The sequence below is a fragment of the Rhodococcus spongiicola genome (genome assembly GCF_004011835.1).
Lineage (GTDB): Bacteria > Actinomycetota > Actinomycetes > Mycobacteriales > Mycobacteriaceae > Prescottella > Prescottella spongiicola.
This window is the reverse complement of sequence record NZ_RKLN01000006.1, coordinates 113,336-228,678: the sequence shown is the minus strand read 5'-3', so window position 1 is coordinate 228,678 and position 115,343 is coordinate 113,336. Positions and strand designations below refer to the sequence as shown.

At 66.0% G+C, this 115,343-nt stretch carries 94 protein-coding genes, 2 tRNA genes, 1 other RNA gene and 4 pseudogenes (2 of these 101 running past the window's edge); 44 read left to right on the top strand and 57 right to left on the bottom strand.

Going from position 1 to position 115,343, the window contains the following annotated elements:
• On the bottom strand, positions 1–1,503 hold the 5' portion of the coding sequence (locus EF834_RS16620) for a peptide ABC transporter substrate-binding protein (protein ID WP_127948370.1). Its footprint begins 51 nt before the window's first position; only the first 1,503 of its 1,554 coding nucleotides appear in the window; the start codon lies at positions 1,501–1,503; its stop codon lies off the left edge, out of view.
• A 295-nt stretch (positions 1,504–1,798) separates the two neighbouring features.
• Between EF834_RS16620 and acs the strand changes: the two genes are divergently transcribed.
• From acs to EF834_RS16590, 6 genes are all read left to right on the top strand, one after another.
• Positions 1,799–3,745, top strand: coding sequence for an acetate--CoA ligase (gene acs / locus EF834_RS16615; RefSeq protein WP_127948318.1), 1,947 nt, complete (start codon positions 1,799–1,801; stop codon positions 3,743–3,745).
• A gap of 313 nt (positions 3,746–4,058) precedes the next feature.
• Positions 4,059–6,314 carry an ATP-binding protein gene (locus EF834_RS16610; RefSeq protein WP_235871266.1) on the top strand — a complete coding sequence of 752 codons (2,256 nt, stop codon included), beginning with the start codon at positions 4,059–4,061 and terminating at the stop codon, positions 6,312–6,314.
• 153 nt (positions 6,315–6,467) lie between these two features.
• Positions 6,468–6,845, top strand: a complete 378-nt coding sequence (locus EF834_RS16605; RefSeq protein WP_127948316.1) for a Zn-ribbon domain-containing OB-fold protein — start codon at positions 6,468–6,470, stop codon at positions 6,843–6,845.
• A gap of 328 nt (positions 6,846–7,173) precedes the next feature.
• Positions 7,174–8,400 carry a Na+/H+ antiporter NhaA gene (nhaA, locus tag EF834_RS16600; RefSeq protein WP_127948315.1) on the top strand — a complete coding sequence of 409 codons (1,227 nt, stop codon included), beginning with the start codon at positions 7,174–7,176 and terminating at the stop codon, positions 8,398–8,400.
• 55 nt (positions 8,401–8,455) lie between these two features.
• Positions 8,456–8,980 carry a phage holin family protein gene (locus EF834_RS16595; RefSeq protein WP_127948314.1) on the top strand — a complete coding sequence of 175 codons (525 nt, stop codon included), beginning with the start codon at positions 8,456–8,458 and terminating at the stop codon, positions 8,978–8,980.
• Positions 8,981–9,011: 31 nt separating this feature from the next.
• The gene (locus tag EF834_RS16590; protein ID WP_127948313.1) at positions 9,012–9,947 is read left to right on the top strand and encodes an alpha/beta fold hydrolase; all 936 of its coding nucleotides are present in this window, start codon (positions 9,012–9,014) and stop codon (positions 9,945–9,947) included.
• 53 nt (positions 9,948–10,000) lie between these two features.
• Here the strand turns inward: EF834_RS16590 and EF834_RS16585 are convergent, their stop codons facing one another.
• Genes EF834_RS16585 through nth form a run of 4 tightly spaced genes read right to left on the bottom strand, consistent with a single transcriptional unit; the run spans position 10,001 to position 13,324 of the window.
• Positions 10,001–11,191, bottom strand: coding sequence for a MarP family serine protease (locus tag EF834_RS16585; RefSeq protein ID WP_127948312.1), 1,191 nt, complete (start codon positions 11,189–11,191; stop codon positions 10,001–10,003).
• Positions 11,188–11,973: an NUDIX hydrolase gene (locus tag EF834_RS16580; protein ID WP_127948311.1), complete on the bottom strand. Its 786-nt coding sequence runs from the start codon at positions 11,971–11,973 to the stop codon at positions 11,188–11,190. Before EF834_RS16580 ends, EF834_RS16585 begins: the two co-directional genes overlap by 4 nt.
• Positions 11,970–12,638: a TlpA family protein disulfide reductase gene (locus EF834_RS16575; protein ID WP_127948310.1), complete on the bottom strand. Its 669-nt coding sequence runs from the start codon at positions 12,636–12,638 to the stop codon at positions 11,970–11,972. The genes EF834_RS16580 and EF834_RS16575 overlap by 4 nt, the downstream gene beginning before the upstream one ends.
• Positions 12,639–12,643: 5 nt before the next feature.
• Positions 12,644–13,324 carry an endonuclease III gene (gene nth, locus EF834_RS16570; RefSeq protein WP_127948369.1) on the bottom strand — a complete coding sequence of 227 codons (681 nt, stop codon included), beginning with the start codon at positions 13,322–13,324 and terminating at the stop codon, positions 12,644–12,646.
• A gap of 176 nt (positions 13,325–13,500) precedes the next feature.
• Here nth and EF834_RS16565 point away from each other — a divergent pair, with 176 nt between their 5' ends.
• Positions 13,501–13,779, top strand: a complete 279-nt coding sequence (locus EF834_RS16565; protein WP_127948309.1) for a hypothetical protein — start codon at positions 13,501–13,503, stop codon at positions 13,777–13,779.
• A gap of 230 nt (positions 13,780–14,009) precedes the next feature.
• On the top strand, positions 14,010–14,684 hold the full coding sequence (locus EF834_RS16560) for a Crp/Fnr family transcriptional regulator (RefSeq protein WP_005515884.1): 675 nt from the start codon (positions 14,010–14,012) through the stop codon (positions 14,682–14,684).
• An 8-nt stretch (positions 14,685–14,692) separates the two neighbouring features.
• On the opposite strand, the gene EF834_RS16555 is transcribed toward EF834_RS16560, so the two are convergent.
• The 4 genes from EF834_RS16555 to EF834_RS16540 form a co-directional block, all read right to left on the bottom strand.
• Positions 14,693–15,478 (bottom strand): MBL fold metallo-hydrolase, encoded by a 786-nt coding sequence (locus tag EF834_RS16555; RefSeq protein ID WP_127948308.1) that lies wholly within the window; start codon positions 15,476–15,478, stop codon positions 14,693–14,695.
• A 143-nt stretch (positions 15,479–15,621) separates the two neighbouring features.
• Positions 15,622–16,386 carry an SDR family NAD(P)-dependent oxidoreductase gene (locus EF834_RS16550; protein ID WP_127948307.1) on the bottom strand — a complete coding sequence of 255 codons (765 nt, stop codon included), beginning with the start codon at positions 16,384–16,386 and terminating at the stop codon, positions 15,622–15,624.
• 53 nt (positions 16,387–16,439) lie between these two features.
• Positions 16,440–16,910 (bottom strand): RidA family protein, encoded by a 471-nt coding sequence (locus tag EF834_RS16545; RefSeq protein ID WP_127948306.1) that lies wholly within the window; start codon positions 16,908–16,910, stop codon positions 16,440–16,442.
• A gap of 5 nt (positions 16,911–16,915) precedes the next feature.
• Positions 16,916–17,080, bottom strand: coding sequence for a DUF4177 domain-containing protein (locus tag EF834_RS16540; protein WP_127948305.1), 165 nt, complete (start codon positions 17,078–17,080; stop codon positions 16,916–16,918).
• Here EF834_RS16540 and EF834_RS16535 point away from each other — a divergent pair.
• Both EF834_RS16535 and EF834_RS16530 read left to right on the top strand, forming a co-directional pair.
• The gene (locus EF834_RS16535; protein WP_127948304.1) at positions 17,079–18,152 is read left to right on the top strand and encodes an ArsA family ATPase; all 1,074 of its coding nucleotides are present in this window, start codon (positions 17,079–17,081) and stop codon (positions 18,150–18,152) included. The two genes, EF834_RS16540 and EF834_RS16535, sit on opposite strands and share 2 nt — an antisense overlap.
• Entirely contained in the window at positions 18,149–19,288 is a 1,140-nt protein-coding gene (locus tag EF834_RS16530) for an ArsA family ATPase (RefSeq protein WP_127948303.1), read from the top strand. Before EF834_RS16535 ends, EF834_RS16530 begins: the two co-directional genes overlap by 4 nt.
• 170 nt (positions 19,289–19,458) lie before the next feature.
• Here EF834_RS16530 and EF834_RS16525 read toward each other — a convergent pair whose 3' ends face one another.
• Positions 19,459–19,782, bottom strand: coding sequence for a WhiB family transcriptional regulator (locus tag EF834_RS16525; protein ID WP_127948302.1), 324 nt, complete (start codon positions 19,780–19,782; stop codon positions 19,459–19,461).
• Between the two features lie 308 nt (positions 19,783–20,090).
• Here EF834_RS16525 and EF834_RS16520 point away from each other — a divergent pair, with 308 nt between their 5' ends.
• Positions 20,091–22,424 carry a penicillin-binding protein gene (locus EF834_RS16520; RefSeq protein ID WP_127948368.1) on the top strand — a complete coding sequence of 778 codons (2,334 nt, stop codon included), beginning with the start codon at positions 20,091–20,093 and terminating at the stop codon, positions 22,422–22,424.
• A 44-nt stretch (positions 22,425–22,468) separates the two neighbouring features.
• A complete protein-coding gene (locus EF834_RS16515) occupies positions 22,469–23,101 on the top strand; it encodes a DUF2231 domain-containing protein (protein WP_127948301.1) in 633 nt (210 codons plus the stop codon).
• A gap of 106 nt (positions 23,102–23,207) precedes the next feature.
• On the opposite strand, the gene EF834_RS16510 is transcribed toward EF834_RS16515, so the two are convergent.
• Positions 23,208–23,684, bottom strand: a complete 477-nt coding sequence (locus tag EF834_RS16510; RefSeq protein WP_127948300.1) for a GatB/YqeY domain-containing protein — start codon at positions 23,682–23,684, stop codon at positions 23,208–23,210.
• A gap of 100 nt (positions 23,685–23,784) precedes the next feature.
• Here EF834_RS16510 and EF834_RS16505 point away from each other — a divergent pair, with 100 nt between their 5' ends.
• Both EF834_RS16505 and EF834_RS16500 read left to right on the top strand, forming a co-directional pair.
• A complete protein-coding gene (locus EF834_RS16505; RefSeq protein WP_235871268.1) occupies positions 23,785–24,723 on the top strand; it encodes a metallophosphoesterase in 939 nt (312 codons plus the stop codon).
• Between the two features lie 54 nt (positions 24,724–24,777).
• Positions 24,778–24,854 (top strand) — tRNA-Pro (locus EF834_RS16500).
• 118 nt (positions 24,855–24,972) lie between these two features.
• On the opposite strand, the gene EF834_RS16495 is transcribed toward EF834_RS16500, so the two are convergent.
• From EF834_RS16495 to EF834_RS16460, 8 genes and pseudogenes are all read right to left on the bottom strand, one after another.
• Positions 24,973–26,124, bottom strand: coding sequence for a YVTN family beta-propeller repeat protein (locus EF834_RS16495; protein ID WP_235871263.1), 1,152 nt, complete (start codon positions 26,122–26,124; stop codon positions 24,973–24,975).
• A gap of 219 nt (positions 26,125–26,343) precedes the next feature.
• Complete coding sequence (locus EF834_RS16490; protein WP_127948298.1) at positions 26,344–27,171, bottom strand: metal-dependent hydrolase; 828 nt, start codon at positions 27,169–27,171, stop codon at positions 26,344–26,346.
• A gap of 195 nt (positions 27,172–27,366) precedes the next feature.
• Complete coding sequence (locus EF834_RS16485) at positions 27,367–28,203, bottom strand: mycofactocin-coupled SDR family oxidoreductase (protein ID WP_127948297.1); 837 nt, start codon at positions 28,201–28,203, stop codon at positions 27,367–27,369.
• A 45-nt stretch (positions 28,204–28,248) separates the two neighbouring features.
• Complete coding sequence (locus EF834_RS16480; protein ID WP_127948296.1) at positions 28,249–29,085, bottom strand: mycofactocin-coupled SDR family oxidoreductase; 837 nt, start codon at positions 29,083–29,085, stop codon at positions 28,249–28,251.
• Between the two features lie 46 nt (positions 29,086–29,131).
• Positions 29,132–29,971: a mycofactocin-coupled SDR family oxidoreductase gene (locus EF834_RS16475; protein ID WP_127948295.1), complete on the bottom strand. Its 840-nt coding sequence runs from the start codon at positions 29,969–29,971 to the stop codon at positions 29,132–29,134.
• A 101-nt stretch (positions 29,972–30,072) separates the two neighbouring features.
• Positions 30,073–30,906 (bottom strand): mycofactocin-coupled SDR family oxidoreductase, encoded by an 834-nt coding sequence (locus tag EF834_RS16470; protein WP_127948294.1) that lies wholly within the window; start codon positions 30,904–30,906, stop codon positions 30,073–30,075.
• Between the two features lie 46 nt (positions 30,907–30,952).
• Positions 30,953–31,789, bottom strand: coding sequence for a mycofactocin-coupled SDR family oxidoreductase (locus tag EF834_RS16465; protein ID WP_127948293.1), 837 nt, complete (start codon positions 31,787–31,789; stop codon positions 30,953–30,955).
• A 103-nt stretch (positions 31,790–31,892) separates the two neighbouring features.
• Positions 31,893–32,015, bottom strand: a pseudogene (locus EF834_RS16460) (SDR family oxidoreductase); the annotation flags it as partial.
• Positions 32,016–32,687: 672 nt separating this feature from the next.
• Here EF834_RS16460 and EF834_RS16450 point away from each other — a divergent pair.
• The 3 genes from EF834_RS16450 to EF834_RS16440 all read left to right on the top strand — a co-directional run bounded on the left by EF834_RS16450 (position 32,688) and on the right by EF834_RS16440 (position 36,832).
• Positions 32,688–34,061 (top strand): MFS transporter, encoded by a 1,374-nt coding sequence (locus EF834_RS16450; RefSeq protein WP_127948291.1) that lies wholly within the window; start codon positions 32,688–32,690, stop codon positions 34,059–34,061.
• On the top strand, positions 34,058–35,524 hold the full coding sequence (locus EF834_RS16445; RefSeq protein ID WP_127948290.1) for a pyridoxal phosphate-dependent decarboxylase family protein: 1,467 nt from the start codon (positions 34,058–34,060) through the stop codon (positions 35,522–35,524). The genes EF834_RS16450 and EF834_RS16445 overlap by 4 nt, the downstream gene beginning before the upstream one ends.
• Positions 35,525–36,061: 537 nt before the next feature.
• Positions 36,062–36,832, top strand: coding sequence for an SDR family oxidoreductase (locus tag EF834_RS16440; RefSeq protein WP_127948289.1), 771 nt, complete (start codon positions 36,062–36,064; stop codon positions 36,830–36,832).
• 9 nt (positions 36,833–36,841) lie between these two features.
• On the opposite strand, the gene EF834_RS16435 is transcribed toward EF834_RS16440, so the two are convergent.
• On the bottom strand, positions 36,842–38,632 hold the full coding sequence (locus EF834_RS16435; protein ID WP_127948288.1) for a multicopper oxidase family protein: 1,791 nt from the start codon (positions 38,630–38,632) through the stop codon (positions 36,842–36,844).
• A gap of 88 nt (positions 38,633–38,720) precedes the next feature.
• Complete coding sequence (locus EF834_RS16430) at positions 38,721–39,989, bottom strand: ion channel protein (RefSeq protein WP_235871262.1); 1,269 nt, start codon at positions 39,987–39,989, stop codon at positions 38,721–38,723.
• A gap of 366 nt (positions 39,990–40,355) precedes the next feature.
• On the opposite strand from EF834_RS16430, the gene EF834_RS16425 reads away from it, so the two are divergent.
• Entirely contained in the window at positions 40,356–41,978 is a 1,623-nt protein-coding gene (locus tag EF834_RS16425) for a hypothetical protein (RefSeq protein ID WP_127948287.1), read from the top strand.
• 121 nt (positions 41,979–42,099) lie between these two features.
• Here the strand turns inward: EF834_RS16425 and EF834_RS16420 are convergent, their stop codons facing one another.
• The 12 genes from EF834_RS16420 to EF834_RS16365 form a co-directional block, all read right to left on the bottom strand.
• Entirely contained in the window at positions 42,100–42,888 is a 789-nt protein-coding gene (locus EF834_RS16420; RefSeq protein ID WP_127948286.1) for an ABC transporter permease, read from the bottom strand.
• Positions 42,885–43,805, bottom strand: a complete 921-nt coding sequence (locus EF834_RS16415; protein WP_164874162.1) for an ABC transporter ATP-binding protein — start codon at positions 43,803–43,805, stop codon at positions 42,885–42,887. Before EF834_RS16415 ends, EF834_RS16420 begins: the two co-directional genes overlap by 4 nt.
• Before the next feature lie 37 nt (positions 43,806–43,842).
• Positions 43,843–44,706, bottom strand: coding sequence for a phytanoyl-CoA dioxygenase family protein (locus EF834_RS16410; protein WP_127948285.1), 864 nt, complete (start codon positions 44,704–44,706; stop codon positions 43,843–43,845).
• A gap of 77 nt (positions 44,707–44,783) precedes the next feature.
• Entirely contained in the window at positions 44,784–45,176 is a 393-nt protein-coding gene (locus EF834_RS16405) for an ectoine synthase (RefSeq protein WP_127948284.1), read from the bottom strand.
• A 5-nt stretch (positions 45,177–45,181) separates the two neighbouring features.
• On the bottom strand, positions 45,182–46,462 hold the full coding sequence (gene ectB / locus EF834_RS16400) for a diaminobutyrate--2-oxoglutarate transaminase (protein ID WP_127948283.1): 1,281 nt from the start codon (positions 46,460–46,462) through the stop codon (positions 45,182–45,184).
• Complete coding sequence (ectA, locus tag EF834_RS16395) at positions 46,459–46,965, bottom strand: diaminobutyrate acetyltransferase (RefSeq protein WP_235871261.1); 507 nt, start codon at positions 46,963–46,965, stop codon at positions 46,459–46,461. The genes ectB and ectA overlap by 4 nt, the downstream gene beginning before the upstream one ends.
• 202 nt (positions 46,966–47,167) lie before the next feature.
• Entirely contained in the window at positions 47,168–48,631 is a 1,464-nt protein-coding gene (locus tag EF834_RS16390) for a sensor histidine kinase (protein ID WP_127948281.1), read from the bottom strand.
• Positions 48,618–49,328 carry a response regulator transcription factor gene (locus EF834_RS16385; RefSeq protein ID WP_127948280.1) on the bottom strand — a complete coding sequence of 237 codons (711 nt, stop codon included), beginning with the start codon at positions 49,326–49,328 and terminating at the stop codon, positions 48,618–48,620. The genes EF834_RS16390 and EF834_RS16385 overlap by 14 nt, the downstream gene beginning before the upstream one ends.
• Positions 49,329–49,385: 57 nt before the next feature.
• On the bottom strand, positions 49,386–51,173 hold the full coding sequence (locus EF834_RS16380; RefSeq protein ID WP_206615310.1) for a BCCT family transporter: 1,788 nt from the start codon (positions 51,171–51,173) through the stop codon (positions 49,386–49,388).
• A gap of 237 nt (positions 51,174–51,410) precedes the next feature.
• Complete coding sequence (locus EF834_RS18550) at positions 51,411–53,324, bottom strand: NHL repeat-containing protein (RefSeq protein WP_235871260.1); 1,914 nt, start codon at positions 53,322–53,324, stop codon at positions 51,411–51,413.
• A gap of 238 nt (positions 53,325–53,562) precedes the next feature.
• Positions 53,563–54,624: an aspartate-semialdehyde dehydrogenase gene (locus EF834_RS16370; RefSeq protein ID WP_127948362.1), complete on the bottom strand. Its 1,062-nt coding sequence runs from the start codon at positions 54,622–54,624 to the stop codon at positions 53,563–53,565.
• 38 nt (positions 54,625–54,662) lie between these two features.
• Positions 54,663–55,928, bottom strand: a complete 1,266-nt coding sequence (locus tag EF834_RS16365) for an aspartate kinase (protein WP_127948279.1) — start codon at positions 55,926–55,928, stop codon at positions 54,663–54,665.
• A 510-nt stretch (positions 55,929–56,438) separates the two neighbouring features.
• Between EF834_RS16365 and EF834_RS16360 the strand changes: the two genes are divergently transcribed.
• Together EF834_RS16360 and EF834_RS16355 are read left to right on the top strand one after the other, a co-directional pair.
• A complete protein-coding gene (locus EF834_RS16360) occupies positions 56,439–59,096 on the top strand; it encodes a LuxR C-terminal-related transcriptional regulator (RefSeq protein ID WP_235871259.1) in 2,658 nt (885 codons plus the stop codon).
• Positions 59,097–59,298: 202 nt separating this feature from the next.
• The gene (locus tag EF834_RS16355; RefSeq protein ID WP_127948277.1) at positions 59,299–59,532 is read left to right on the top strand and encodes a hypothetical protein; all 234 of its coding nucleotides are present in this window, start codon (positions 59,299–59,301) and stop codon (positions 59,530–59,532) included.
• Positions 59,533–59,542: 10 nt separating this feature from the next.
• On the opposite strand, the gene EF834_RS16350 is transcribed toward EF834_RS16355, so the two are convergent.
• Positions 59,543–59,899 (bottom strand): hypothetical protein, encoded by a 357-nt coding sequence (locus tag EF834_RS16350; RefSeq protein WP_127948276.1) that lies wholly within the window; start codon positions 59,897–59,899, stop codon positions 59,543–59,545.
• A 226-nt stretch (positions 59,900–60,125) separates the two neighbouring features.
• Here EF834_RS16350 and leuA point away from each other — a divergent pair, with 226 nt between their 5' ends.
• On the top strand, positions 60,126–61,934 hold the full coding sequence (leuA, locus tag EF834_RS16345) for a 2-isopropylmalate synthase (protein WP_127948275.1): 1,809 nt from the start codon (positions 60,126–60,128) through the stop codon (positions 61,932–61,934).
• A gap of 109 nt (positions 61,935–62,043) precedes the next feature.
• Here leuA and EF834_RS16340 read toward each other — a convergent pair whose 3' ends face one another.
• Both EF834_RS16340 and EF834_RS16335 read right to left on the bottom strand, forming a co-directional pair.
• On the bottom strand, positions 62,044–62,478 hold the full coding sequence (locus EF834_RS16340; RefSeq protein ID WP_408014527.1) for a hypothetical protein: 435 nt from the start codon (positions 62,476–62,478) through the stop codon (positions 62,044–62,046).
• 65 nt (positions 62,479–62,543) lie between these two features.
• A complete protein-coding gene (locus tag EF834_RS16335) occupies positions 62,544–64,436 on the bottom strand; it encodes an alkyl/aryl-sulfatase (RefSeq protein WP_127948274.1) in 1,893 nt (630 codons plus the stop codon).
• Positions 64,437–64,609: 173 nt separating this feature from the next.
• On the opposite strand from EF834_RS16335, the gene EF834_RS16330 reads away from it, so the two are divergent.
• The 5 genes and pseudogenes from EF834_RS16330 to EF834_RS18545 form a co-directional block, all read left to right on the top strand.
• A complete protein-coding gene (locus EF834_RS16330) occupies positions 64,610–64,993 on the top strand; it encodes an SHOCT domain-containing protein (RefSeq protein ID WP_127948360.1) in 384 nt (127 codons plus the stop codon).
• A gap of 215 nt (positions 64,994–65,208) precedes the next feature.
• Positions 65,209–66,447 carry a Mur ligase family protein gene (locus EF834_RS16325; protein WP_127948273.1) on the top strand — a complete coding sequence of 413 codons (1,239 nt, stop codon included), beginning with the start codon at positions 65,209–65,211 and terminating at the stop codon, positions 66,445–66,447.
• The gene (locus tag EF834_RS16320) at positions 66,440–67,153 is read left to right on the top strand and encodes a type 1 glutamine amidotransferase (protein WP_127948272.1); all 714 of its coding nucleotides are present in this window, start codon (positions 66,440–66,442) and stop codon (positions 67,151–67,153) included. The genes EF834_RS16325 and EF834_RS16320 overlap by 8 nt, the downstream gene beginning before the upstream one ends.
• A gap of 301 nt (positions 67,154–67,454) precedes the next feature.
• Positions 67,455–67,958, top strand: a pseudogene (locus EF834_RS16315) (type 1 glutamine amidotransferase); the annotation flags it as partial.
• A 342-nt stretch (positions 67,959–68,300) separates the two neighbouring features.
• A pseudogene (locus EF834_RS18545) lies at positions 68,301–68,434 on the top strand (glutamine amidotransferase); the annotation flags it as partial.
• A gap of 264 nt (positions 68,435–68,698) precedes the next feature.
• On the opposite strand, the gene fadD5 reads toward EF834_RS18545, so the two are convergent.
• Both fadD5 and EF834_RS16300 read right to left on the bottom strand, forming a co-directional pair.
• A complete protein-coding gene (gene fadD5 / locus EF834_RS16305; RefSeq protein WP_127948271.1) occupies positions 68,699–70,309 on the bottom strand; it encodes a fatty-acid--CoA ligase FadD5 in 1,611 nt (536 codons plus the stop codon).
• A 124-nt stretch (positions 70,310–70,433) separates the two neighbouring features.
• On the bottom strand, positions 70,434–71,576 hold the full coding sequence (locus EF834_RS16300) for an acyl-CoA dehydrogenase family protein (RefSeq protein WP_127948270.1): 1,143 nt from the start codon (positions 71,574–71,576) through the stop codon (positions 70,434–70,436).
• Between the two features lie 208 nt (positions 71,577–71,784).
• Between EF834_RS16300 and EF834_RS16295 the strand changes: the two genes are divergently transcribed.
• Both EF834_RS16295 and EF834_RS16290 read left to right on the top strand, forming a co-directional pair.
• Entirely contained in the window at positions 71,785–73,302 is a 1,518-nt protein-coding gene (locus EF834_RS16295) for an aldehyde dehydrogenase family protein (RefSeq protein WP_127948269.1), read from the top strand.
• 121 nt (positions 73,303–73,423) lie between these two features.
• The gene (locus EF834_RS16290) at positions 73,424–74,260 is read left to right on the top strand and encodes an oxygenase MpaB family protein (protein WP_235871258.1); all 837 of its coding nucleotides are present in this window, start codon (positions 73,424–73,426) and stop codon (positions 74,258–74,260) included.
• 80 nt (positions 74,261–74,340) lie between these two features.
• On the opposite strand, the gene EF834_RS16285 is transcribed toward EF834_RS16290, so the two are convergent.
• Positions 74,341–75,687, bottom strand: a complete 1,347-nt coding sequence (locus EF834_RS16285) for an NAD(P)/FAD-dependent oxidoreductase (RefSeq protein ID WP_127948359.1) — start codon at positions 75,685–75,687, stop codon at positions 74,341–74,343.
• Between the two features lie 129 nt (positions 75,688–75,816).
• Here EF834_RS16285 and EF834_RS16280 point away from each other — a divergent pair, with 129 nt between their 5' ends.
• Positions 75,817–76,752, top strand: coding sequence for a LysR family transcriptional regulator (locus EF834_RS16280; protein ID WP_127948267.1), 936 nt, complete (start codon positions 75,817–75,819; stop codon positions 76,750–76,752).
• Between the two features lie 6 nt (positions 76,753–76,758).
• Here the strand turns inward: EF834_RS16280 and recR are convergent, their stop codons facing one another.
• Both recR and EF834_RS16270 read right to left on the bottom strand, forming a co-directional pair.
• Positions 76,759–77,367 carry a recombination mediator RecR gene (recR, locus tag EF834_RS16275; protein ID WP_127948266.1) on the bottom strand — a complete coding sequence of 203 codons (609 nt, stop codon included), beginning with the start codon at positions 77,365–77,367 and terminating at the stop codon, positions 76,759–76,761.
• A 9-nt stretch (positions 77,368–77,376) separates the two neighbouring features.
• Complete coding sequence (locus EF834_RS16270; RefSeq protein ID WP_127948265.1) at positions 77,377–77,700, bottom strand: YbaB/EbfC family nucleoid-associated protein; 324 nt, start codon at positions 77,698–77,700, stop codon at positions 77,377–77,379.
• A gap of 598 nt (positions 77,701–78,298) precedes the next feature.
• Here EF834_RS16270 and EF834_RS16260 point away from each other — a divergent pair.
• The 5 genes from EF834_RS16260 (at position 78,299) to EF834_RS16240 (ending at position 83,792) form a co-directional block, all read left to right on the top strand.
• On the top strand, positions 78,299–78,751 hold the full coding sequence (locus tag EF834_RS16260; RefSeq protein ID WP_127948264.1) for a MarR family winged helix-turn-helix transcriptional regulator: 453 nt from the start codon (positions 78,299–78,301) through the stop codon (positions 78,749–78,751).
• Positions 78,752–78,973: 222 nt separating this feature from the next.
• The gene (locus EF834_RS16255) at positions 78,974–79,429 is read left to right on the top strand and encodes a MarR family winged helix-turn-helix transcriptional regulator (protein ID WP_127948263.1); all 456 of its coding nucleotides are present in this window, start codon (positions 78,974–78,976) and stop codon (positions 79,427–79,429) included.
• Positions 79,426–80,844 carry an MFS transporter gene (locus tag EF834_RS16250; RefSeq protein WP_127948262.1) on the top strand — a complete coding sequence of 473 codons (1,419 nt, stop codon included), beginning with the start codon at positions 79,426–79,428 and terminating at the stop codon, positions 80,842–80,844. Before EF834_RS16255 ends, EF834_RS16250 begins: the two co-directional genes overlap by 4 nt.
• 69 nt (positions 80,845–80,913) lie before the next feature.
• On the top strand, positions 80,914–82,494 hold the full coding sequence (locus tag EF834_RS16245; RefSeq protein WP_127948261.1) for an FAD-binding oxidoreductase: 1,581 nt from the start codon (positions 80,914–80,916) through the stop codon (positions 82,492–82,494).
• Positions 82,491–83,792: a class I SAM-dependent methyltransferase gene (locus EF834_RS16240; protein ID WP_127948260.1), complete on the top strand. Its 1,302-nt coding sequence runs from the start codon at positions 82,491–82,493 to the stop codon at positions 83,790–83,792. The genes EF834_RS16245 and EF834_RS16240 overlap by 4 nt, the downstream gene beginning before the upstream one ends.
• Positions 83,793–83,901: 109 nt before the next feature.
• Here the strand turns inward: EF834_RS16240 and EF834_RS16235 are convergent, their stop codons facing one another.
• Both EF834_RS16235 and EF834_RS16230 read right to left on the bottom strand, forming a co-directional pair.
• Complete coding sequence (locus tag EF834_RS16235) at positions 83,902–86,043, bottom strand: 3-hydroxyacyl-CoA dehydrogenase NAD-binding domain-containing protein (RefSeq protein ID WP_127948259.1); 2,142 nt, start codon at positions 86,041–86,043, stop codon at positions 83,902–83,904.
• A gap of 32 nt (positions 86,044–86,075) precedes the next feature.
• Entirely contained in the window at positions 86,076–87,290 is a 1,215-nt protein-coding gene (locus EF834_RS16230) for an acetyl-CoA C-acetyltransferase (RefSeq protein ID WP_127948258.1), read from the bottom strand.
• Positions 87,291–87,528: 238 nt separating this feature from the next.
• On the opposite strand from EF834_RS16230, the gene EF834_RS16225 reads away from it, so the two are divergent.
• From EF834_RS16225 to EF834_RS16215, 3 genes are all read left to right on the top strand, one after another.
• Complete coding sequence (locus tag EF834_RS16225) at positions 87,529–89,244, top strand: amidase (protein WP_127948257.1); 1,716 nt, start codon at positions 87,529–87,531, stop codon at positions 89,242–89,244.
• A 191-nt stretch (positions 89,245–89,435) separates the two neighbouring features.
• The gene (locus EF834_RS16220; protein WP_127948256.1) at positions 89,436–91,151 is read left to right on the top strand and encodes an amidase; all 1,716 of its coding nucleotides are present in this window, start codon (positions 89,436–89,438) and stop codon (positions 91,149–91,151) included.
• A 124-nt stretch (positions 91,152–91,275) separates the two neighbouring features.
• Positions 91,276–92,427, top strand: a complete 1,152-nt coding sequence (locus tag EF834_RS16215) for a site-2 protease family protein (protein ID WP_127948255.1) — start codon at positions 91,276–91,278, stop codon at positions 92,425–92,427.
• 46 nt (positions 92,428–92,473) lie between these two features.
• On the opposite strand, the gene EF834_RS16210 is transcribed toward EF834_RS16215, so the two are convergent.
• Both EF834_RS16210 and EF834_RS16205 read right to left on the bottom strand, forming a co-directional pair.
• Entirely contained in the window at positions 92,474–92,749 is a 276-nt protein-coding gene (locus EF834_RS16210) for a hypothetical protein (RefSeq protein ID WP_127948254.1), read from the bottom strand.
• A gap of 49 nt (positions 92,750–92,798) precedes the next feature.
• On the bottom strand, positions 92,799–93,677 hold the full coding sequence (locus EF834_RS16205) for an alpha/beta fold hydrolase (RefSeq protein WP_127948253.1): 879 nt from the start codon (positions 93,675–93,677) through the stop codon (positions 92,799–92,801).
• A gap of 96 nt (positions 93,678–93,773) precedes the next feature.
• On the opposite strand from EF834_RS16205, the gene EF834_RS16200 reads away from it, so the two are divergent.
• Positions 93,774–94,250 (top strand): MarR family winged helix-turn-helix transcriptional regulator, encoded by a 477-nt coding sequence (locus EF834_RS16200; RefSeq protein ID WP_235871256.1) that lies wholly within the window; start codon positions 93,774–93,776, stop codon positions 94,248–94,250.
• A 26-nt stretch (positions 94,251–94,276) separates the two neighbouring features.
• On the opposite strand, the gene EF834_RS16195 is transcribed toward EF834_RS16200, so the two are convergent.
• Both EF834_RS16195 and EF834_RS16190 read right to left on the bottom strand, forming a co-directional pair.
• The gene (locus tag EF834_RS16195) at positions 94,277–96,073 is read right to left on the bottom strand and encodes an alpha/beta hydrolase family protein (RefSeq protein ID WP_127948252.1); all 1,797 of its coding nucleotides are present in this window, start codon (positions 96,071–96,073) and stop codon (positions 94,277–94,279) included.
• Between the two features lie 256 nt (positions 96,074–96,329).
• Positions 96,330–98,396, bottom strand: coding sequence for a DNA polymerase III subunits gamma/tau (locus EF834_RS16190; protein WP_127948251.1), 2,067 nt, complete (start codon positions 98,394–98,396; stop codon positions 96,330–96,332).
• A gap of 185 nt (positions 98,397–98,581) precedes the next feature.
• Between EF834_RS16190 and EF834_RS16185 the strand changes: the two genes are divergently transcribed.
• Entirely contained in the window at positions 98,582–99,916 is a 1,335-nt protein-coding gene (locus EF834_RS16185; protein ID WP_127948250.1) for an ammonium transporter, read from the top strand.
• Positions 99,917–99,926: 10 nt separating this feature from the next.
• Here the strand turns inward: EF834_RS16185 and EF834_RS16180 are convergent.
• The 4 genes and pseudogenes from EF834_RS16180 to EF834_RS16165 form a co-directional block, all read right to left on the bottom strand.
• A pseudogene (locus tag EF834_RS16180) lies at positions 99,927–100,212 on the bottom strand (HhH-GPD-type base excision DNA repair protein); the annotation flags it as partial.
• A gap of 219 nt (positions 100,213–100,431) precedes the next feature.
• On the bottom strand, positions 100,432–102,060 hold the full coding sequence (locus EF834_RS16175) for an ABC transporter permease (protein WP_127948249.1): 1,629 nt from the start codon (positions 102,058–102,060) through the stop codon (positions 100,432–100,434).
• On the bottom strand, positions 102,060–102,992 hold the full coding sequence (locus EF834_RS16170) for an ABC transporter ATP-binding protein (RefSeq protein ID WP_127948248.1): 933 nt from the start codon (positions 102,990–102,992) through the stop codon (positions 102,060–102,062). The genes EF834_RS16175 and EF834_RS16170 overlap by 1 nt, the downstream gene beginning before the upstream one ends.
• Positions 102,993–103,215: 223 nt before the next feature.
• Positions 103,216–104,343 (bottom strand): NDMA-dependent alcohol dehydrogenase, encoded by a 1,128-nt coding sequence (locus EF834_RS16165; protein WP_127948247.1) that lies wholly within the window; start codon positions 104,341–104,343, stop codon positions 103,216–103,218.
• Here EF834_RS16165 and EF834_RS18760 point away from each other — a divergent pair.
• Positions 104,228–104,821, top strand: coding sequence for a putative immunity protein (locus EF834_RS18760; protein WP_408014524.1), 594 nt, complete (start codon positions 104,228–104,230; stop codon positions 104,819–104,821). The two genes, EF834_RS16165 and EF834_RS18760, sit on opposite strands and share 116 nt — an antisense overlap.
• Before the next feature lie 99 nt (positions 104,822–104,920).
• Positions 104,921–106,333, top strand: coding sequence for an APC family permease (locus EF834_RS16155; protein WP_235871255.1), 1,413 nt, complete (start codon positions 104,921–104,923; stop codon positions 106,331–106,333).
• 467 nt (positions 106,334–106,800) lie between these two features.
• Here the strand turns inward: EF834_RS16155 and EF834_RS16150 are convergent, their stop codons facing one another.
• From EF834_RS16150 to ffs, 4 genes are all read right to left on the bottom strand, one after another.
• Positions 106,801–107,382, bottom strand: coding sequence for an HhH-GPD-type base excision DNA repair protein (locus EF834_RS16150; protein ID WP_127948246.1), 582 nt, complete (start codon positions 107,380–107,382; stop codon positions 106,801–106,803).
• A gap of 124 nt (positions 107,383–107,506) precedes the next feature.
• Positions 107,507–109,783, bottom strand: coding sequence for an arylsulfatase (locus EF834_RS16145; protein ID WP_127948245.1), 2,277 nt, complete (start codon positions 109,781–109,783; stop codon positions 107,507–107,509).
• A 154-nt stretch (positions 109,784–109,937) separates the two neighbouring features.
• On the bottom strand, positions 109,938–111,233 hold the full coding sequence (locus tag EF834_RS16140) for an aminotransferase class I/II-fold pyridoxal phosphate-dependent enzyme (RefSeq protein ID WP_127948244.1): 1,296 nt from the start codon (positions 111,231–111,233) through the stop codon (positions 109,938–109,940).
• A gap of 44 nt (positions 111,234–111,277) precedes the next feature.
• An RNA gene (gene ffs / locus EF834_RS16135) (signal recognition particle sRNA small type) lies at positions 111,278–111,372 on the bottom strand.
• Between the two features lie 93 nt (positions 111,373–111,465).
• Here ffs and EF834_RS16130 point away from each other — a divergent pair.
• Positions 111,466–111,553: transfer RNA gene (locus EF834_RS16130), tRNA-Ser, on the top strand.
• A 54-nt stretch (positions 111,554–111,607) separates the two neighbouring features.
• Here EF834_RS16130 and EF834_RS16125 read toward each other — a convergent pair.
• Positions 111,608–112,120: a COG4315 family predicted lipoprotein gene (locus EF834_RS16125; protein ID WP_127948243.1), complete on the bottom strand. Its 513-nt coding sequence runs from the start codon at positions 112,118–112,120 to the stop codon at positions 111,608–111,610.
• A 183-nt stretch (positions 112,121–112,303) separates the two neighbouring features.
• Positions 112,304–114,097, bottom strand: a complete 1,794-nt coding sequence (gene ctaD, locus EF834_RS16120) for an aa3-type cytochrome oxidase subunit I (RefSeq protein WP_127948242.1) — start codon at positions 114,095–114,097, stop codon at positions 112,304–112,306.
• 217 nt (positions 114,098–114,314) lie between these two features.
• Between ctaD and gluQRS the strand changes: the two genes are divergently transcribed.
• Together gluQRS and EF834_RS16110 are read left to right on the top strand one after the other, a co-directional pair.
• Positions 114,315–115,229 carry a tRNA glutamyl-Q(34) synthetase GluQRS gene (gene gluQRS, locus EF834_RS16115; RefSeq protein WP_127948241.1) on the top strand — a complete coding sequence of 305 codons (915 nt, stop codon included), beginning with the start codon at positions 114,315–114,317 and terminating at the stop codon, positions 115,227–115,229.
• Between the two features lie 92 nt (positions 115,230–115,321).
• Positions 115,322–115,343 carry the start of a DUF2189 domain-containing protein gene (locus EF834_RS16110; RefSeq protein WP_127948356.1) on the top strand. Its footprint extends 830 nt past the window's final position, so only the first 22 of its 852 coding nucleotides appear in the window; its start codon is at positions 115,322–115,324; its stop codon lies off the right edge, out of view.

Here is a 115,343-nt window from a genome sequence, read left to right as displayed (position 1 = left end):
CACGTTCGTCACGTATTCGGACCAACCGCCGGTCGCATTGCGGTTCCAGTTCGGAACCGCCGGCAGATCGCGCAGCAGGATCTCCTGTGCCCTGTCGATCAGCTGCTGGGACTCGACGGGGTCCGTGGCCCCGGCGGACGCCCTCAGCAGACGGTCGAACTCGGGGTTCGAGTACCCGCCATCGTTGGAGCTGCCTCCCGTCTGGAAGTTCTGCGCGAGGAATCCGTACTGCTGCGGGTAGTCGGCCTGCCATCCCGAGCGGAACGCCGTCTGTATCGTCCGCTCGGTCACCTCGGTCCGCAGCTGGGCGAACGTCGGATACGGTGCGCCGCGCGCGTCGATGCCGAGCGTGTTGCGGATGCTGTTGCTCACCGCGTCCACCCAGTCCTGGTGCCCGCCATCGGAGTTGTAGGCGAGCTGGAACGTGCCCGACCACGGTGCGATTTGGTCGGCCTGCGCCCACAATGCCCGTGCCCGGTCGGCTGCGAAGTCGAGGACGTCGGATCCGGGCAGGTCGGGCGTCCAGCCCTCGACAGCAGGAGAGGTGAAGTCCCGAGCCGGGGTCCGAGTGCTCGCGAACAGTCGCTCGGTGATCTGCTGGCGATCGATCGCCAACGAGATCGCCTGCCGACGCAGTCGCCCCTCTTCGCCGCCGAAGTGCGGCAGTCGCTCCGGGATCGTGAAGGTCTCGATCGTCGCGGAAGGCTGATTGACGGTGCGCCCCGGCAGATCCTTCTCGTATATGTCGAGCGCGCTGGACGGCACCCCGTCGAGCACGTCGAGATTGTTCGACAGCAGGTCGGTGTAAGCAGTGTCCAGGTTGCTGTAGAGCACGAACGTCACACCCTCGTTCTGTGCCGCCCGATTGCCTCGATAGCCCGGATTCGTCACCAGGTCGATCCGCACATTGTGTTGCCAGGCATCGTCGTTCGCCAACTGGTACGGGCCGTTTCCGATCGGGTGCTGTCCGAACGCAGCCATGTCCGCATACGCCGATTGCGGCAGCGGATAGTAGGCGGCAAAGCCCAGGCGCTTAGGAAACGCGGACTCCGGCTGCTTCAGCGTGATAGTGAAAGTGCGGTCGTCGACCACGCTCAGCCCCGACATCGTCTGCGCCGTCGGGTTGGCTGCCGCGACCTCGTCGTAGCCCGCTATCGGGTCGAAGAACGACGACTGCAGCTGCGCGTTGGTCGACAGCGCACCGTAGTTCCACGCGTCGACGAACGACTTTGCGGTGACAGGGGTTCCGTCGGTGAACGTCCAGCCGTCCTCGAGCGTCACGGTGTAGTGCTGCCCGTCCGAGGTCTCGATGGACTCGGCCACCTCGTTCTCGGTGCTGCCGTCGGCGGTGTAGTAGACGAGGCCCGCGAAGAGTGCATCGAGCACACGGCCACCGGTGTTCTCGCTCGTGTCGGTCGGAATCAGCGGGTTCTGCGGTTCACCGCTCCACGCGTAGACGATTCCCGTGCCCGACGTCGTACCGCTGGTGCACGCCGCGAGCATCGACACGAACACGAGCACCACCACGGCGGTCGCAGCGCGCGCGATACCCCACCGAACAGCCACGACCCACCTCCCGACTTGCCGGATGGTGCTAGCGACGATAGACACACCCGAAGCCCGCCGCGTGGGTCCTGGACTCCCGGCTCGGATCGGCACCTTTTCGAGTCCCGTTCGCAACATGAAGCACACCACGCCCAACGGCCACTCCCGGGAGCGTATACTGCGGCGTCCGCCATCTGTGACTACGCTCACACGTGCCACGAATGTCTATTTTGACCGGAAAGAAGGCAGCCGAATGACGAGCAGTGCTTCCGACGCCCTCGAGGTGTACCCGCCCAGCGCGGAGTTCGCGGCCGCAGCGAACGCAGGCCCCGAACTGCAGACCGAGGCCGACAGCGACCGCCTAGCCTTCTGGGACGCCCAGGCCCGACGCCTGGACTGGGCGACGCCGTGGACCGAGGTCCTCGACTGGTCGGACGCTCCCGTCGCGAAGTGGTTCGTCGGCGGCAGCCTCAACGTCGCGTACAACTGCGTCGACCGGCACGTAGTCGCCGGCAACGGCGACCGTGTCGCAATCCACTTCGAGGGAGAGCCGGGCGACAGCCGCGACATCACCTACAGCGAGCTCCTCGCCGAAGTGAGCCGTGCGGCAAACACTTTCACCGACCTCGGCCTGGTCTCCGGGGATCGGGTCGCGATCTACATGCCGATGATCCCCGAAGCGATCGTCACGATGCTCGCCTGTGCCCGACTCGGCCTGACCCACTCGGTCGTGTTCGCCGGATTCTCCGCGACCGCACTGCGCTCGCGCATCGACGACGCCCAGGCCAAGCTCGTCGTCACCGTCGACGGGCAGTGGCGCCGAGGCCAGGCCGCCCCGCTCAAGCCCGCCGTCGACGAGGCCTTGGCCGGCAACGCGGCGGACGCCGGCGCCGGTTCCGTCCAGAACGTGCTGGTCGTCAAGCGAACCGGCACCGATATCGCCCTCACCGATGGCCGGGATCTGTGGTGGCACGACACCGTGGAGAAGGCGTCGGCGGAACATCAGGCACAGCCGTTCGACGCCGAACATCCGCTGTTCATCCTGTACACCTCGGGCACCACCGGCAAGCCCAAGGGGATCATCCACACGTCCGGCGGCTACCTGACGCAGGCGTCCTACACGCACCACAACGTGTTCGACCACAAGCCGGGGCACGACATCTACTGGTGCACTGCCGACATCGGCTGGGTGACCGGGCACAGCTACATCGTCTACGGGCCGCTGTCGAACGGCGTGACGCAGGTTGTGTACGAGGGCACTCCCAATTCCCCCGACGAGCATCGCCACTTCCAGATCATCGAGAAGTACGGCGTCACTATCTACTACACGGCGCCGACGCTGGTGCGCACGTTCATGAAATGGGGCCGCGAGATCCCGGATGCGCACGACCTGTCCTCTATCCGCCTCCTCGGCTCGGTGGGCGAGCCCATCAACCCGGAGGCCTGGCGCTGGTACCGGAATGTCATCGGCGGCGGCGGGGTTCCGATCGTGGACACGTGGTGGCAGACGGAGACCGGCGCGATCATGATCTCGCCGCTGCCCGGTGTCACCGCAACCAAGCCCGGCTCGGCAATGGCCCCGCTGCCGGGTATCTCCGCGAAGATCGTCGACGACGACGGCCACGAACTCGGCGCCGGCGGCAGCGGGTACCTGGTCCTCGACCAGCCGTGGCCGTCGATGCTGCGTGGGATCTGGGGCGACATGGCCCGCTACCGGGACACCTACTGGTCCCGGTACGCAGAAGCGGGCTGGTACTTCGCCGGTGACGGCGCCAAGTACGACGAGGACGGCGCCCTGTGGGTCCTCGGCCGAGTCGACGACGTCATGAACGTCTCCGGGCACCGCATCTCCACGTCCGAGGTGGAGTCGGCACTGGTCGGGCATCCCGCGATCGCGGAGGCTGCCGTCGTCGGAGCGGCAGACGAGACCACCGGCCAGGGGATCGTGGCCTTCGTGATCCTGCGCGAAGGCATGGAAAACACTGGCGAACAACTCGTATCGGAGTTGAGCACTCAGGTGTCCACCGAGATCTCCCCGATCGCCAAGCCGCGGCAGATCACGGTCGTGCCCGAGCTCCCGAAGACTCGCTCCGGCAAGATCATGCGCCGTCTGCTGCGCGACGTCGCAGAGGGCCGCGACCTCGGCGACACCTCAACGCTCGTTGATCCGAAGGTGTTCGACGCGATCCGCGGTCGCTAGAGACGCCCACTCGACACAGGGGCGGCAACCAGAGCAGAAAAACGTAGCCGGGAACGAACGGGTGCCTGCATGCCTTCCGGGGCAGCAGGCCACCCGTTGCTGCACGTTCTCCCGGCCCGCCACACGTGCCGACATCCCTGCCCCTCCCGGTATCCCTTCTGTACCGAATCTGCAGGTCAATGCCTAGAGACCGCGCTCAGGCGTACCGTGTCCGATGGAGACGGAAAGAGGGTCATCGATGGCGCATGCCGTGCGAGGCAAAGTCGGCAACCTACCTCAGGATCTAACCAGTTTTGTCGGTCGGCGACGTGAGGTGACGGAGGCGAGACGGCTACTCGCCTCGTCCCGTCTGGTGACGCTCACCGGCATCGCCGGCGTCGGTAAGACCCGCCTCGCGCTCCGCGTGGCCACCGACGCGCAGCGGGCCTTCGATGACGGTGTCTGGCTGGTCGAATTCGGTGAGCGGCGTGAACCACAACTGGTCCCCGAAAGGGTCGCGGCAGCTCTCGGTCTGCGGGAGCAATCGGCCGTCCCGACCATGCAGTTCCTCACCGACTACATGTCGACACGGAACACACTGCTCATCCTCGACAACTGCGAGCACCTGATCGACGCCATCGCCAAGCTCGCCGAAACCCTGCTCCGCGCGAGCCCCGAGTTGCGAATCCTTGCGACTAGTCGCGAGCCCCTCGCGATCGGCGGCGAAGCCGTTCTGCGTGTGCCTCCACTAACCTTCCCCACGTCCGAAGAAGCGACGAAACCCCGTGCGCTGGCCCAGTACGAGGCGGTCAATCTGTTCACCGAGCGCGCCGCGGCGGCGGTCCCCGGGTTCGAGCTGAACGAGAGCAATCGAGATCAGGTGGTCGCGATCTGCTCCGAACTCGACGGGCTCCCACTGTCCATCGAACTCGCGGCAGCCCGACTACGGGCCATGTCGATCGACCAGATCCTGGAGTTGCTCACGGACCGCTTCCGTCTCCTGACGGGGGGCAGCCGCGCCGCACCCGACCGTCAGCAGACACTGAGGATGAGCATCGACTGGAGCCACGATCTGTGCACGCCGACCGAACAGCAGATGTGGCGACGGCTGTCGATTTTCTCGCACGGATTCGAGCTCGATGCCGCAGAGGCGATCGCCGCCCCTGACCTGACCCCGACCTACCTGCTCGACGTCGTCGCTGCCCTGGTCGACAAATCGATTCTCATCCGCGAGGAACACGACGGCATCGTGCGGTATCGACTGCTCAAGACCCTGCGCGACTACGGGCGCCAACGCCTCCACGAAGCCGGTGAGTACGCGAACCTTCGTAGACAACACCGGGACTGGTACCAGGACCTGGTGTGGAAGGCCGATCACGAGTGGATCGGACCTAATCAGACGGCGTGGATCGGACGCATCGACCGCGAACGGCCCAATCTGCATGACGCGCTCGAGTACTGCATGACGGAACCGGGTGAGGCCGAGGACGGGTTGCGCATTGCCTATTCGATGTACCGGTTCTGGGGCTCCCGCGGCCTCCTCAACGAGGGGCGCTTGTGGCTCGACCGCACACTCGCCGCGCAGGGCGGAGAACCGACCGCCGATCGCGTGAAGGCGTTGTTCGCCGCGATCAGCCTCGCTGCGAACCAGGGCGACGTCGCTGCCGGAAAGGTACTGGTCGCCGAGGCGTACGAGATCGCGGCCCGACTCGAGGATTCCGAGATCGAGGTCGTCGTTGCCCTCGCAGACGCGATTCTGGCGCTCTTCAGCGGTGAAACGCAGAAGACGATGCAGCTGAGCCACAAGATCCTCGACACCGTCCGAGCCGGTCCGGATCGCCCACTTCACATCCAGACACTTCTCGCTCTGACGATGGGCGCGGCCGTCCTGGGCGAACGTCGCGAGGCCGTCGAGTACTCCGACGAGGTCATCGCCATCACCACTGAATGTGGTGAGTCGATCTACCGGTCGTACGCTCTGAGCTTCCGCGGCCTTGCACTGTGGCGCGACGACCCTGAAGATACGGTGCCGTTGTTCAGGCAGGCGCTTCAGCTCAGCGAAGGTGTCGATGACCTCCTCGGAGTGGCCATCGGTACCGAAGGACTGGCGTGGACGACCACCCTGCAGCACGAGTACTGGCGCGCCGCCGTCCTCCTCGGCGCGGCCGAATCTCTCTGGCTGGCTGTCGGATACGAGAGCATGGGCATCAAGAAGCTGCATTCGAATCGCGGCGAGTCGCGCACTCAACTCCTTCGCGCTCTCGGCCCTCGAACTTTCGAGTCTGCGGTGCATCTGGGAGCTGGGCTCGCGCTGAGCGAGATCGTCACCTTCGCCGTGGAGGACCGTCTTCCGGAGGAGTCGTCGGCCGAGCGCTCCTCGACCGACCTGACGCCCCGCGAGCAAGAGGTCGCCGAGCTGGTGGCACGGGGCATGACGAACAAGGCGATCGCCGACCAACTCGTCATTTCGCAGCGCACCGCTCAGGGCCACGTCGAGCACATCCTCGCGAAACTGGCGTTCAATTCGCGGACTCAGATCGCTGCCTGGGTGATCGAACAGGGCAAAGCCGCCCGCAACGATGCCGTCTGAGCTGGGATTTCACCGGCCTGTGTAGGTACCTGGATCGAAGACAGGTATCTGCACCGGTAGTTCTACCGTCGTGTGATGGCGCCGTGGTTGGAAGTGTGTGAGTTCGAACACCAACGATTCACCACCAACGATTCACGCAGTGGAGGTCTCCTGATGCACGCTCAGCTTCAACGCCCAGGCACCACCATCCAGGACGACTTCACGATCGGCCGCTGCGACTGCTGCAAGACGCTCCTCTCCCCTGACGCGGCAGTCTGCTCGTCCTGCCACAGCGCCGAGATCAGCCGGACGAGTACCGGCGGGAACGGATCGATCGTCTCGTGGACCGTGGTCGAAGTCTTCGCCAGCCGGACGTCCAACGATTGCGTCCCGCACACGATCGCGATCGTCGCACTCGACGAAGGTCCGTGGACGTACGCGTGGATCGCCGGCGCGCCCGATGCGAACGGGAAGGCACCAATCCGCGTCCGTTACCACCACATGATCCCTGGCGAGCCCTACCCGATGTTCGTGCTGCAGCAGACCCGCTGAGCGTCGGACACTCTCCAACCCCATATCCACTCTCCAACCCCAGATCGAGGTCGCGTCGGACCCTGCCGAGCGATTCACCCCTGCCCCGCCGTCGCCCTCCGCCGCGGTCTCGACCTCTCCACCTTTCACCTCCCCGGTTCACCTTCCCGGTTCACCTTTCCCAAGCCGCCTACCTGGGCGTCGAACTGAACGTTTCGTACGCTTCGCCAGCGGCCGGGGACGCCCCGACTGAACGGTCGCAAAGGTCGCGCTAAGATTCCATACGGTGTGCCGGGAAGCCTGGTCGGCGCCGATCAGTCATACCCAAATCCCAGGTGAGAGGCCATTCTTGATTCCCGCCACACGTTCTGAGCTCGCCCGTTTCCTTCGCACCGAGACCGTTGGCGGATCCGTACTCCTCATTGCCGCCGCCATCGCCGTGGTGTGGGCGAACTCACCGTTGGTGGATTCCTACACATCGCTGCGCGACTGGCAGGTCGGCCCCAGCGAGATCGGCCCCATTCCCCTCCACTTGGATCTCAGCCTCGGTACCTGGGCGAAAGACGGTCTGCTGGCGGTCTTCTTCTTCGTCGCCGGTCTCGAACTCAAGCGTGAGCTCGTCGTCGGCGAGCTTGCCGACCGCAAGAAGGCGCTGCTGCCGATCATCGCCGCCCTCGGCGGCGTCCTGGTGCCGGCGGTCATCGCGGCCGTGGTCGGTGCCGGCGCCCCGGGCATGAACCAGGGCGGCTGGGCGATTCCGGTCGCCACCGATATCGCTTTCGCGCTGGGCGTCCTCGCGTTGACCGGATCCCGAGTACCCGCGAGCGCACGAGTCTTCCTGCTCAGCCTCGCTGTGGTCGACGACCTGCTCGCCATCATCCTGATCGCGGTGCTGTTCACGGCGTCGATCGCGATGCTGTGGCTCCTGACCGCTGCTGCGTGCCTGCTCGTCTACTGGTTCGCGCAGCAGCGGCGCATCACGACCCCGTTCCTCTATGTCCCCCTCGCCCTGCTGACCTGGTACAGCGTCCACGAGGCCGGTGTTCACGCCACGCTGGCGGGTGTCGCGTTGGGCCTGCTCACCCGTGTACGCACGGATCCGGGCGAGCAGGAAGCGCCGGCAACCCGGCTCGAGCACCGCATCCAACCCTGGTCCGCCGGGTTCTGTGTGCCGATGTTCGCGCTGTTCGCGTCGGGTGTCCCGATCAACGGGCAGGTTCTCGGCGAACTGTTCACCAATCGGATCTCGCTCGCGATCATCCTTGGCCTGCTCGTCGGCAAGACCGTCGGCATCTTCGGGATCTCGTGGTTGGCCATCCGTCTCGGCATCGCCACCAAGCCGCGCCTGCTCGGGTTCCGCGACATGTTCGCGCTGTCGATGCTCGGCGCGATCGGGTTCACCGTTAGCCTTCTGGTAGCCGATCTTGCTCTCGCGGGTGTCGGCGACGGCAGCGAAGCGGAGATCGCGAAGGCCGCGGTGCTCATAACATCGTTGGCTGCGTCACTGATCGGATCGGCGTTACTGTTACGGCGCGGACGGGTCCATCAGGCCCGCGCCGCTGCCACCGATTCGTGAGAGCACTCGCTTATCGGGGTATCAGCGCGCCAAGAGAACCTGGAGGGGTCGAGAAGTGAGTTTCACCAACGGCAACGGAGCCGCAGGAGACAGCAATCGGTTCACCGGGGACGGAGTCCCGACGACGGTTTCCTCGATTCCGCTCACAGACCTCCACGATCCGCAGACTGCGTCCATCGGCACCCTCGTGCGCGATGCGACCGCGCAGATCTCGACGCTGTTCCGCGCCGAGGTCGAACTTGCGAAGGCTGAGGTCACCAGAGAGGCGAAGAAGGGCCTGCAAGGCAGCGCGTTCCTCGTCCTGGCGCTCGCCGTGCTCACCTTCAGCGCATTCTTCTTCTTTTTCTTCCTCGCAGAGCTGCTCAGCGTGTGGCTCGATCGGTGGGCCTCGTTCCTGATCGTGTTCGCGCTGATGCTCGTCGTCACCGGTGTCCTCGCGCTGCTCGGCTACGCCCGGTTCCGCAGACTGCACGCCCCGAACAAGACGATCAACTCGCTCAAGCAGACCGCGACGGTTCTCCCCGGACAGCGTCCGGACGCCACCTCGCCGGCAGGCACGGGAGAGGCCACCGCCGGTTGAAGCCCCGGTTTAAGCCCCGGTGGCTCGTCCCGTGACGCAACCCGACCCGTCCACGGTCCGCTACGACGGACCGTGGACGCATCGTGACATCCACGCGAACGGCATCCGCATCCACGTCTCGGAGGCCGGCCCGTCGCGACCCGACGCCCCCCTGGTCGTCCTGCTGCACGGCTTCGCCGATCTCTGGTGGTCCTGGCGCCACCAACTTCCCGCCCTCGCCGACGCGGGGTTCCGGACGGTAGCCGTCGACTTGCGCGGGTACGGCGACACCGACACCCCGCCTCGCGGCTACGACGGCTGGACGCTCGCCGGCGACATCGCCGGGCTGATCCGCGCGATGGGTCACTCGAACGCGGCCCTGATCGGGCACGCCGACGGCGGCCTCGTATGTTGGGCGACAGCACTGCTACACCCACGGCTGGTGAAGTCGATCGGGCTGATCAGTTCACCGCACCCGATTGCGCTCAAGCAATCCGTCCTCCGGGACCATCGGCAGCGCCAGGCGCTTCTCCCGACCTTCCTCGAATACCAGCTGCCGTGGCGGCCGGAGCGACGACTTGTCCGCGACAACGGCGCCGAGGTCGAACGCCTCCTGCGGGCTCGGTCCGGGCCTGGATGGCCGCGGTCCGACGAGTACCGTGAGGTCGCCGCCCGGCTGCGGTCGGCGATCCAGATCCCGCGGGTTGCGCATTCCGCGCTCGAGTACCAGCGCTGGGCGTTCCGCAGCCAGTTCCGCCCCGAGGGCCACCGTTTCATGGCGGCGATGGATCGTCGACTCGAGATCCCGGTGCTGCAGATCCATGGCGACCTGGACCCCTACGTTCTGGCCGGAACGGTCGAGCGGTCGACCGCGCACGCGCCCGGACAACAGCTGCACCGGATCGCCGATGTCGGCCACTTCGCGCACCAGGAGTCGCCCGACCAGGTCACCGCCGAACTGATCCGGTTCGCGTCGGCGTCCCGCTGACCGCGCGGCCGGCAGCCCGACGGCGGTGCCGTCCTACGTCGAGGCGCTGGGCGTCAGACGATGCACACCCCGGTGCCCACCGGGGCGCTCGACTGCTCGGCCTGGTCGAGCTGCTTGGACACTTCGTCCGCGGTGAGCGCGAATCCGGTGTCGCTGTTGTCTACAGCGGCCCCGAACACCACACCGAGGACATCGCCCTGCTCGTCAACCAGCGGGCCCCCCGAGTTGCCCTGTTGCACCAGGCCGCGCACCGTGTACACCTCGCGCTCGACCGTGCCGGACCGGTAAATGTCCGGGCCCTGGAGGTCGAGAACCTCTCGAATGCGCACGGCGCTGGCCGTGTACGGGCCGCCACCCGGGTAACCGAGGACGATCGCGTTGTCCCCCGTGTCGGCATGCCCCGAAGCGAAGGCGAGCGGCGGCGCAGTGAGGCCCGGTACGTCGAGCACTGCTACGTCGACGGCCGGATCGAATACCACGACGCGGGCGTCCAGCGGCCCCGCGGCGGTATCGACGATGACTCTGGAGGTGCCGGCCACGACGTGCGCGTTGGTCATCACGAGCTGCGGGCCGACGACGAAGCCCGAACCTTCGAGCGCCTTCTCGCAGCTGGGCGCAGACCCTCGGATCCGGAGCACGCTCGGGTGCAGCTGCTGCGCGATCGGACTGGCGAGCACCGTGGCGTCGGGCGGCTCGACGTTCGTGATGGGGGTACGACCGAACGGGCCGATTACATCGGGCAGGCCCGATGTGTCGAGCAAGGCCGAGAACTCGCTGGGCACCCGGCGTAGCCAGTCGGGGGCGACATCGTCCACGGTGCTGAGCACCTTGGAACCGCGCACCGCCGTCGCGACGTTGGGCTGTGCGGACGAAGTGAGCGGTATCGCGAGAAGCCATGCAATGACCAGCACCGCGACGAACTGCAGACCTGCGCCCACCGTGCTGTCCGCGCCCCGGGCGACGGGACTGTGCATACCGCCGCGGGCCGCACGCCCAAGCACCATGCCCGCCGCTTCGCCGATCACCACCAGTACGACGATCAGCGCGATGCCCGCGAGCAACCGCAGCCGCCCTTCGTCGACATGGACGAGCACGTGCGGCGCGATGAGGATGCCGGCCACCGCACCGAGCACGACGCCGAGGAACGCGAGCGCCGACGCCACCGCGCCCTGCCGCCACCCCGAGGAGGCAGCCAGCAACGCCACGAGGATTACCGCCAGGTCGATCCAACCGGATCCACTCAAAGCTCCCCCAATCCTCGCGCCGCGCGGTGCCCGAAATCGCTGGTCAGTTCGCTCTCCTCCACGCCGGTCTCAACCCGGGTGAGCGTTACGTCGAGGTCCCGGACATCGCGGTGGTCCCATTCGATTTCCCAGCCGGACACCGCCAGCAGGCCCGCAATCACACCCGCGGTGAACCCCCACACAAGCATCCCGTCCACCTCGAATGCCGGGCCCTGAAAACCGGCGCGATGCCGGATCTGGAACCGATTGTCGGGGTCGATCAGCTCGCGCAGAGGCACCCGCACGACGCGTTCGGCCTCCGCGGCATCGACGACGCGGACGGGGCTGGGATCGCGCCAGTAGGCGAGGACCGGGGTGACGTCGAACCCGGATGGCGGAATGAAGATCTCGGGCAGCATCGCGAGCGGCTGGACACCGTCGCGGACGAGTCCGGTCTCCTCCTCCGCCTCGCGGAGCGCAGTGTCGACGGGGCTCTCGTCCTCAGGGTCGGCGGCGCCGCCGGGGAAGGCGATCTGGCCGCTGTGCTGCCGCATCGTCGACGCTCGCTGCGTCAGTAAGACATCGGCATCAGCAGGAAGTCCACCGACGGCGAGCGGATCAGACTCCGGAGACCCGCCGAACAACACCAGCACGGCGGCTGGCCGCGCTTGGGCGTCTTCCGGGGAATGGCGGTTGAGGACGGGGTTGACGCGGTTCGGATCCGCGGGCAGTGTGCGCGTCATCGCGCGCAGCCACTCCGGTGCGGCGTCCGGGTTCAACGGGGGATGAGGGTGGAAGCTCATGCGGCGACACCGAGATGCTGCTCGACGGCCTGGGCGATCTCGTCGACGCTGCGGAACTGCTGCGGGAGGATCTTCGCGATCGTGCCGTCCGGGCGGATCAGTACCGTTACCGGCAGCACGGGCGGAGCCCCGACGGCCGCCTGCACCCGCGCCGATCCGTCCTGCACACCCGGCAGATGGACGTCGACGTCGGCGAGAAAGCGGAGCCCGTTGGCTTCGTTGGAATCGGTGTGCACCGTCAGAACGGTAGCCGCGTCCCCGACCCGATCCGAGTACTGCTGGAGGTATGGCAGTTCTTCACGGCACGGAGCGCACCAGTAGGCCCAGATGTTCAGCAGCGCAGGCTTACCGGCGAGCGCTGCCCCGAGGTCGACGCGACTGCCGTCACCGATGCACTCGAGCGTGATGCCCTCGAGTACCGAGCCGGCCGGGGCCGGGCCGGCCGGTGTGGGGCACTCCGCCAGTGCCGCGTCCGCGCGCAGCGGGGCGAGTGCCTCTGCGGTATCGGCGTCTCGGCGCTCCAATTGCGAAGTCGAACGGTTCGCTCCGGGGTAGGCCGCAACCCCTCCGTCGCTGTCGTTGTCCCGTGGCCAGATGGCGACGATCAGCGCAACGACCACCACGAGCGCGACCAAACTCCACCGCGCTGCACCCGAAATACGCATACCTCTCACAGACCTGCCAGCTCGAGGAGATGCTCGGTCTCCGGGCCCTTCACCAGCTTCGCCGCGGCGACCTTGTCGGTCGGGCCGATCCCGTAGGAGGGGCAGTCCTTAGCCAGGACGCACACCCCGCACGCGGGCTTGCGCGCGTGGCAGACCCGACGGCCGTGAAAGATCACTCGGTGCGACAGATCCGTCCACTCCTTGCGTTCGATCAGTGTCCCGACCGCGTGCTCGACCTTGACCGGATCCGTCTCGTCGGTCCACTTCCATCGTCGGACCAATCGGCCGAAGTGCGTGTCGACGGTGATTCCGGGCACACCGAACGCATTGCCGAGGACAACGTTCGCGGTCTTGCGGCCGATGCCGGGCAGCGTCACGAGATCACGCAACCTGTTCGGAACCTCTCCGTCGTAGCGCTCGAGGAGCGCCTGCCCGAGACCGATGATCGAGTTTGCCTTGTTGCGATAGAAGCCGGTTGTACGGATGTACTCCTCGAGCTCCGTTCGGTCCGCCTCGGCGTAGGCGCGAGCGTCGCGATAGCGTGCGAACAACGCGGGAGTTGCCTGGTTGACTCGCACATCCGTGCACTGGGCCGACAGGATGGTGGCCACCGTGAGCTCGAGCGGAGTGGTGAAGTCGAGTTCGCAATAGACGTGCGGGAAGGCCTCCTTCAGGCGGCGGTTCATCCGCCGCGCCCGGCGCACGAGAGCCAGCCGTGATTCTCCGGTGGGAGTGGTCACCGAACCCGGGCTGCGGTCGTCTGCTGTGGCGGCGTGCACCTCGACAACTCTACGGACCCTCCCGCCGGCCGGATCCCCCGCCGTGTTTCTTCTGAGACGTTCACAGTGTTTACTTCACCCTTATGCAAGGTCTGGCTGTCGTGCTGTTCCCTGTGCTGCTCATGCTCTTCGCACTCGCGATGGAGCGCGTCGAGTTCCGCCTCCGGCGGCTGACGGTCCGCGAGCAGGAGGTCGAGGAGTTTCTCGACCAGGCGAGCCAGGACGAGGTCGCGACGCTCGCCGCCGATGGGTTCCCGAACGCGCTGGCCCGGTTCAACCGTCGACGCAGGCGGGGGCGCCGCGACGCTCCGGACACCGTCAGCGCCGACGAGGACGACCAGAGCCCCCGACGCGCGAGCTGATTCGCGCCGGCAGGGCCGATGTCGGGTGGTGGACAGACCGCACGAGACGCCGAACGCCGGAACGCGTGGATTTGTGAAGATTTCTTCACGGTGGTGCAGAATCCCGCACTGTGTCCGTGATTCGTCCCACAGCTGCGCCAAGTAGACTCTGTTCGCGTACCGGTTGCATGAGACCTAAGTCCCCGTGCAGCAATCTGCAATTGACGAACAGTTTTCCAAGAGGAGCGCAAGTGGACGAGGTCCTTGCCAGAGCGGGCATCTTCCAAGGAGTCGAGCCCTCGGCGGTTGCTGCGCTGGTCAAGCAGCTCCAGCCCGTCGACTTCCCCCGCGGGCACGTCATCTTCAACGAGGGCGAACCCGGTGACAGGCTGTACATCATCGTCTCCGGCAAGGTCAAGCTCGGCCGCCGCTCGCCGGACGGCCGTGAGAACCTGCTGACGATCATGGGTCCGTCGGACATGTTCGGCGAACTGTCGATCTTCGACCCAGGTCCGCGCACGTCGACGGCCACCACCGTCACCGAGGTGCGCGCCGTGAGCATGGACCGCGACGCCCTCAAGTCGTGGATCGACCAGCGCCCGGAGATCGCGGAGCAGCTGCTGCGCGTGCTTGCACGTCGCCTGCGTCGCACCAACAACAACCTCGCCGACCTGATCTTCACCGACGTTCCGGGTCGTGTCGCCAAGGCACTGTTGCAGCTCGCGCAGCGTTTCGGCACCCAGGAGGCCGGGTCCCTCCGCGTGACGCACGACCTCACGCAGGAGGAGATCGCTCAGCTCGTCGGTGCCTCCCGCGAGACCGTGAACAAGGCCCTGGCCGACTTCGCACACCGCGGCTGGCTGCGTCTCGAGGGCAAGAGCGTGCTGATCTCCGACTCCGAGCGTCTGGCCCGACGCGCTCGCTGACCGCTCGGTCAATCGCGGAGATACTCCAGCTGCACCCGGACCGACTGCTCGGCCGCGGGCCAGAGTGTCTCGTCGATGTCGGTGTAGACGTGCTCGACAACCGCCCGTACGTCCGCGTCAGCACCGAGGGCGTCGAGCGCTCCCCGGATCTGCGTCAGACGCTCCTCGCGGTGCGCGAGGTAGCGCCTGGCAACCGTTTCGAGGTCGGGCAGCTCCGGCCCGTGCCCGGGCAGGACCATCCGGCCCGCCCCGAGGCCGATGAGGACCCGCATCGACTCCAGGTAGTCACCCAGGTTGCCGTCCGAGGCGTCGAGCACGGTGGTGCCCCGGCCGAGGATGGTGTCGGCAGTGAGCACGGACCCCTCGTCCTCGATCACGAACGACACCGAGTCTGCCGTGTGCCCCGGAGTACGGAGCACCCGTAGCGTGAGGCCCGCCGCTTCGATCAGTTCGTCGTGTTCCAGACCTGCGCCGCCGCCCCTACGCAACTCTTCCCGCACCGCACGTACGGGCGCCCCGGTGAGCTCGACGAACTTGTCGATGCCACCCGTGTGATCGTGGTGGCGGTGCGAGATCAACGTCAGCGCCACTGTCCCAGCACCCGCAACCCGCGCCAGGTGCGCCGGGTCGTCGTCACCGGGATCGACCACGATGCACTCGTCGTTGCCGGGCGCACGCAGGATCCAGGTGTTGGTGCCCTCGAGCGCGTACATGCTCGGATTGTTCTCGAGCATCACGGCCGCGACCGGAGTTACCTGCCGCAGCTGGGCGTACGCGGGGTGGTGAAGCGTCATCGACGCACCTTCCTGACGGGTGGACAGCAGGTTCGGCGGAAACCAGCGTCATGGAACCGGGCATCACGGAACCGAGCATCACTGTACGACGACTACCTCGAGCTTCCTGCCGTCCACCCCATGTACGGTGTGGCGCAACGCAATCACATGTGGGTGCCGCCGTCGATCCGGATCTCGGTCCCGGTGACGAAGGCGCCGTCGTCGGAGGCGAGCATCGCAACGACGCCGGCGACGGTCTCCGGACTCGCGAAACCCTCGCCGATCCACGGATAGAGCTTGCCGATCAGGCTGGTGTCGACACCCTCCGGGAAGCCGGGGTTGCTGGTCATGCCCGACGCAATGCTGCCGGGCGCGACCGCGACTGCGCGTAGGCCCTGCTTGGCGTACTCGAGCGCAATCGCGTGGGTGAACGACTGGATGCCGCCCTTCGAGGCTGCGTACGCCGCCATGTACGGGTGCGCGAACTGCGCCGACGTGGAACTGAAGTTCACCACGACGCCCTTGCCGGTCTCGAGCAGCGCGGGCAAGGCCTGCCGGGTGACCAAGAACGTGCCGGTCAGATTGGTGCCGATGACCTCGTTCCAGGATCCGAGGTCGGTTTCGTGGGTGTGCGACGAACGCAGGATGCCGGCGGCGTTGACCAGTACGTCGAGGCCACCCAGGCCGGCGATCGCGTCGCCGACGTTCTCACGGACCGAAGCCTCATCGGCAACGTCGGCGACGACCGAGCGCAGGCGGTCGGAGACACCGGCCTGCTCGGCATGCTCGTGCGTCACCGCCAGCCCGCGCTCGGACACGTCCGCTCCGGCGACGATGCCGCCCTCTTCGAGTAGGCGGGCCACTACCGCCTGCCCGATGCCCGACCCCGCACCGGTGACGAGCACTCGACGGCCTTCGAATCGCTTCATGGTCCCTCCGTACTAATGCACCTCACTAATGCACCCCACTAATGCACCTCGGACTAACGCACCTCCGCGATCAGTTCGACCTCGACGGGTGAGCCCAGCGGCAGCTCGGCGACACCGACGGCCGAGCGGGCGTGGATGCCGGCGTCTCCGAACACCTCGCCGAGGAACTCGGAGGCACCGTTGATCACACTGGGCTGGCCCGTGAATCCTTCGGCCGAGGCCACGAAGCCGACGACCTTGACGATGCGCACGATCGAGTCCAACCCGACCAGCGCGTCCACTGCGGCGAGCGCGTTCAGCGCGCAAGTGCGGGCAGCAGCCTTCCCGTCGGCCTCCGAGACGTCCGCACCGAGCTTGCCGGTCAGGGACAGGGTCCCGGCGACGAACGGCAGCTGGCCCGAGGTGTGAACGTGACTACCGGTGCGGACGGCCGGCACATAGGCAGCGACCGGAGCCGCGACCGGTGGCAGAGCGATACCAAGCTCGGCCAGGCGCGCGGTCCAGGACTGTGTGACGTCTGCCATCTGCCTCAGCCCTTGGGTCGCTTGAGGTAGGCCACATGCTGTTCGCCGGTCGGTCCGGGGAGCACGGTCACCAGCTCCCAGCCGTCGCCACCCCACTGGTCGAGAATCGCCTTTGTCGCGTGCGTCAACAGCGGCACGGTCGCATACTCCCAGGTAGTCATTTCACTCATGCCGCCGAGCCTATCCCCCACGCATACCGGCCCCGCGACTTATAGGCTCGTGGCCGTGGCAGCACCGACAGATTCGGCCGCGCATAGGTGGCCGCAGAGCGCCGACCGGGCGCGACTGCACTTCGTCTCCGGTAAGGGTGGTACAGGCAAGTCCACCGTCGCTGCCTCGCTGGCGCTTGCACTCGCCGCCGGAGGACGGCGGGTGCTGCTGGTCGAGGTCGAGGGCAGGCAGGGTATCGCGCAGTTGTTCGACGTCCCACCGCTGCCGCCGCAGGAAACCAAGATCGCGACTGCCGAGGGTGGCGGCGAGGTGTTCGCCCTCGCCGTCGACCTCGAGACCGCGTTCCTCGAATACCTCGACCTGTTCTACAACCTCGGGTTCGCGGGACGCGCAATGAAGAGGATCGGCGCGGTCGAGTTCGCGACGACCCTCGCACCGGGACTGCGTGACGTGCTGCTCACCGGAAAGATCAAGGAGTGCGCGGTACGCACCGACAAGTCCGGTCGCCGCGTGTACGACGCGGTGGTGGTGGACTCGCCACCGACCGGCCGTATCGGAAAGTTCCTGGACGTGACCCGGGCCATGTCAGATCTGGCGAAGGGCGGGCCGATCCACTCGCAGAGCCTGGGCGTCGTCCGACTGCTGCACTCGGAGGAGACCGTCGTGCATCTGGTGACGCTGCTCGAGGCGCTGCCCGTGCAGGAGACGGCGGACGCGGTCACTGAACTCCAGTCCGCCGGCTTGCATCTCGGGGCGGTAATCGTGAACCGCACCGACTCCGCGCACCTGCCGAAGGAGGCACTCGACGACGCGGCGAACGGACGGATCGATGCCGAAGGAATCCACAAGGGGCTCGCGGCCGCAGGCATCACGCTGTCCGACGACGATTTCGCGGGCCTGCTGACCGAGGTGATCGAGCATGCGGCCACCCTGGCTGCGCAGGACGAGAGCGCCAGGCAACTCGACGATGTGAAGGTGGCCCGCATGTACTTGCCCACGCTGGTGGACGGCGCCGATCTCGGGGGCCTCTACGAACTCGCCGAGCGGCTGAGCGCGCAGGGTGTGCGATGAATCTGCCACGCACGGCCCCGGCCCTTGACCTGGAAGCGGTTCTCACCGATCCGCGTACCCGCATCGTCGTATGCTGCGGCGCCGGCGGTGTCGGGAAGACGACGACGGCCGCGTCCATGGCACTGCGCGCCGCCGAGCAAGGTCGACGGGTCGCGGTTCTGACGATCGATCCAGCCCGCCGGCTGGCGCAGGCTCTGGGAGTCCAGGACCTCGACAACGAACCCCAACTCGTGGACCTCGCGCTCGGGTCGACCGGGGAGCTGCACGCGATGATGCTCAACATGCGCCGGACGTTCGACGAGATGGTCCTCGAACACTCCCCACCCGGCAAGGCCGAGCAGATCCTCGCGAACCCCTTCTATCAAACGGTCGCCACGTCGTTCTCCGGAACGCAGGAGTACATGGCGATGGAGAAGCTCGGCCAGCTCGCCGCAGACCGCCGCTGGGATCTCGTAATCGTCGACACACCACCGTCACGCAACGCGCTCGACTTCCTCGATGCCCCGCAGCGGCTCGGGGCGTTTCTCGACGGCCGCATGATCCGTCTACTCACCGCGCCCGGGCGGGGCATAGGCCGCCTCGTGACGGGAGCGATGGGGCTGGCCCTCAAGGGTGTGTCGACGGTGGTGGGCAGCCAGATGCTCGCAGACGCATCGGCGTTCGTGCAGTCGCTGGACTCGATGTTCGGGGGCTTCCGGGAGCGGGCGACTCGCACATACGAACTGCTGCGCCGCGAAGGCACCCAGTTCGTCGTCGTCGCGTCCGCCGAGCCCGACGCACTGCGGGAAGCAGCATTCTTCGTCGACCGGCTGTCCGGTGACCGGATGCCGCTCGCAGGCCTGATCCTCAACCGCACCCACCCCACGCTGTGCTCGTTGCCCGCCGATCACGCCCTCACGGGCGCCGATCTGCTGGACGAGGGCGACCCGACGGACGCAGCGAATCGACTGACCTCCGCCGTCCTGCGGGTCCACGCGCATCGCGCGGTGACCGCGAAACGAGAGGTGCGGCTGTTGAGCCGCTTCACCTCCTCGCACCCCCATGTACCGATCGTCGGGGTACCGTCGCTGCCGTTCGAGGTCTCGGACCTCACGGCGCTGCGTGCGGTCGGGGATCAGCTGACTCGCCGGGGTTGAAACACACCCGGTTCCAACCCATCAGCGTCATAGAGCGTCATAAGCGCAGCCCCGGCAAACGAAAGCGGTAGCGGGGCTGCGCCGTAACGAGATCGACGAGACTGTGGCGATTCCGGTCAGGCGATTCCGGTCGGGCTACTTCTCCGAAAAAGGCCTACCCGGGCTGCTGTTCAGACCGCGGACTGATGCTGACGCTGCGCCTCGAAGAAGTCCGCCCAAGACTCGACCTCGGGGTGCTGCTTGAGCAGTGCTCGACGCTGGCGTTCGGTCATGCCGCCCCACACCCCGAACTCGACCCGGTTGTCGAGTGCGTCGGCTCCGCACTGCATGAGGACCGGGCAGTGCCGGCAGATGGTTGCGGCCTTGCGCTGGGCCGCACCACGTACGAAGAGCTGATCGGGGTCGATTTCACGGCATCGTGCCTGTGCAACCCACTGAATCCGGGCTTCCGCCTGTTCGTAGTCGAGCCGCGTGGCGGGGCTGGTCATGTGCATTCGGTTCCCCTTCGTCGAAACGCCGTTCCCCACGGCGCTCAGGATGTTCCCACAGCCCCCGGTAGCACGCGAGGACTGCACCACATTCCTAATTCAGTGTTAGCTGTATCACACCGACGAGAGTCAATTTAGGTAAAGGAAGTCCGGTGCGCAAGATCACAGCCAGAAATTCTGGTACGGGCGTGCATACTTCGTCGCCTTTGACCGAGTCCCACCCGCTTCTTCGTCGCCGAACTAGCGTCCAGTTCTCGCTGTCGGGTGGGCTCGGCGGTACACGTACTCTGTTGGACGTGTCGAGAGCCAAAACGATCGCCAAGCTCGCGGGTTGCACCGCACTCGCCGGTGTCCTTGTCGCAGGTGTGTTGTTTCCGTTGGCGGGAGGATTCGGGTTCGCCTCCAACCGCGCGGTCGACGCCGTCGACAACGCATCGGCCGAACTCGTCGAGGGCATCGTTCCCGCGGTGACGACTATGACCGACGTCGACGGCAATCCGATCGCTTGGCTGTACGAGCAGCGCCGGTTCGAGGTTCCGAGCGACCAGATCTCGAACGAGATGAAACTGGCGATCGTCTCGATCGAGGACAAGCGCTTCGCCGAGCACGACGGTGTCGACTGGCAAGGCACCCTGCGCGCGTTCATGACGAACACCACGAGCGGTCAGGTCCAGCAAGGCGCGTCGACCATCGAGCAGCAGTACGTCAAGAACTACCAGCTGCTGGTGGTTGCCCGCGACGAGGCCGAACGCCGCGCCGCAATCGAGACCACGCCGGCACGCAAGATCCGAGAGATCCGGATGGCACTCGCGCTCGACAAGGAACTGAGCAAGGACGAGATCCTCACCCGCTACCTCAACCTCGTTCCGTTCGGCAACGGCTCGTTCGGCGTGCAGGATGCCGCCCAGACCTACTTCGGTATCGATGCCAGGGACCTGACCCTGACGCAGGCGGCGATGCTTGCCGGCATGGTGCAGTCCAGTTCCGCACTGAATCCGTACACCAATCCGGACGGGGTTCTCGAGCGTCGCAACACCGTGCTCGACACGATGATCGAGAACATCCCGGACCGTGCCGACGAGATCCGCGCTGCGAAGACCGAACCCCTCGGGGTGCTACCCGAGCCCAATACCCTCCCGCGTGGCTGCATCTCGGCCGGTGACAAAGGGTTCTTCTGCGACTACGCGCTGCAGTACCTCGAGGCCTCGGGTATGAGCCGGGACCAGATCAACCGCGGCGGCTACACGATCAAGACGACGCTCGACCCGGACGTACAGGAGTCGGTCCAGTCGGCGCTGGTGAACAACGCCGACCCCAAGCTGAACGGCATCGCGAACGTGATGAACGTGGTCGAGCCGGGCCAGGACGAGCACCGCGTGCTGGCGATGGGCTCCAGCCGCACGTACGGACTCGACTCCTCAGAGGAACAGACCGTGCAGCCCCAGCCCTACTCTCTCGTCGGGCACGGCGCCGGATCGATCTTCAAGATCTTCACGACGGCCGCCGCGATGGAGGAGGGCCTGGGCACCAGCGCGATCCTCGATGTTCCTGCTCGCTTCGAGGCCCGCGGCATGGGTAACGGCGGCGCCCGGGGCTGTCCGCCGGCCACGTACTGTGTCGTGAACGCAGGGAACTACGCCCCGAGGCTGTCGGTCACCGACGCGCTCGCTCAGTCCCCGAACACGGCGTTCGTGAAGCTGCTCCAGTCGACCGGTGTCGATGCCGCCGTCGACATGGCCGTGCGCCTCGGCCTGCGGTCGTACACGGACCCGGGCTCGTCCGGCTTCGGAGACCAGAGCATGGCCGAGATGCAGAAAGAGCAGAACCTCGGCTCGTTCACCCTCGGACCCACGTGGGTCAATCCGCTCGAGCTCGCCAACGTCGGCGCGACCCTCGCCTCTCAAGGCAAGTGGTGCCCACCGACGCCGATCGACTCCATCACCGACCGCTTGGGCAAGCCCGTCCCGATCACTCAGCAGGCGTGTGAGCAGGTGGTCGATCCGGGTCTGGCCGACACCCTGTCGGTGGCGTTGAGCAAGGACGACGCCCCGGGCGGCACGGCCTTCGCGGCCGCCAATTCGGCTGGCTGGAACCTTCCGATGTCAGGCAAGACAGGCACCACCGAGTCCAACATGTCCTCTGGGTTCCTGGGGTACACCAACAACCTTGCGGCCGCTGCGCTTGTCTACGGTGACTCCACGTCGCCCGGTCAGATCTGCTCATCCCCACTGCGGCCGTGTAGCAGCGGCAGCCTTTACGGCGGCAACGAACCGGCCCGCACATGGTTCCAGGCGATGATGCCGATTGTCGGCGACTTCGGCCCCACCACGCTGCCGGAAGTCGCCGAAAGGTACGTCACGGGATCACAGAACGCCCGGGTGCCTGACGTCGTCGGTATGACTGAGGACGCCGCGGTCGCCGCCCTGAAGGACGCCGGTTTTGCGGCGAGCGCGGTAAGTACCGAGTCCCACGAGCCCAGGGGCAATGTCACCGCCAGTTCACCGTCGGGCCTGGCGGTTCCGGGGTCGACCATCACGGTCTACGTCAGCGACGGCTCCGTGACCGCCCCGCCTTCCGATTCCGATTCCGATGCGGAATCGCCGGAGCAGACCTCGCCGCCCCCGACGACGACCACGCCTGCCGGCTGAACCCGTCGGGTTTCGTCTGGCCCGGAGTCGGGTAGTCGGGGTGCATGAACCTTCGTCACCTGTACAACCGCGCTGAGTCCGCGTCTTTCCTCGACGGACTCAGCGCCACATTGCAGCACCGCATCCAGGCCGGGCTGGGCCGCACGCCGATCGGTGATCGCCTCCGCGGCGGCTGGCTGGGGCACCCGGTGCATCCGGGTCTCGTCGCCGTACCTATCGGAGCGTGGACAAGTTCCCTGATCTTCGACGTCTGCTTGCGCGACCACCGCGGGGCGCGTCGGCTCATCGGTGTGGGATTGCTCGCCCTTCCGCCGACCTTGGCGACGGGCTGGGCGGACTGGAGCGAACGCGACGTCCGCCAGCGGCGAGTCGGCCTGCTGCACGTCGCAGCCAACGGGGTGGGAATCACGTTGATGCTCGCATCGTTCCGCCGTCGCCGACAGGACCCGAGCGCAAAGGACCGAATGGCCGTCGCGCTGTCCGCAACCGCCCTCGGGGCAGTCGGGTTCGGCGGCGCGCTGGGCCAGCATCTCGTCTATGGCCAGGGCGCCGGTCTCGAGATGACAGCCTCGAACGATGGCCCCGCGTTCGATCCGGTGCTCGCCGATGTCGACACCGACACCGAGACACATGAAGGGAATGGCCATCGCCACTTGTTGAGCGGTAGAACACAGTGACGACCGACCTACGCTGAGCAACCTACTTACGGGCCCCGCACCGTCTCAGTCCGCTGGGAAGACAGCGGGCCGGGTCGCAGGCGCGCGGACTACAAGCGGGGGCGGACTACAGGCGATCCTTGACTGCCTTCGAGATTCGCGATCCGTCGGCCTTGCCCGCCGCGAGCGCGGTGGCGGCCTTCATGACCTGACCCATCTGCCGCATACCGGGGCGCTCACCCAGTTCCTCGGCGACCTGCGCGATGGCGGTGTCGGCAACGTCGGCAAGTTCGGCGTCCGTGAACGGTGTGGGCAAGTAGGAATCGATCACCTGCGCCTCGGCACGCTCGTTGGCGGCGAGTTCACCCCGCCCGGCCGCGGTGTAGACCTCGGCAGCCTCGCCACGCTTCTTCGACTCTTTGGCAAGGACTTTGAGGATCTCCTCGTCGTCGAGTTCGCGGGCCTCCTTGCCGGCCGTCTCCTCCTTCTGGACCGCCGAGAGGATCATGCGCAGCGTGGACAGGCGCAGTTGATCCTTCTCCTTCATCGCGATGGTGAGATCGGCGCGGAGCTTGGACTTGAGCGTGGGAGTGGTATCGGCCATGCGCCGAACGGTACGCGCCCGGGGCCGTGTCCTGCACCTGCATTGCCCGTATTCTGAAACGGTGTCTGATCTGTCTAGCCGTACCTCGAACCGCAGCGCCATGAACCGAGCCGCGCTCGCCACCGCCGGAGCCGCCGCCCTGGGCATTGGTTACGCCTCACTGATCGAACGCAATGCGTTTGCGCTGCGGGAAGCGACGTTGCCGGTCCTAGCACCGGGCTCTGCGACCCTGCGAGTGCTGCACGTCAGTGATCTGCACATGATGCCGAACCAGAAGCTCAAGCAGAAATGGCTGCGAGAGCTGGACCGCCTCGAGCCCGACCTCGTCGTCAACACGGGCGACAACCTGGCGCACCCGAAGTCGGTACCGGCTGTAGTGCAGTCGCTGGGCGGCCTGCTGGCCCGCCCCGGCCTGTTCGTCTTCGGCAGCAACGACTACTTCTCGCCCAAGCCGAAGAATCCGTTCGAGTACTTCAGGAGGAACCGGCGACGGGTACTGGGTGCCCCGTTGCCGTGGGCGGACCTGCGGGCCGCGTTCAACGAGCGCGGCTGGCTCGACGTCACCCACGTACACCGCGAAATCGAGGTCGCGGGCGTGCGCATCGCCGCCGCCGGCGTCGACGACCCGCACCTGGGTCGCGATCGCTACGACACGATCGCCGGCCCGCCGAACCCCCTGGCACAGCTCAAGCTGGGAGTCACGCACTCCCCCGAGCCACGGGTACTCGATCGCTTCGCCGACGACGGCTATGACCTCGTCCTGGCCGGGCACACGCACGGCGGTCAGCTGTGTCTTCCGTTCTACGGCGCGCTCGTGACGAACTGCCAGTTGGACCGCTCCCGGGTGAAGGGGCCGTCGCGCTGGGGTGCACACACGCGGCTGCATGTTTCCGCGGGTGTCGGAACGTCGCCGTACGCGCCGGCCCGATTCTGCTGCCGACCCGAGGCGACGCTGCTCACGCTGGTCCCGGCACCGCACCACGACACCACCGTCGGCCGCGGATCCGCAGCCGTGGAAACCACCGTTTCAGGCCTCTGACCAGCCGATTTACCCCCTACGAGTCGGTCATGTAGGCTATCGGAGGTTCAACACCGGGGTGTGGCGCAGCTTGGTAGCGCGCTTCGTTCGGGACGAAGAGGTCGTGGGTTCAAATCCCGCCACCCCGACCAGTGTCAGAGCAAAAAGAGGCCCTATCCGAGGAATTCGGTAGGGCCTCTTTCCACATCTTCATCCTCGGTGCGTCGGGACCAGCGCGACGCTGCCACCCGCCTTTCGAGTGGGCGCCGGTCAGCTGCCAGTGCTGCCCGTCGCACCACCACCGGCCAACGAACCCACGCCCGTCAGTGAGCCGGTGTCACTCGAACCGCCGCTCGCCGACGAACCCGCACCCGCCAACGAACCAGCGCCGAAGCACAACGACCCAGGGCACTTCTCGACCGCGATCACCGACACCTCGCCGTCGCCACCAATGGTGGCGTAGACACGCGACCCGTCCGGCCTCACCGCCACCCCACGCGGTCCATCGCCAACCGGAATGGTTTCGGCCGTCGTGTTTGTGAAGGTGTCGATCACCGACACGATGTCAGCGTTGACAACGGTGACGTAGACGCGGGAGCCATCGGGGGTCACCGCCACCCCGCTCGGAGTGCTCCCGACCGCAACGGTGTCGATCACCGTGTTCGTGAAGGTGTCGATCACCGACACCGTGCCGTCGATTCGGTTGGCGACGTAGACACGAAACCCGAACGGGGACACCGCCACTCCATCGGGATTGTTTCCGACCCCGATGGTGTCGACCACCGCATTGGCGAAAGTGTCGATCACCGACACCGTGCCGTCCATACGGTTGGTGACGTAGACACGAGACCCCAGCGGGTTCACCGCCACCCCTCGCGGTCCGTTCCCGACCGCAATGGTGTCGACCACCGCGTTCGTAGCGGTGTCGATCACCGACACCGTGCCGTCGGCACGGTCGGTGACGTAGACGCGGGACCCGAGCGGCGACACTGCCACCGCGACCGGGGTGATCCCGACAGCAACAGTGTCGACCGCGGTGTTCACGGCGGTGTCGATCACCGACACTGTGTTGTCGCTGGCGTTGGCGACATAGACACGGGACCCGGCCGGGTTCACTGCCAACCCTCGTGGGTTGTTCCCGACCCCAACTGTGGCGACCAACGCGTTCGTAGCGGTGTCGATCACCGACACAGTGCCGTCGCTGGAGTTCGCGACGTAGGCACGGGACCCTGACGGGGACACTGCCACCCCGTCGGGGGCGTTTCCGACCGGAATGGTGCCTATGACCGTGTCCGCTGTCGCGGCCGACGCCCCCACGCCGGCCAAACCCATAGCCATCGCGGAAGCAGTTGCCACCGCGACCATCAGACGCGTGGCGCGCTTCCCAACCGGGTAGCCTTGAAAATCACTGAGCCAATTCACATTTCTCTCCTACCGTAGAGGAACAGAACGGACAGGCCTTACAGTGCGACAACCGACGCCCGACCCGGACACCAGCCGAAAAGAGGCTAACAATCACAATCCCGGTACACCTGGGTATTCGGTACACCTGGGTATTCACCGAAGGCACACGCAGTCGCGAGCCTGCAACGGACGTGAGGCGCCGTCCAGATCTCGGACAGCGCGTGCCCTAGCCTTCACTCACATTTGACCGGTAGTCGGATCCGCTGACACCGCGTTCCGCAGCGCATCGGTAATCGCTGCCGGCGCACCGTCCACGGCCAGCACCGCAAGCGCGACGGCCACGAAGGTCAGAAACGGACCCAGGATTGCTCGCTCGAATCCACCTCCGGCACGGATCGCAAGAAACGAAGGCAGTTTCAACTCCCACCACCGTTCACCTCTGATCGGAACGAATGGCGCCAGGAATGGCACTCCCTCCTTGGTGATCATGTCGCCGAGACAATGCACAACACAGCCGAGCGCGACCGCGACGCCCAGTCCCGTCGAGCCCACCTTGTCCGGGAACCACTGCCAGGCCAGGATCGACAGGAACGCCGAGACCGCGGTGACGATTAACCACCCCTTGTCTCGCGCCCAGTCCCCGAACAGCCCACGCAGCGCCAGACCCAGCGTCACGAACAGCGTGGCGATGATGGCGGGGCGGCCGAGCTGCCCCACAAGTGCCGAGGTCATCGCACCGATCCCGACTGCGAACAACGCGGTGTGCGTGAACGTGCGGTGGCCGCCGCGCCGGTTGGAGTCCTTGCGACCCTTGGTCACCCGGTACACACCCCTGGACAGCGCGCCGATACCCGAGGCCAGCATCTTGGAGACCGGGCCGTACGAGCGGGCGACCGTGGACTGCGTGGTGTCGAGGTCCGGGAGCAGCGCGGCCCCCGCGCACACCCCCGCGAATGCGAACGCTTCGGCAGTCGAGGTGGGGCCACCCCAGTCCTTCGGCAGCACGTCTGCGACGGCAAGACCGACGGCGGCACCGGACATTGCATGGGTAGCACCCATTACCATGGGGGACAGCACCTTTCGAGGACCAACAAGCACACCATGAATACGCGAGTGATCCGATGCTTCGATCTCGGACCCCCGCCAGACGGTAGCAACGGCCCCTGACACGCTATCTGAGCGGTCGGTTCCGACCGAACCCTGACCTGGATCGACGCCTTCGGAAACCGCCTGAAGGTGTTGTGGATCAGGGTTTGCGAGTCATTTCACGCACGCTCCGGCATCGACGGAGAAGGTGACCCCGGTGACGTACCGCGCCTCATCACTGCCGAGGAACAACACCGCATTGCTGATGTCGATCGGATCGACCCACGGTGTGGGCAGCGCGTGTTGCGCGATCACCGCTGGCATCGCCGTATCCACGGTGGGCTCGGATTCTCCGGGCGAGAACACCGAGTACGTGCCCGGATTCTGGAACATCGCGGTGTCGACACTGCCGGGATGGATGGTGTTGACCCGAATGCGGTGCGGCCCCAGTTCGTTGGCCATGGTCCGCATCAGACCGACTATTGCGTGTTTGGCGGCCACATAGTGCCCCATCATCTGCAGCCCTTTCAGCCCGCCGGTCGAACTGGTGAACAGGATGGCCCCACCGCGTCCGGCGTCGATCATGCTCGGGATCGCGACCTTGGCCGTGTTGTACACACCGGTCAGATTGACATCGATCACGTCCCGCCATTCTTCCGAGGTGAGCTCCCACGACCGTCCGAAGGTGATGATGCCGGCATTGGCGACGACGATGTCGACGTGGCCGAACTGCTCGATACCCGTATCGAAGGCCTTCTGGAGACCGGCGAGGTCACGCACATCGGCCTTGACGGCCACGATCCGCCTGCCGAGCGCCTCCACCTGCGCGACGGTCTCCTGCAGATCCTGATCGGTGGCCAGGGAGTAGTGCGCGACCGTCTCGATGTTCTCGCAGATGTCGACCGCGATGATGTCTGCACCCTCCTCCGCCAGCCGTACCGCGTGACTGCGCCCCTGCCCCCGCGCGGCACCGGTAATGAATGCGACCTTGCCCTCTACACGACCTGACATGTTCGGAAACCTCCTGACGGTGTTGTGTGGATCAGGGTTTGCGAGTCACTTCACGCACAGCCCGGCATCGACGGGGAAGGTGACCCCGGTGATGTACCGCGCCTCGTCACTGCCGAGGAACACCACGGCACTGCTGATGTCGATCGGATCGACCCACGGGATGGGCAGCGTGTTGCACGACAAGAACCCCGGAATCGCACTGTCCCGGGACGGCTCGGATTCACCGGGCGACATCCTCCCGTACATGCCCGAATTATGGATCATCGCGGTGTCGACACTGCCGGGATGGATGGAGTTCACCCGAATGTTGTACGGCCCCAGCTCGTTGGCCATGGTCCGCATCAGACCGACGACTCCGTGCTTGGCGGCCACGTAGTGCGCCATCGTCCGCAACCCCTTCAGCCCGGCGGTCGAACTGGTGAACAGGATGGACCCACCGCGTCCGATATCGATCATGCTCGGGATCGCGACCTTGGCCGTGTTGTACACGCCGGTCAGATCGACGTCGATCATGTCCTGCCACTGCTGCGCGGTGAGCTCCCACGAGCGTCCGAAGGAGATGATGCCGGCGTTGGCGACGACGATGTCGACGTGGCCGAACTGCTCGATGCCCGTATCGAAGGCCTTCTGGAGACCGGCGAGGTCGCGCACATCGGCCTTGACGGCCACGACTCGCCGGCCGAGCGCCTCCACCTGCGCGACGGTCTCCTGCAGATCCTGATCGGTGGCCAGAGAGTAATGCGTGACCGTGTCGATGTTCCCGCAGATGTCGACCGCAATGACGTCTGCACCCTCCTCCGCCAGCCGTACCGCGTGACTGCGCCCCTGCCCCCGCGCGGCACCGGTAACGAACGCGATCTTGCCCTCTACACGACCTGACATGTTCGCAAGACCTCCTGGCGGTGTTGTGTGGATCAGGGTTTGCGAGTCACTTCACGCCCAGCCCGGCGTCGACGGGGAAGGTGACCCCGGTGACGTACCGCGCCTCGTCACTGCCGAGGAACAGCACGGCATTACTGATGTCGGTCGGGTCGGCCCACGGGATGGGCAGCGTGTTGTACGACATGAACCCCGGAATAGCCGTGTCCTCGGACGGCTCGGATTCATTGGGCGACATCTTCGCGTACATGCCCGGATTTTGGATCATCAAGGTGTCGGTACTACCGGGATGGATCGTGTTCACCCGAATGCAGTACGGCCCCAGTTCGTTGGCCATGGTCCGCATCAGACCGACTATCGCGTGTTTGGCGGCCGCATAGTGCCCGGCTCCTGGCATCCCCTTGAGCCCGGCGGTCGAACTGGTGAACAGGATGGACCCACCGCGTCCGATATCGATCATGCTCGGGATCGCGACCTTGGCCGTGTTGTACACGCCGGTCAGATTGACGTCGATCATGTCCTGCCACTGCTGCGCGGTGAGCTCCCACGAGCGTCCGAAGGAGATGATGCCGGCGTTGGCGACGACGATGTCGACGTGGCCGAACTGCTCGATGCCCGTATCGAAGGCCTTCTGGAGACCGGCGAGGTCGCGCACATCGGCCTTGACGGCCACGACTCGCCGGCCGAGCGCCTCCACCTGCGCGACGGTCTCCTGCAGCTCCTGATCGGTAGCAAGAGGATAGAACGGCGTAACCGTTTCGATGTTCTCGCAGATGTCGACCGCGATGACGTGCGCACCCTCCTCCGCGAGCCGTAGTGCGTGACTGCGCCCCTGCCCCCGCGCGGCACCGGTAACGAACGCGACCTTGCCCTCTACACGACCTGACATGTTCAGAAAACCTCCTGAAGATGTTGTGGATCAGTGGGAAGCAGCGCCGCGCGCCGAGCGGGGGCCCACGTTGTCATCCACCCCCAGAACGGGTTTGCGGGTCATTTCACCAACGCTCCGGCATCGACGGGGAAGGTGACCCCGGTGACGTACCGCGTTTCGTCACTGCCGAGGAACAGCACGGCATTACTGATGTCGGTCGGGTCGACCCACGGCACGGGCAGCGTGTTGAGCGACATGAACCCCGGCATCGCCGTGTCCTCGGACGGCTCGGATTCGCTGGACATTGTCGCGTACATGTCCGGATTCCGGATCATGCAGGTGTCGACACAGGTGGGGTGGATGGTGTTCACCCGAATGTTGTACGGCCCCAGCTCGTTGGCCATGGTCCGCATCAGGCCGACTATTGCGTGTTTGGCGGCCACGTAGTGCCCGGACCCCTGGATCCCCTTGAACCCTGCGGTCGAACTGGTGAACAGGATGGACCCACCCCGTCCGGCGTCGATCATGCTCGGGATCGCGACCTTGGCCGTGTTGTACACACCGGTCAGATCGACGTCGATCACGTCCTGCCACTGCTGCGCGGTGAGCTCCCACGACCGCCCGTAGGTGATGATGCCTGCGTTGGCGACGACGATGTCGACGCGGCCGAACTGCTCGATCCCCGCATCGAAGGCCTTCTGGAGACTGGCGAGGTCGCGCACATCGGCCTTGACGGCCACGATCCGCCTGCCGAGCGCCTCCACCTGCGCGACGGTCTCCTGAAACTCCTGATCGGTGGCCAGGGAGTACGACGTGACCGTGTCGATGTTCTCGCAGATGTCGACCGCAATGATGTCCGCTCCCTCCTCCGCCAACCGCACTGCGTGACTACGCCCCTGCCCCCGCGCGGCACCGGTAATGAACGCGACCTTGCCCTCCACACGACCTGACATGTTCGCAAAACCTCCTGAAGATGTTGTGTGGGCCAGGGCTTGCGAGTCACTTCACACACGCTCCAGCATCGACGGGGAAGGTGACCCCGGTGACGTACCGCGTCTCGTCACTGCCGAGGAACAGCACGGCATTGCTGACATCGGCCGGGTCGACCCACGGCACGGGCAGCGTGTTGAGCGACATGAACCCCGGCATCGCCGTGTCCTCAGACGGCTCGGATTCGCCGGCCGAGAAGATCGAGTACGCGCCCGGATTGTGGATCATGAGGGTGTCGACGTTGGTGGGGTGGATGGTGTTCACCCGAATGTTGTACGGCCCCAGCTCGTTGGCCATGGTTCGCATCAGACCGACAATTGCGTGTTTGGCGGCTACGTAGTGCCCTGCCCCTTGCAACCCTTTCAGCCCGGCCATCGAACTGGTGAACAGGATGGACCCACCCCGTCCGGCGTCGATCATGCTCGGGATCGCGACCTTGGCCGTGTTGTACACACCGGTCAGATCGACGTCGATCACGTCCTGCCACTGCTGCGCGGTGAGCTCCCACGACCGCCCGTAGGTGATGATGCCTGCGTTGGCGACGACGATGTCGACGCGGCCGAACTGCTCGATCCCCGCATCGAAGGCCTTCTGGAGACTGGCGAGGTCGCGCACATCGGCCTTGACGGCCACGATCCGCCTGCCGAGCGCCTCCACCTGCGCGACGGTCTCCTGAAACTCCTGATCGGTGGCCAGGGAGTACGACGTGACCGTGTCGATGTTCTCGCAGATGTCGACCGCAATGATGTCCGCTCCCTCCTCCGCCAACCGCACTGCGTGACTACGCCCCTGCCCCCGCGCGGCACCGGTAATGAATGCGACCTTGCCCTCTACACGACCTGACATGTTCGCAAAACCTCCTGAAGGTGTTGTGCGGATCAGAGTGGAAGCACGGCGCGCACCCAGCAGAGATCCTCGTTGTCGTCCACCCCCAGAACGAGCGTGCCGGTTATTTCATGCACGCTCCGGCATCGACGGGGAAGGTGACCCCGGTGACGTACCGCGCCTCGTCACTGCCGAGGAACAGCACGGCAATGCTGATATCGGTCGGCTCGGCCCACGGCACGGGCAACATGCTGTGCGACATCAACCCCGGCATCGCCGTGGCCATGGTGGGCTCGGACCCGTGGCGGAGAAGTCTGGAGCATGGGGATGTCGTGCCGTCCGGTCATCAAACGCTGAAGCGAACCGGCGTCGAGGTTCTGATCCGAGAGTTTCGACAGAGCGTGAGACCAATTGGCGTCGTCGGTATGAGCACCATGTTCTACGTCATCCTCGCCACGATCCGAACGTCGAAGCCCCAACTCACGACAATAGCAACGGATTTTGGGGCGTCAACGTGCGTAGAGGACCTCACTTAATTGTTCGCCACGGCTGAAGCCGGGAGCTTCAGCTCGGACTGCACCTCGAGAACCTGTCCGCGACCATTCACTGTTCTTGCCCGCGTCGGTGAGGAGCTTCGATAGCCTCCCGAAGGTCGGCCTGTTCCCCGACTTCTGTTGGTGGACGGCTTCGTTTCACAAGAACCGGCAACGGTGCCATTCGTCGAGCAGTGCGCGCTCGGCTTGCACGCCGGGGCGCAGCCGATACGGGTAGCGCACCACCTCTGTATCCGCGACTGTATCCACGACCGGAAATCCAACCGACACCAGAGACTCGAGAAGGAGTAGCCAGTGCCGAACGCAGCACCCGACCGCCCTTACCTCCCCACGGCTGAAGCCGGGGGCTTCTCGGGCGGCGTTCGATGACGGCCACGACCGCCTCCACATCCGCGGCCGCCCGACTGAGCTCCGCGACGATTCGCGGCTACGCCCTGGGGTCGGTCGGTACCGGTGGCTTCGCGACCCTGCCCGGCTTGGTGCTGGCCTACTACCTCACCGACACCCTCGGTGTCGCGGCCGCAGCGGCGACCGTCGTGGTGTTCCTCCCCAAGGTCCTGGACGTGGTGCTCAATCCCCTGATCGGGTCGTGGAGCGACGCATCGGCCCATAGGACCGGCAGCCGACGGCGGTTCCTCGTGGTCGGCGCGGCCTTGCTGCCGATCTTCTTCGCCCTCACCTTCGCCGTGCCCGACGGCCTCGGTACCGCGGCGGGCGCGGTGTGGGTGGCGGTCGCGTTCATCGCCTCCGCGATGGCGTTCAGCTTCTTCCAGGTGCCGTACATCGCGCTGCCGGCCGAACTGACCCACGACTACCACGAGCGGTCCCGCCTGATGGCTTGGCGCGTGGCAGTCCTCGGGGTCGCGATCCTGCTGTTCGGTGCGGGCGGACCCGAACTGCGTGAACTCGGCGGTGGCGGACGTTGGGGCTATCTCGTGATGGGCGTCGTCGCGGGGATCGTCCTCGGCCTCGGTATGTTCGCGGCCTCACGGGTTGCGCCCTCCCGTCCGGCGAGCACGGCCGTCGTCGGTGGGGGCGTGCCGTTCGCGGCTTCTCTGCGCGTCGTCCGGTCCAGCGGCCCTTTCCGGGTGTTGTTGGGCGCGTTCGCACTCCAGGCGCTCGCGACGGGGACGATGCTCGCCGGAGCACAGTACGTCGCAACGTATGTGCTCGGCGATGAGCGGTCGGTGTCGATCCTGTTCGCGGCGCTGGTCGGGCCGGCGGTCGCGGTGATGCCGCTGTGGTCCAAGAGCGTTCGGGCTTGGGGCAAGCGCCGGGCGTACCTGCTGGCATCGACGCTCTTCCTCGCCGCGGCCGTCGCGCTGCTGGGCCTGATGACCGGCGGCGGGTGGTGGGTGTACGCGGTGGTGGCCCTGGCCGGTGTCGGATATGCCGGCATGCAGATGCTGCCGATGTCGATGCTGCCGGACGTCATCAGTGATCACGAGCGCTCCGAGTCCGGCACCGCCCGCGCCGGGGCGTTCAGCGGGGTGTGGACGGCTGTCGAAACCGTCGGTCTCGCTCTCGGTCCCGCCCTGGTGCTCGCGATACTTGCCGTCACCGGGTTCGTCTCCTCCACCGGCGATGAAGACGTGGTCCAGTCCGATACCGCCCTCGACGGTATCGTCCTCGCCTTCTCTGTGGCCCCCGCGATCCTCACCGCCCTCAGCATCGTCGTACTCCTGCGCTACCGACTCGCCGCCGAGGACGCTCACGCACAGAACGGAAACCACCGATGAAGTTCGAGCTCGATCCCACCGAAATCCTCTCCCGCCTGGACGGGCTGCGCGCATCGGATGCCCCGACGTCGGGCGGCCGGCTGCTGTCGTACGTCTACGACTCCGGCATTGCCGAACTGTCCGACCTAGCGGGTTCTGCCGCACTCCGGGCGCAACCACTGAACGGGTTGGATCCCACCACTTTTCCGTCGATTGCGGCGATGGAGCGCGATCTTGTGGCACTCGGTCGCGACGTGCTCGCCGGCGGCGACCCGGACGTTATCGGCAGCGTCACCAGTGGCGGCACCGAAAGTTGCATGCTCGCCGTGAAATCCGCGCGCGACACCTGGCGAGCCCGTACCGGTGCCGAGCACCGCCCGACACTGCTGATCGGGTCGACCGCCCATGCCGCGTTCCACAAAGCGGCGTACCACCTCGATCTACGCCTGAAAGTGCTGCCGGTCGATCCCATCACCGCGCGGCTGCGCCCGGACGACGTCGCCGCGGACCTGTCCCCCGACGTCGCGCTCGTGGTCGCGAGCGCCCCGTCGTATCCGCACGGCGCGCTCGACCCGATCGCCGAGATCGCGGCCGTTTGTGCGGCACGCGAGGTCGCGTTGCACGTCGACGGCTGCATCGGCGGCTGGGTGCTGCCGTGGTGGCCGGACTCGGAGAACCGTCGTTGGGATCTGACGGTGCCGGGGGTGTCGAGCCTGTCCGTGGACCTGCACAAGTACGGCTACGCCCCCAAGGGCGTCTCGCTGCTGCTCTTTCGCGACCGTGACCGGCACCGAACGCACTGGTTCGCGACCACCCGCTGGCCCGGCTACGCGGTGGTCAACCCCACCCTGCTCGGATCCCGCAGCGCGATGCCGATCGCGGCCGGCTGGGCGGTTGCACAGGCGTTGGGCCAGAAAGGTTTCCGGGACTTGGTGGCTCCGATGGTTCGCGCGACGGGCAGGATCCGAGAGGCGTTCGACCGGATCGAGGGGCTGAGGGTTGTCGGCGACCCGGTCGGCCCCCTGCTGGCCGTTGCTGCGGACGAGCAGGTGCCCGCCGAACGCCGCGTGGATCCGCACCGCTGGTCCGACGCCGCCGGGGACGACGGTTGGGCGTTGCAGCCGCAGCCGCGCCACGTCCAGTCCGACGGAACAGTGCTGCCCCGCACTACCCATTTGACGATCACACCGGTCACCGAGGCCGTCGTCGACGACCTGGTGGCCTCGTTGACCAAGGCTGCCGACCGCACCCGCGGCGTCGCCGGCGCGAGCGCACCGACCGAGTTCGTCGCAGCAGCGGCAAACATCGACCCCGCGAATCTCACCAGTGAGATCAGCGCGGGTGTCCTCGCCCTGGCGGGGCTCGACCCCAAGGTCGGGCTCGACGGGCCAAAGGCCGACATCCTCGCACTGGTCGAGGAGCTGCCGGCCCCGGTCGCCGAACGGCTGCTGATCGAGTTCCTCGCGCGTTTCCTCGAGCCCTGAACCCGACCAACTCGCGTCGAACGTCGGCTCGGATGTTCGCAACGTCCGGATCGTCACCTCATCGGCTGTTCAGTCGAGACACCCGTCAGCCGACACCCGTCGCCTTCTCCCGTGCCGAGGGCGCATGATGGAAAGAGGCGTCCACTACCGGGGAGGCGGTGATGCGGTGATGGACACTTTGCTTCTGTGGGTGGCAGCGACTCTCGTCTACTGGTGGGGTCTGCTTCCCTGACGATCAATGAAAGACCGGGGACCCGTCCGGACACGATCCGCAGCGGGCCCTCAGTGGTTGGTTGACTACTTCAACCCAGTGCGCGCATCTTCCTGACTTCTTACCGAGTTCGGCGTCCATGTTCCTCCAGCCCATGTTCCTCCAGCCCATGTTCCTCCGGTAGGAAGTTCTCCGGGTTGCGGTTGAGCGTCCACTGGCGTCCGGCGTAGCCGTCACGGCGCCGATTGGCACACACTGGCCATGTGGCACAGACGGGCACCGGACGCCCGTGCCCGTGGCTCCCCCGACCCCGAAAGTGCAGGACCATGCCCCGTACCTACCTTGTCACCGGTAGCGCCTCCGGGGTCGGTGCCGCGGCCGCCGAACTGCTGGTCAATCAGAGCGCTCACGTGATCGGCGCCGACCTGCGCGACGCCGACATCACCGCCGACCTCGGCGCCGGGCAGGGCCGGGCCGCGCTCGTCGCGCAGGCGCGTGAACACAGCGGCGGACACCTCGACGGCGTCGTTGCGTGCGCCGGTGTAGCGCTGTTCGATCCCCTCACGATCAAGGTCAACTATTTCGGCACCGTGGCCACTCTGGAGGGCCTGCGTTCGCTACTCGCGGCCGGCACGGATCCGCGTGCCGTGGTGATCTCGGCGGCCGCGTCACTGCACCCGGCGGATCCGGCGATCGTCGACGCCGCGCTCGACGGCGACGAGGACGCGGCCGTGGAGGCGGCCCGCACGGCAGTGACGCAGGGCGACGGCGCTCAGGTGTATTCGTCTTCGAGAGCGGCGATCGCACGTTGGGTCCACCGCACCGCCGTCACACCCGAGTGGGCGGGCGCCGGTATCCGGCTGAATGCGATCGCTCCCGGAATGCTGGTAGCGCCGATGATCGACGCCCTGCTGGATACCGAGGTGGGACGAAAAGCGATCGACGACTGCATCCCGTCGGCACTGCGCGGCCGTGTCCGGCCCGAGCAGGTCGCGCCCCTGTTGGCGTGGCTCATCTCCCCCGAGAACTCCCACGTGACCGGCCGCGTCATCGCGGTCGACGACGGCGCCGACGTGGCCGAGCGCGACAGCCGGTAGGCCGGCGAGTCACTCTGCCACGACGCGGTATCCGAGCATCATGTCGTGGTCCTCGTGGTCGAGCATGTGGCAGTGCCACACGTAGCCCTGCAGCGGAGGGGGCAGCGCCGGTGGTGATGGCGCGGCCGCGCCGGCGGCGAAGGTCGCGTCCGGGTCGAAGCCCAGCTGGTCTGCGGTCGGGAACACCACGACGATCCTGGTGACGGTCCCCGGATTCGTCACGACGGTGTCCTTCGGCCCGGCTTCCCACGGTTCCGGCGGCACCACCGGGGACGTGACGAACTCGTCGACCGGCGGCGCCCACCTGGTACCGACAGGTGGGGGCGGATGCCGCCGTGTGTAGCTGGGCACATCGATCGTCTGGCGCCCGAGGATTCGAAAGTTGACCAGGTGCAGGTGGATCGGATGGGGCTCGGGCGTGATGTTGACGATGTTCCACTGCTCGACGGTGCCCTGCCGCGGCATCTCGATGTCGGTGTCCCCGAACAACAGGTTGTTCAGTGACATGAGTACCCCACCGGTGGACGGGTCGGGCAACTGCATCACGCTGACGGTCCGCTGCACCTGGGGTGTCGCGATGGGCGCGAGATCGGCGGGACGGCCGCGTCCACCGCGGAGGATCTCCGGCACCGTACCCGAGACGCCGCGGCCACCGGCCGCCCGGAATCGGCAGAACAGCGGCATCGCCCCCGCCCCACGCTGCAACGCTCCCAGCGGCGGCGGCTCGTCGTTGCGCAACTCCACCGTCGAACCCGGTTCGAGCGCACCGAAATCGACCAATAGATCGACACGTTCGCCGGGAGCCAGCCTTACCCGCGTGGCCGGAACCGGTGCCGGCAGCATTCCACTCTCCATTCCCAGGATCCAGAACCGCATCCCATTGCCGAAGAACAGATTCCACACGCTGAACGACGCGGCGTTGAGCACGCGCAGGCGGTACATTCCCCTAGCCACCTCGAGATCCGGCCAGATCTTGCCGTTCACCACCCCGACGTCACCAGGCGTTCCCGCGTCCCACCGTCCCTGGGGCACGAGCGGGGTCGCCCGGATGCTCTGGTGCCCGTTCGCGGTGAAGCGCTTCTCCTGCAGCACGAGCGACACCTCGAACTCGCCCGACGGCAATCCCCACGGGTTCGCGGCTGTGCCCGTGTCGAATTCGTCGCGCAACAGATACAGGCCGGCGAGTCCGGCGTAGACGTTGAGGCGGGTGATCCCCATCGCGTGATCGTGGTACCAGAACTGGGTGGCCTCGTGGACGTTCGGGTACCGGTGTACATGCCCCTGCCCGGGGCGCTGCAGGAAGGCCGGGTGTCCGTCGTGCTCCGGCGGTGTCACCGCACCATGCAGATGCATCGACGTCGGCACCGCTGTCCGGTCCTGTTCGGTGACGCCGTGCAGGGAGGTGTCGAAGTCGCCCGCGAGGGGGTGCACTCCGATCTCGTTGCGGTACGCGACGGTCAGTGGGTCGCCGCTGTGCGCCTCGATCGTCGGGCCGAGATAGTCCATGCCGCCGTACGCCAAGGTCGGCGAGGGATCCAGGTCCCGGTGAAACCGGTGCACGGTGCTGGCGGCGCGTAGCTCGAGTTCCGATCCGGTGATCACAGGCAAGAGGGGTAGCTCATCCACGAACGGCTCCAGTCTCGGTGACGCGAAGAGCAGCGGGCTCGAGGGGTCGATACTGCCGAAGTCGCCGAGGTCCTGTGCACCCACTGTGGCCGACTTCGCGGCACCGAGCCCTACCGCCCCGGCGGTCCACGCGAGTCCGCGATTGAAGGTGCGCCTCGAGATCCCTCCGCTCATGTCACTCGTACTCCCTGTGGTCGACCTGGGCACGCGCGCACACGACGCTACGCTGTAACTGCTTGCTGCCCTGGCGCTTTGGAGGAATCTATCCGGATGTGCCGGGAGGTTCCGGGTGAGCCGGACGAATCGTCATCGTCGGTCGATGTGCCACCAGCAGCCACACCGGGATCATCGCGACGGCCAGCGCGGGTAGCAGCGCGACCGAACCGACCACGGCCGCCGGGAGGAAGAGGCCGAGCCAGCCACTGCGGGCCGCGACCGTGACGGCTCCGAGCACGGCCGATGCGACCGCAACGGGCCCGGGGAGTGCAGGCACCACGGCATGCGCGAACACGCCGACTTGAACGCCGATGACGGCGGCGGAGACGACACGTCCTCCGCGGAATCCGCTCGCCGCCGCTACCGCGTAGGCCGCCAAGCTGCACCCACCCAGCAACATCAACCGCGCCACGCTAGTGCCTGACGCCTCGGTGACGGCGGACTCCATGGCCTCGACGTCCTTGAACATGGTTTGTGGGCCGCCCAGGGCACCGAGCACTCCCAACACGACACCACCGATCCCGGTCATGAGGACAGGATTGTTGATCCGGTGGAAGATCCCGTGCAGCCACCGGTACACGTAGACCACACCGAGCAGCAACACGGCCGTTCCGGTCGCCACGACGGCGGCGCCGAGCACGTCACCGATCGACGGCCACGAGTGCCGAGGAACATCGACCGACAACGTGCGGCGGACCAGGACCTGCATCACGAGCGTGCCGACACCCGCCGCAACGAAGGGCGCGAAGAGTGCGTCCCACACATTTCCGCGCACGGGACGCCCGGTGAGTTCGTGGTACACGAGCGGAGCGGCCACAGGCGTCCCGAACTGGACCCCGATGGTCGCTGCAGTGGACAGAGCGATGATCCTTTCGGACGCCAGATCCGGCCGCACGCGTGCGAAGATCCACAGCGCCAGCGCCGAGTTCGCTGAGATCAGGACATTCTCCGGGCTCAGACTGACGCCGGCGCCGAGCGCGAGAATGAGCACGAGCAGCAGGCTTGGCAACGCCCGGAGGGGCGGCGGCGGCCCAATCAAACCCGCGGTCGCGGAGTCGCGGCCACCATGACCCGGCACCAACCACACCACCGTCCCGACCGCGATCCCGCTGACCGTGAGCACGCCGAAGATCCATGCTCGAGAGTCGGGTGCGAACCCGAGTGCCTCCGGTACTCGGACGTACAGCACATCGGTGACGCCACGCACCGTGAGGAAAACGAAGAGGGGAACCACCGCGCAACCGAGACCGAGGACCAGCGCGAGGGCGGCGTCGCGCGCGATCACTCGCGTCGGCGGATGTTCGATACCGTCCAACGGTGCCTCCGGCGTTGTCGACGGCGCGGCGTGTGCGCACTGACACCGTACTGCCCCGGATCGACCCGGACGAGCGCATCCGAACCGCCCACCGGACAGGCCTGCCCGATCTACCCAGTCACACCGGACACCAAAACGGGCCAGCTGGTTCTGTATGAACAGAAGTTCCCGATTTAGTCACAGCTGAACCATCGACCAGTAAACGTCGTTACTGTAACGTGACCCGATGTCCGACCATTCCATTTCGCCCGGGTTCGCTTGGTGAAGCTCGACTGACCAGCGTCGATGGCGGACACGTGATCTTCGTCTCGCACCTGCAAACAACCGGATCACTTTCCGGTGGTTCTTGATTGAAAGGGGATGCATGTGAAGTTACGTAAACGGAAGGCCCTTACTCGCGTGGTAGGTGGTGCCGCGACCGTCGCCTTGGCGGCGCTCGCGGCACCAAGTCTCGCGTCCGCCCAAACTATCCCGCTTGAAGCTCCTAACGTCACGACCTCCGTGCAGGAGACCGTGCTGACGGCCACCGTCGCCAACCCGAACACCGATCCCACCGCCACCTGCGGCGCCTTCGCACTCGAGAGCGCCAAGCTGCCCGACTTCCAGGCCGACCCGACCAAGATCGACGAGCCCGGATTCCTGACCTGGCGCACCGACGCAGCCGAGCGCGTAGCCGCCGGAGCCGAGGGCACCTTCACCGTCGACCTCGCCGCCGGTGAGTACGCCGTTGTCGGCGAATGCGTTTCGGACGGCAACCCGACCCTGTTCGGCACCGAGCAACTGGTCACCAGCTCCCACACCCTCGAAGCCCCGACCCTCACCACCGCCGTCGAGAACACCGTGCTGACGGCCACCGTCGCCAACACCAACGTCGACCCGACCGCCACCTGCGGCATCATCGTCCTCGAGAGCGCCAAGCTGCCCGACTTCCAGGCCGACCCGACCAAGATCGACGAGCCCGGATTCCTGACCTTCCGGACCGACGCAGCCGAGCGCGTGGCCGCCGGAGCCGAGGGCACCTTCACCGTCGACCTCGCCGCCGGTGAGTACGCCGTTGTCGGCGAATGCGTTTCGGACGGCAACCCGACCCTGTTCGGCACCGAGCAACTGGTCACCAGCTCCCACACCCTCGAAGCCCCGACCCTCACCACCGCCGTCGAGAACACCGTGCTGACGGCCACCGTCGCCAACACCAACGTCGACCCGACCGCCACCTGCGGCATCATCGTCCTCGAGAGCGCCAAGCTGCCCGACTTCCAGGCCGACCCGACCAAGATCGACGAGCCCGGATTCCTGACCTTCCGGACCGACGCAGCCGAGCGCGTGGCCGCCGGAGCCGAGGGCACCTTCACCGTCGACCTCGCCGCCGGTGAGTACGCCGTTGTCGGCGAATGCGTTTCGGACGGCAACCCGACCCTGTTCGGCACCGAGGAACTGGTCACGGCGACCAACGCATTGGCAGGCCCGACCGTCACGACCGGCGTCGAGGCCGGCACCTTGACCATCACCATCGTGAACCAGAACATCGATCCCTCCAGCACTTGCAGCGTATTCGTTCTCGAAAACGCCAAGATCACCCAACTCATGGACGATCCGACCAAGATCGACGAGGAGGGATTCCTGACCTGGCGGAGCCCCGAAACCGAACGAGTGGGCCCGGGAACCGCGAATGCCTACACCGTGGAGCTCGAAGACGGCCCATACATCGTCATGGGCGAGTGCATTTCGGATGCCAACCCGACCCCAGTGTTCGGCACGCAGCAACTGGTCACGGTCGGTGAAAACGCGCTCGGCAGCCTGGGCGACCTGGATCTCGGCGACCTGATTCCCGACAACCCGGATGACAACCCGAATCCCGACAACCCGGATCCCGGCGGCCCGGATCAGGATGCGCTCGCCGGCAGCGTCCAGAAGCTGGTGGACGCGATCGACGTCGACGTGATCGCCGAGTTGCTGGCCGACTTGCTGGGAGGCATGGGAGGCGAGTGATCGCAGGTCACGTAATCTGAACAGCTAACTTCCGACGCGGCGCCGACACCCACACGGGTGTCGGCGCCGCCCCGTTTGTGCCGCTTGTCAGGCGTCTCGATACGGTTCGGTCGACTACTGGTCAGTCGACGTCGAGGCGACGGAAGGCGATCACGGCTCCGCACGACAACACGACGGCGATGCCGATGAGGACTACGAACGAGGAGAAGGACACACCGTCGATGAGTTGGTTGTTGCCGACCGCGTAGTAGAACGGGGAGACGAGCCGTGCGGGACGGATCCAGCTCACGACGGGTGCCAGCGAGTTGACCAGGTACGCGGCTGCGGCCACCATCGCCGTGATGCCGAGCGCGGTCGCGCGACTGCCGGTGAGGGCGCCGATCAGCAGGGCTAGCGCTCCGAATCCGATGCCCAGCAACAGCACCGCGATCGTGACACCGATAAGCGCGCCCGTGTCGACCTGCAGATCGAATCCGCGCCCCGCGAACACGACGATGGCGGCCACCGCCGAGACCGGCACAGCCACGAGGCACATCGCGACGACCTTCTGGAGCGCGATCCGGTTCCGGGTCAGCGGCAGCGTCACGACCAAGCCGAGGGTGCCCTCCTCGTTCTGGCCTGCAATGCACCCCGCGCCGTAGCCGATGGTGATCAACAGGACGATCAATGGGAGGAAGTTCGCGTACAGATTCGCATTCAACCACCCTGAAGACGACGACAATGGCTCAGTAATGCCGAAAAGTGCTGCAAGAGTAGCATTTTCCGACGTGAATTGGTCGAGACCCGTCTCGTTCCGGAATGCCGGATACAGCGCGACGATGACGAAGGCGTAGACGCCTATACCCAGTGAGTACCCCACGAGCGAGCGGCGGCGCAGCAGGAGGTCGAGCCTGACGAGGCCAGCCGTCATCGGACACCTCCCGGGTCGGCGTCTCCGCGGTAGTAGCTGAGGAACAGTTCGTCGAGGTCTGCGCGTCGAGCCGTGATGTCCACTGCGCCCTCGTCGGCCGCCGTCCGTAGCAGTGGCGCAATCGGTCCCGTGACTGACAGGGTGATCTGCTCACCGTCGCGAGATCGCACCTGGACGCCGTCGAGACGGGCGAAAGCTTCCTGGGGAGCCTTGCGATCGAATCGGAGTGTGATCGAACGTGGCGAACTCTTGCGCAGAGAGTCGACGGTCGAGGTGACCACGACACGTCCCTCTCGCAGGATGCACACCCGCTCGACGAGTCTCTGGACCTCGTCGAGGTCGTGTGACGAGAGCAGAATCGTCCGCCCGTCGGCGACCGTTTCGCGCACTAGATCGGCGAACTCGTCCTGCATGAGCGGGTCGAGCCCACCCGTCGGCTCGTCGAGCACCAAGAGATCGGGTCGATGCATGAACGCCATCACGAGACCGATCTTCTGCCTGTTCCCCTTCGACAGCGCGTGTGCCGGCCTGTCGAGTTCGGCGCCGAAGCGGTCTACGAGTTCGTCCCGGTACCTTCGATCGGTCAACCCTCGAATACGGGCGAAGCGGTCGAGGAGCTGCGCACCGGTGAGCCTGGGATGCAACGCCAATTCCCCGGGCAGGTAGCCCACCCGCCGGAGAATACGCGACGCTTCACGACGAGGGTCGAGGCCGAAGACCCGCACCCGCCCCGACGTCGGACGATACAGGCCGAGCAGAATCCTGATCGTCGTGGACTTCCCGGCACCGTTCGGCCCGAGGAAGCCGAACACCTCACCCGCATCGATGTCGAAGTCGACATCGATGATTCCCCGCCGAGAGCCGAACCGTCGGGTGAGGTTCTCAACGCTGACGAGCGACGCCGCTGAGGAGGTCACTCTCGGATGATAGTTTCCCGCACCCCAACTCGTCCGGTTAACCGCGCCGCGCGAGGTACGGCGGGCGAGTCGCTCCGGCGGCGAACGGCTGTCCGAGCCGGTTCTCCACGCTGTTGAACACGACGAAGATGTTCGCCCGGGGAATCGGCGTGATGTTGCCGCCGGACGCATGCATGACATTGCTGTCGAACATCGTCATCGAACCGACAGGTCCCGTGAGCATGTCGATCCCGAAAGAGTTCCACAGCTCGGTGACCACGTCCTGCGACGGCACCCCGATCTGTGGCGTGGTCGTCACAAGGGACCGCCGATGGTAATTCACCGGAGTCTTGCCTGCGCACTGCACGAACAAGCGCTGACTACCAGGAATGATCATCAGTGGGCCGTTGTACGCCTCGTTGCGCGTCAACGCGATTGATGCACTCACGGCCCGTGGGATCGGCATTCCGTCTTCGGCGTGCCAGGTCTCGAAATCGGAGTGCCAGTAGAACGCACCGCCCTGGAAGCCGGGCTTGTAGTTCAGCCGGCTCTGGTGAACGTAGACCTCCGAACCGAGGATCTCCCGAGCGAGTTCTTCCGCACCCGACTCCGAGATGGCTTCCCGCACAACGGTACTGAGGAGATCGATGTCGAAGATCGACCGCACGGCGGTCTTGTGCTCCTCGCGGATGATCCGCTCATCGCCCTCGAGCCGAGGATCCTCTTGGACCCGCTCGATCTCGGCGAGGCATGCCTCAACCGTCGCCGAAGAGATAACACCGTAGCGCTGTAGGTAACCCCGCTCGGCAAAACCCTCGAGTTCGGGCGTCGATGGAAGACCCCACACACACGGGTCCATCCGGTCCCGGATCTCGGGCTCCCCCTCCACACGGGTCGCGTACTGATCGATCCCGGCTCTCATCAACCGCAACTTTAGCACTCCCGAATGTGTCAGAGATACTGTCCGAGGAGTCACGCCTCAGTCGACGCCGCGACGATTCACGCAGTCAGTAGCGGGTACACACCGTTCTCGTCGTGGACCTCTTTGCCGGTCACCGGCGGGTTGAACACACACAGCATTCTCATCTGCGTCCGCGGCTCCAAACGATGCCGTTCGTTCCCGTCCAACAGGTACATCGACCCGGGACCGAGCTCGTACACCTGCCCCGTCTCGAGGTCGGTGAGCGTCCCCTCACCCTCGACGAGCCACACCGCCTCGACATGGTGCGCGTAGTGGAACTCGTTGACGGTTCCGGCGGTAATGGTGGTCTCGTGGAACGAGAATCCGGCTCCGTCGGCGGCGAGCACGATTCGCTTGCTTCGCCAGTTTCCGTTCGGGCTGGTTACGTCGCGGTCGGTGTCCGTGATCTCGTCGGTCGTTCGGACGATCATGCGTCTCAGGCCTCCTGTCCAGCGCATACGGTAATGGTCGCATCGACCAGGATGCCCAGGCCGTGCTGTAGTTCATCTTCGGCGATGGTGAGGGGAGGAAGCAATTTCACCACTTCGTCCTGTGGACCTGCAGTCTCGATGAGCAATCCGTGCTCGAAGGCGTACTGGGCCACCTTGCCGGCCTGTGACGCGTCGTCGAAGACCAGACCACGCACGAGGCCCCGGCCGCGAGTCGACAGCCCACGGAAGCGGCTCGACAGCTCGTCGAATGCGCGGTGCAGCATCTCACCCTTGGCCAGCACCGCCCTCTCGAGGCGGTCGTCCGACCAGTACTGCTCGAGCGCCGCCTGAGCCGTGACGAAAGCCGGGTTGTGACCGCGGAACGTTCCGTTGTGTTCACCGGGAGACCAGACATCGAGTTCCGGCTTGAAGAGCGTGAGCGCCAACGGGAGTCCGTACCCACTGATCGACTTCGACACCGTGACGATGTCGGGTTCGATCCCTGCGATCTCGAAGGAGAAGAACGGTCCGGTGCGGCCGCAACCCATCTGGACGTCGTCGACGATGAGCAGGATGTCGCGCTCCTTGCACAGATCTGCAAGCGCACGAAGCCATTCCGGCCGAGCCACGTTCACGCCACCCTCGCCCTGGACCGTCTCGACGATCACCGCTGCGGGTCGGTTCAGTCCTGATCCAGCGTCATCCAGCAGGCGCGAGAACCACCCGAAATCCTCGGTGCTGCCGTCGAGATAGTTGTCGAACGGCATGGGAGTCGCGTGGACGAGGGGGATGCCGGCCCCGGCGCGCTTCATCGCGTTTCCGGTGACCGACAGCGAGCCGAGCGTCATGCCGTGGAAGGCGTTGGTGAAACTGACGATCGCCGAACGACCGGTCACCTTGCGCGCCAGTTTGAGCGCCGACTCGACCGCGTTGGTTCCGGTCGGCCCGGGAAACTGCACCTTGTACGGGAGCCCGCGCGGTCGCAGGATCGTGTCCTCGAACGTCTCGAGCAGGCGGCGTTTGGCGGTGGTGGACATGTCGAGGCTGTGGGTGATGCCGTCGCCCTCGAGATACGACAGTAGGGCACGCTTGAGAATCGGATTGTTGTGTCCGTAGTTGAGCGCACCGGCACCAGCGAAGAAGTCAAGGTACTCACGACCGTTCTCGTCCACTATCCAGGACCCGCGAGCCTTGTCGAAGACGGTCGGCCAGTTCCTGCAGTAGCTCCGGACCTCCGACTCGAGAGTCTCGAAGATCGAAGTGTCAGGGAGGGTCGTAGTAGTCATGAGAGTCCAATCCGGGGGAAGGGTCCGATGGTGTAGAGCTCTTCGGCAGCGTGCCCGTCCGGGAAGTCCTCGGATTCGAACAGCGAACTCCTGCCGATGTCGGCGCCGCGGCTGCGGGCCAGAGCCGAGAACATCGCGATCGACCCCGCGTTGTCACGCGTGATGGTCGTCTCGAGCATGGTGATCGAGCGCCCGCGCAGCCGGTCGACGAGTCCGCCGAGCATGGCCACGCCGATGCCGCGGCCGCGGTACTCGGCGTCTACTGCTACCTGCCAGACGAACAAGGTCTGCGGCGCGGTCGGGCGGATGTATCCAGTGACGAATCCGACCGTCCGACCGTCGACTTCTGCGACGATCGAGGTCTCCCGATGATCTCGGCACCACATGAGGTAGGAGTAGCTGGAGTTCAGATCCAGCTCCCCTGACCGCCCCGCGATCTCCCAGATCCGAGCACCGTCTGAGATCTCGGGAGCACGCAACCGTGTTGTCGAGGCAGTCGTCACCTGCGGTCCCCTGCACCGCAGGTGACGACCAGCCGGCCGATCCGAGCGCCTTCCCTACGGGAGACGACGCTCAGCAACGGCGATCGAGGACTCATTCACACGGCTCCATCCGCACTCGGCTATGAATTCAAGCCTGCCGAGACAACTTTGAGATGGTTAGGTCCGTTACTTTGCGGTTGTGTTACAGACCCCGGGCGATCCGTCACGTTCTCAGGCGGCTCGACCAACGGGGAGCGACGCCGTCGCGGCGCCGGTTCGACGGGGTCGCCTCGATCGGATCGGGACCCGCCTGCGGCAGCGGCAACTCCACGACGAACCGGGCACCGCCTCCCGGACGCGAGACACAACGCACCCGCCCGTCGTGCGCTTTGACCGTTTCCGCGACCAGCGCCAACCCCAGACCGGTACCCGTTCCGGTCGTTCTCTTCCGGCTCGGATTCCCGGTCACAAACCTCTCGAACACCCGTGTGCGCTCGCTGACCTGGACGCCGGGTCCGGCATCGTCGACGACCACCATCGCCATCCCCCCGACCTCCCGGAGGGTGATCTCCACCAGCCCGCCACCATGTTTGTCCGCATTGTCCATGAGGTTCCGGAAAGCGCGCTCGAGCGCGAGCTTGCGCCCCTCGACAACGCAGTCGGTCTCCACCACCAGCAGATCGGTAGAGCGCTTGGACTCCGCGAGGGTGTGCTCGAGCAGTTCGGCGAGGGACAGTGGCTCGAGTTCGTCCTTGTGCAGTCCGGCTTCCGCTCGCGCCAGCGCCAGCAGGTGGTCGAGCAGCCGCCGGAGGTGCTCGAGTTCTGCGTTGATCAACACAAGTGCACGGCGCGATCGATCGGGAAGGTCCTGCTCGTGGCGGCCGAGCACCGAAACGCTCGTGATCAGTGTCATCAGCGGCGTGCGCAACTCGTGGCTGACGTCACCGAAGAACCTGCGTTCACGGTCGATCCGCAGTTGCAGCGAGTCGACCATGGCATTGAAGGCCTGCACGATGGTGGTCAAATCGGTGTCCTGGGTCTCCGTCAGCCGGGTGTCGAGCTGTCCCCCGGCGATCTGCGCCGCGGTTCCGGCGACCTCGTGCAACGGTCGCAGCACCCGGCGGCTCGCCCAGAGACCGAGCAGCGCACCCGCCAACGTCGTCAGCACCGCGCACGACACCAAGGCCAGTTTCAGAACCCTCAGTGCCGACTCGAGTTCGCTGAGCGGGGACAGTTCGAACAGCACATCGCCGTCGTCGTTCAACGGCACCCCGATCGCCAAGTATGGCTCGCCGAACAGCGAAACATGGCGTCGCACAGTGCCGTCGTCCAAGGCGACGTCCGCGCCACCCAGCTTGGCCAGAACAGGTTCGGCCGCGAGCCCGACCGCCGAGGCGAACCACTGCGATTCGCGCCGTACCAGAACCGCGGATTCCGCTGGCAGCTCGAGATCGCTCACCACTGCCGCCGGCGGCAGGTCTGTGCCATCGAGGACGTTGCGCACGTACTCGGCTCGGATCGACGTCTGCCGTTCCGCCGAACCTTCTCGCTGCGCGACCATGTAGCTGCGGCTGATCGTGAAGACCGATACCGCCAGCAGGATCGACACCAAGCTCGCGCCGATCGCGAAGGACAGCATCACCCGGCCACGGAGACCAGGCGCATGCCAGCGCCTACCGCTGGACATCGAGCCGGTACCCCAGCCCGCGCACCGTGACCACGAGCTGCGGATCGGAAGGATCGAGTTCGACCTTCGTCCTCAGCCGCCGCACGTGCACGTCCACGATCCGTTCGTCTCCGAAGAAACCGCGGTCCCAGACGCTTTCGAGCAGCGCACGACGGCTGAGGACGAGTCCGGGCGACTCGGCCAGCTCGCAGAGCAGGCGGAACTCGGTCAAAGTCAGGTGTAGTTGGTCGTCGCCCCGGCGGACCGTGCCGCTGCCGGGCGACAGGATGAGCGGCGCCTGCGGATCGGCGTCGAGAACGACATCCGAGGGTCCGGGGCGCTCGCTGAACCCACCCGCGCGACGCCGAAGTGCCCGCATCCTCGCGGTGATCTCCTTGATCTCGAACGGCTTCGTCACGTAGTCGTCGGCGCCAGCTTCCAGAGCTGCCACGACGTCATGGGTGTCGTCGCGAGCACTGATGACGATGATCGGTACGTCGTGCTCGTAGCGGATCTGACGAATGCAGGTGAACCCGTCCATGTCCCCGAGCATCAAGTCGACGATCATCACGTCCGGCGCGCCGTGGAATTCGAGGTGCTGCAGAGCGCTCTCGGCATCCTCAGCCTCTTCGACCTGGTATCCCTCGTCCTCGAGAGCCAGCCTCAGAGAGGCCCGTACGCGGTCGTCGTCCTCGACGATCAGAAGGTTCGCGCCCATGCCGCCATTTTCCAGTTACCCTGCCTCGGTCAACGCTCCGGGAACTGCCCCCACCAGTCATTCCCGCAGTGGATCTCGTGCGTGCGACTTTCGAGAGTACTTCATCGTTCCGGTGTCGGGATCCACGTCAACCGCGTGGGCCGGTAGCTCGTTGACCGCCACTACGAAGTGTCCGTCGCGATCCGCAACCTCGCCACGCGTGGCCGGCGGCAGGCCCGCGAGCGTCGCCGACACACCCTCATCAAGCAGGTGGTGAGAAGGCTCGCTCACGTCGCCGGTGCCGTCCGAGGCGGCGCGTGTCGACACCCGGAGATAGCGCGGCGCGGTTGCCATCTCGTAGCGGAACGCCTTCAACATCGACACACAAGCGAGCACCATGATGATCGAGAACGGCAGAGCCGTCGCGATCGACGCGGTTTGCAGGGCAGTCAATGACCCTGATCCACCGACTAGCAGAAGTACGGCGGCCACGACGCCCAGGAGCACAGCCCAGTAGGTACGGGACACCTTGGGTGTTTCGAGGGTGCCGCCGGAAGACAGGTTGTCGATGACGAGCGATCCGGAGTCGCACGAGGTGACGAAGAAGAACACCACGACGGCGATTGCGAGCAGACTCGTCAGCGTCGCCACCGGCAACCCGTCGAGAAGCTGGAACAGGGTCGTATTGGTGTCGACGGACCCGCCCGCACCGAGCATGTCGCCGTCATTGCGCTGGCGCAGGAGTCCCGAGTCCCCGAAGATCGTGAACCAGAGCGAACCGATGAGCGTGGGAGCAAGCAGCACACCCAACACGAACTCGCGGATGGTCCGGCCGCGTGAGATCCGCGCGATGAACATACCCACGAACGGCGCCCAGCTCATCCACCAAGCCCAGTAGAAGATCGTCCAGGCCCCCGCCCATCCGTCCTCCGCGAACGGCGAGGTGCGCAGCATGAGTTGAGGCAACGCCTGGGCATAGCCGCCGATGTTCTGCACCCACGCCTCCAAGAGGAAGATCGTGGGGCCCAGGAGCAGGACGAACAGGGCGAGGCCCGCCGCCAGGCCCATGTTGATGTTCGACAGCCAGCGCAGTCCCCTCGTCACGCCGGTGATGACGGAGAAGGTGGCCAGTCCCGTGACGACGGCGATGAGTCCGATGACGAACCAGTTGTTCGGCTCCACCCATCCGAGGTACTCGAATCCCGCGGAGATCTGCTGCACCCCGAATCCGAGCGACGTCGCGATGCCGAACACGGTGCCGACGACCGCGACCACGTCGATCGCGTGTCCGATCGGACCCTCGATCCGCTTACGTCCCAGCAGCGGTTCGAGCAGCCAACGGATCGACAGCGGTCGACGCTTGCGGTAAGTCATGTAGGCCAGACCCAGACCGACGACCACGTAGATCGCCCAGGCATGCAGGCCCCAGTGGAACAGCGTCAGTTGCATGGCCTGATCCGCGGCCGCATCGGTGGATCCCGGAACACCACCCGCCTCGGGCGGGTTCACGTAGTGGTTCAGCGGTTCCGCGACACCGTAGAAGACCAGACCGATTCCCATGCCGGCACTGAAGAGCATTGCGAACCAGGACGGGAGACCGAACTCCGGGGTCTCGTCGTCACCGCCGAGCCTGATGTTGCCGACCCGGGAGAAGACGCAGTACAGCGCGAATACGACGAAACCGGTCGCCACCAGGATGTACCACCAACCGACCCCGTCGGTGATGGCGGTATTCAGGCGCGAGAACGCGTCGCTCGCGGTTCCCGAATAGACGACTGCGAAGACAATCATCGCAAGGATCACCAGCGAAGCCGGTACGAACACCGGCTTCTGCACACCTCGCCAGGCTTCTCGCGCAGATCTCAACGCGCTTCCCTCCGTTTCGATGGACACGGGACACGGCAGGCGACGTGTGCCTGCGTCCGGGTTTCGCGTCAAACAGTTCCGCGGCTCCGGCGTTATGTCCGATTTCCGCACGGTAAACCAGGTCGGACATTCGACTCAAGCCGGGACTGACGTTACGCCTCGACCCGAGACCGGCGGTACCGTGGTGCTGTCGGAGATCCGAACCGTCGATCCGAAACGACGCTGAGCAGGGGTCTTCTATCGAATCGGGGCGTCCGGAACGACGGGCGGAGCGATGCCCACGTAGGCGACGATCTCGTGCCCACCGGGATTGGTTTGAACCGGCACTTCGAGCCAGTTGTTGGCCAGCCACACGTTGCCGGACGGATCCACGGCCACCCCCGTGTTGCGCTCGAGTCCGTCGAACGCGTATCCGGTGCCGTCGGGCGATATTGCGTCACCGGTCGACTTGCCTGCCGGGCAGGTTGTCGGGTCGGTGCCGCAGAAGTGCGAAAGTCTCTTGCCAGCGAAATTCGCGACCCATACGTTCCCGTCACCGTCCACGGCGATGCCCCACGGAATTGTCAGCCCACCACCTCGAAATGTCGGTCCCGCCGGGGTTCCTTCCGGATCGAGCAACGCGACCGAACCTGAACCTGGGCTCAGTGGCGGCAGGTCAGGGCAGGGTAGTTGCACGATCCCCGAGTTCGCCACCCACACGTTCCCGTCCGCATCGGCCGCGATACCCATCGGGTTGTCGAAGCCGGCGATCGGAGAGTTAGGTCGGACCGTTCCGTCCCGGCCCAACACCGCGACCTGATCGTTCCCCGTACCGGTGGCGAATACGTGCCGCCCGTTGTCCACCAGAGCAAAGGGCCGTTCGAGTCCGGTGTCGCGCAGCGTCTGTGCGCGGCTCGGATCGCCCGACGGGTAGCGGGTGAGGGTGTTCGAACCGCAGTTCGCCAACCAGATGTTGCCGTCTCGGTCGGCAATCGTTCCCTGCGGCCAGTCGATCTCCCCCTCGGTGAAACCGGTTTCGGGCGAGAGGGGAACGCCTTCGGGGGTGAACTTCGAGACGCTGTTGTGCGGTGGTTGGAGCTCCTGAGGGCAACCCGGCGGCTGCGCCGCGAAACCGAAGTTCCCCACCCACACATCGCCCTGCGGATCCAGGGCGATCCCGAACCCCGCCCCGCTCAAACCACCACCGCGAAAAGGGGATCCCGGCGCTGACTGACCGGACGGCAAGAACTTGAAGAGCATGTCGCTGCCGCATACGGGGACGTTGGGGTCCGCGTTGTACTCGTAGTTGCTGTTGACCCAAATGTTCCCGTCCGGGTCGATCGCAAAGTTCCCGGGACCGGACAACGATCGTCCGTCGCCATCGAACCGCAGGGCGAGGGTCCACGCCGCTGGAGGCAGGTTACGGGCCGGCGTGTACGGATGCGGTGCAGACGCGGCGACGGCGAAGAGGTCGACCACATGGAGCGACGGGGTTCGGGCGATCGCGGACATCGCTTCGAAGGTGTCGCCCGGACGTGGCCCGCCTCCATTCGTGGCGCCGTCGAGCAGCCTCGCGCAGTCGGCGGCCCGAGCGACACAAGCGGCGACCATGTTCGACAGTGAGTTGAACGTGGCGACCGTCGAGGTCTCCGATCCGTTGGGCGAGCTCGTGAGAACCGGCGACAATGATCCGTTCTCGACGTCCACGAAGTTCCGGACCATCCCCGCAGCGTTGCCGATCCCCGGCGCGGAACCACTGAGCCCGGCATCGGTGGCGAACTGCGCCATCGAGAACGCCGATGCCACCGTCGTCTGTTCGTTGACGACGACCTCCGCCGGAAGCGGATCGGAGCCGAGTACCGAGGCCAGCGCCGTGTCCACCCGAGAGAGGTCGCGGGCCTCCAGGTACACGATGTCGTCCGGACCGATTTCCGACGGAACGATGGAGAAGCGGCCCTGCTCGTCAGCGCGTGAGCTGCCGAGCAGTCGCGGTCCCGTCGATCCGTCACCCGCCGCCCATGCCGCCACGTCGTATCCGGCGAGCGGACCTTCCGCGCCTCGCACCGATCCGGACAGCACCTCCGCTCTTGCGGGCGCCACCGAGGACGTCCCCGCAACACTTCCCGCCACGAGCAAGCCGACCGCGCCGGACAACAGGATGCGTCGAAACATGAGACAGCCTCCGAGTCACCGAACGGAACGCGCGGTTCCAAACGATCTTCTTCGAAGGCTAGGAGCCCGGCGCCCGTACTGCGCTGGACTCGCACGTACCGTTGTCCTGTCGAAACCTGTCCTGTCGAAACCTGTCCTGTCGAAACCCCGTCGACGTCACCCGTAAACGACGCGTACGCGGCTGCACACCCGAGAGTCTGCAGCCGCGTCTGCGTGGAAAACGGATCTGAAAACGGATCTAGAGGAGCAGCTCGGCGATCTGGATGGTGTTGAGTGCAGCCCCTTTGCGAAGGTTGTCGCCCGAAAGGAACAACGCCAGACCGCGCCCGCCGGGTACACCCGGGTCCTGTCGAACCCGGCCGACCAGTGACACGTCGCCACCAGCGGACGCGAGCGGCGTCGGCACGTCCACCAGCTCCACGCCGGGCGCATCGGCGAGCAGTTCCTTGGCGCGCTCCACCGACAGCGGGCGCTCGAACTCGGCATTGATCGAGAGCGAGTGGCCGGTGACGACCGGGACACGCACGCACGTGCCCGACACCAGAAGGTCCGGCAGGCCGAGGATCTTGCGGCTCTCGTTGCGGAGCTTCTGGTCCTCGTCGGTCTCACCGCTACCGTCGTCGACGAGCGCACCAGCGAGCGGGACGACGTTGAACGCGATCGGCGCGACGTACTTGTCTGGGGCCGGGAAGTCGGCCGCCGAACCCGAGTGCACGAGCTTGTCGGCGTCGTCGGCAACCGCGCGGACCTGGCCGACGAGCTCCTCGACGCCCGCGACACCGCTGCCGGACACCGCCTGGTAGCTGCTGACGATCAAACGCTGCAGGCCGGACTCGTCATGCAGAACCTTGAGCACCGGCATCGCGGCCATCGTGGTGCAGTTCGGGTTGGCGATGATGCCCTTCGGCGGGTTCTTCGCCTTCTCCGGGTTCACCTCGCTGACGACGAGGGGTACCTCGGGGTCCTTGCGCCACGCCGACGAGTTGTCCACGACGATCGCGCCGGCGGCCGCGAACCGCGGGGCCTGCGCGCGCGAGAGTGTCGCACCGGCCGAGAACAGCGCGATGTCGATGTCCTTCAGGGAAGCATCGGGGACCTCGGCGACGTCTTCCACGACGATCTGCTCACCGCGGAACGGCAGCTTCTTTCCGGCCGAACGAGCGGACGCGAAGAACCGGACCTTGGCGGCCGGGAAGTTGCGCTCCTCGAGCAGGGTGCGCATCACGATGCCGACCTGGCCCGTCGCACCGACGACGGCGACCGTGACATCCCTGGTCACTTCACTCGTCTCACTGACCATCTTCTTCGTCGCTTCGCTCGTCTCACCAGCCATTACGGTTACCGTCCCGTTCCTGCGTGTACGACGGCATCTTCATCGCCGCCGAGGTCGAATGCTGTGTGGATCGCGCGCACGGCGTCGTCGAGATCGGTGTCCTTGACCAGCACCGAGATGCGGATCTCCGACGTCGAGATCAGGTCGATGTTCACGCCCGCGTCGGCGAGTGCCTCGCAGAATGTGGCCGTGACGCCGGGGTGGCTCCTCATGCCCGCGCCGACGAGCGACACCTTGCCGATGAGGTCGTCGAACAGGATCTGGGTGAAATCGATCTCGGCCTGCAGGCCGGTCAGCTTCTCCACAGCGCGCGGGCCGTCCGCCTTGGGCAGCGTGAATGTGATGTCGGTCTTGCCGGTCTCGACCTTGGAGATGTTCTGCAGGACCATGTCGATGTTGATCTCGGCCTCCGCGATGGCACGGAAGAGCTTGGCGGCGTGGCCCGGCGTATCGGGCAAGCCGACGACGGTGACCTTGGCCTCGGTGCGGTCGTGCGCAACACCGGTGATCAGGGCTTCTTCCACGGGGATGTCCTCCATCGATCCGGACACGATTGTTCCGGGCTTGGTGGTGTATGACGAGCGGACGTGCACAGGCATGTTGTAGCGGCGGGCGTACTCCACACAGCGCAGCATGAGTACCTTGGCGCCGCAGGCAGCGAGCTCGAGCATTTCCTCGAACGAAACAGTCTCGAGGCGCTGGGCGTCCTTGACGATGCGCGGGTCCGCGGTGAAGACGCCGTCGACGTCGGTGTAGATCTCGCACACGTCGGCGTTCAAGGCTGCGGCCAGCGCAACGGCGGTGGTGTCGGAGCCACCCCGACCGAGGGTGGTGATGTCCTTGCTGTCCTGGCTCACGCCCTGGAAGCCCGCAACCAGGACGATCGAACCCTCGTCGAGCGCAGCGCGGACGCGACCCGGCGTCACGTCGATGATCTTGGCGTTGCCGTGGCTGCCGGTGGTGATGACGCCGGCCTGCGAACCGGTGAACGAGCGCGCCTCCGCGCCCAACGAGTGGATGGCCATCGCGACGAGCGCGTTCGAGATCCGCTCACCCGACGTGAGAAGCATGTCCATCTCGCGAGCCGGTGGAACCGGGCACACCTGCTCCGCGAGGTCGAGCAGCTCGTCAGTGGTGTCGCCCATCGCCGACACCACAACGACGACGTCGTTGCCCGCCTTCTTGGTCTCGACGATCCGCTCAGCGACGCGTCGGATACGCTCGGCGCTCGCGACCGAGGATCCCCCGTACTTCTGGACGACGAGAGCCACGCGTGTGTACCTCCGGATAGTTGGATTGATGCCAGTCCGGCTGTCGAGCTTACCGACGTGCGTCACCGGCAGCGCAGGGCGTCCGCCCGCGCCAACAGTTCGCCCGACCAATCGCCTCGCCCGACCAATCGCCTCGCCCGACCAATCGCCCAAGACTGATCGTCCGAGACATTGCCCAGCGCTGCTACAGCTACGCCCACTTGCCGATGGTGATCGGGGTGGTCATGCTCGCACTCGGGGGTCTCACCGCCGTCCTGCTGGCGTTGATCACCTACGAGACGCTCGCCTTCGCCGAGAACCGCCGGGTGTTGCGGAGCTGATCCAGCAGACAGCGTCCGCGTTCCGGAGGTGCGAACCGACTGCGCGGATTAGACTCTCCCGCTGCAAGCGGTTCACCCGATCCAGCCCGGGCGGGGACTCGCTATGTGGGAGGCATCTCGGGTGTCGATCGCGCAGAACGGAAGTTTCGCTGCGAGCGCTAAGATTCCGGTGTTCCGCAGCGATCGTGTCGTGCCCCGCACCCGCCTGTTCGAAACGCTGGATCGCGCTTTGGCCGACTCCGATCACGGGACATCCGTGGTCCTGGTCTGCGCCCCGGCCGGCGCGGGAAAGACGACGTTTCTCGCGGACTGGGCGCACCGCACGCGTGCGCAACCCGGCCGTCCAGCGATCGCCTGGGCCACCGTCGACGAGCAGGACAACGAACGACCGTCGCTGCAATCCAAACTCGTCCAGGCCCTTCGGGGAACGGAGCATCACCAGGTCCGGGAGATCTGCGAACAGATCGCGAATCCGACACCCGTACAACCGTTCCCCCTCGCGAGCAGACTGACGGAATTGACCGAGCCTGTCTGGCTGATCCTCGACGATGCGCACCTGTTACACGACCCGGTCGTGCTCTCGGAGCTGGAGGTGCTCCTGCGGGCCCCACCGGAACGCGTGCGAGTGGTGGTGTGCGGGCGCTTCGAACCTCCACTCGCATTCCAGAAGCTGCGCCTCGACGGCCGAATGGTGGACGTGACCTTCGACGACCTCGCCTTCACCCCCGAGGAAGCCACGGCCTTGCTGGCCGAACACGATGTCGAACTCGATCCCGACAACCTGTCGGCGCTGATGGAACGCACCGAGGGCTGGGCCGCCGGTCTGCGACTCGCGGGCATGTCACTCGCGGAGCATGACGATCCGGCATCGCTCCTCGAGAACTTCACGGGGTGCCAGCGAGCGGTCGCCGATTACCTGATGGAGCAGGTCCTCGACGGTCAGAGCGAGGAGGTCCGGCAGTTCCTCGTCAAGACGTCCGTGCCGGCCACGTTCTCCGCCGCGCTCGCTGAGGAACTCACCGGGCGCGCCGACGCTCACGCGATCATCGACGTGCTCGAACACCGAAACTTTCTGATCAGCAGGATCGAGACCTCCCCCACCCAGTTCCGGTACCACCCGCTGCTGCGCAGCTATCTGCGCGCCGAGATCGGTCTGCTGGGTCGGCAGGCGGTCGCGGAACTCGAACACGTCACTGCGCGCTGGTACGCCCGACTCGGTGACGCGCTGCCGGCCCTCGAGCACGGCATTGCAGCCGACGCCGTGTCCGACGTCGAATCGGTGCTGTCGGACTCGGGTCTGGCACTCGTCCTCGACGGTCACGCCGAGACCGTCGGCCGGCTCCTCGCGGACGCCCCCCGCCCGATCCGGGACCGGCCGATCGCCCGACTCGTCCGCGTGGCCGCGCATCTGCGCGCCGACAACCCCACCATCGCGGGGTCGCTCCTCAGTACGTTCGACGACCATGGCGGTACCTTCGACGACCATGGCGGCGACGAGAGTGCTTTCCGGACAACACTCCTCGCAGACACACTGCGTCTGCAGCTTGCCGTGCACACCGGCGACCTCGAGTACGCTCGCACACGTCCGGTGGCAGCGGATGGCGACTGGTCGGGCGATCCCCACCTGGACGCCTTCGCTGCCCTTCAGCGCGGACTCGGTCACCTGCACCTCGGCCGTCTCGGACGCGCGGAGCACAACCTCGACCGGGCGCGCACGCACGCGCGTGAGATCAATTCGCCGAGCATCGAGGCCCAGACCTCGACGGCACTCGGCGTCGTCGCATTGAGCCGGGGCCTGCTCGACGACGCACTGCTGCTGGCCGCGAGCGGCCGATCCAAAGCAGCCGCGAGCCGCCAATCCAAAGCAGCCGCGAGCCGCCAATCCAAGACAGCCGCGGCGGGCCGCTCCGGGGCGACGAATGGCCATCCATTCTTGCAGGTGGCCAACCAGTCGGCGGACAGCCAATGGACATCCCTACTCGAGGCCTTCTGCCACTACTTGCGCAACGACACCGAGCGGGCCGTCGAAGTCGCGGGTGCCCCATACGCATCCAACGCATCGGCCACGCACGAAATCGCGGTCGCGGCTGAACTGTTCGGCCTCGACACCGCCCCGAACCGCCGTGCAGCGGTATCAGCCCTGCACGCGGCCACCACGTCCGGAAGGGCCGCCCACCGACCACCTGGGCTGATCGCGGTCACGCTCCCATCGATCCAATTCGCATACCTTCACATCGGAGAGACGACCTGGGCCCGCGAGCTGTTCACCTCCGCTGCGGCCGTGCTGGGCCAATCCGGTGACGTCGCGCTCCTCGAATCGGTCCTGCTCCTGTACGCCAATCAGCTCGAGCGGGCCCGGGCCGCGTTGCGTCCGGTCCTCGAGGGCAACCTGCCGTGTGCCGCGGCGACCAACATGGTGACTGCTTGGCTCGTGGAGGCCGAACTTTCCCGACGCCGCTTCCACGACGCCCGCATCCACGACGCACTGGGAGAGGCGTTGCGGCTCGCCGAACCCGAGGGGGTGCTCAGGCCCTTCCACTACATGCCATCGGCCAGCCGGGAACTGTTGTCGGCCAGCCGCGGCAGGTTCGGGTCCCGCGGATCCTTCGCGGATCGGGTGTGGGCTTCGCTCCCGAAGACGGCCGTCGCCACGACCGAGAAACTCACCCGGCGTGAACTTCAACTCCTTGCGGAACTGCCCACGTGGCGTACAGCCGAGGAGATCGCGGCCGACCTGTGCGTGTCCGTCAACACCGTCAAGACACACCTGCGTGGCATCTACCGCAAGCTCGGTGTGACCACCCGGCGTGACGCCGTCACCGCGGCACGTAGCCACGGGCTGCTGTGAGCCTCCGACCCACCATCACCGGGTGAGGTTCACCATCGACGGGTGAAGCGTCCGCGGGCCCGCCGCGAGATCCTCGATGGACGGGTACGAGCATCTGGCAAGCGCACCCGGCGACGGCTCTGCTCAGCGACGGCTCTGCTCGGCGACTGCGCTGATAGGCAACGGCGCTGCTCGGCAATACAGAGAACCACAGGGAGAAGTCATGGCTACTTCCGACCCGGGCCGACCCACCACTGTGCGGTATGCCTTCCTCGTCGGCGGCGAACTATCCGAGCGGGTGCTCGCGGCCTTCCCGGAGCTGCAGGTCTCGGAGACGGCTCACGCCCACACCACGCTGTACGGGCCTGTCCGCGACAACACCGAGCTGCGCGGCATGCTCGCCCGTTTCGACGCCCTCGGCCTCAGCCTCGTCGAGATGCGCCGACTTCCGGACTGAGCGATGGTGACTAGCGACCGACCAGCCTGATCTTGGCGTCGATCCGGTGAATGCGCGGGTCGGCGGCCGGAATCAGGAACGTCTCGTGAACATGCGCGGTGACCAGCGTGCGGCCGAACAGGCCGGCGTCGATCAGGTAGTCGGCCACCACCTCGTCGCCCTCCACCCTGTAGTTCTCGTCGCGGATGGCGCGGATGACCCGGAACTGGGGACCTCGCGAGAGGCTGCGCCGCAAGTGGTTTCCGGATCGACCCGTCTTGATGCCCATCTCGTAACGCACCGCGGTCGGCGCGTAGGGTACGGAATCGCCGTCGTGGCTGAGCAGCGCGGCCACATACGTTCGGGCCGCTTCGAGCTGTGCTGTCATGCGCACAGTTGATCACGCACCACCCCCATAGGGGTAAATTTGCGCCCCACTCCTCACCTGCCCCCCGGACACCGGGGTACAGTGCTACGTATGCAGCGCGCGCTCCTTCTTGGGTGCCGCGGCGGGGTCTGATCCAGACTGGCCTCCCGTCGCGGGTTTTCTCGTGCGCCGGTCGACTCCGTTGTCGGACTCGTGCAGTCCACACTCAAACCTGGAGAGCAATCCCATGTCCCCCGCTGACGCCTTCACTGCCGGATCTCGCACCATCACGCCGCCATCCAAGCCGTCGCCTGCCGACCAGCCAGCCTGGAACACGCAGAAGAACTCGTCGATGCCGACCTTCCGCTACAGGTCGTTCGGCGAAGAGGTCGAGCACGTATCCCTGCCGGATCGCACCTGGCCCGACGAGGTGATCGACCGCGCCCCGCAGTGGTGCGCGGTGGACCTGCGCGACGGCAACCAGGCGCTGATCGACCCGATGAGCCCGGCCCGCAAGCGCCGCATGTTCGAGCTTCTGGTCCGGATGGGATACAAGGAGATCGAGGTCGGATTCCCGTCCGCGAGCCAGACGGACTTCGATTTCGTCCGCGAGATCATCGAGGAAAACGCCATTCCCGATGACGTCACCATCCAGGTGCTCACCCAGTCACGCCCCGAGCTGATCAAACGCACCTTCGAGGCGTGCGCTGGTGCGAGGAACGCGATCGTGCACTTCTACAACTCGACGTCGATCCTGCAGCGCCGGGTCGTGTTCCGCGCCGACAAGGACACGGTCAAGAAGATCGCCACCGACGCCGCTGCGTTGGTGGTCGAGGAGGCGAAGAATCACCCTGACACCAACTGGCGCTGGGAGTACTCGCCGGAGTCGTACACCGGAACCGAACTGTCGTACGCCAAGGAGGTGTGCGACGCGGTCGTCGCGACCCTGGGTGGCACGCCGGAGAACCCGGTGATCATCAACCTGCCGGCAACGGTCGAGATGGCGACGCCCAACGTGTACGCGGACTCGATCGAGTGGATGCACCGCAACCTGGCCCAGCGCGACAGCATCATCCTGTCGCTGCACCCGCACAACGACCGCGGCACCGGTGTCGCGGCCGCCGAGCTGGGCTACCAGGCCGGTGCCGACCGCATCGAAGGCTGCCTGTTCGGCAACGGTGAGCGCACCGGCAACGTTTGCCTCGTGACGCTGGGCCTGAACATGTTCACCCGCGGCATCGACCCGCAGATCGACTTCTCCAACATCGACGAGATCCGGCGCACGGTCGAGTACTGCAACCAACTACCGGTCCACGAGCGTCACCCGTACGGCGGCGACCTGGTCTACACCGCGTTCTCCGGCAGCCACCAGGACGCGATCAACAAGGGTCTGGACGCGATGAAGTTCGCGGCGGACGACCAGGACGCCGCGGTCGACGACATCGTCTGGGAGGTCCCCTACCTGCCGATCGACCCCAAGGACGTGGGCCGCACGTACGAGGCCGTCATCCGCGTGAACTCGCAGTCCGGCAAGGGTGGCGTCGCCTACATCATGAAGGCCGACCACGGCCTGGCGTTGCCGCGGCGCCTGCAGATCGAGTTCTCGCAGGCCGTCCAGAAGATCACCGACGGCGAGGGCGGCGAGGTTTCGCCGAAGGAGATGTGGGACGTCTTCTCCGAGGAGTACCTGGCCCCGATCGTCCCGCTCGAGCGGATGCGTCAGAAGGTGACGGCGGCCGAGGTGGACGGCGGGATCGACGCGATCACTGCGGTCGTCAAGGTGAATGACGTAGAGCAGGAGATCTCCGGCTCCGGCAACGGACCGCTGGCCGCGTTCGTCGACGCCCTCGGCAATGTCGGCTTCGACGTCCGCGTCCTGGACTACTCCGAGCACGCGATGTCCGCCGGTGACGACGCGAAGGCCGCGGCGTACGTCGAGTGCGCGGTGACCCTGCCGGACGGCAGCAGCAAGGTCGTATGGGGTGTCGGCATCGCTACCTCCATCACCACCGCGTCCCTGCGCGCCGTCGTGTCGGCCGTCAACCGGGCGCACTGACCGCCTTCGGCCTGAGCGCCCATTCCTTCGCCTCCGGAGCGGGTTTCCGCGACCCGGCGCAGGGAATGGGCGCTCAGACTATTGCGCCCATTGTCTATGGGTGGCCCGGCTATATATGGCCCGGCAACTCGTCCGGGAAGCGGTAATCGCAGCCGAGGTCGTCGGTGGATTCGGCCCCCCACTCGTCTCGGAACCAGGCGACGCAGGTGTCGGCGACCAGCCTGGCGTCGCGGGTGAAGAGGTAGCCGTCGGTGCAGTCCTCGAAGTGGTCGTCGAAGAACCAGCGTTCCAGGATCAGCCCGTTGGTCGAGTAGTCGGCCAAGGTCAACTGTTCGAGGAACGCGCGGGACCGACGGAGCATCAACACCTCGTCCGCGAGCACAACGATCTGCGCGCACACGATCTCGTCGAGTTCGTCGCGCGTGCGGTATCCGCTCGGACCCATCTCGAGCATGAAGGCCACCGGCTTGTCGGCCAGCGATTCGACCAGCCAATCCGCCATCCCCGCCCAGGACACACCTGACGACCTCGTAGAATCGGCCACCTTCCCTCCCCTCCTCGGTCGCACTCGCCTCGACGAACCCCGCAGGTCGGTTGCGTCATCCGCCGTCACGGCGTGACGATCGCGAAGCCCGGATCCGGGCGGTCGAGGTAGCCGACGAACTCCACCAGCTTGGCCAAGTCGCCCTGCGCGTCGACGCTCCCGTCGGCGATGGCCATGGACAGATCGACCGCACCCTGCAGGACGCCCAGCAGCAGCGAGCGGGTGAGCGTGAATCGCGCATCCGGTTCGGGCGCGGACCGGGTGCCATCGAGATCCCAGTGCACGAGCACGCCGTTGCGCAGCTCCATCCGGTGCACCCGAGCCTCGTCGGCGATGTCCCAGTCGATCACCATCCGGGCGTCCCAGGCCCTGGGCCCGTCGACGCGCAAAGAAACCGCGTCGAACAGTTGCTCGACAGACAACTCCCGCGCCACGTCGGCCGACGCGACGTCGGTAGGGGTGCCGACCGGCCCGTCGCGCAGTTCCATCGCGCCAGTCAGGTAGAAGTTACGCCACGTGCCGTTCTCGGCTCCGTACCCGAGCTGCTCGAGTGTCTGGGCCTGCAGCTCCTTCGCCTCGACGTTGGCGGGGTCGGCGAATACGACGTAATTCACTACCTGGGCAACCCACCGGAAATCACCGTCCGCGAAAGACTTCCGTGCCTTCCGAAGCACCTCGTCGGCGCCGCCCATGAACTCGACGTGCCGTTTCGCCGATTCGACGGGCGGATGCTCCCACAGGTGGGCCGGGTTGCCGTCGAACCACCCCATGTAGCGCTGGTAGATCGCCTTGACGTTGTGGCTGACGGAACCGTAGTAGCCCCGCACGTGCCACGCCTGCGCGAGCGCCGGCGGGAGCATCATCTCCTCGGCGATCTCGATTCCGGTGCAGCCCTGGTTCATCCGACGCACCGTCTGGTCGTGCAAGTACGCGTAGAGGTCACGCTGCTGTGCGAGGTACTCGGTGAGGCGCTCGGTCCCCCATGTGGGCCAGTGGTGCGACGCGAACAGCACGTCCGAGTCGACCGCGTACCGATTGATCGCTTCGGTGAGATAGTGCGCCCATACGTGCGGATCCCGCACGAGTGCCCCACGCAGCGTGAGCAAGTTGTGCTGGGTGTGAGTGGCGTTTTCCGCCATACACAGAGCGCGGCGGTCAGGGAAGTGGAAGTTCATTTCCGACGGTGCCTCGGTGCCTGGTGTCAACTGGAACACGATCCTGACCCCGTCGATTACCTCCGTGTGCCCTGTGTGCTCGATGGACAGTGTCGGCGAGATGAGCGAGACCGTCCCCGTCGACGTCGTCTGACCGAGGCCCGCGCCCACCGATCCCCGAGGACCGCGCGGCAACGCCGCCCCGTACATGTAAGCGGCCCGCCGTGCCATAGCGGTACCGGCGTAGACATGCTCGGCGACCGCGTGTTCGACGAGGCCGGCCGGTGCGATCACTGGACAACGTCCAGCCTCGACGGATGCGACGTCGACTACGCCCTTGACACCGCCGAAATGGTCAGCGTGCGAATGGGTGTAGATGACCGCGGTAACCGGACGGTCGCCGCGGTGCGCACGATACAGCCCAAGCGCCGCCGCGGCGGTCTCGGTGGAGATCAGCGGGTCGATCACGATGACCCCGGTGTCGCCCTCGACGAGCGTCATGTTCGAAAGGTCCAGTCCACGAACCTGGTAGATCCCCTCGCACACCTCGAACAGCCCCTGCTTGGCACAGAGGCCGCCCTGCCGCCACAGGCTCGGATTCACCGTGGGCGGGCACTCACCGTCGAGGAACGAATAGGCGTCGTTGTCCCACACGACGGTTCCGTCTGCTGCTCGGACGACACCCGGGGTCAGGGTCGCGATGAACCCCCGCTGGGCGTCTACATCGTCCCCATCGGGCAGGGTCTCGGCGAATCGCACATTGGCCGTTGCGATCTCCGGTGTGGCATCTGCCGGAACAGTCATGGTCAAGTCCCCTATCGCAAGGTCGTCCACGCTGGTCGTGCCCGTCAATCATGGCCGGTTCACGGAATGTTCGTTGCGACTTGGATTTCAGCGGCCCAGAATGACCAAATTGGGCCACAGATTGTGCCAAAGTCAGGTGCACCCGCTACGGAAACACGTGAATGGAGCCACCGATGGACTCTTTCTGGGATTTTCTCTGGGTTATTCTCGTCAGCTTCGCGTTCATCGCGTACCTGATCCTGCTGTTCTCGATCATCACCGACCTGTTTCGGGACCACAAGACCTCTGGCTGGGTGAAGGCGATCTGGGTGGTCTTCCTGATCATCCTCCCGTTCATCACGGCGCTGATCTACCTGATCGTCAAGGGTGATGACATGACGAAGCGCTCGATCCGGGCGGCCCGGGAGGTGCAGGACGCGCAGGACGCCTACATCCGCCAGGTTGCCAGCGGAAAGTCCGGCGCGGAGCAGATCGCCGATGCCAAGGCACTGCTCGATGCGGGCACCATCACGCAGGACGAGTTCGCTGCACTCAAGGCCAAGGCGCTGGGCGACTGAGTCGCACCTCCCGCGGCGCGGGCTGAGTCGCACCTCCCGCGGCGCGGGCTGAGTCGCACCACCCGCGTCGTTGCAGGATCAATCACGGTGCCGTGCTCCCATCGGGAGCGCGGCACCGTCGTTTCCGGACGTGACGGCCGCAACGCGGCACGGCTTCACGCAGCGGCCTGTGGAAAACTCATCACGTGGGAACAAGCACTCGGACGACCCCTCGGATGACACTTCGGGGCCGGCTCGCGTTGCGGGCGGCCGCCGCAGCCGCGTGGGCCTCGCAGAAGGCAGGACGCGGTAAGGGCTCGATGATCGGCGGCCTGATCGCGCTGAAGATCGATCCGACACTGTTGCAGCAGCTCGGCCACGGTCGCCGGACGGTGGTGGTGACCGGCACCAACGGCAAGTCCACCACGAACCGGATGACCGCGGCGGCTCTCTCGACACTCGGCGAAGTGGCCACGCAAACCGACGGCGCCAACATGGACGCGGGCATCGTCGCCGCGCTCACCGCCCGCGTCGACGCGCCGCTCGCCGCGCTCGAGGTCGACGAACTGCACGTCCCGCATGTGTGCGACGCCGTGGACCCCGAGGTCGTCGTGCTGCTGAACCTGAGCCGCGACCAGCTGGACCGGGTCGGCGAGATAAACATGATCGAGCGCAAGCTTCGCGCCGGACTCGAGCGGCACCCGGAAGCGATCGTGGTCGCGAACTGCGACGACGTGCTGGTGACCTCCGTCGCCTATGACTGCGAGAACGTGGTGTGGGTCGCCGCCGGCGGTGGTTGGGCGAGTGACTCCGTGAGCTGCCCGCGTACCGGAGAACCGATCGTGTGGGACGGGCCGAACTGGCGCAGCACTGGGTCGGACTTCGCGCGCCCCACGCCCGACTGGTGGGTCGACGACGACAATCTCCACGGCCCGGGCGGGCTCGTGATCCCGATGAAACTGACGCTGCCGGGCAAGGCCAACCGTGGCAACGCGGCGCAGGCCGTCGCTGCGGCCGTGGCGATGGGCGCGAAGGCGGAGGACGCCGTCGCCGCCGCATCGGCCGTCGACGAGGTCGCCGGCCGCTACAGCACCGTCCAGGTGGGACCGCACGCCGTGCACCTGCTGCTCGCGAAGAACCCGGCCGGCTGGCAGGAGGCCCTGTCGATGATCGACCACAGCGTCGACGGCCTCGTGATCGCCGTCAACGGCCAAGTGCCCGACGGGGAGGACCTGTCGTGGCTGTGGGACGTGCGGTTCGAGCACTTCGAGGGCGTCAAGGTGGTCGCTGCGGGCGAACGGGGCACCGACCTCGCCGTCCGGTTGACGTACGCGGGCGTCGAGCACACCCTCGAGCACGATCCGATGCGCGCGATCGCGTCGTGCCCACCCGGACGCGTCGAGGTGCTGGCCAATTACACGGCTTTCCGTGACCTCAACACCGCAATCGCCAAGGAGAACAAGCGCGATGTCTGAGTCCACGGTCCGCATCGGCCTCGTCCTGCCCGACGTCATGGGCACCTACGGCGACGGCGGCAACGCCTTGGTCCTGCGTCAGCGTCTGCGCATGCGCGGCTACGACGCCGAGATCGTCGACATCACCCTCAGCGACCCGGTACCCGAGTCGCTGGACCTGTATGCGCTCGGTGGGGCGGAGGACTCCGCGCAGCGCCTGGCCACCCGGCACCTGAAGACCTACCCAGGACTCCAGAGGGCAGCGGAGCGGGGTGCGCCTGTGTTGGCGATCTGTGCGGCGATCCAGGTACTCGGGCACTGGTACGAGACCTCGAGCGGTGAGCGCGTCGACGGGGTGTCGATGCTCGACGCCACCACGTCCCCGCAGGAGACGCGATCGATCGGCGAGGTCATCACCACACCGCTGCTCGACGGCCTCACCGCACCGCTGTCCGGATTCGAAAACCACCGGGGCGGAACTACTCTCGGCCCCGATGCCACGCCGGTCGGGCGGGTGACGCACGGTGTGGGCAACGGCGTCGGCGATGGGCTCGAGGGTGTGACGCAGGGTTCGGTGATCGGCACCTACATGCACGGTCCCGTCCTGGCGCGGAACCCGGAACTCGCCGACCTGCTGTTGAAGCGAGCGCTCGGTGTCGCAGAACTGCCGCCGCTGGATCTGCCCGAGGTGGATCTGCTGCGCCGCGAGCGGCTGCGGGTGCGCTGACCCCGGGCACGCCTTTTAGAAAACGTCCCAAACAGGGATATGGCCGGGAATGCTTTTGCATTACCGGCCGCATCTCTGCGTCACAAGCTTTTCACCCGACTGGTCTACTCACTTGCTCCGCATCCTTGCTTCACGAGCTTTTCACCGTTAGCGACTGCTGACTCGATCCGCACCATTGATAATACGCTCGCGGGCGGCCCCCGCAATATTTCGGACGCGAATTTTCCGAGTTGTGACCGGTTCATACCAGACATGCCCCGGTGCCTACCAGAACTCATCCACCGGGGCGCTCGAGCCAACCACCCGGCACCTGAAGACCTACCCCGGACTTCAGAGGGCAGCGGAGCGGGGTGCGCCGGTGTTGGCGATCTGCGCGGCGATCCAGGTACTCGGGCACTGGTACGAGACCTCGAGCGGTGAGCGCGTCGACGGGGTGTCGATGCTCGACGCCACCACGTCCCCGCAGGAGACGCGATCGATCGGCGAGGTCATCACCACACCGCTGCTCGACGGCCTCACCGCACCGCTGTCCGGATTCGAAAACCACCGGGGCGGAACTACTCTCGGCCCCGATGCCACGCCGGTCGGGCGGGTGACGCACGGTGTGGGCAACGGCGTCGGCGATGGGCTCGAGGGTGTGACGCAGGGTTCGGTGATCGGCACCTACATGCACGGTCCCGTCCTGGCGCGGAACCCGGAACTCGCCGACCTGCTGTTGAAGCGAGCGCTCGGTGTCGCAGAACTGCCGCCGCTGGATCTGCCCGAGGTGGATCTGCTGCGCCGCGAGCGGCTGCGGGTGCGCTGACCCCGGGCACGCCTTTTAGAAAACGTCCCAAACAGGGATATGGCCGGGAATGCTTTTGCATTACCGGCCGCATCTCTGCGTCACAAGCTTTTCACCCGACTGGTCTACTCACTTGCTCCGCATCCTTGCTTCACGAGCTTTTCACCGTTAGCGACTGCTGACTCGATCCGCACCATTGATAATACGCTCGCGGGCGGCCCCCGCAATATTTCGGACGCGAATTTTCCGAGTTGTGACCGGTTCATACCAGACATGCCCCGGTGCCTACCAGAACTCATCCACCGGGGCGCTCGAGCGTGGGCGACACGCGACTCTCCGCCCCCGGCGCCAGACCGGTAGGGGGTGGCGCACGGTGTCGGCGACGGCGTGAGCAACGGCCTCGAGGGTGTGACACAGGGTTAGGTATCGCAGAACTGCCGCCGCTGGATCTGCCAGAGGTGGATCTGCTGCGCCGCGAGCGACTGCGGAGGCGCTGATCTTCGAGGCCGAAAGGCCCCAAACAGGGGTGTGGCCGGTATTGCTTTCGCATTACCGGCCGCATCTCTGCATCACAAGCTTTTCACCGTTACCGACTACTCACTTGATCCGCACCATTGATAGTACGCCCGCGCGCGGCCCCCGCAACGTCTCGAGCGCGAATTTTCCGAGTTGTGACCGGTTCATTCCAGAGATGCCCGGCTCGTTACTCGAGCTCATCTAGCGGGGCCCTCGAGCACTCGATGCCACCCCTGAGGGTGTGGTCAACCCTGCACGACAGCGCTGGCTCCGCCTCGCAACTCTCCCTTGAGGACCTTGCCACTCGCATTGCGCGGCAGGGAATCCACGTGGATCACCGCCTTCGGGTGCTTGTACCGTGCGAGCGTTTCGTCGAGCAGCGGCTGCAACTCCTCGAGAGCGAGGTCACCACCGGCATCGGGCCGCAGGGCGACGACCGCGACCGGGACCTCACCCCACCGGGGATCCGGTCGCCCGATCACCGCGGCCTCGAGAACCTTCGGGTGGGAGAAGAGGACATTCTCGACCTCGGCGCAGTAGATGTTCTCACCACCCGAGATGATCATGTCCTTTTTGCGATCGACCACGTAGACGAACCCTTCGTCGTCCACGCGTACCAGGTCGCCCGAATGGAACCACCCGCCGTGGAACGCCTCCGCAGTGGCCTCAGGGTTCTGCCAGTATTCGAGCATCGTCGTGGGACCCCTGTAGACGATCTCGCCCACCTCACCCGGTGCGACGTCGTTCATGTCGTCGTCGACGACACGGGCCAGCACGGTCGGAAGCACACGTCCTACCGAACCGAGCTTGCGAAGAGCGTCCTCCCCATCGAGCACACACGTGACCGGCGACATCTCGGTCTGCCCGAACACCGCGACGTTCGCCGCGTCCGGGAAGGTCTCGGCCATGGCCCGGAGCACGGTGTCCGATGCCGGCGCCGCACCCCAGGAGATGACGCGCAGCTTCAGCTTTCGCGGCTGTGCCTGCTGCGCCGCGCATACCGCCTGCCACTGGACCGGAACCAAGAACACCGTGGTGGCCTGCTCCTCCTCGAGCACGTCCAGCAGCGCGTTCGGGTCGAACGCCCCGACCGGGTAGATCACCGTCGTGAGCCCGAGCATGAGGTTCGGTGTCATCGCTCCCAGCGCGGCGATGTGGAACATCGGCGACGCACAGAACCCGATGTCGTCCGTGCGGTTCAACTGGAAGGCCCGGATGCAGGTGAGCGCCTGCGCCGCCATGTTGCTGTGCGTAAGCACAGCTCCCTTCGGACGTCCCGTTGTGCCGGACGTGTACATGATCAGCGCTGGTGTGTCGTCGGGGACGTCGATCCCGGGACGCGTGGCCCCCACCTCGGCGATGAGATCCTCGTAGCCGAGGGCGTCGCCGGAAACGTCTCCGTCGGCTGGGCCGCCGACGACGATCGACAGCTCGGGCCCGCCGACCTCGGAGCGCACCCCGGCGGCGAGCGGCGCCAGCGTCGTGTCCGCCACCACCGCCCGAGCGCCACTGTCGCGCACCAGGAATGCAACCTCGGGGACCGTCATTCGGAAGTTCACCGGAACGGCGATCGCACCGAGAACGTTGGTCGCGAGGACCACCTCGAGATACTCGGGACGGTTGAGCATGAGGATCAGGACACGGTCGCCGAAACCGACGCCACGACGCGAGAGGGCGTCGGCGAACTTCTCGACCCTGGTGTGCAGCGTGGACCACGTGACGGACGCACCTTGAAACCGCAGGGCGATCCGGTCCGGGATCATCTGCGCGTGCCGCGCGACCTGGCTGTTCCAGTTGTTGCGACGGGACCGCTGAGCCTCGAGCAAACTGGCAGGGACGGCGGCGGAAGTGACCATCGAGGGTTCCTCTCTCACGCGGTGCGGGTCCTCCCGAATTCACCGAACCCGCGGATCGATGTGAGGCAGATTACACTTTTTGCGCGTTTTCGGGTCCGGATCGATCAATTAGCCGTGACGGCCCCTACAACCCGAACGTTTTGCCGATGATGTCGCGCTGAATCTCGTTGGTACCGCCGTAGATCGACGAGACCAGCGTCCTTCGGACGTGCCCCTCCATGTCGAACTCGGTGGCGTATCCGTAGCCGCCCATCATCTGCATGCCCTCGAGCGCCACCTTCTTCGCTGTCTCGGTCGCCTTGAGCTTGACCATCGACGCCTCACGCGGGAACAGCTTCGACGGGTTCGCGTCGACCAGCCTGGCCGTGTTGTAGACGAGCAGCCGGGTGCACTCGATCTCGGTGGCGAGGTCCGCGACCCGGTGCCGGAGTACCTGGAAGGTACCCACCGGCCGCCCGAACTGCTTTCGCTGCGTGATGAATTCGAGTGCGTCGTCGAACGCCCGCTGTGCGGTGCCGAGCATCATCGCACCGATGATGAGCCGTTCGATGTTCAACCCGGTCATCAACTGGGTCCAGCCGTTGCCCACAGCTCCGATCACGGCCTCGTCGGGCAGGCGAACGTCGGTGAGGTAGAGGTCGTTGACCTCCCTGCCGCCCATCGTTTCGATAGCGCTGATCTTCAGCCCCGGCGTGTCGGTCGGCAGGTGGAGCATCGTCAGGCCCTCGTGCTTGGCGCCGGTGCGGTCGGTCCGGGCCACCAGCAGAATGTTCTCGGCGAAGTGGGCGTTGGAGCACCACGTCTTCTGGCCGTTGATCAGCCAGCCGCCGGAGATCTTCTCGGCCCGGCAACTGAGGTTGCCGACGTCGGAGCCGGCCTCGGGCTCCGACATCGAGATGGATTCCGACGCGCCACGGACGATGCCGCCGAGCACGGTCCGCTTCTGCGCCTCGGTGCCGAACTTCTCGTACGCCGCGCCGGTGATGAGCGTCGTTCCTAGTCCCCCGATCGGTGCCATGCCGCGGGTGACCTGTTCGAGCAGGATGCACATGTCGACCGCCGTGCCGCCGGAGCCGCCGTATTCCTCGGGGACCGTGATCCCGAGCCAGCCGAGTTCGGCCATCTTCAGATATAGGGCCTGGTTGTGGCTGTGCTTGCCGTGGCCGGTGAGGGCGTCGCGTTGCTCACGGGTTCCGCATTCTTTGCGACAGAATGCGGCGACCGCGCGCGCAAAGTCCCGCTGCTCGGGGGTGAAATCGATGGTCATCGATACACTCCTGCCTACGAAGAGCCGAGTGAGCAGTTCCCGGGGATCCTCAGATCGACTGGAATCCCGGGGTCGACTGGAATCCAGGGGACGAGCCGAGGCGGCGTATCGGCTTGTCCGCGCTCGGTGGCCCTAATAATGTGAGCGTTATCACAGTAAGTCACAGCAAATTTTCTCGCCACTGTCCTCGCAGCTGAGGGAGTTCGACATGACCCGCGAACTACGCGACACGAGCCCCGACTCATCGCCGGACGCCGCCCCGTCGACCTTCGCGAGCCTCGATCCGCGGACCGGGACGGTGCTCGCCGAGTATCCGGTGACCACCGACAGGGACGTTGCCGCCGCGGTCGAGCGGGCGCGCGGTGCGGCGCGTTGGTGGAGGGCGCAGGGTTTCCGCGGCCGTCGCGACTGGTTGCTCGAGTTCAAGAGAGCGATCGCGTCGGATGCCGACGACCTCGCCCGCACAGTCTCCGCCGAGACCGGCAAGCCGTACGACGATGCCCTACTCGAGGTGATGCTCGCCGTCGAGCACCTCGACTGGGCCGCCCGCAACGCCAAGAAGATCCTCAAGCCGCGTCGCGTGTCCCCCGGCCTCGTGAGCGCGAACCAGTCCGCCAGCGTCGGGTACCAGCCCCTCGGAGTGATCGGCGTCATCGGCCCGTGGAACTACCCGGTGTACACGCCGATGGGGTCGCTCGCCTACGCCCTCGCGGCGGGCAACGCGATCGTCTTCAAGCCCAGCGAACTGACGCCGGGCGTCGGAAAGTGGTTCGAGACCAAATGGAACTCGCTCGCGCCCGGCCAGCCCGTTCTGCAGGTGGTCACTGGTTTCGGGGAGACCGGCGCCGCCCTGTGCCGGGCGGGTGTCGACAAGGTCGCCTTCACCGGATCGAGCGCCACCGCACGCAAGGTCATGGCGATCTGCGCCGAGTCGCTCACGCCGCTCGTCGCCGAGTGCGGCGGCAAGGACGCGATGATCGTCGCTGAGGACGCCGACCTCGACAAGGCCGTCGAGTCCGCCGCCTTCGGCGCATTCGGCAATGCCGGCCAAACGTGCGTCGGCGTCGAACGCATCTACGTCGCCGAACCGGTGTACCGGCAGTTCCTCGACAAGTTCACCTCCGCGGTCGAGCGGGTACGTCCGGGCGGGTCCGACGAGGACTCGTACGGGCCGATGACCCTCCCCAGCCAGGTCGACGTCGTCCGCAACCACATCGCCGACGCGCTCGACAAGGGCGCCAGGGCGGTCGTCGGCGGAATCGACTCCGTCCATGAGCGATTCGTCGACCCCGTGATCCTCACCGACGTGCCGGAGGAGTCATCGGAGGTGCGCGAGGAGACGTTCGGCCCGACCGTCGTCGTCAACCGTGTGCGCGACCTGGAGGAGGGTGTCGAACGGGCGAACTCGAGCGCGTACGGTCTGGGTTCGTCGGTGTTCACCCGCAACCGGTCCCGCGGCCGCGAGATCGCGGAACTCCTGCGCGCGGGCATGGTGTCGGTCAACTCGGTGCTGGGCTTCGTCGGCGTTCCTTCACTGCCGTTCGGCGGCATCGGCGAGTCAGGCTTCGGCCGGATCCACGGCGCCGACGGTCTCCGCGAATTCAGCCGCCCCAAGGCCGTCACCGTCCAGCGGTTCCCGGCCCCGCTGAAGCTGCTCAGTCTCGAACGATCCGCCCGCGACATGAAGGCCTCTGCGTGGCTGCTCAAGGCCCGGCATGGGCGGTAAGCGTGTGTCACCCACGAATTCGGTGAGTTCGCGTTCCGATCAACGTTCGGCTTCCCACCGAGGCAAAACCTTTCGAACCTTCCCAACCCCGGAGCGCGATCCGCACGCCGGTCCCGGCCGGATGGGATGGGTGAGAGTGATCGAGGGGCTGGACCCACAGAGCCGGCACCAGGACATCATCCGCATCACCGCCGGCTACGAATTCCCCTGGGACTACCAGCGATCGCTCGAATTCGCCCTGTTCCGTACGTACTGCGTGCCGTCGATCTCGGCACTGCTCGCCCGCACGGGCGAGTTCGAACATCGCCCCCAGAAACGCTACGACGACACCGCGTTGTTGATGGGCGAACTAGTCGAGCACGGCTACGACTCCGAGCGAGGACGCGAGTCGTTGCGCAATATCAACCGCATGCACGGCCGGTACACGATCTCGAACGACGACATGCGCTACGTGCTGTCGACCTTCGTGTACGACCCGATCGACTGGATCGACAGGTACGGCTGGCGCCGCTTGCACCCCAACGAGCGGCTCGCGTCGTACCACTTCTATCGTCAGGTCGGAATCCGGATGGGTATCAAGGATATTCCCGATTCGTACCAGGGTTTCCAACGTTTCAAGATGGACTACGAACGGGACCACTTCGTCTACAGCGAGGACAACCATCGCATCGGCACCTACACCCTGCGGCTGTTCCAATCGTGGTACCCGAGGTTGCTCGAACGCCCCGTCGCGGCCGCGGTGTATGCGCTGATCGACGATCGGATGTCCGCCGCGTTCGGGTTCCCGACGGGCTCGCCGCGGGTGCGCACCGCCGTCGAGACCGGACTGCGTGCCCGATCTGCGATTGTGCGTGTACTCCCCAAGCGGCGGGTGTCCGCCGGTGCCGGCGACCCGGGGAACCGAACCTACCCCGGATACCCCGTCGGCTACCGCCCCCGAGACCTCGGGGTGCAGTGATCCGAGTATTCGAGTGAACCGAGTATTCAAGTGATCCCAGGCTTCGAAGGAAGCCTGGGATCACTGCAGCCGTGCGTCAGCTACGCGGCAACGGTCGCTGGTTCGGCTGGTTTGCTCTCGGGGATGCGGGTGTCCGGGACCTCGATCGGACCGACCTCCTGCGCGTAGTAGAAGTGCGGACGCCGGTTACCGAGGAACGACCCGAACCACGACATCACCGCGACGTAGCGGTTGCGGAAGCCCACCAGGTACACCATGTGCACCACCAGCCACAGCACCCACGCGATCGGCCCGGTGAGCTCGATGTTCTTCACCTTGGTGACGGCGCGGAACCGATTGATGATCGCCATCGAGCCCTTGTCGCGGAACTTGAACGGCGTGCCGCGCTGGACCTTTCCGAGAATCGTGTCGGCGACGTAGCGGCCACCCTGCATCGCCACGGGCGACTGTCCCGGAAGGTTGTCCAGCGACGTCATGTCGCCGACCGCGAAAATGTCGGCCCGGCCGCCCACGGTGAGGTCGCGGTTGACGAGGAGGCGTCCGGCGCGGTCGGTCTCGCAACCGGTGCGCTCGGCCAGCACAGCCGCGAAGTCGTTGGCCTGCACGCCCGCCGACCAGATGATGGTCTCGGCGGTGCGACGCTCGCCGCTCTCGCTGCCGTGCGACACGAGGGTCGCTCCGTGGTCGTCGATGTCGGTGACGAGGGTGTTGAGGACCACCTCGACGCCCGACTTCTCGAGCGACGCCTTGGTGTACTCGCTGAGCTTGCCGCCGTAGGCGGGCATCGCGACACCTGCACCCTCGACCAGGGTGACGGTGACGTCGGCGGCGGTGATGCCGCGGATCGACTGCTCGAAGTAGCGTGCGGCGAGTTCCTTGATCTGGCCGGCCAGCTCGACGCCGGTCGCGCCGGCCCCGATGACGATGAAGCTGAGAAGGTTCTTCCGACGCTCGACGTCGCTGGTGGTGTGCGCCTCCTCGAAGCAGCGCACGATCTGGTCACGCAGCCGCTCGGCGTCGTCGACGGTCTTGAGCGCGTAGGTGACCTTGGCGAACTCGTCACGGCCGAAGTACGACTGCCGTGCGCCGGTGGCGGCGACGAGCGAGTTGTAGCCGAGCGTATGACGCTGGCCGGCGGCCTCGTAGACGAGTTCCTTCTCCTCCGGGTTCACGTCGACGACGCGGCCCAGCCGAACATCTGCATGCGGATACTTCGCGAGGATCGCACGCACCGACGGGGCGATCTCGCCGGTGGCGAGGACACCCGTTGCCACCTGGTAGAGCAGGGGCTGGAAGAGGTGCTCGGTGGTCTCCGAGATCAGAACGAACGGCTTGCCGGCCTTGGCCAGCTTCTTCGCCGCGGCGAGGGCACCGAATCCGGATCCGACGATGACGACTTCGGTCCGGTCCACTACTGCTGCGCCCATCTGTCCCACGGCTACCTCCTCTTTGAGATGTACAAGAGACACCGTAGGAGCGCTAACGAACCTTCCGCCAGCTGGCGAGGACATTCGAAGAACAGTTATCTCGATCGCTCATAAGTAGGATGTCGTCCCGTGGACTTCCGGCAGCTGCGCTACTTCCTCGCCGTCAGCGAGGAGCTGAGTTTCAGCAACGCGGCGAAACGCTCCTTCATCTCGCAGTCCGCGATCAGCCATCAGATAACCAAGCTGGAGCAGGAGCTCGGCACATCGCTGTTCGACCGCTCCACCCGCTCCGTCAAGCTCACTCCGGCCGGGTCTCGTCTGGTCCCGATCGCTCAGGAGGTGCTGAGCCTCGAAGTCAAGGCGTTCGCTGTCGCGAAGGAGCCCCGCAACCGCATCCGGATCACCGCCAGCATGAGCTTCGCCCCGCAGAACCTCGCCGCTATCGCCCACGTGCGCGAGAAGCACCCTCACCTGGACATCGAGTTCGTGATCAAGGACTTCACCGACCGCGTCGAGGCCGTCGCGTCCGGCGACGCCGATATCGCGCTGATCCGCGGCGAGGTGGACCGGCCAGGCCTCGAGACCCTCGAGCTCGGCGTCGAGGACCTGATGATCGCGACGTCCAATCAGCACCCGGTATCGGCGTTTTCGACCGTCGAACTCAGCGAACTGGCTCCATATCCACTGCTCCTGCCGCCCCGGCAGAGCCAGGTCCTCATCCACACGGTCGTGGAGAACGCGTTCGTCGACGTCGGCCGTCGCGTCCAACTGGGTCCGCCCATCGCGCGCGACCACACGGCGATCCTCGACATCATCACGAATCCGCGCGCGTGGACGGTCCTATACGCCAGTACCGTCGCGGAGGTCCCGCGAACCGGACTTTGCGTGATGCGCGAGAGGAACAACCGACTGCGGGTGCCCGTCAACGCCGTCGTCCGCACCGGGGCTTCCCGCACGCCCGGCATCGCGAGCCTCGTCGAGTCCCTGCGGCAGACGGTTACCTCGGAAAGCGGTGTGCCCCTGAGAGCGCCGCTGCAGATCAGGGGCACACCGGACGATCAGTAGCCGCAGCTACAGGGTGCGCCTCCCCGACAGTGCACGGCCGAGAGTGAGCTCGTCGGCGAACTCGAGGTCACCGCCCATCGGTAGCCCCGAGGCCAACCGCGACACCGTCAGCCCTGGGAAGTCGCGCAGCATCCGCACCAGATACGTCGCCGTCGCCTCTCCCTCCGTGTTGGGGTCGGTCGCGATGATCACTTCGGTGACGTCGACGCCGTCCTCCTGATTTCCGATGCGTGTCAACAGTTCCCGAATCCGCAACTGGTCCGGGCCGACACCACTGAGCGGATCGAGCGCGCCTCCGAGCACGTGATAGCGCCCCTTGAACTCGCGCGTGCGCTCGATCGCTTGCACGTCCTTGGGCTCCTCGACGACGCATACCACGGTGCGGTCCCTGCGCGGGTCAGAGCAGATGCGGCACTTCTCCTCCTCGGAAACGGTGCCGCACACCACGCAGAACTGGACGCCGTCGCGCACCTTCTGCAGCGCCGCCTGGAATCGATCGATCTCCGGTGGCTCTACCGAGAGCAGGTGGAACGCAATGCGCTGGGCACTCTTGGGCCCGATACCGGGCAACTTGCCCAGCTCGTCGATCAAGTCCTGGACGGGGCCTTCGTACAAGGCGCGCCTCTAGAAGGGAAGCCCGGGCATGCCGCCGGCGAGGGGGCCGAGCTTGCTCGCCGCCATCTCCTGGGCCTTGCTCGACGCATCCGCGATCGCACCGATCACGAGATCCTGCAGCGTCTCGACGTCGTCCGGGTCCACGACCTTGGGGTCGATCGTGAGGCCGACAATCTCGCCGGTGCCCTTGACCGTGGCGGTCACCAGACCTCCGCCGGCCTGCCCGGTCATCTCTGCCTGAGCCATCTCCGCCTGCGCGGCCATCAGCTGCTGCTGCATCTGCTCCGCCTGCGCGAGGAGCTGCTGCATGTCGGGTTGTCCACCTGGTTGCACTTGGCTTGTCCTTTCTGAAGTTGCTTGGTCAGCCTAGTCCGTCGCCCACGTCAGCCCAGTTCACGCAGTAGGTTCGCGAGCGTCGCCGCCGGACGGTCTCCTGGTCCGACAAGGCGGCAAGCGCCTGCTCCGCAGTCGCGGCAGTATTGACGGAACTGCTCGCGCTGACCTGTGCCACTGGTGAGCTCTCCCTGTTTCGGGGTCCACCTGTCTATCCTGCACGCCCACCAGCAATGATCGCGATCAAGCACCTCCATCAGTGGTCAGAATTCGTGCACTGCGGGAGGTTGAGCCTTCCCGGATGATGATCCGCAAGAATGCAGTTAATCGACCCCATCCACATGCTGCCTGGTGAGGCCGGTATCCGGGCACCCGGTCCGATGGGCAGGGTTGCTGACGGATTGCCATTCAGCCGTTTCGGGTGTTCGGTCATGACCCGAGCGATGCTATTGCGTTGCACTACTTGTGAATGCCGCTTCGTCTTGTTCGGTGTCTGCCCGTCCTCGAGCGCTATGAGCAGCCAACAATGCCCAGCTACACTGACTAATTGGCTGTCTGTGTGTGCTAATCAGCGTGCCCGTGTGTAGTGAGGTGAAACATGGACTCGAGAGTCGATCGACTCCGCGAGGACGTCGTTCTGTTCACCAGGCGAATCCGGAGTCAGAAGGCGCGGCATCAACTCACGCCCACCCAGTTGCAAGCGCTGGCTCACCTCGACCGCGAAGGGCCGATGAGTGCTCGGGCGTTGGCAGGGTTGGAGCAGGTCGCCCCCCAGTCCATCGCCCGGACAGTCTCGCTGCTCGAAGACGCGGGGATGGTCTCGCGCACCGCGGACCCCCAGGACGCCCGCGCGAGCATCGTCGCGATCACCGCACTCGGGTCACAGACCCTCGAGGTTGACCGGGCGCGGCGAAGCGAATGGCTCTCGGCGGCCCTCGACGCCGAGTGCACCGACGCCGAGCGCGAACTGCTGTATATCGCCGGCCAGTTGCTGCGACGCCTCGCCGCAACCCCGGAGCCGGTGCCGCAGCGGGAGTCCCTGGTGAACTGACGAACCGATGAACGCAGCGGTAGCCGCTGCCGGCGCGGCACAACCTGATGGGTCCGCACCCTTCTCGGGCTAGCGGCGTATTAGGCAGCAATACTGGTCAATAATCTCGAACTGTGTGCTATATCGCGCGCAAACAGGGCTTGGTTCCAAGAATTATGACAGCTAGACTGTCTAACTATAGAGCTGGGGCGAGAGGCTGAGAACTAGACGAGAGGGTGCGAAATGGACGAGAAGGTCAATCGACTCCGCGAAGACGTCGTTCTGTTCAGCAGGCGAATCCGGAGTCAGAGGGCACGCCACCAACTCACGCCCACGCAGTTGCATGCGCTGGCCCACCTCCACCAAGAAGGGCCGATGAGCGCTCGGGCGTTGGCCGGGTTGGAGCAGGTCGCCCCCCAGTCCATCGCCCGGACAGTCTCGCTGCTCGAAGACGCGGGGATGGTCTCGCGCACCGCGGACCCCCAGGACGCCCGCGCGAGCATCGTCGCGATCACCGCACTCGGGTCACAGACCCTCGAGGTTGACCGGGCGCGGCGAAGCGAATGGCTCTCGGCGGCCCTCGACGCCGAGTGCACCGACGCCGAGCGCGAACTGCTGTTCATCGCCGGCAAGCTACTGCGACGACTCGCCCACATTCCGGAGTCGGCACTGCAACCGCGGTCAGTGGTGGCCTCATGAGCGTCCTCGTCAAGGATTCGGTTGGTGGACGGCAGAGTCGGCGCATCCCGATTCGGGTCAGCGGTTCGATTGCTGCCGGAAGTATTCTGCAGCCTCTGAACTCGTCGATGATCGCCATCGCGATCGTCGGTATTGCCGCGCAGTTCGGCTCGTCGTCCGGTATCGCGTGGGTGATCTCGGGCCTGTACATAGCGACAGCCGTAACGGCCCCGATGGCGGGTAGGCTCGGCGCTCTGCTCGGTGCTCGGCAGGTATACCTCGCAGGACTCGCCATCGTGTCGCTCGGCTCGATCGTCGGCATCCTGGCACCGACCGTCGGCTGGCTGATCTTCGCCCGCGTACTTATCGGAATCGGAACTGCCACCCAATACCCGAATGCGATGACGATGATTCGGGAGTACGCGGAGCGCCATCGGGCTCAGCCTCGAAGCGCGATCACGACCCTGACCGTTTGCAGTCAGGCAACCGTCTCACTGGGTCCGACGCTCGGCGGTCTCTTGGTGGGGGCGTTCGGATGGCACTCGATCATGTGGATCAACCTTCCCGTCGCCGCGTTCAGTGCCGTCCTGGTCACAAGATTCGCGAGAGTCGGCTCCGCCCGAATCACGTCCGTGAGGCGCCGTGAGCTGCTGCGCTCGCTCGATGTGGTGGGAGCGCTGCTGCTTCTCGTACTGATCTCGTCGACGATGCTCTTCCTGCTATCGCTCACCACCGACCCCATCTGGTGGTTGATTCCCCTTTGGGCGATGGCGCTCGCCTCGTTCATCCAGTGGGAACGGCGGGCCGACGAGCCGTTCATCGACGTTCGGGCCCTCACCCGAAACCGTGCGCTCAGTGCGACGCTCACCCGGACGCTGCTCACCTACTCGGCGTTCTACTGCGTCTACTTCGGTGTTCCCCAATGGTTGCAGTACTCCCGCGGGATGAGCGCCACGCAGGCCGGCTTGACAATGCTTCCGGTCGCCGCGGTCGGGGCCCTCACCACGCTGATCGCCTCACACACATACGCACGTCACGGAGCGCGCAGAACACTCGCCGTCGGCACGGGAGCACTTCTCATCGGTGGTCTGCTCCTGGCCTCGGTGGAAAGTAGTACGGCCCCAATCCTTGTGCTTCTCCTGGTAGCAGTAGTGCTGGGAATTCCCAATGGGTTCAACAACATCGGCAATCAGAATCTGGTCAGCTCGGTCACCTCTCTCGAGGAAGTCGGCACCGCGATCGGAATGTACCGAACCGTGCAGTACATCGGAGCGAACCTCGCCGCCGTTGTGCTGGCTACCACCTCCGGTCGCATCATCGGCGACGAAGGCCTACACCGCACAGGCTGGTTCATTGCCGTCGTCGGAACTGTTCTACTCGTGGGTGTCCTGATTTCGCGGAACATGGGAGATCGGCGCCATGCTCACACCCGCTAGTTCCGGCAGATGCCTGGGTCTTCACGGATATGGATGGTCGAGCGGTCGGAGTAGCGATAGCGTCAGGGTGTGGCCGATTCTTACACTGGTATCCGCGAAACCGGGCTTGCCGTGCATCGTGCGGGAGTGCAGCGCCTGCTGTCGAGCTACCGGGCGATCCCGCCTGATGCGAACGTCCGACTTGCGAAGAAGACCTCCAACCTGTTCCGGGCGCGGACGCGAAGCAGCGCACCGGGTCTCGACGTATCCGGGCTGGACGGGGTCATCTCGGTCGATCCCGAAGCCCGCACCGCCGATGTCGCGGGAATGTGCACCTACGAGAACCTCGTGGCCGCGACGCTTCCCTACGGGCTCGCCCCAATGGTGGTGCCTCAGTTGAAGACCATCACCCTCGGCGGCGCAGTCACCGGCCTCGGCATCGAGTCCACCTCGTTCCGCAACGGACTGCCGCACGAGTCGGTGCTCGAGATGGACATCCTTACCGGCAACGGCAGTATCGTCACCGCGACCCCCCACGGCGAGCACTCGGACCTGTTCCGTGCGTTCCCGAATTCCTATGGAACGTTGGGCTATTCGACCCGCCTCCGGATCGAGCTCGAGCCGGTGAAACGGTTCGTGGCCCTGCGGCACCTGCGGTTCACCGACCTCGATGAGCTCCAGAAGTCAATGGACCGGATCGTCGAGGAACGGATGTGGGACGGCATCGCCGTCGACTACCTCGACGGTGTCGTCTTCACCGCGAACGAGGCATACCTGACCCTCGGGGTGCAGACCGACGAGCCCGGACCGGTCAGTGACTACACCGACATGGATATCTACTACCGGTCCATACAACACGAATCGATCAACCACCCCAAGACGGACCGACTGACGACTCACGACTACCTGTGGCGGTGGGACACCGACTGGTTCTGGTGCTCGCGCGCGTTCGGGACACAGAACCCCAAGATCCGACGGTTCTGGCCGAAACGCTACCGGCGCAGCAGCTTCTACTGGAAGCTCATCGCGCTGGACCGGAAGTACGACATCGGCGACCGCCTCGAGGCCAGGAAGGGGCTGCCGCCGCGTGAGCGCGTGGTGCAGGACATCGAGGTCCCCCTCGACCGCACCTCGGAGTTCCTGAGCTGGTTCCTCGAGGAGATCCCGATCGAGCCGCTGTGGCTGTGTCCGTTGCGCCTTCGCGACCTAGGTCCGCAGGGAACCGGCTCGAAGCGACCGCGGTCACGGCGAAAGGCCAAAGCAGGGCGGGACGGAAAGGCCGCACCGCGGCAGGATGGAACGGCCGCACCGCGGCAGGATGGAACGGCCGCACCGCGGCAGGATGGAACGGCCGCACCGCGGCAGGATGGAACGGCCGCACCGCGGCCGTGGCCGCTGTATCCGCTCGAACCGCATCGCACCTACGTCAACGTCGGCTTCTGGTCGTCGGTGCCCATCGAGCCCGGCGCTCCCGTCGGTGCCGCGAACCGCCGAATCGAGAACAAGGTCGCCGAACTCGACGGCCACAAGTCCCTGTACTCCGACGCGTTCTACGACGCGGACGCGTTCGCGCTGCTGTACGGCGGCGACCACTACACCGAGATCAAGAAACGGTACGACCCCGATTCACGACTGCTGGACCTCTATTCAAAGGCGGTGCAACGAAAATGACGATTCTCAAAACGAAGGCCGACTCTGCTCAGAAGCTCAGCCTCGCTCAGATTCTCGAAACCGTCTCCGATGGTCAGATCCCCCTGCGGTTCACCGCGTACGACGGCAGCGCGACGGGGCCGGAGGACGCACCCTACGGCCTTCGCCTGAACTCGACTCGCGGTACCACCTACCTGGCCACCGCCCCCGGCGACCTCGGCATGGCCCGCGCCTACGTGGCGGGCGACCTGGAGGCCGTCGGGGTGCATCCGGGCGACCCGTACGAGATCCTCGGGGCGATGACCGACCTGCAGTTTCGGCGCCCCTCGGCGAAGCAGATCGCGGCCATCACCAGGTCCATCGGCTGGGACAACCTGCTCCCCATCGCTCCCCCGCCGCAGGAACACCGGCCACGCTGGCGCCGGTTCGCAGAGGGCCTGCGGCACTCCAAGTCTCGCGATGCCGAGGTGATTCACCACCACTACGACGTCTCGAACGCCTTCTACGAGTATGTGCTCGGCCCGTCGATGACCTACACCTGTGCCGCGTACGAGTCCGAGAACATGAGCCTCGAGGACGCACAGGAGAACAAGTATCGCCTCGTCTTCGACAAGCTCGGACTGAAGGAAGGCGACCGGCTGCTCGACATCGGTTGCGGCTGGGGCGGAATGGTCCGCTACGCCGCCCGCCACGGTGTCAAGACCATCGGCGTCACCCTCTCGCGCGAGCAGGCCGAGTGGGCACGGAAGGCAATCGCCGCGGAAGGGCTGTCCGACCTGGCCGAGGTCCGGTTCTCCGACTACCGCGACGTACCGGAGACCGGGTTCGACGCCATCTCGTCGATCGGCCTCACCGAACACATCGGCGTCCACAACTACCCGTCGTACTTCGGGTTCATGAAGGACAAACTGCGAGCAGGTGGCCGACTGCTGAATCACTGCATCACGCGCCCCGGCAACCGCAGCAACGCCCGAGCCGGCTACTTCATCGACCGGTACATCTTCCCCGACGCCGAACTCACCGGATCGGGCCGCATCATCAGCGAGATGCAGGACGTAGGCCTCGAGGTGCGCCACGAAGAGAACCTGCGCGAGCACTACGCGCTCACCCTGGCCGGGTGGTGCCGAAACCTCGTCGAGAACTGGGACGCATGCGTCGCCGAGGTCGGCGAGGGTACCGCGAAGGTGTGGGGTCTGTACATGGCCGGCTCGCGACTCGGCTTCGAGCGCAACGTCGTTCAGCTACACCAAGTCCTGGCGGTCAAGCTCGGACCCAACGGTGAGGCCAGCGTGCCGCTGCGCCCGTGGTGGAAGGGCTGATCCAGGAAACACCCGCAAGACAAACACCTGAAGACAGAGAAACGGCCCCCGACCGGTGGTTCCGGTCGGGAGCCGTTTCTCGTCGGGAGCCGTTGCTCTCGGTGCTTCGTCAGCCCTTCATCGTCGCCGGCGGAGTGAAGCGCTCACCGTACTTGGCAGCAAGTTCCTCGGCACGCGCAACGAAGCCGGCCTTACCGCCCGGGTAGCCCGCGACGAACTGGCTGACACCGCCGGTCCAGGCCGGGTAGCCGATGCCCATGATGGAGCCGATGTTGGCGTCGGCGGTGGACGTGATGACACCCTCGTCGAAGCACTTCTGCGTCTCGATCGCCTCGATGAACAGCATGCGGTCGATCAGGTCCTGGATCGGCGCCTTGTTCGAGCCGGACTTGAAGTTGTCCCGCAGCCCCTGCCACAGCCCGACACGCTTGCCGTCCTCGTAGTCGTAGAAGCCGGCGCCACCGAGACGGCCCTTGCGGTCGTTGCCCTCGACGAGGAAGTTGATGACGTCGCCCGCCGGGTCCGCCGGAAGCTCCTTGCCCTCGGCCAACGCCGCGGCCTTCGTCTCGGCGCGGATCTTCTGCATCAGCGTCAGGTTCAGCTCGTCCGACAGCTGCAGCGGTGCAGCCGGGTAGCCGGCCTGCATACCCGCTTGCTCGATGGTCGCCGGCTCGATGCCCTCGGCGACCATGGCGATCGCCTCGTTGACGAAGGTGCCGATGACGCGCGAGGTGAAGAAGCCGCGCGAGTCGTTGACGACGATCGGGGTCTTGCGGATCGCCTGCACGAAGTCGAAGACGCGGGCCAGGCTCTCGTCCGAGGTCTTCTCGCCGCGGATGATCTCGACCAGCGGCATCTTGTCGACCGGCGAGAAGAAGTGGATGCCGATGAAGTCCTCGGACCGCTTGACGCCCGTCGCGAGGTCGGTGATCGGCAGCGTCGAGGTGTTCGAACCGAGCAGGGCGTCCGGCTCGACGATGTCCTCGATCTCCTGGAAGACCTTCTTCTTCAGATCGGCGGACTCGAAGACGGCCTCGACGACGAAGTCGACGCCCGCGAAGTCGGCCGGGTCCGCGCTGGGCGTGATCCGGTCGAGCAGGGCCTTGGACTTCTCCTCGGTGGTCTTGCCGCGCGAGAGGGCCTTGGCCTCGAGCTTTTCGGCGTACCCCTTGCCCTTCTCAGCGGCCTCGAGGGTCACGTCCTTGAGGACCACGGGCAATCCGGCCTTCGCGGCCACGTACGCGATACCGGCACCCATCATGCCGGCGCCGAGCACGCCGACCTTCTTGATCTCCCGCTTGGGAACATCCTTCGGCCGCGACGCGCCGGACCCGATGGCCTGCAAGTCGAAGAAGAACGCCTGGATCATGTTCTTCGCGACCCGACCGGTGACGAGCTTGGTGAAGTAGCGGGACTCGATGCGCAGGGCGTTGTCGACGTCGACCTGGCTGCCCTCGACGGCAGCGGCCATGATCGCGCGGGGGGCCTCCATCGGGGCACCCTTGATCTGCTTGCGAAGGTTCGCCGGGAAGGCCGGCAGGTTCGCGGCGAAGGCCGGTGTGGCGGGGGTTCCGCCGGGGATCTTGTAGCCCTTCTTGTCCCACGGCTGAACGCCCGACTCGGGGTTGGCCTTGATCCACGCCTTCGCGGCGGGCACCAGCTCCTCGACGGAGGAGACCAGCTCGTCGACCAGTCCGACCTCCTTGGCCTGCTGCGGCGCGCGCTGCTGACCCTGCAGCAGCATCTGAGTCAAAGCGGTCATCAGGCCGAACATGCGGACGGTGCGCACAACGCCGCCGCCGCCGGGAAGCAGGCCGAGGGTGACCTCGGGCAGGCCGATCTTGACGCCCTTGACGTCGGCCGCGATGCGGCGGTGGGTCGCGAGTGCGATCTCGAGGCCGCCACCGAGGGCTGCACCGTTGATGCACGTGACGACGGGCTTGCCGAGCGTCTCGAGCCGACGCAGGTCCGACTTGATGGTGTTGGAGTGTTCGTAGATCTGCTCGGCGTCCTCGGGTCCGACCTCGATCATGTTCTTGAGATCACCGCCGGCGAAGAACGTCTTCTTACCCGACGTCAGCACCACCCCGGTGATCGAGTCCTTCTCCGCGTAGAGGCGGTCCACGGTGGCCCGCATCGAAGAGAGATACCGCTCGTTCATCGTGTTCGCGCCCTGGTTCGGGTCGTCGATCGTGAGCACGACGATGCCGTCGGCGTCCTGCTCCCAGGCGATGATGTTCTGATCGCTCACTGTTCTCGTCTCTCCTGTCTGTCCTGTGAGCGTCAGACGCGCTCGATGATGGTGGCAACGCCCATGCCGCCGCCGATGCACAGCGTCACCAGGGCTCGCTTGGCGCCGCGGCGCTCGAGCTCGTCGATCATGGTTCCGGTGATCATCGCGCCGGTGGCGCCGAGTGGGTGACCCATGGCGATGGCGCCGCCGTTGACGTTCAGCTTCTCGTCCGGGATCTTCAGGTCCTTCTGGAACTTGAGGACGACCGAGGCGAACGCCTCGTTGATCTCGACCAGGTCGATGTCGTCGAGGGTCAGTCCGGTCTGCGCGAGCACCTTCTTGGCGGCGGGGGTCGGGCCAGTGAGCATGAGCGTCGAGTCGGCACCGGAGGTCGCGGTCGCGACGACGCGGGCGCGCGGGGTCATGCCCATGGCCTTGCCGGCCTCCTCGCTGCCCACGAGGAGCAGCGCGGCACCGTCGACGATGCCGGAGCTGTTGCCGCCGTGGTGGACGTGGTTGATCTTCTCGACCCAGTGGTACTTCTGCAGCGCGACGGCGTCGAAGCCGCCCATCTCGCCGATCGTCGCGAACGAGGGCTGCAGGCCGGACAGGCCCTCGGCCGTGGTCCCCGGCCGCATGTGCTCGTCGTGGTCGAGGACGGTGATGCCGTTGATGTCCTTGACCGGGACGACGGACTTGGCGAAGTAGCCACCGCTCCACGCCTTCGCAGCCAGGTCTTGCGAGCGGACGGCGTAGGCGTCGACGTCGTCACGGGAGAAGCCCTCGATCGTGGCGATGAGGTCCGCCGAGATGCCCTGCGGGACAGTGTAGTTGTCGTAGTTGGTGGCGGGGTCGTTGACCCACGCGCCACCATCGCTACCCATCGGCACGCGCGACATCGACTCGACGCCACCGGCGACGACCATCTCGTCCCAGCCGGACCGCACCTTCTGCGCGGCCATGTTGACGGCCTCGAGACCCGAGGCGCAGAAACGGTTGATCTGCACACCGCCGACGGTGTCGGGCATGCCGGCGTCGGTGGCCGCGATGCGCGCGATGTCCATGCCCTGATCGCCGAGAGGCGAGACGACACCGAGAATCAGGTCGGAGATGCGGTCCTCGTCGAGCCCCGGGAATCGGTTGCGCAGTTCCTGGATCAGGCCGGTGACCAGCGAAATCGGCTTGACCGAGTGCAGTGAACCGGTCTTTTTTCCCCGGCCGCGTGGGGTTCGGATGGCTTCATAAATGAATGCCTCTGTGGTCACGGTGTTCCTTCCTGTTCACGTCTGCCGTGCACACTTCGGGTGCCGTCACGGCAACTCGTGCAACGCACAGATTTCGACAAATCCACCTTAGGAAGCGTTCCGGTGGCCGGAAAGGACCGAACCGATCCGGGTCTGTGACCGAGGCGATCACACGCAGCGGAACCTGTCCTTTCTGCGAACTTTGCCGTAGCCCGCTACCCTTCCGGGGGCAGCCGGGACTTCTGGAAGGGATTCGAGCATGGGTGGACCGGGGGGCCTGTCGCGGTCCGGAATGTCACGGCGCGGGTTCTTGAGCGCGGCCGCATTCGGAGCGGCCGGCGCGGCGACGCTCGGCACAGGCGCTCCGAGCGCCGGCGCCCGCACCCGCCTGCGCAGCCAAGCACCCACGAACGGACTCCCCAGCCCCGACTCGATCACGGTCACCGATCCGGCCTTCCTCGACGCGGTACAGGCAGCAAGCCTGCTGCAGTCCGGCGCGCTACATCCCCGCGAACTGCTCGACGCCTGCCTGACCCGCAGCAACGAGTTCGACGGCGAGATCGGCGGATGGATCCGGATCTACCCGGAGATGGCGTACGAGGCCGCCGACGCTGCGGCGCAACGGCTCTCACAGCAGAGCGTGAGCACCAACGGACCCGCCCCGCTGGTGTGCGGTCTCCCTCTGGCCCTCAAGGACCTGTTCGCCGTGTCCGGCCTGCCCCTGACCGCGTCCAGCCGCGTTCTCGAGGGCAACATCGCGGCCGGCGATTCGACGGTATGGCGGCGGCTGAAGGACGCCGGCATGGTCCTGCTCGGGCACGCGCACACCGACGAGTTCGCGATCGGCGTGGCCACCGAACAGGTCGGCAACCCGTGGAACACCGAGTACTCCCCCGGCGGCTCCTCCGGCGGCAGCGCCGCGGTGCTCGCCGCGCGCTTCGTCCCCCTCGCGACCGGCACCGACACCGGCGGCTCGCTGCGACTGCCGGCCAGCGCCTGCGGAATCACCTCGATCAAGCCGACCTTCGGCCGCTGCAGCGTCCGCGGCGTCATCCCACTGACCTGGACCCGCGACCACGCCGGTCCCATGGGACGCAGCGTCGCCGACGCGGCCCTGATGCTCGGCTTCATGGCAGGCGCGGACCCGGAGGACCCGAGCACCGCGGCAGGCCCGGCAGTACCCGACGGGGGCTACCCCCTGTCCGCGAAGGGCGGCCCCACACCACTGTCCGGCAAGCGCTTCGGCGTCGTGCGATCGGACGTGGACGCACTGCCCGACGCAACCCGCACGCTCTTCGACGAATACCTCGACCTCGTCCGACGCCTCGGCGGCACCACCGTCGACGTCAAACTACCCAGACTGCCGTCGGACATAACGACCGGCGATTCCGCGGAGATGGGCAGCTACCACAACCAGTTCAAGGACCGCCTGGGCCTGTACCGGCTCGGCCACGCCGGCAGCGCTGCCCTGTCGATCGCCGCCCTGGCGGTGCCGGCGATCGACTACATGACCGCGGCACGCAACCGACTGATCTACCAGCACGAATACAACCGGATGCTCGCCGACCACGACCTCGACGCGATCCTCGTTCCGGGTGCGAAGGCCGACGGTTCCAAGCGCAGCGAGGTCGCGGGCATCTCGGTGTTCAGCGGCGTAATGGGAAACGTCGGTTGGGCCAACTACACGGGGGCGCCGGTGATCAGCACCCCCGCAGGACGGTCAGCGGCAACGGGCATGCCGTTCGGCGTCCAGGTCGGCGGCCGACCCTGGGACGAGAGCACGCTCATCGAGATCGTGCTCGAACTTCAGGCCGCCCGGCCCGACTTGCTGGAGGCCCCGACCGTCGCGCCGGCCCCACGCGACATCCCACGTGTTCAGGTCACCACACCCGGTGCGGGTCCCGATCCCACCAACACCGCCAACGTCGGATTCGGTTTCCACTTCCTGCCGACGACCTCGACAGCCGCGATCTGACCTCACCCGCCGAGCCCGGTCGCTTGCAGACTCTGCAGCCAGGGGTGGCCGTAAGGGACCGAACCGATCCGGGTCTGTGACCCAGGCGATCACGTACAGCGGAACGTGTCCTTTCTGCGAACTTTGCCGGGACCAGCTACCCTGCCGGGGGCAGCTGGGACTTCGAGAAGGACTCGAGAGGGGATTCAAGCATGGGCGAAGCTGGGGGCCTGTCGCGGTCCGGAATGTCACGGCGCGGGTTCTTGAGCGCGGCCGCATTCGGAGCGGCCGGCGCGGCGACGCTCGGCGCAGGCGTTCCGAGCGCCGGCGCCCGCACCCGCCTGCGCAGCCAAGCACCCGCGAACGGACTCCCCAGCCCCGACTCGATCACGGTCACCGATCCGGCCTTCCTCGACGCGGTGCAGGCAGCGAGCCTGCTGCAGTCCGGCGCGCTACATCCCCGCGAACTGCTCGACGCCTGCCTGACCCGCAGCAACGAGTTCGACGGCGAGATCGGCGGATGGATCCGGATCTACCCGGAGATGGCGTACGAGGCCGCCGACGCTGCGGCGCAACGGCTCTCACAGCAGAGCGTGAGCACCAACGGACCCGCCCCGCTGGTGTGCGGTCTCCCTCTGGCCCTCAAGGACCTGTTCGCCGTGTCCGGCCTGCCCCTGACCGCGTCCAGCCGCGTTCTCGAGGGCAACATCGCGGCCGGCGATTCGACGGTATGGCGGCGGCTGAAGGACGCCGGCATGGTCCTGCTCGGGCACGCGCACACCGACGAGTTCGCGATCGGCGTGGCCACCGAACAGGTCGGCAACCCGTGGAACACCGAGTACTCCCCCGGCGGCTCCTCCGGCGGCAGCGCCGCGGTGCTCGCCGCGCGCTTCGTCCCCCTCGCGACCGGCACCGACACCGGCGGCTCGCTGCGACTGCCGGCCAGCGCCTGCGGAATCACCTCGATCAAGCCGACCTTCGGCCGCTGCAGCGTCCGCGGCGTCATCCCACTGACCTGGACCCGCGACCACGCCGGTCCCATGGGACGCAGCGTCGCCGACGCGGCCCTGATGCTCGGCTTCATGGCAGGCGCGGACCCGGAGGACCCGAGCACCGCGGCAGGCCCGGCAGTACCCGACGGGGGCTACCCCCTGTCCGCGAAGGGCGGCCCCACACCACTGTCCGGCAAGCGCTTCGGCGTCGTGCGATCGGACGTGGACGCACTGCCCGACGCCACCCGCACGCTCTTCGACGAATACCTCGACCTCGTCCGACGCCTCGGCGGCACCACCGTCGATGTCGAACTTCCGGTACTGCCGCCCGAGCTGATCGACGGAGATACCGTCGAGATGGGCAGCTACCACAACCAGTTCAAGGACCGCCTGGGCTTGTACCGGCTCGACAACGCCGCAACCGCTACAAAGGCGATCGCCGCGCTGGCGTGGCCGGCGATCGACTACATGACCGCAGCACGCGATCGACTGATCTACCAGCACGAATACAACCGGATGTTCGCCGACCACGACCTCGACGCAATCCTCGTTCCGGGTGCGAAGGCCGACGGCGCCAAGCGCAGCGAGATCGCGGGGATCCCGGTGTTCGCTGGAGTCACCGGAAACGTCCATTGGGCCAACCGCACGGGGGCGCCGGTGATCAGCACCCCCGCAGGACGGTCAGCGGCAACGGGCATGCCGTTCGGCGTCCAGGTCGGCGGCCGCCCCTGGGACGAGAGCACGCTCATCGAGATCGTGCTCGAACTCCAGGCCGCCCGGCCCGACTTGCTCGAGGCCCCGACCGTCGCGCCGGCCACACGTGACATCCCGCGCGTTCAGGTCACCACACCCGGTGCGGGTCCCGATCCCACCAACACCGCCAACGTCGGGTTCGGTTTCCACTTCCTGCCGACGACCTCGACAGCCGCGATCTGACCGTCACCCGCTCAGCGCGGGATCGTCGAGATTCGGCAGCCAGATGACCAACGGCCCTCGCGTCCGGCTCGGGACGGCGATGGAATACAGGTGACACTGGCGTGCGAGCCGGATGAGGTGACCGATGCTGAAGTGGTCGATTCCGGTCGGCCGGGTATTCGGGATCCGGCTGTATCTGCACTGGTCGCTGCTGGCGACGCTCACCCTGATCACCGCACTGCTGGCCGGGTCCATTCTGCCCGCCGCGTATCCCGGACGGTCTATCGCGGAGTACTGGTCGGTCGGCGCGCTGGCGGCTGTGGTGTTCGTGCTGTCGTTGGCGGCGCACGAGCTGGCACACTCGGTTGTCGCTGTGCATGACGGGGTGCCCGTCCGCCGGATCACGCTGTGGCTGCTCGGTGGAATGTCCGAGCTGCAGAGCGAGCCGAACGACCCGCGCACCGAACTGCGGATCACCCTCGCCGGCCCGCTCACCAGCTTCGCGATCGGCATCACGGCGCTGTTGCTCGTCGTGTTCCTCCGCGACGTGGCCGACCCGGTCGTCACCGGGTCACTGGCCTGGCTCGGGATCGCGAATGTCGTTCTGGCCGTGTTCAATCTGCTGCCGGGCGCACCCCTCGACGGCGGCCGGGTACTGCACGCGGTGTTGTGGTGGCGCAGCGGAGACCGCCTGGCGGCCGCTGCCGGCGCCGCACGCAGCGGCCGAGTCCTGGGGCTGATCCTGATCACGCTCGGCGGAATCCAGGTCCTGTTCACGCAGAACATCGGCGGACTGTGGCTGATTCTGCTCGGCTGGTTCCTGCGCAACGCCGCCAACGTCGAACTGATGAACGCATCCATGCGGCATCAGCTGGGTGACCTCGAGGTCGGGCGGATCATGACCCCGACGCCGACTGTCGTCCACGCCGACGACGATATCCGTATATTCGTCACCGACGTCTTGCCGCGCCTGCGTCACCGCACCTTCCCCGTGGTCGACCGTTGGGACCGGCCCGTGGGCGTGCTCTCGCTCCAAGATCTCACCCATGCCGCCGATCGTGCAGGCCCGATCGGCGGCCTCGCGCGCCCGCTACCCGACTCGGCACGCATTCATCCGGACGCCCGCGTCGAGACCGTGATCTCGACCGCTGTGCTGCGTCCGGGGTTGGACCTGCTCGCGGTCGTCGACGGAGGTGGTCGCCTGGTCGGTATCGTCACGGCGACCGACCTGCGCCGCGTGTGCGAGCGCACGTCGCTGGGACTCCCGATCGAACGACCACCGACCGACCCCGGGTGAGTCCGCCCAGGTCGGAGACGTTCTTGCAGGGCCCCCTTCGGCGTGGTCAGCGCGCCCCGGCATCCGCCCCCGACGCTGCGGTCTCGTGCACGACGGTATGAACCGACCAGTGCCCGGACACCCATTCGGCCCTGGTGGGCCGACAGAACCCGGCACCGAGGAGAGCCGAATCGATTGCCGCGAAGTCGAAATCGTTGCAACGCGGCATGAGCCCCCACCGAGGTGGTTTCCGTTCGCGGTGCACAACCCTCCCCGTCGCGTCACGGATCGTGAGGACCGTACACATGGGGTCGATGTTCACGCAGGCCTCGAACTGCGCCATACCTCCATGCTGCAACGTGGAGGAGCAAAGGGAAAGGGCCGAGCGTCCTTCACGTTGAGAGAGCTTTGATCAGCGCTTCGTTCAACTCGGCCGCAGGGCTCATCGGCATGGTGTGGTGCGTTGCCCCGTCGACGGCGGTTGCGCGTAGTCGCGGGATCGACTCCCCGATGTCGGTTGCGAGCCGTCCGCTGTCGTGCACCTTGCTGCCGCCTGCGAGTATCACGGTCGTGTCGACAGCTAGGTCCTCGAGTTCACTTCGCTTGGGTCGCTTAGGAACAATGGTCTTCGCCTTCGGGAAGTGCGCCGCTCCACAGGCGAGCAGATCGAGCCAGTCCTCATCGATCTGCTGCCCGTTCGTCTCCCATCGGATGAAGTTTCGTTCACGCTTCTCGGTGGGGCGTACCAGTAATGGCACAGCACGGGCGAGGTAGGACGCGCGCATTCCAGCGAAGCAGGAATTGGGGTCGAGCAGCGCCAGTTTCCTGACGCGATCCGGTTCGCGCAGTGCGTACGAGAGCGCGATCATCGCGCCGTACGAGTGCCCGACGAGACCGAAGTTCATCAGGCCGGCAGCCTCTGTGACGGCATGGAGCCAGGACATCAGGTCATCGACCGACAGGAGCCGTTGACCGTCGGCGATGCTTCGGCCCGAATCACCAATCAGATCGATCGCGTAGACCCGGTATCGGGTCGCCAGGGCAGCGACGTTTCGGAACCAAACAGTAGAAGTCGCTCCCGCACCCGGTAGAAGGACTATAGGCGGGGCATCGAGCGGGCCACACATGTTCACGTGGGTCGTGCCGTAGATAGATGCCAGATCAATACTGGTGACATCTACCGGCCACTTCGCGAGCACGCGATCGTAGGCACGGTAGAAGGCAACACCTTCGGCGGTGGCGGTGAAATCGGTAGGCGACAACGTTGACATCCAACCCCCCCGAGAAATTAGCTCGATCTATCGAGATACTTTGTCTGTCGAGATAGTAGGTTGTCCGGGTAGCGCTGTCGACCACAGGAGACCCTGATGGACACCGAAAACGAGATGGCCGAGGACCCACTGGCCACCGTGCACCGGCTTCGCGCCCTGGTAGTCGAGTTACACCTGTTCGGTGCAGAGTTCGCGCGCATCCACGGCCTGCACGCCACCGACCTGCGAGCACTGATCTACCTGCTCGACGCCGAGCGCGGTGGCCGCACGGCAACCCCGACATGGTTGGGGGAAAGGCTTCACCTCAACTCGGCATCGGTGACAGCGCTCGTCGATCGCCTGGAGAAGGCCGGGCATGTGCGGCGCGAAAGGGACCATCAAGATCGTAGAAAAGTACTGATCCACGTCACCCCCGAAGCCGTACAGCTGGGCTGGTCGTTCTTCGGTCCTGTGATCGAGAACGCGACGACCGCCATCGGCGCATACAGCGAACGGCAGTTGAACGCCATCCACAGGTTCTTGACCGACATGCAGCAGTCCATCGACGATGCTCGCCCCCGGGCTACAGACTGACCGCCCTCAGCCGATCGCGGCCTAGGTCAGCTCGTCCCCGTCCGCTCGCTTCCATCGCCGCCGGCAATTGCCACTGGCGCCAGTTCTTTCTCGATGACGAACCGCATCAGCCGTCCGAGCGAGTCCTTGATCTCACGCAGCGTGGTCAGGCTCGTGGACTTGGGGCCACTGAACGCCTCGAGTCGGTTGATCTGCGCGCACACCTGCGTCTCGGCATCCGCGAGCTGGTACCAGAGGTTGCGATCGAACGGAAGATCCAGCATCTTGCGGGCATGCTCAATGGTCACCCGCAGCACCAGGGCCTTGAGATCGAGAACCGGGCGCTCTTCCCCGCCTCCGCTAGCCACCGCCGTGGCAGTGATCGCCGCACCTGTACCCGCCAGCCCCCCGAGCATCGCGAGGCCGCCCACCATTCCACCCGGGCCGAACGCGGCAAGCCCACCCGTGATCGCGGCCGCACCAGCAGCCGTGGCCGGGGCAGCAGCGAGCAACCCGACCGGACCCGCCGCCAGCAGAGCCACCCCGGCTGCCGCCGTCAGCACTCTGCCCCACGGCGCCCCGCCCCGGCGATTCAGCACCTTCTGGACCTCCTCGATCGCGCGGGCGACCTTGTCCCCCACATCGGGGCTGAAGCCGAGCGCGACCGCAGTCTCGGGAAGGGCTTGCATCGGCGCCCGCTCTACGTCGATCTCGTACGGATCGACCGCGTTCGTCAGTGCAAGAACAGCAAGTTCGCTTACAGCCTCGTGCAGCTCCCACCGTTGCGGAACCGCCGGCAGATCCCCGTCGACCAGCTGATGCAGTTCTGCAGCCAGGGGCTGTTGCCCGACGGTCGCAAGCTCCTCGATCTCGGCAACGACCTGGTCCTGCCGAACGCGTAGAGCGCCGGTGTAGCGGGCGGCAGCCTCCTGGTCCTTGATATGCCGGGCGACGGCGTGACCGTAGTGAAGCAGCAGGAGGACCGAGGCCTGGGTGTCGGTCAGGCGCACGGCGATTCCCGATCGCGCCAGGACGGGGCTCTTGCTCGGGTAGACGATGTCGGCGACGAGACTCGCTGCCGCCGGATGCCCGAGGTAGGTACTTGCCCCGTGCTCGAGCATTCCGAGGTCGACCGCGAAATCCTGTGCGGCGGGGAAGATCGAGGCGAGTCCGCGGCCCCCGGTAACCAGATCGCCGGGATTGAAGATATTCGACCAGTCGTCGACCCGCGCGTAAGGGAACTTCTTCAGCAGCCGCTCGCTGCCTTCGTGGAGCGAGGGCGCGGCCGCTGGGCTACCTATTGTGACGAAACGCCGGACGTGGACATTCTCCGGCAGGTGATGAAGCAGATCGATCGCGATGACGCTGCCGAGGCTGTGACCGATCAGGACGATCTCGTTGCCGAAGTCGTGGTCCAGGAGGTAGCGAAGCACGGCACCGCGCAGCGGATCGTTTCGTACATATCGCCGAACCTGAGGGAGGTCATAGGCGGAAACGTGCCCGACTGCGAACCCTTGGGCCGCGTTCAGCGGACCCTCCGGCATCAAGTGCATGCCCATGCCCGATGGTGCCGCCGCCAGCCCCAGACTCCGCTGAATCCGGGCCTGGCGGCGAGCGAATGCGAAGCGGGCCTTCGCATCGTCCTTGGCGCGATAGGTCGCCTGGGGCATTTTCGCTCCGATCCCATCGGTGGAGAGGATCGCGCTGTAACGGGGAGCGAGTGTTTCCGCGCGGGCAATAGGGTCGTGGCCCGCCTGTGTCAGCCCCCGGTTGAGCCCTTCCAGCCAACCGGCCTGCGGATCCCCGTCCCCGATGCCGTGCAGGAAGACAACCTTGACCGCCACAACCCACTCCTCACCTCGTCACACACGCCGACCAGCCGAAGCTACCGCACGCATCGGACACGAGGAGCCGGTTCATCTGCCGATTCTGAACCGTCGATCCAGTTGACCTCGAGGTCAGTCGGCGGGCATCTGGTCACCCCAAACATCCTGCGACACTAGCTTTGACGCCCGGGTTCGCGTGACCCACGCTCGTCACCGTAGACATTCTCGTCGATCAGGTACCGCACCCGGTGAGAGCGTCGGCTGAACGTGAGCGTCAGCCGTCGATCTGGCGCGCGCCCAGGACCTCGGTGAGCAGTTCACCGGCCGCGTCGTCGGGGTCGACCCGACTTGCCTCCTCCACCGGGACCGCGGCCTCCGCCATCATCTCCTCCTCGTCTTCCGGCGTGGTCGGAGGCGGGGAAGGGGCGTAGCCGTCATCGACGGCCGAGGGGGGAGGCGGACCCGGATCATCCGGGTAGTCGGGCGCCTCGGGCGGCGGAATGTCGTCTGGCTCCGGCACGGGTGTCCCCGGCGGCGGGACCGCGCGCGCCTGACTGGGCCTGGAGAAGCGTTGAGCGGCAGGCGCCTTCGCTTGCTGTGGCGCGGCAACCACCGGTGCGTCCTGCGCCGGGCTGGCCGCGTCCGGGGCGGCGCCATGTTCGCAGGTGACCTCCCAGTCGCCGCCGAATACCTCATGCAGGGCCGCCCGGATGACGTCGCCGTTGCGTGGTTCGACCAGTCGCTTTGCCAGTGGAGCTGAGTCGTGGCCCAGAACCACCCGCGAGCCGTCCACCGTCCGCACCGTCGCGCCGGACAGCATCACCTCGACCGTGCGACTACGCTCGCGCACTTTCGCTCGCACCTCGGACCACACGGCGCGGATCGCGGCTGCGTCGGGACGGTCCGACGAAACCTGTTGCACTGGAGCGGGTTCCGGATCTGGCCGACGGACGGGCTCGAGCCGCGGGGCGGGAGGGGGAGCCGGAGCCGGCGTGGAGGCCGACTCGGGCTCGGGTGCGGTCCGCGCCGCTTCCCCAGCGGCGCCGTCGACCTCGGCCGTGCGGCGCTGGGAAGGACGCTGATAGACAGGCCCGGCCGATGGCGGCTCGGCGGGAGCGGGGCGAGGAGCGGCGGGGGATGCGGCCGGCACGGACGGGGACGTTGCGGACGGGGGCGCAGCCGGGGCCGCCGAAACTCCCCGCTCGAGCCGCTCGAGTCGCTGCAACACAGCCGATTCCGCGTCCGTCGCCGACGGCAGCAACATCCGGGCGCACATCACCTCGAGCAGCAGGCGGGGCGCGGTAGCACCGCGCATCTCACCGAGACCTGCGTGCGCCAACTCGGCGTAACGGGCCAGGGTCGCGGACCCGATCTTCTCGGCCTCCTCGCGCATCCGCTCGAGAACGTCGCCGGGAGCGTCGACCAGGCCGCGTTCGGCCGCGTCCGGGACAGCACGCATCAGGATCAGATCGCGCAGGCGCTCGAGCAGGTCGACCGCGAAGCGGCGCGGGTCGTGACCGGCATCCATCACCTTGTCGATGGTGCCGAACAGGCTGGCTCCGTCGTTCGCGGCGAGCGCGTCGACGGCCTCGTCGATGAGCGCGACGTCGGTGACCCCGAGCAGCGCGAGCGCCCGCGCATACGTCACACCCTCGTCGCCCGCGCCCGCGAGGAGCTGGTCGAGCAGGCTCAAGGAATCCCGCGGCGAACCGCCGCCGGCGCGGATGACGAGCGGATACACCGCATCCTCGACCGGAACGTGCTCCTGTGCACAGATCCTCTCGAGCAGCCCGCGCATGGTTGACGGTGCCAGGAGCCGGAACGGGTAGTGATGCGTACGGGACCGGATGGTGGGAAGCACCTTCTCCGGCTCTGTGGTCGCGAAGACGAAGATCAGGTGCTCCGGCGGCTCCTCGACGATCTTGAGGAGCGCGTTGAATCCCGCCGTGGTGACCATGTGCGCCTCGTCGACGATGAACACCCGGTACCGAGACTCGGCGGGGGCGTAGAACGCGCGGTCACGCAGCTCGCGGGTGTCCTCTACACCACCATGACTGGCTGCGTCGAGTTCGATGACGTCCAGGTTGCCGGCACCACCGGGACCGAGCGCGACACACGACGCGCACACCCCGCACGGGCTGGACGTGGGCCCCTGTACGCAGTTGAGCGACCGCGCGAGGATGCGGGCCGACGACGTCTTGCCGCATCCCCGCGGCCCGGAGAACAGGTAGGCGTGGGTGATGCGTCCGGCGTCGAGCGCGGTGCTCAGGGGCTCGGTGACGTGCTCCTGACCCACCACCTCCGCAAACGAAGCCGGTCGATATTTCCGGTACAGGGCCACGGCGAAAGACTACCGGCGATCACCGACAGTTCGTGGCAGGCGTCGCGGCCCACGCGTCGCCTCCAACCCGAGCGCGGAGAGAACTACGAAACATGTACGCAACATGGTTGCCGCGAGCCGGAAACCAGGAGACGCGATGGTCGATGCTCGCGTGTGGTGAGACCCGCCGGTGAGGAGAAGTTCACATGCTCGAGACAATCGATCCCGCGACTACCGCGTGGCTACTGGTCTGCACGGCCATGGTCCTGCTGATGACGCCCGGCCTCGCGCTGTTCTACGGCGGCATGGTCCGCTCCAAGGGCGTGCTCAACATGATCATGATGAGTTTCATCGCGATCGCCCTGGTCACGGTGGCGTGGCTGTTCGTCGGGTACAGCCTCGCGTTCGGCGACGACGTCGGCGGCGGACTGATCGGTGGGCTCGAACACTTCGGCCTTTCCGGGATCACCCCCGACACCGCAACGTCCGGGGTGCCCGAGTTCCTGTTCGCGACGTTCCAGCTGACGTTCGCCATCCTCACCGCCGCGCTGGTCAGCGGTGCAATCGCCGACCGTGCCAAGTTCTCGTCATGGATGATCTTCGTCCCGCTGTGGACGCTGCTGGTCTACGCTCCCGTCGCCCACTGGGTGTGGGGCCCGGACGGCTGGATCTCCAAGCTCGGGGCGCTGGACTTCGCGGGTGGCCTGGTCGTCGAGATCGTTTCCGGCGCATCGGCGCTGGCACTTGCCCTCGTGCTCGGCCCGCGTATCGGGTTCCGCACTGACCCGATGCGTCCGCACAACCTCCCGCTGGTCCTGCTCGGTGTCGGCCTCCTGTGGTTCGGCTGGTTCGGCTTCAACGCGGGCTCGGCCCTGGCCGCGGACGGCATCGCTGCAGCAGTGTTCCTCAACACCCTCGTCGCCGGCTGCGCCGGTCTGCTCGGCTGGCTGTTCGTGGAGAAGACGCGGGACGGCCACCCGACCACGTTCGGTGCCGCCTCGGGTGTCGTCGCCGGTCTGGTTGCCATCACCCCGTCGTGCGGGTACGTCAGCATGGTCGGTGCCGCCGTAATCGGCATCCTCGCCGGCGCCGTGTGCTCGTTCGCGGTGGGCTGGAAGTTCCGCTTCGGCTACGACGACTCCCTCGACGTCGTCGGTGTGCACCTGGTCGGCGGCATCGTCGGCACGCTGCTGATCGGTCTGCTCGCCGCTCAGGTGATGACCGGCGGTGTGGAGGGGCTGCTGTACGGCGGCGGGTTCGCCCTGCTCGGCAAGCAGATTCTCGTGATCGTCGTCGTCGGCCTCTACGCCTTCGGAGTGTCGTTCGGTATCGGCAAGCTCACCGACCGTGTGATCGGCTTCCGCGTCACCGCCGAACAGGAGACCTCCGGCATCGACCTGGCGATGCACGCCGAGTCGGCCTACGAGCACGCCGTCCTCGCACACGGCCCGCAACACGGTCCGCAGCACGGCCTGTTCTCGCGTGAGCACGAGCACGAGCAGCCGCGTCAGCGTCCGGAATCGGAGAAAGACGGGGTCTGATCGTCCCGGGCTAGTTCCCCTTGGCCGCCTCACCGCGGCCTTGGCGGCCTGCCCTGAACTCGCGCACCTCGAGGAGCGTCTGCCGGTCGACGACGTCAGCGATCGACCGGCGGGCGCCCTCGTCGCCGTAGGCGCCCGCCGCCTCACGCCACCCGGGCACTGCACGCGGATCTGTTTACCCAAGAGCGCCAAGACGATCCGCGCCTTCTGGTCCCGGTATCCGGGGAGCGCCCGAACCGCTTCAGCACCTCCTTGCCGTCCGGCTCCCGCGACGTCCAGATCGCGGCGGTGTCGCCGACGAACGTTGTTTCGAGCATCACGAGCTGTATCACTGCCGGGATCTGCTTCTTCACCTGCGGCCCGTGCCGGAACGGCCAACCAACTGGGCTGACCCTCGGCCGCATCGACCGAGACCTCGAATACAGAGACAGCTCACCGGATGCCAGGGCGCGTCCGGGAAGAACCGAGACCGGTACGGCGGACTCCACCTCACCGGACGGTGGGTACCGAGACAGCTAGATGGCCAGATCCCGCCGCCGGAACAACGCGACTCCCCCCGCCGCCAGGACGACGGCGACCGCCACCATCCACATCAGCGGCGTGCCCGTCACGTCAGCGGCGGGGACGGGCGGGACATGACTGAACGGCGACAAGTTGCGAATGAAATCGGGCAATCCGAGCAGTGGACCGAGCAACCCGAACAGCAGGAACAATGCGAGTGCGGTCCAGGAAAGCCCCGAAGCCCACAAGGGGAGGCCGCCGAAGAGCAGAACAGCAATGGCTACCACCACCAGGATTGCAGGCACGAAGACCAACGCTGCCGCGCTCAGATCGGCTACATTGCCCACCACATCCGCTGTGACCAGACCGTATGCGAGCCCCGTGGCGACACCGGTGAGTAGCTGCAGCGCAACCACACCGGCCACCACCACCGCCAAGTGGGCTAACAGCCAGCGGGGGCGCCCCACAGCTGTGGCCAGGACTGGCTCGAGCCGCCCCGCCGCCTCCTCTGCACGCATCCGCAGCAGTGCCTGAACCGAATAGGCGCCCACCGCAATCGCCATCGTGCCGAAGATGGTCGCGAAGTAGGCGTCCACCATGTCGGAGGTGCCTCCAAGTTTCCCCATCACCTCGGACACCTGGTCGCCCTCACCGAGGAAGTCGTCGATTTGCTCGCCAACCCCTCCATAGACGAGTGCGATGAATCCGACACCCACCGCCCACCAGAAGAGAACGCCTCGTTGGATCCGCCAGGCCGATCCGAGCGGTGTCGGCAGGGATCGCGATGCGCGGGCGGGCCCGCGCCTGGTGGCGACCAATCCGGCGCCGAGATCTCGTCGTTCGGTTAAGAAGAACGCGAGCGCTACGGTTCCGAGCGCGAACAGGGCCGGCAGTACGAGCACCCACCAGTCATTGTCGTCGTAGGGTCGAATCTGCTCTGCCCAACCGATCGGCGACAGCCATGAGGCAAAGCCGCTAACCACCCGCGTGCCTCCAGCCTCGACGGTTCCGGACATGTCACCCACAGCACGCAGCACGAAAGCCGCCGCGAGGGCGGCGCCTGCGAGCCCGTTGGCCGCTCGCGCTCCCTCCGTTACCTGTGAGGTGACTGCCCCAATGCCCGCGAAAGAAATTCCCGCGCCGGCAATCGCAAGTCCGATCGCCAACGACCCACCCAGGGGCAGCCCCTGTGCCATCAGGACCACAACACTGGACGCTGCCAGAATCGCGTTCGCCGCGACCGCAACCGTCAGGGCAGCGGTGAGAAACGCCTTCCGCCCCACGACCGCGGCCTCGACAAGCTCCGCCCTGCCCGTCTCCTCGTTCTGCCGGGTGTGGCGAACCACGAGCAAGATGCTCATCAGGGCGGCCCCCAGCGAAAGCGGCATGACGATCTGGCTCGCGACCACTGCACCCGCGGTGTATCCGGAGATGATTCCGTTGGTGGCCAGCGCAACAGGCGACTGCGCGGTCGCGATGGCGATGCTGAGGAGATCAGCCTCCGTCGGGTAGAGCCCCAGGACGCTCGAGACCGAAATTGCCTGCAGCACGACGAGGGCGAACAGCCAAACCGGAAGTTGGATCCGGTCGCGCCGTAGCGCCAACCGCACGAGCCGACCGGTTCCGGCGAATTGCGCACTCATCAGTGCAACTTCGATTCGGCGGGCCCATGGTTCTGGCCCTCGCGTGCGAGTTCGTCGCCGTAGTGTCGAAGGAACAGTTCCTCGAGGGTCGGTGGCGCCGAGGTGAGCGATCTGATCCCGAAGGTCAGCAGGTAGTGCAGCACACCGTCCAGTTCGCTGGTCTCCACCTCGCAGCGCACGTGCACCCCGTCCACCCGCGCGTCGAATACACCGGTCACCGAATCCAGTCCGGTCACCGGCCTCTCTGTTTCCGCGGTAACTGACGTCCGGGTGAGGTGGCGAAGCTCGGCCAGCGTGCCCGACTCCACGGTCCGCCCTTCCCTGATGATGCTCACACGATCACACAATGCCTCGACCTCGGCGAGGATGTGGCTGGACAGCAAGACGGTTCTTCCCGCACCCGACACCTCGCCGATACAGTCCCGAAAAACCGAATCCATCAATGGATCCAACCCAGACGTCGGCTCGTCGAGGACATAGAGATCGGCGTTCGATGCGAATGCGGCCACGAGCGCAACCTTCTGCCGATTGCCCTTCGAGTAGGTGCGGGCCTTCTTCGTCGGATCGAGCTCGAACCGCTCGAGCAGGTCGCTTCGTCGAGACTCGTCGAGGCCGCCCCGCAAACCCGCCAGAAGGTCGATCGCCTCACCCCCCGTGAGGTTGGGCCAGAGACTGACGTCTCCCGGCACGTACGCGATTCGGCGGTGAAGCGAGACCGAGTCCTTCCAAGGATCACCCCCGAGCAACCGGATACGACCGGAATCAGCCCGCAACAGTCCCAGCAGCACCCTGATAGTCGTCGATTTCCCGGAACCATTGGGTCCGAGAAATCCGTGCACCTCACCCGTACTCACTTGCAGGTCCAACCCGTCGAGAGCCCTTGTGGCCCCGAATGTTTTGACCAGCTTCTCCACCGAGATCGCAGCAGCCATGGATGGGACGGTACCCCGACAATGGGCTCGGACAAGCGGCTTCCGATCCTGGCGTTGCCTTGCGGACACGGCGGTGCCGGTCAAGACGTTCCGAGACTCGCTTCTGCTGTACCGAAGTGGAACTGCACTCGGTGCGTAGGCGGTGGTCGGTGATTCCACCTTGCGAGCGATCCGATCAGGAGGCCGCACCCGATCGGACTACGAGGGCGATCGGATCAGCGGTTCACCAGTCGGCCTCGGTGTAGCGGATGACGCCGCGGATGTTCTTGTTGTCGAGCATGTCCTGGTAACCCTCGTTCACCTGCTCGAGCGAGTAGGTGTTGGTGACCATGTCCTCGAGGTTGAGCAGGCCCGCCTTGTACAGGTTGAGCAGGTTCGGGATGTCGACGCGGGCATTGCAGGCACCGTAGATGGTTCCGCGCAGTTCCTTCTGCAGCATCGCGAACAGGAAGGAGTTGAGCTTGACGTCCATGTCCGCCATATCACCCATGGCGGTGACGACGCAGCGGCCGGTCTTGGCGGTGAGAGTGAGGGCAGGGTCGATGTACTCGCCTTTCATCTCACCGACCGTGATGATCGTCTTCTGGCACATACGACCCCAGGTGATCTCCATGATCAGGGCGATCGCTTCTTCCATCGACGGGAAGGCGTGCGTGGCACCGAACTTGAGCGCCTGCTCGCGCTTGAACGGTGACGGGTCGATCGCGAACACGTGCCGCGCACCCGAGGCGACGGCGCCCTGCAGCGCGCTCATGCCGACGCCACCGACGCCGATAATGGCGACCGACTCGCCCGCCTTGACCTCCGCGACGTTCGTCGCGGAACCCCAGCCGGTCGGAACACCGCAGCCGACGAGGGCCGCGAGTTCGAACGGGATGTCCTTCTCGATCTTCACGGCCTGGGACTCGTGCACTGTCATGTACGGCGCGAACGTGCCGAGCAGGCACATCGGGATCACGTTCTCCCCGCCAGCCTGGATGCGGTAGGTCCCGTCGGCAACTGCCTGACCGCTGAGCAGACCCATGCCGAGGTCGCATACGTTCGATTGGCCCGCCGAACACGACGGACAGCGGCCACACGCCGGGATGAACGAGAGCACGACGTGATCGCCGACCTCGAGATCGGTGACGCCTTCGCCGACCTTGGTGATCACGCCGGCACCCTCGTGACCGCCCATCGCCGGGTAGGACGACATCGGCGTCGCACCGGTGACGATGTGGAGGTCGGAGTGGCACATGCCGGCGGCTTCCATGCGGATCTGCACCTCGCCGGCGACCGGATCACCCAGCTCGATCTCCTCGATCGACCACTTCTCGTTCACACCCCACAGCAACGCGCCCTTGGTCTTCACTGCAACACCCTCCCCGAACGTGACTAGAAACAGTTGTGACAATAGCCACAGATCCCTCGCGTTGGAACACGTTCTAGGCGTTTCTCGCAAACTGTGTCTAGCTGTACAAGCCTTTGCTTCCGACACATCTGGAAGTAGCGGACTTGCCGCCGGCCTAGGGGTCAACCGTGACTGTCGCTTCTCTCATCGCAGCCATCGCCGCAGCTCTGTTCGCTCTGCTTGCCTGGCTCACCGCCCGCCAACGCCAACCGTTTACACAGCCGGGCAGGCCGCGAGCATTGGACACGTCGCCCAACACGATCTCGGTGCCGCGGCGTACGCGATCAAGGCAGTTCGATGCGCGCAGCCCGGCAATTCCCGCGCCGGCCGGATCGAGCGTGACTGGCAGCGCGACAAGCTCCCTGAACCGGTCCGCAGGCTCGTCCTCGAAGACCAAGCCCGGCGCAACAGCATCTGCTGGTCAGCTTTCTCGGACTGAGTTGAGACCGGTACCTCTACCGCTGTATGGCCCCATCCTCTGCTGCTTTGACGACAACGCAGTATCCCGAAGTCGACCGACTTTCAGACGGTTCCTACTATGGGAATGTCCACGGCGGCAACGATCTCCGACTTCTGCTCGCACGTCGCCACGAGAAGAACGACGACACTGACGGGGCGGAACCGGATGCAGCACGGCCATGGGCGCAACGGCTACAAAGAAGGCTCGATCACCCTTGGCGGTGCGGTCGCAATGGGCACGGGCGTGATGATCGGGGCGGGAATCTTCGCGCTGACAGGCCAGATCGCACAACTAGGCGGGACGCTGTTCCCGCTGGCCTTCATCGTCGGCGCCGTCGCCACGGGCTTCAGCGCGTACAGCTACATTCGCATGTCGAACGCCTGGCCATCCTCGGGCGGAGTCGCGATGATCCTGCAGAAATGCTACGGCCCGGGGGCGGTTGCCGGGGGAGCCGCGCTGCTGATGGCGCTCAGCATGGTCATCGCAGAGAGCTTGGTGGCGCGGACCTTCGCTACGTACGTCCTGCGCCCCTTCGACATCACCGACGGGCCGCTCGTGCCGATCCTCGCGGTCGCCGTGATCATCTTCGCCTTCCTGGTAAACGTCGCGGGCAACCGCTCCGTCGGGCTGTTTTCACTGGTCATGGCCGTGCTCAAGATCGGGGGTATCGCGCTGTTCGGCATCGCAGCGCTGTGGTCGAGCGGCTTCCAGTTCGCCCCCGCCTCGCAGGCGGGCGAAGCGGTCAGTGCGACCGGTTTCATCGCCTCGGTGGCGCTGGCGATCCTCGCCTTCAAGGGGTTCACCACCATCACCAACAGCGGGGCCGAGATCACTGATCCGCATCGCAACGTCGGCCGGGCGATCATAATCTCGATCGCACTCTGCGTCGTGGTCTACCTTCTGGTGGCCTTCGGAGTGGGGTCGAGCCTGAGCATCGACGAGATCGTTGCTGCACGCGACTATTCGCTGGCGCAAGCCGCCGAGCCGGCGCTTGGCCGGATCGGCTTCTACCTGACGATCCTTCTGGCTGCCGTCGCCACAGCATCGGGAGTGCTGGCCAGCGTCTTCGCGGTATCGCGGATGCTCGCGATGTTGACGGACATGAAGATGATTCCGCACCGCCACTTCGGCATGCCCGGGCCGATCCAGCGCCACACGCTCGTCTACACGGTCGTCATCGCCTCGACGCTGGCGGTGCTCTTCGACCTCAGTCGCATCGCATCGCTCGGTGTTTTCTTCTATCTCATCATGGACATGGCGGTCCATTGGGGCGTCTTTCGATACCGGCGGCAGGAGATCAGGGCCGCCGCACCGGTTCTCCTGCTGGCGTTGACGTTCGATGCTGTAGTGTTGGCCGCCTTCACAGCGATGAAGTTGCAAACGGACCCGGCAATCGTGCTTTACGCAGGCCTTGCAATCGCGTCGGTCTTCGCCTTCGAAAAGATCTACCTGTCGCGCTCGCTGGTACCGCAAAGCGGCCATGACCACTGATGGGAGCCGTTGTAGTTTCTTGGTTTTCAGCGCCAACCGCGCTGATCACGGCCCCTGTGGGCGTAGCGACGAATCTCGGACCTTGGGGCGCTGGCCCGTAACGCAGTGAACCCATGATAGTCGGCGCGAACGGGCCCGCTACCAAATGACGATCGGCCCGACGTGTCGGCGCTGATCACCATGGTGGCCTCCGTACTCTAGAACCAGGTGTGATGACCAGCCGGGCCCCGGACTCGCGAATCCACGGCGCGCTGAGGTCGTACGCGTAGCACTCGATCTGCTTGATCGGATCCTCTCCGCAATCGGGTGTAGTCGGGAACAGGAACGAACGCCGTACGCGTATCTCTCGAGTTCATTGGCTAACAAGGCACTCCTAAGAAAAAGCGACGCGGAACTCAGGCGCGGCGAGGTGGTGCACACGATCCCGGACCCCAACAGCGACGGCTGGATTCTGTCCGAGAACTGACCTACTTTTTCTTGGCCGCCTTCGCCGCGGCCTTGGCCGCCTGCTTGAACTCGCGCACCTCGAGGAGCGTCTGCCGGTCGACGACGTCAGCGATCGACCGACGGGCGCCCTCGTCGCCATAGGCGCCCGCAGCCTCACGCCACCCGGGCAACTGCACGCCGATCTGCTTACCCAAGAGCGCCAAGAAGATCCGCGCCTTCTGGTCGCCGTATCCGGGCAGCGCCTTGAGCCGCCTCAGCACCTCCTTGCCGTCCGGCTCACCCGACGTCCAGATCGCGGCGGCGTCGCCGTCGTAGCGCTCGGCGATGTACGCACACAAGGACTGGATGCGCTGTCCCATCGACTTCGGGAACCGGTGCACCGCCGGCGGCTGTGCGCACACCGCGATGAAGTCGTCCGGGTTCATCTCCGCAATCGTGTGCACGTCGAGGCCACCGAGACGGTCGTCGAGCTTCTTCGGCCCCGCGAAGGCCGTCTCCATCGGCACCTGCTGGTCGAGCAACATTCCGATCAGCAGCGCCAACGGGTCGCTGGCCAGCAGTGCATCGGCCGCTGGATCACCCGTTAGGTTCAGGTTCGGCATTCGGCCAGTCTAGGACCAGCTGTGCGTCAGTGTCTCTTGCTCTCTCGGTCTCGGTCTCTCCGTCCCGAACCCAGGACTCCGCGTTACCCGTGGTTCTGGTGTTCCTGGCCAGGGACGGCCTTGGTCACTGCCGCCGCATCTCTTCAGCCGCCTCGGCTGCGCGCAAGGCGGGGTCTTCGTCGTCGGCGAGCTGTATCTGGAGTTCGTGGAGCTTTCCGGCGAACGCGAAAGGCGCTTGGTAACGGGCGGAGACCGCCGACCCGTCGTCGTAGCCGATACTCGAACCGGTGGACGAGATCATCCGCATGAACGCGGCCGTGTCGACCGAGCCCGCGGCCTGCCCGTTCACCTCGACGCTGATCGAGCCGGAGCGGCCTGGGCCGCGCGTCACCCGCGCGACCAGTGTGGCATCCCCTACCGGGATGATGTTGTCCGACTCGACGATCGAATGCTCGCCGAACGCGTTGTAGTCCACCACAAGCCGGCCGGACTGGACGAACACCGAGATACCCGAGTTCTCGTTGCCGGTGGCGAACAGCACGCCGTCTTGTTCCGCGGTGCGGGTGACTTTGGCGGTGAGATCAAAGCTGCGGCCACCGATGGCCGCGCTCGACCCCATTTGCAGTGGTGACATCGGTGGCCGGTACACGTAGCGTCGGTCGGCCGGGTGCGGCGAATTGGGGCGGAAGCGGACGCCGAACAGCTCGATGGTGCGGTCATCCAGTGGCAGCGCACCGTTTCGTTCGGCCTCGCTCCACCAGAGCTTGATGAGCTCGTTGAGCCGCTCGGGCTGATCGCTTGCCAAGTCGTTGCACTCGGACCAGTCGGTCGCGAGGTGATACAGCTCCCATCTCTCCGTGTCGAAGTCGTCGCCATGTATGTGTCGACAGACCGCTTTCCACTCGCCGTCGACAATGGCGCGGCTGCCCATCTGCTCGAAGAACTGCAGCGAGTTCGTCGCCGGGGCGGCAGGATCGTCGATGACACTTGCAAACGAATGCCCCGTCACCGGGAGCTGCTCGATTCCCTGATAGGTCTGCGGCGGTGTGACACCGACGAGTTCGTAGATCGTCGGCGCGATGTCGGATACGTACGAGAACTGATCGCGTATCGATCCGCGTTGGTCGGCCGCGATCCGGCGGGGGTAGTGCACGATCAATGGCACGTGCACGCCCCCCTCATGGGTGTTCTGCTTGTACCACTTGAACGGGGTGTTGCCGCATTGCGCCCAACCCCACGGATAGTTGGTGTGGCTGTGTGGGCCTCCGATGTCGTCGAGACGGCCGATCAGGTCGCTGGGCACGTCGACGGCACCGTCGAGAAGGCTGTTGAAGAATCGCATCTCGTGCAGGACCCCGAAAGGTCCCCCTTCTTGAGACGCGCCGTTGTCGGAGAGGACGAGCAGCAACGTGTTGTCCAACTGGTCCAGGTCGCGCAGGCCCTCCACCAGGCGGCCGATCTGGTCGTCGGTGTGATCGAGGAACGCGGCGAACGCCTCCTGCAGCCGGCAGGCAAGCTTGCGCTGATCCTCGCCGAGCTCATCCCACGGGTCGACACCGGGATTTCTCGGGGCCAGCTGCGTTCCAGGTCTAACCACGCCGGTCTCGAGCTGTCGCTCAAACCACTTCTCTCGAAACACATCCCACCCCTCTTCGTACTTGCCCCGGTACTTGGACAAGTAGCTAGCGGGCGCCTGGTGCGGGGAGTGGGTGGCTCCGAAGGGCAGATACAGAAAGAACGGGCGGTCAGGACGGACGCCTTTGGAGTCCGTCACCATCCCGAGGGCCTGATCGACGAGGTCTTCGGAGAGGTGGTAGCCGTCCTCGGGCCGTCCCGGGGGGTCGATCGGATGGTTGTCGCACACCAGCTGCGGGTGAAACTGGTCGGTCTCGCCGTCCAGGAACCCGTAGTAGCGGTCGAACCCCCGCGCCAGCGGCCAATGGTCGAACGGGCCCGCGGCGGAGCACTGCTCCGACGGGGTGAGATGCCATTTGCCCACGCAGAACGTCGCGTACCCCTCCTCTCGCAGAACTTCGGCGATTGTGGTGGCCGCGCTGGTGATGTGGCCCAGCTGGTGCGGGAACCCGGTCCGAAAGTTCGCCACACTGCGCATGCCCACGGCATGCTGGGAGCGGCCGGTCAGCAACGCCGCGCGCGTCGGCGAACACACCGGTGCCACGTGAAAGTTGGTGAACCGCAGCCCATTTTCAGCCAGTGCATCGATATTCGGGGTGTCGATGTCCGAGCCGTAGCACCCGAACTGAGCGAAGCCGGTGTCATCGAGCAACACCACCACCACATTGGGAGCCTCGGGGCCGGGGTGGGGAGGTTCGTCATACCACGGTTGGGACTCGGCAAGGGTTCGCCCGATCGTTCCCTGAAAGCGAGGTGCACGCATCATTTCGTGATGCCTCATTTCTGAGTCGTGCGTCGTCGAGCCGATCCTGAGGGCTCGAGCTGCGCACAAGCGGCGTTCCGACGAAGATGCTTAGATCGTATAACTACCGGGGTTGGTGTCAACTGTGCCGTGCGGGGCCTGGTTCTACTGGTTCGATCTACTGATTCTTGGTGAGGGCGTGCTCTGTCGCCGCCAGCAGCACGCAGGTGGCGACGCCGTCCATCGCCTTGGCGAGCTCGTCCATGGAGGGGAAGCTCGGGGCCAGGCGGATGTTCCTGTCCGCGGGATCCTGCTTGTACGGGAAGGCCGAACCGGCCGCGGTGAGCGCGATACCGGCCTTCTTCGCCAGCTCGATGACCCGCTTGGCGGTGCCGTCGACGACGTCGAGACTGACGAAGTAGCCGCCCTTGGGATCGGTCCACGACGCGACCTTCGACGCACCCAGCCGGTCCTCGAGGATGCTCCGGACGAGCGCGAACTTGGGGGCCAGGATCTCGCGGTGCTTGTCCATGTGCGCGCGGACACCCGCAGCGTCCTTGAAGAAGCGCAGGTGGCGCAGCTGGTTGACCTTGTCCGGGCCGATCGTCTTCTTGCCTAGGTGCTGCAGGTACCAGGCCACATTCTGCTCGGAGCCACCGAAGAAGCTCACGCCCGAGCCGGCGAAGGTGATCTTGGACGTCGACGCGAACACCAGCGGGCGGTTCGGGTGACCGGCCTCCGCGGCCATGCCGAGGACGTCGAGGGCAGGGGTGCACTCCGCGACCAGCGGATGGACCGCGTAGGCGTTGTCCCAGAAGATGCGGAAATCGGGGGCCGCGGCCGGCATCGACACCAAGGCGCGCGCGACGCTCTCCGAGTACACCGCGCCGGTCGGGTTCGAGTACGCGGGTACGCACCACATGCCCTTGATCTGCGGATCGGCGGCGACCAGTTCGATGACCTTCGGCATGTCCGGGCCGTCGTCTCGCATCGGGATCGCGATCATCTCGACGCCGTAGGACTCGGTGATCGCGAAGTGGCGGTCGTAGCCCGGCGCCGGACACAGGAACTTCACCACCGGCTCCTGTGACCACGGACGCGGCGAATCCGGGGTGCCGTGCAGCAGTGAGAACGCGATCGTGTCGTGCATGATCTCGAGGCTCGCGTTTCCGCCGGCCAGCAGATTCGCTACCGGGATACCCAGCAGCTCACCGAAGATCGCGCGCAGTTCCGGCAGACCCGCCAGGCCGCCGTAGTTGCGGCAATCGGTGCCGTCGGCGTCGCGGAAATCACCGTCACCCGGCAGGGAGAGTAGATCCGTTGACAGGTCCAACTGCTCCGGCGCCGGCTTGCCGCGGGTGAGATCGAGTTTCAGCTTCTCCGCTTTGAGCTGCTCGTACTTCGCTGTATGACGCTCGAGCTCGGCGCGAAGCTCTTCGTGGGTCATCAACCCGATTTGGGTCTGGACAGGCATACGGGCGGCCTTTCACCGACTCGAGTTGGTCGGGGACGGGAAGAGATAGGGGACCCCGCGCACCCGCCAGAGCCCGTTGACCCTTGCTGCCTTCCGGCCCTGGGGGAGTTCACAGGATGCGCGCCGCGCGGGATCCACCTACGAGTGTAACTGGATGGACTGGAAAGGCAGATACGCGCCCCTTTGAACCCCGTTTGGCTTTCGGCGCCCCGGTACCGGTATGCTCCCCCGTGGAGGATTCGCCTAGTGGCCTATGGCGCTCGCCTGGAACGCGGGTTGGGTTAACGCCCTCAGGGGTTCAAATCCCCTATCCTCCGCCACGGGAGGCCCCCGGTGACCATGTCACCGGGGGTTTTTCAGTTTCCGGACCGGCCTCACCCGCCGGGTTCGGTCATGATTTTCTCTCCTGCCGGGTTCAGAGCCCACCACACGCCCTGGACGCCCTGACCCGCCACCGAACCGGGCCCCGCATCGCCGGAGAACAAGTACACCGGCATTCCGTTCACGGTGACCTGATTGCCGCCCTGCGGCCCCGGGATCGTGCCGATCGTGCCCGCAACACCGGAGACCTCCGGTTGTGGGTTGTCACTCGTCACGGGCGGCCATACTTCCAGGCAGGAGGCATCGCACGCGCTAGCGTCGGTGCCGGGTGTGTCCATGTCGAACGCGTAGACCGTCATGCCGTCGACATTGACCACCACCTCGCCGAGGTCCGTCTGCGCCGTCGAGAGCACCGGACCGGCAGTTGGAGCCGTCTCCGTCATCGTCTCCGTCATCGTGGTCGTCATCGGGGCCGGGGTCTGCTCCGTATTTTCGTTGTTGGTGCAGCCAACCAATGCAGCGCCCGCCGCGAGCGCGGTGAACGAGATCGCAAGCATTCTTCCCATGTCCGGACTCCTGTTCCGATATCCGATTCGTCTATCCGGTCTGTCCTGAAGCAGCCCCCACAGCGGCGAGGTCATTTGTCGTCACTGTCATTCGTCGTCACTGTCATTCGTCGTCACTGTCATTCGTCGTCACTGTCATTCGTCGTCACTGTCATTTGTCGTCACTGTCATTTGTCGTCACTGTCATTTGTCGTCACCCTGCCGACCGTGGCGCTCGTTCTCGGGAGGCGGCCTGCGGTCACTGTCCGCTTCGCGGTCACTGCTCTCGATGACCGCCGCCAGCTGTCGACCCGAACTGCCCGGCCCGACGTGCGCCTCCGCCCGCAGCCGCTCAACCATGTGCGGGTAGTGCAACTCGAATGCCGGTCGCTCCGAACGGATTCGGGGCAACTCGGTGAAGTTGTGCCGCGGCGGCGGGCAACTGGTGGCCCACTCGAGCGAATTGCCGAACCCCCACGGATCGTCGACGGTCACGACCTGGCCGTAGCGGTAGCTCTTGAAGACGTTCCACAGGAACGGCAACGTCGAGGCGCCGAGGATGAACGAACCGATCGTGGAAATCTCGTTGAGGGTGGTGAATCCGTCGGTGGGCAGGTAGTCCGCGTAGCGACGCGGCATGCCCTCGGCCCCGAGCCAGTGCTGCACGAGGAACGTGGTGTGGAAGCCGATGAGCGTCAACCAGAAGTGCCACCTGCCGAGGTGCTCGTCCATCAATCGGCCGGTCATCTTCGGGAACCAGAAGTAGATGCCCGAATAGGTGGCGAACACGATCGTTCCGAACAGGACGTAGTGGAAGTGCGCGACCACGAAATACGAGTCGGTGACGTGGAAGTCGATCGGCGGGCTCGCCAGCAGGACACCCGACAGGCCACCGAACAGGAAGGTGACGAGGAAGCCGACCGCGAACAGCATCGCGGTCTCGAACGTGATTTGCCCCTTCCACATCGTGCCGATCCAGTTGAAGAACTTCACGCCGGTCGGGACCGCGATCAGGAATGTCATGAAGGAGAAGAAGGGCAACAGGACCGCGCCTGTGGCGTACATGTGGTGCGCCCACACCGCGACGGATAGCGCGCCGATCGCGATGGTCGCGTACACGAGCCCGGTGTAGCCGAAGATCGGCTTGCGTGAGAAGACCGGGAAGACCTCCGAGACGATGCCGAAGAACGGCAACGCGATGATGTACACCTCGGGATGGCCGAAGAACCAGAACAGGTGCTGCCACAGCATGACGCCACCGGTGCCGGGATCGTAGACGTTTGCACCCACCATCCGGTCGGCGAACAGACCCATCAATGCCGCCGTGAGAATCGGGAATGCCAGCAGGATCAGGATGCTGGTGATGAAGATGTTCCAGGTGAAGATCGGCATCCGGAACATCGTCATGCCTGGGGCGCGCAGACAGATGACGGTGGTGATCATGTTGACCCCACCCAGAATTGTTCCCAAGCCGCTGAGGGCGAGCCCCAGGATCCACAGATTGGCGCCCAGACCGGGCGAATGGACCGCGTCGGTCAGGGGCGAATAGGCGGTCCACCCGAAGTCGGCCGCGCCGCCGGGCGTGATGAAGCCGGCTGTCGCGATGATGGCACCGAACAGGTAGGCCCAGTAGCTGAACGCGTTCAGGCGCGGGAAGGCGACGTCCGGGGCACCGATCTGCAGCGGCAGGATGTAGTTCGCGAATCCGAACAAGATCGGGGTCGCGTACAGCAGCAACATGATCGTGCCGTGCATGGTGAACAGCTGGTTGTACTGCTCGGGCGACAGGAACTGCATGCCCGGCCGGGCGAGTTCCGCGCGCATCAGTAGGGCAAGCAGGCCACCGATCATGAAGAAGGCGAACGACGTGACCAGGTACATGATCCCGAGCATCTTCGGGTCGGTGGTCGTGACAACCCGATAGATGAACTCGCCCTTGCGGGCCCATCGCGGCGGATAGGGCCGAACGGCAACGGGTTTGGATTCGACGGTCGCCACCGGGATCTCCTGACCGCACGTCCCGTGGCCGGGACGTGCTCCCTCGAGGACGTCACCGGTCGCGATCTGCCGAAGGGCCGACGGGCAGGGCGACAACCGGCTCAGGCACAGCAATGTGCAGGCTACGCCTTCCCAGGGCCGTTGGCTACGGACTTTGACGAGACTGTCGGCGCCGGGTTCCCCTGCCGTCTCGATAGGGCCTCGATAGGCTGCACCAATGGCGAAGGCGGTGGACACCTCGACACGCGCGGGACGATTCGCCCCCAGCCCCTCGGGCGATCTACATGTCGGCAACCTCCGAACCGCCGTGCTCGCGTGGCTGTTCGCCCGTTCCACCGGACGGCGGTTCCTCCTTCGCGTCGAGGACCTGGACCGGGTCCGGCGCGGGGCCGAGGAACGCCAACTCGCGGACCTGGCCGCGCTCGGACTGGATTGGGACGGCGAGGTGGTCCACCAGTCCACGCGTCTGGGGCTGTACGACCGCGCGATCGGGCAGCTGCAGCACGCCGGGCTCACGTACGAATGCTTCTGCACGCGAAAGGAAATTCAGCAGGCAGCGTCTGCACCGCACGCCCCGGAAGGTGCGTATCCGGGTACCTGCCGCAATCTGACGGACGCCGAACGTGCCGACCGCCGTGCGAGCGGACGCCCGCCGGCACTGCGACTACGCGCGGGCACGGACAAGTTCACTGTCGAGGACGAACTCCACGGTCGCTATACCGGAATGGTCGACGATCTGGTCCTCCGCCGCGGCGACCAGATCCCGGCCTACAACCTGGCGGTGGTCGTCGACGACGCGGCGCAGGGCATCGACCAGGTGGTCCGCGGCGACGACCTGCTTTCGTCGGCGCCGCGCCAGGCGTACCTGGCGGGCTTGCTGGGACTGCCCGCACCGAGGTACGCGCACGTGCCACTCGCGTTGAATGCCGACGGCAAGCGCCTGGCCAAACGCGACGGCGCCGTCACGCTTGCCGACCAGGCCCGGTTGGGCCGCTCGCCGGCTGACGTGCTCACTACCCTCGCCCGGTCGTTGGGACTGGCCGACAGCAGCGAAACCGTTACTCTCGCTCAGCTTCTAAATCGGTGGGATCCCAAGATCCTTCCCACCCGTCCGTGGATCTTCGACGGCTGATTCCTCCCCCGGAGAAGCGATACCGACCGCTCGCCGCGTAGTGTTCTGAATCGGAAATTTTCGCCGATCGACGTGACGAGACGCAGGTGAGCATGACCACTGGTGGACAAGACC

Bases quoted from the DNA above. Each gene is read 5' to 3' on its own strand.
- EF834_RS16580 (WP_127948311.1), bottom strand. From the start codon at position 11,973: ATGAGCTTCCACCCTCATCCCCCGTTGAACCCGGACGCCGCACCGGAG.
- EF834_RS16445 (WP_127948290.1), top strand. From the start codon at position 34,058: ATGAAGTTCGAGCTCGATCCCACCGAAATCCTCTCCCGCCTGGACGGG.
- EF834_RS16565 (WP_127948309.1), top strand. From the start codon at position 13,501: ATGCAAGGTCTGGCTGTCGTGCTGTTCCCTGTGCTGCTCATGCTCTTC.
- EF834_RS16440 (WP_127948289.1), top strand. From the start codon at position 36,062: ATGCCCCGTACCTACCTTGTCACCGGTAGCGCCTCCGGGGTCGGTGCC.
- EF834_RS16485 (WP_127948297.1), bottom strand. From the start codon at position 28,203: ATGTCAGGTCGTGTAGAGGGCAAGGTCGCATTCATTACCGGTGCCGCG.
- EF834_RS16255 (WP_127948263.1), top strand. From the start codon at position 78,974: ATGGACGAGAAGGTCAATCGACTCCGCGAAGACGTCGTTCTGTTCAGC.
- EF834_RS16390 (WP_127948281.1), bottom strand. From the start codon at position 48,631: ATGTCCAGCGGTAGGCGCTGGCATGCGCCTGGTCTCCGTGGCCGGGTG.
- EF834_RS16405 (WP_127948284.1), bottom strand. From the start codon at position 45,176: ATGATCGTCCGAACGACCGACGAGATCACGGACACCGACCGCGACGTA.
- EF834_RS16125 (WP_127948243.1), bottom strand. From the start codon at position 112,120: ATGGGAAGAATGCTTGCGATCTCGTTCACCGCGCTCGCGGCGGGCGCT.
- EF834_RS16200 (WP_235871256.1), top strand. From the start codon at position 93,774: ATGGACACCGAAAACGAGATGGCCGAGGACCCACTGGCCACCGTGCAC.
- EF834_RS18550 (WP_235871260.1), bottom strand. From the start codon at position 53,324: ATGTTTCGACGCATCCTGTTGTCCGGCGCGGTCGGCTTGCTCGTGGCG.
- EF834_RS16385 (WP_127948280.1), bottom strand. From the start codon at position 49,328: ATGGGCGCGAACCTTCTGATCGTCGAGGACGACGACCGCGTACGGGCC.
- EF834_RS16240 (WP_127948260.1), top strand. From the start codon at position 82,491: ATGACGATTCTCAAAACGAAGGCCGACTCTGCTCAGAAGCTCAGCCTC.
- EF834_RS16515 (WP_127948301.1), top strand. From the start codon at position 22,469: ATGAACCTTCGTCACCTGTACAACCGCGCTGAGTCCGCGTCTTTCCTC.
- EF834_RS16490 (WP_127948298.1), bottom strand. From the start codon at position 27,171: ATGGTAATGGGTGCTACCCATGCAATGTCCGGTGCCGCCGTCGGTCTT.
- EF834_RS18760 (WP_408014524.1), top strand. From the start codon at position 104,228: ATGCCGGCGGCTTCCATGCGGATCTGCACCTCGCCGGCGACCGGATCA.
- EF834_RS16325 (WP_127948273.1), top strand. From the start codon at position 65,209: ATGACACTTCGGGGCCGGCTCGCGTTGCGGGCGGCCGCCGCAGCCGCG.
- EF834_RS16555 (WP_127948308.1), bottom strand. From the start codon at position 15,478: ATGACGCTTCACCACCCCGCGTACGCCCAGCTGCGGCAGGTAACTCCG.
- EF834_RS16370 (WP_127948362.1), bottom strand. From the start codon at position 54,624: ATGGTCAGTGAGACGAGTGAAGTGACCAGGGATGTCACGGTCGCCGTC.
- EF834_RS16470 (WP_127948294.1), bottom strand. From the start codon at position 30,906: ATGTCAGGTCGTGTGGAGGGCAAGGTCGCGTTCATTACCGGTGCCGCG.
- EF834_RS16185 (WP_127948250.1), top strand. From the start codon at position 98,582: ATGCTCGAGACAATCGATCCCGCGACTACCGCGTGGCTACTGGTCTGC.
- EF834_RS16170 (WP_127948248.1), bottom strand. From the start codon at position 102,992: ATGGCTGCTGCGATCTCGGTGGAGAAGCTGGTCAAAACATTCGGGGCC.
- EF834_RS16530 (WP_127948303.1), top strand. From the start codon at position 18,149: ATGAATCTGCCACGCACGGCCCCGGCCCTTGACCTGGAAGCGGTTCTC.
- EF834_RS16505 (WP_235871268.1), top strand. From the start codon at position 23,785: ATGAACCGAGCCGCGCTCGCCACCGCCGGAGCCGCCGCCCTGGGCATT.
- EF834_RS16550 (WP_127948307.1), bottom strand. From the start codon at position 16,386: ATGAAGCGATTCGAAGGCCGTCGAGTGCTCGTCACCGGTGCGGGGTCG.
- EF834_RS16145 (WP_127948245.1), bottom strand. From the start codon at position 109,783: ATGATGCGTGCACCTCGCTTTCAGGGAACGATCGGGCGAACCCTTGCC.
- EF834_RS16350 (WP_127948276.1), bottom strand. From the start codon at position 59,899: ATGACAGCACAGCTCGAAGCGGCCCGAACGTATGTGGCCGCGCTGCTC.
- EF834_RS16510 (WP_127948300.1), bottom strand. From the start codon at position 23,684: ATGGCCGATACCACTCCCACGCTCAAGTCCAAGCTCCGCGCCGATCTC.
- fadD5 (WP_127948271.1), bottom strand. From the start codon at position 70,309: ATGGTCACTTCCGCCGCCGTCCCTGCCAGTTTGCTCGAGGCTCAGCGG.
- EF834_RS16475 (WP_127948295.1), bottom strand. From the start codon at position 29,971: ATGTCAGGTCGTGTAGAGGGCAAGGTCGCGTTCGTTACCGGTGCCGCG.
- EF834_RS16465 (WP_127948293.1), bottom strand. From the start codon at position 31,789: ATGTCAGGTCGTGTAGAGGGCAAGGTCGCATTCATTACCGGTGCCGCG.
- EF834_RS16150 (WP_127948246.1), bottom strand. From the start codon at position 107,382: ATGCCGAACCTGAACCTAACGGGTGATCCAGCGGCCGATGCACTGCTG.
- EF834_RS16450 (WP_127948291.1), top strand. From the start codon at position 32,688: ATGACGGCCACGACCGCCTCCACATCCGCGGCCGCCCGACTGAGCTCC.
- EF834_RS16335 (WP_127948274.1), bottom strand. From the start codon at position 64,436: ATGACTGTTCCGGCAGATGCCACACCGGAGATCGCAACGGCCAATGTG.
- ectB (WP_127948283.1), bottom strand. From the start codon at position 46,462: ATGACTACTACGACCCTCCCTGACACTTCGATCTTCGAGACTCTCGAG.
- EF834_RS16140 (WP_127948244.1), bottom strand. From the start codon at position 111,233: ATGCCTGTCCAGACCCAAATCGGGTTGATGACCCACGAAGAGCTTCGC.
- EF834_RS16210 (WP_127948254.1), bottom strand. From the start codon at position 92,749: ATGGCGCAGTTCGAGGCCTGCGTGAACATCGACCCCATGTGTACGGTC.
- EF834_RS16285 (WP_127948359.1), bottom strand. From the start codon at position 75,687: ATGGGCGCAGCAGTAGTGGACCGGACCGAAGTCGTCATCGTCGGATCC.
- EF834_RS16155 (WP_235871255.1), top strand. From the start codon at position 104,921: ATGGGAATGTCCACGGCGGCAACGATCTCCGACTTCTGCTCGCACGTC.
- acs (WP_127948318.1), top strand. From the start codon at position 1,799: ATGACGAGCAGTGCTTCCGACGCCCTCGAGGTGTACCCGCCCAGCGCG.
- EF834_RS16205 (WP_127948253.1), bottom strand. From the start codon at position 93,677: ATGTCAACGTTGTCGCCTACCGATTTCACCGCCACCGCCGAAGGTGTT.
- EF834_RS16545 (WP_127948306.1), bottom strand. From the start codon at position 16,910: ATGGCAGACGTCACACAGTCCTGGACCGCGCGCCTGGCCGAGCTTGGT.
- EF834_RS16435 (WP_127948288.1), bottom strand. From the start codon at position 38,632: ATGAGCGGAGGGATCTCGAGGCGCACCTTCAATCGCGGACTCGCGTGG.
- EF834_RS16410 (WP_127948285.1), bottom strand. From the start codon at position 44,706: ATGAGAGCCGGGATCGATCAGTACGCGACCCGTGTGGAGGGGGAGCCC.
- EF834_RS16480 (WP_127948296.1), bottom strand. From the start codon at position 29,085: ATGTCAGGTCGTGTAGAGGGCAAGATCGCGTTCGTTACCGGTGCCGCG.
- EF834_RS16220 (WP_127948256.1), top strand. From the start codon at position 89,436: ATGGGCGAAGCTGGGGGCCTGTCGCGGTCCGGAATGTCACGGCGCGGG.
- gluQRS (WP_127948241.1), top strand. From the start codon at position 114,315: ATGGCGAAGGCGGTGGACACCTCGACACGCGCGGGACGATTCGCCCCC.
- EF834_RS16320 (WP_127948272.1), top strand. From the start codon at position 66,440: ATGTCTGAGTCCACGGTCCGCATCGGCCTCGTCCTGCCCGACGTCATG.
- EF834_RS16525 (WP_127948302.1), bottom strand. From the start codon at position 19,782: ATGCACATGACCAGCCCCGCCACGCGGCTCGACTACGAACAGGCGGAA.
- EF834_RS16290 (WP_235871258.1), top strand. From the start codon at position 73,424: ATGGGATGGGTGAGAGTGATCGAGGGGCTGGACCCACAGAGCCGGCAC.
- leuA (WP_127948275.1), top strand. From the start codon at position 60,126: ATGTCCCCCGCTGACGCCTTCACTGCCGGATCTCGCACCATCACGCCG.
- EF834_RS16295 (WP_127948269.1), top strand. From the start codon at position 71,785: ATGACCCGCGAACTACGCGACACGAGCCCCGACTCATCGCCGGACGCC.
- nth (WP_127948369.1), bottom strand. From the start codon at position 13,324: ATGAACCGCCGCCTGAAGGAGGCCTTCCCGCACGTCTATTGCGAACTC.
- EF834_RS16250 (WP_127948262.1), top strand. From the start codon at position 79,426: ATGAGCGTCCTCGTCAAGGATTCGGTTGGTGGACGGCAGAGTCGGCGC.
- EF834_RS16420 (WP_127948286.1), bottom strand. From the start codon at position 42,888: ATGACGGCTGGCCTCGTCAGGCTCGACCTCCTGCTGCGCCGCCGCTCG.
- EF834_RS16300 (WP_127948270.1), bottom strand. From the start codon at position 71,576: ATGACCATCGATTTCACCCCCGAGCAGCGGGACTTTGCGCGCGCGGTC.
- EF834_RS16355 (WP_127948277.1), top strand. From the start codon at position 59,299: ATGGCTACTTCCGACCCGGGCCGACCCACCACTGTGCGGTATGCCTTC.
- EF834_RS16540 (WP_127948305.1), bottom strand. From the start codon at position 17,080: ATGAGTGAAATGACTACCTGGGAGTATGCGACCGTGCCGCTGTTGACG.
- EF834_RS16605 (WP_127948316.1), top strand. From the start codon at position 6,468: ATGCACGCTCAGCTTCAACGCCCAGGCACCACCATCCAGGACGACTTC.
- EF834_RS16535 (WP_127948304.1), top strand. From the start codon at position 17,079: ATGCCGCCGAGCCTATCCCCCACGCATACCGGCCCCGCGACTTATAGG.
- EF834_RS16175 (WP_127948249.1), bottom strand. From the start codon at position 102,060: ATGAGTGCGCAATTCGCCGGAACCGGTCGGCTCGTGCGGTTGGCGCTA.
- EF834_RS16225 (WP_127948257.1), top strand. From the start codon at position 87,529: ATGGGTGGACCGGGGGGCCTGTCGCGGTCCGGAATGTCACGGCGCGGG.
- EF834_RS16260 (WP_127948264.1), top strand. From the start codon at position 78,299: ATGGACTCGAGAGTCGATCGACTCCGCGAGGACGTCGTTCTGTTCACC.
- EF834_RS16575 (WP_127948310.1), bottom strand. From the start codon at position 12,638: ATGCGTATTTCGGGTGCAGCGCGGTGGAGTTTGGTCGCGCTCGTGGTG.
- EF834_RS16330 (WP_127948360.1), top strand. From the start codon at position 64,610: ATGGACTCTTTCTGGGATTTTCTCTGGGTTATTCTCGTCAGCTTCGCG.
- EF834_RS16215 (WP_127948255.1), top strand. From the start codon at position 91,276: ATGCTGAAGTGGTCGATTCCGGTCGGCCGGGTATTCGGGATCCGGCTG.